This window comes from Aeromonas simiae, assembly GCF_000820125.1.
GTDB lineage: Bacteria > Pseudomonadota > Gammaproteobacteria > Enterobacterales > Aeromonadaceae > Aeromonas > Aeromonas simiae.
In genome coordinates, this window is sequence record NZ_CDBY01000023.1 from 57,672 (window position 1) to 154,512 (window position 96,841).

Annotated in this window: 89 protein-coding genes and 3 tRNA genes (1 of these 92 running past the window's edge); 43 read left to right on the plus strand and 49 right to left on the minus strand. The window is 62.0% G+C overall.

Annotated elements, in window-relative coordinates; all coding sequences use genetic code 11:
- A protein-coding gene (locus BN1134_RS03175; RefSeq protein WP_042045290.1) for a glycoside hydrolase family 36 protein crosses the window boundary here: on the minus strand, positions 1 to 235 show its 5' end (the start). Its footprint begins 1,400 nt before the window's first position; the window shows 235 of its 1,635 coding nt (coding positions 1-235); the start codon lies at positions 233 to 235; its stop codon lies off the left edge, out of view.
- A gap of 178 nt (positions 236 to 413) precedes the next feature.
- On the opposite strand from BN1134_RS03175, the gene BN1134_RS03180 reads away from it, so the two are divergent.
- The 5 genes from BN1134_RS03180 (at position 414) to BN1134_RS03200 (ending at position 4,121) form a co-directional block, all read left to right on the plus strand.
- Complete coding sequence (locus BN1134_RS03180; protein WP_042045201.1) at positions 414 to 773, plus strand: CidA/LrgA family protein; 360 nt, start codon at positions 414 to 416, stop codon at positions 771 to 773.
- Positions 770 to 1,459 carry an LrgB family protein gene (locus tag BN1134_RS03185; protein ID WP_042045202.1) on the plus strand — a complete coding sequence of 230 codons (690 nt, stop codon included), beginning with the start codon at positions 770 to 772 and terminating at the stop codon, positions 1,457 to 1,459. The genes BN1134_RS03180 and BN1134_RS03185 overlap by 4 nt, the downstream gene beginning before the upstream one ends.
- A 150-nt stretch (positions 1,460 to 1,609) precedes the next feature.
- Positions 1,610 to 2,491 (plus strand): cytidine deaminase, encoded by an 882-nt coding sequence (gene cdd, locus BN1134_RS03190; protein WP_042045203.1) that lies wholly within the window; start codon positions 1,610 to 1,612, stop codon positions 2,489 to 2,491.
- Between the two features lie 137 nt (positions 2,492 to 2,628).
- Positions 2,629 to 2,967, plus strand: a complete 339-nt coding sequence (locus BN1134_RS03195; RefSeq protein ID WP_042045204.1) for a hypothetical protein — start codon at positions 2,629 to 2,631, stop codon at positions 2,965 to 2,967.
- 113 nt (positions 2,968 to 3,080) lie between these two features.
- Positions 3,081 to 4,121 carry a PA0069 family radical SAM protein gene (locus BN1134_RS03200; protein WP_042045291.1) on the plus strand — a complete coding sequence of 347 codons (1,041 nt, stop codon included), beginning with the start codon at positions 3,081 to 3,083 and terminating at the stop codon, positions 4,119 to 4,121.
- On the opposite strand, the gene BN1134_RS20265 is transcribed toward BN1134_RS03200, so the two are convergent.
- Both BN1134_RS20265 and gyrA read right to left on the minus strand, forming a co-directional pair.
- A complete protein-coding gene (locus tag BN1134_RS20265; protein WP_269746949.1) occupies positions 4,118 to 4,246 on the minus strand; it encodes a hypothetical protein in 129 nt (42 codons plus the stop codon). The two genes, BN1134_RS03200 and BN1134_RS20265, sit on opposite strands and share 4 nt — an antisense overlap.
- A gap of 111 nt (positions 4,247 to 4,357) precedes the next feature.
- On the minus strand, positions 4,358 to 7,075 hold the full coding sequence (gene gyrA, locus BN1134_RS03205; RefSeq protein ID WP_042045205.1) for a DNA topoisomerase (ATP-hydrolyzing) subunit A: 2,718 nt from the start codon (positions 7,073 to 7,075) through the stop codon (positions 4,358 to 4,360).
- A 174-nt stretch (positions 7,076 to 7,249) separates the two neighbouring features.
- On the opposite strand from gyrA, the gene ubiG reads away from it, so the two are divergent.
- The 5 genes from ubiG to yfaE all read left to right on the plus strand — a co-directional run bounded on the left by ubiG (position 7,250) and on the right by yfaE (position 12,829).
- Positions 7,250 to 7,984, plus strand: a complete 735-nt coding sequence (gene ubiG / locus BN1134_RS03210; protein ID WP_156991638.1) for a bifunctional 2-polyprenyl-6-hydroxyphenol methylase/3-demethylubiquinol 3-O-methyltransferase UbiG — start codon at positions 7,250 to 7,252, stop codon at positions 7,982 to 7,984.
- The gene (locus BN1134_RS03215; protein WP_042045206.1) at positions 7,981 to 8,649 is read left to right on the plus strand and encodes an HAD family hydrolase; all 669 of its coding nucleotides are present in this window, start codon (positions 7,981 to 7,983) and stop codon (positions 8,647 to 8,649) included. The genes ubiG and BN1134_RS03215 overlap by 4 nt, the downstream gene beginning before the upstream one ends.
- 399 nt (positions 8,650 to 9,048) lie before the next feature.
- Entirely contained in the window at positions 9,049 to 11,316 is a 2,268-nt protein-coding gene (gene nrdA, locus BN1134_RS03220; RefSeq protein WP_042045207.1) for a class 1a ribonucleoside-diphosphate reductase subunit alpha, read from the plus strand.
- A gap of 89 nt (positions 11,317 to 11,405) precedes the next feature.
- The gene (gene nrdB / locus BN1134_RS03225) at positions 11,406 to 12,536 is read left to right on the plus strand and encodes a class Ia ribonucleoside-diphosphate reductase subunit beta (RefSeq protein ID WP_042045208.1); all 1,131 of its coding nucleotides are present in this window, start codon (positions 11,406 to 11,408) and stop codon (positions 12,534 to 12,536) included.
- Positions 12,536 to 12,829 (plus strand): class I ribonucleotide reductase maintenance protein YfaE, encoded by a 294-nt coding sequence (gene yfaE / locus BN1134_RS03230; RefSeq protein ID WP_042045209.1) that lies wholly within the window; start codon positions 12,536 to 12,538, stop codon positions 12,827 to 12,829. Before nrdB ends, yfaE begins: the two co-directional genes overlap by 1 nt.
- Positions 12,830 to 12,887: 58 nt before the next feature.
- On the opposite strand, the gene prc is transcribed toward yfaE, so the two are convergent.
- From prc to BN1134_RS19565, 5 genes are all read right to left on the minus strand, one after another.
- Positions 12,888 to 14,909: a carboxy terminal-processing peptidase gene (prc, locus tag BN1134_RS03235; protein ID WP_042045210.1), complete on the minus strand. Its 2,022-nt coding sequence runs from the start codon at positions 14,907 to 14,909 to the stop codon at positions 12,888 to 12,890.
- 11 nt (positions 14,910 to 14,920) lie between these two features.
- Positions 14,921 to 15,559 carry an RNA chaperone ProQ gene (proQ, locus tag BN1134_RS03240; protein WP_042045211.1) on the minus strand — a complete coding sequence of 213 codons (639 nt, stop codon included), beginning with the start codon at positions 15,557 to 15,559 and terminating at the stop codon, positions 14,921 to 14,923.
- 86 nt (positions 15,560 to 15,645) lie between these two features.
- A complete protein-coding gene (locus BN1134_RS03245) occupies positions 15,646 to 16,116 on the minus strand; it encodes a GAF domain-containing protein (RefSeq protein WP_042045212.1) in 471 nt (156 codons plus the stop codon).
- A gap of 77 nt (positions 16,117 to 16,193) precedes the next feature.
- Complete coding sequence (locus BN1134_RS03250; RefSeq protein ID WP_156991639.1) at positions 16,194 to 16,595, minus strand: hypothetical protein; 402 nt, start codon at positions 16,593 to 16,595, stop codon at positions 16,194 to 16,196.
- A gap of 158 nt (positions 16,596 to 16,753) precedes the next feature.
- Positions 16,754 to 16,939, minus strand: a complete 186-nt coding sequence (locus tag BN1134_RS19565) for a hypothetical protein (protein WP_156991640.1) — start codon at positions 16,937 to 16,939, stop codon at positions 16,754 to 16,756.
- Between BN1134_RS19565 and ccoN the strand changes: the two genes are divergently transcribed.
- The 11 genes from ccoN to ttcA all read left to right on the plus strand — a co-directional run bounded on the left by ccoN (position 16,931) and on the right by ttcA (position 26,835).
- A complete protein-coding gene (gene ccoN, locus BN1134_RS03255) occupies positions 16,931 to 18,355 on the plus strand; it encodes a cytochrome-c oxidase, cbb3-type subunit I (protein ID WP_042045215.1) in 1,425 nt (474 codons plus the stop codon). The genes BN1134_RS19565 and ccoN overlap by 9 nt on opposite strands.
- A 16-nt stretch (positions 18,356 to 18,371) precedes the next feature.
- Positions 18,372 to 18,986, plus strand: a complete 615-nt coding sequence (gene ccoO, locus BN1134_RS03260; RefSeq protein ID WP_042045216.1) for a cytochrome-c oxidase, cbb3-type subunit II — start codon at positions 18,372 to 18,374, stop codon at positions 18,984 to 18,986.
- Between the two features lie 12 nt (positions 18,987 to 18,998).
- A complete protein-coding gene (locus BN1134_RS03265) occupies positions 18,999 to 19,181 on the plus strand; it encodes a CcoQ/FixQ family Cbb3-type cytochrome c oxidase assembly chaperone (protein WP_042045217.1) in 183 nt (60 codons plus the stop codon).
- Entirely contained in the window at positions 19,178 to 20,149 is a 972-nt protein-coding gene (gene ccoP / locus BN1134_RS03270) for a cytochrome-c oxidase, cbb3-type subunit III (RefSeq protein WP_042045218.1), read from the plus strand. The genes BN1134_RS03265 and ccoP overlap by 4 nt, the downstream gene beginning before the upstream one ends.
- A gap of 123 nt (positions 20,150 to 20,272) precedes the next feature.
- Entirely contained in the window at positions 20,273 to 20,761 is a 489-nt protein-coding gene (locus tag BN1134_RS03275; protein WP_042045219.1) for a FixH family protein, read from the plus strand.
- A gap of 1 nt (position 20,762) precedes the next feature.
- Positions 20,763 to 23,129, plus strand: coding sequence for a heavy metal translocating P-type ATPase (locus BN1134_RS03280; protein WP_042045220.1), 2,367 nt, complete (start codon positions 20,763 to 20,765; stop codon positions 23,127 to 23,129).
- On the plus strand, positions 23,126 to 23,308 hold the full coding sequence (ccoS, locus tag BN1134_RS03285) for a cbb3-type cytochrome oxidase assembly protein CcoS (protein WP_042045221.1): 183 nt from the start codon (positions 23,126 to 23,128) through the stop codon (positions 23,306 to 23,308). Before BN1134_RS03280 ends, ccoS begins: the two co-directional genes overlap by 4 nt.
- Positions 23,289 to 23,978 (plus strand): sulfite exporter TauE/SafE family protein, encoded by a 690-nt coding sequence (locus tag BN1134_RS03290; protein WP_042045222.1) that lies wholly within the window; start codon positions 23,289 to 23,291, stop codon positions 23,976 to 23,978. Before ccoS ends, BN1134_RS03290 begins: the two co-directional genes overlap by 20 nt.
- Before the next feature lie 67 nt (positions 23,979 to 24,045).
- Complete coding sequence (locus tag BN1134_RS03295) at positions 24,046 to 24,801, plus strand: FNR family transcription factor (protein ID WP_042045223.1); 756 nt, start codon at positions 24,046 to 24,048, stop codon at positions 24,799 to 24,801.
- A gap of 118 nt (positions 24,802 to 24,919) precedes the next feature.
- Complete coding sequence (gene uspE / locus BN1134_RS03300; RefSeq protein ID WP_042045224.1) at positions 24,920 to 25,864, plus strand: universal stress protein UspE; 945 nt, start codon at positions 24,920 to 24,922, stop codon at positions 25,862 to 25,864.
- 62 nt (positions 25,865 to 25,926) lie between these two features.
- Positions 25,927 to 26,835 (plus strand): tRNA 2-thiocytidine(32) synthetase TtcA, encoded by a 909-nt coding sequence (gene ttcA, locus BN1134_RS03305; protein WP_042045225.1) that lies wholly within the window; start codon positions 25,927 to 25,929, stop codon positions 26,833 to 26,835.
- Between the two features lie 86 nt (positions 26,836 to 26,921).
- On the opposite strand, the gene BN1134_RS03310 is transcribed toward ttcA, so the two are convergent.
- Positions 26,922 to 27,569, minus strand: a complete 648-nt coding sequence (locus tag BN1134_RS03310) for a DUF2987 domain-containing protein (RefSeq protein WP_042045226.1) — start codon at positions 27,567 to 27,569, stop codon at positions 26,922 to 26,924.
- Between the two features lie 8 nt (positions 27,570 to 27,577).
- Positions 27,578 to 28,321, minus strand: a complete 744-nt coding sequence (locus tag BN1134_RS03315) for a DUF2189 domain-containing protein (RefSeq protein ID WP_042045293.1) — start codon at positions 28,319 to 28,321, stop codon at positions 27,578 to 27,580.
- 209 nt (positions 28,322 to 28,530) lie between these two features.
- On the opposite strand from BN1134_RS03315, the gene potA reads away from it, so the two are divergent.
- The 11 genes from potA to BN1134_RS03370 all read left to right on the plus strand — a co-directional run bounded on the left by potA (position 28,531) and on the right by BN1134_RS03370 (position 39,210).
- Positions 28,531 to 29,637, plus strand: coding sequence for a spermidine/putrescine ABC transporter ATP-binding protein PotA (potA, locus tag BN1134_RS03320; RefSeq protein ID WP_042045227.1), 1,107 nt, complete (start codon positions 28,531 to 28,533; stop codon positions 29,635 to 29,637).
- Complete coding sequence (gene potB / locus BN1134_RS03325; protein ID WP_084214691.1) at positions 29,624 to 30,532, plus strand: spermidine/putrescine ABC transporter permease PotB; 909 nt, start codon at positions 29,624 to 29,626, stop codon at positions 30,530 to 30,532. The genes potA and potB overlap by 14 nt, the downstream gene beginning before the upstream one ends.
- Positions 30,529 to 31,293 carry a spermidine/putrescine ABC transporter permease PotC gene (gene potC, locus BN1134_RS03330; protein ID WP_042045228.1) on the plus strand — a complete coding sequence of 255 codons (765 nt, stop codon included), beginning with the start codon at positions 30,529 to 30,531 and terminating at the stop codon, positions 31,291 to 31,293. Before potB ends, potC begins: the two co-directional genes overlap by 4 nt.
- Positions 31,294 to 31,364: 71 nt before the next feature.
- Positions 31,365 to 32,438, plus strand: coding sequence for an extracellular solute-binding protein (locus tag BN1134_RS03335; protein WP_042045230.1), 1,074 nt, complete (start codon positions 31,365 to 31,367; stop codon positions 32,436 to 32,438).
- 110 nt (positions 32,439 to 32,548) lie between these two features.
- Entirely contained in the window at positions 32,549 to 33,166 is a 618-nt protein-coding gene (locus BN1134_RS03340) for a glutathione S-transferase family protein (RefSeq protein WP_042045231.1), read from the plus strand.
- 203 nt (positions 33,167 to 33,369) lie between these two features.
- The gene (gene rbsD, locus BN1134_RS03345; RefSeq protein WP_042045233.1) at positions 33,370 to 33,789 is read left to right on the plus strand and encodes a D-ribose pyranase; all 420 of its coding nucleotides are present in this window, start codon (positions 33,370 to 33,372) and stop codon (positions 33,787 to 33,789) included.
- Between the two features lie 11 nt (positions 33,790 to 33,800).
- A complete protein-coding gene (rbsA, locus tag BN1134_RS03350; RefSeq protein WP_042045234.1) occupies positions 33,801 to 35,315 on the plus strand; it encodes a ribose ABC transporter ATP-binding protein RbsA in 1,515 nt (504 codons plus the stop codon).
- The gene (gene rbsC / locus BN1134_RS03355) at positions 35,312 to 36,277 is read left to right on the plus strand and encodes a ribose ABC transporter permease (RefSeq protein ID WP_042045235.1); all 966 of its coding nucleotides are present in this window, start codon (positions 35,312 to 35,314) and stop codon (positions 36,275 to 36,277) included. Before rbsA ends, rbsC begins: the two co-directional genes overlap by 4 nt.
- Positions 36,278 to 36,300: 23 nt before the next feature.
- The gene (gene rbsB, locus BN1134_RS03360) at positions 36,301 to 37,176 is read left to right on the plus strand and encodes a ribose ABC transporter substrate-binding protein RbsB (protein ID WP_042045236.1); all 876 of its coding nucleotides are present in this window, start codon (positions 36,301 to 36,303) and stop codon (positions 37,174 to 37,176) included.
- A 106-nt stretch (positions 37,177 to 37,282) separates the two neighbouring features.
- Positions 37,283 to 38,203, plus strand: a complete 921-nt coding sequence (gene rbsK, locus BN1134_RS03365; protein WP_042045237.1) for a ribokinase — start codon at positions 37,283 to 37,285, stop codon at positions 38,201 to 38,203.
- Positions 38,203 to 39,210 carry a substrate-binding domain-containing protein gene (locus BN1134_RS03370; RefSeq protein ID WP_042045238.1) on the plus strand — a complete coding sequence of 336 codons (1,008 nt, stop codon included), beginning with the start codon at positions 38,203 to 38,205 and terminating at the stop codon, positions 39,208 to 39,210. The genes rbsK and BN1134_RS03370 overlap by 1 nt, the downstream gene beginning before the upstream one ends.
- Here the strand turns inward: BN1134_RS03370 and BN1134_RS03375 are convergent.
- From BN1134_RS03375 to BN1134_RS03425, 11 genes are all read right to left on the minus strand, one after another.
- The gene (locus tag BN1134_RS03375; protein WP_052449407.1) at positions 39,204 to 40,319 is read right to left on the minus strand and encodes a GGDEF domain-containing protein; all 1,116 of its coding nucleotides are present in this window, start codon (positions 40,317 to 40,319) and stop codon (positions 39,204 to 39,206) included. The genes BN1134_RS03370 and BN1134_RS03375 overlap by 7 nt on opposite strands.
- Positions 40,319 to 40,801, minus strand: coding sequence for a putative pterin-binding protein (locus BN1134_RS03380; protein WP_415857796.1), 483 nt, complete (start codon positions 40,799 to 40,801; stop codon positions 40,319 to 40,321). Before BN1134_RS03380 ends, BN1134_RS03375 begins: the two co-directional genes overlap by 1 nt.
- A 68-nt stretch (positions 40,802 to 40,869) precedes the next feature.
- Positions 40,870 to 41,643, minus strand: coding sequence for a Sir2 family NAD+-dependent deacetylase (gene cobB / locus BN1134_RS03385; protein ID WP_042045239.1), 774 nt, complete (start codon positions 41,641 to 41,643; stop codon positions 40,870 to 40,872).
- 46 nt (positions 41,644 to 41,689) lie between these two features.
- Positions 41,690 to 42,307, minus strand: coding sequence for a GNAT family N-acetyltransferase (locus BN1134_RS03390; RefSeq protein WP_042045240.1), 618 nt, complete (start codon positions 42,305 to 42,307; stop codon positions 41,690 to 41,692).
- Position 42,308: 1 nt separating this feature from the next.
- Positions 42,309 to 43,538, minus strand: a complete 1,230-nt coding sequence (locus tag BN1134_RS03395) for a response regulator (RefSeq protein ID WP_042045241.1) — start codon at positions 43,536 to 43,538, stop codon at positions 42,309 to 42,311.
- On the minus strand, positions 43,519 to 46,689 hold the full coding sequence (locus tag BN1134_RS03400; protein WP_042045242.1) for an ATP-binding protein: 3,171 nt from the start codon (positions 46,687 to 46,689) through the stop codon (positions 43,519 to 43,521). Before BN1134_RS03400 ends, BN1134_RS03395 begins: the two co-directional genes overlap by 20 nt.
- A 67-nt stretch (positions 46,690 to 46,756) precedes the next feature.
- The gene (gene ihfA, locus BN1134_RS03405; protein WP_042045243.1) at positions 46,757 to 47,056 is read right to left on the minus strand and encodes an integration host factor subunit alpha; all 300 of its coding nucleotides are present in this window, start codon (positions 47,054 to 47,056) and stop codon (positions 46,757 to 46,759) included.
- A 4-nt stretch (positions 47,057 to 47,060) separates the two neighbouring features.
- Positions 47,061 to 49,448 (minus strand): phenylalanine--tRNA ligase subunit beta, encoded by a 2,388-nt coding sequence (gene pheT / locus BN1134_RS03410; protein WP_042045244.1) that lies wholly within the window; start codon positions 49,446 to 49,448, stop codon positions 47,061 to 47,063.
- A 12-nt stretch (positions 49,449 to 49,460) separates the two neighbouring features.
- A complete protein-coding gene (gene pheS, locus BN1134_RS03415) occupies positions 49,461 to 50,444 on the minus strand; it encodes a phenylalanine--tRNA ligase subunit alpha (protein WP_042045245.1) in 984 nt (327 codons plus the stop codon).
- Positions 50,445 to 50,629: 185 nt separating this feature from the next.
- Positions 50,630 to 50,833: a hypothetical protein gene (locus BN1134_RS03420; RefSeq protein ID WP_042045246.1), complete on the minus strand. Its 204-nt coding sequence runs from the start codon at positions 50,831 to 50,833 to the stop codon at positions 50,630 to 50,632.
- Between the two features lie 284 nt (positions 50,834 to 51,117).
- The gene (locus BN1134_RS03425; protein ID WP_042045247.1) at positions 51,118 to 52,020 is read right to left on the minus strand and encodes a LysR family transcriptional regulator; all 903 of its coding nucleotides are present in this window, start codon (positions 52,018 to 52,020) and stop codon (positions 51,118 to 51,120) included.
- A 416-nt stretch (positions 52,021 to 52,436) separates the two neighbouring features.
- Between BN1134_RS03425 and BN1134_RS03430 the strand changes: the two genes are divergently transcribed.
- From BN1134_RS03430 to benD, 4 genes are read left to right on the plus strand one after another with little or no spacing between them, the layout of a single operon-like run.
- A complete protein-coding gene (locus BN1134_RS03430) occupies positions 52,437 to 53,813 on the plus strand; it encodes a Rieske 2Fe-2S domain-containing protein (protein WP_042045248.1) in 1,377 nt (458 codons plus the stop codon).
- Entirely contained in the window at positions 53,810 to 54,301 is a 492-nt protein-coding gene (benB, locus tag BN1134_RS03435; RefSeq protein WP_042045249.1) for a benzoate 1,2-dioxygenase small subunit, read from the plus strand. The genes BN1134_RS03430 and benB overlap by 4 nt, the downstream gene beginning before the upstream one ends.
- A gap of 16 nt (positions 54,302 to 54,317) precedes the next feature.
- Positions 54,318 to 55,346 carry a benzoate 1,2-dioxygenase electron transfer component BenC gene (gene benC, locus BN1134_RS03440; RefSeq protein WP_042045250.1) on the plus strand — a complete coding sequence of 343 codons (1,029 nt, stop codon included), beginning with the start codon at positions 54,318 to 54,320 and terminating at the stop codon, positions 55,344 to 55,346.
- The gene (gene benD, locus BN1134_RS03445) at positions 55,343 to 56,122 is read left to right on the plus strand and encodes a benzoate diol dehydrogenase BenD (RefSeq protein WP_042045252.1); all 780 of its coding nucleotides are present in this window, start codon (positions 55,343 to 55,345) and stop codon (positions 56,120 to 56,122) included. Before benC ends, benD begins: the two co-directional genes overlap by 4 nt.
- Positions 56,123 to 56,586: 464 nt before the next feature.
- On the opposite strand, the gene BN1134_RS03450 is transcribed toward benD, so the two are convergent.
- The 11 genes from BN1134_RS03450 to BN1134_RS03500 form a co-directional block, all read right to left on the minus strand.
- Positions 56,587 to 56,672: transfer RNA gene (locus tag BN1134_RS03450), tRNA-Leu, on the minus strand.
- A gap of 44 nt (positions 56,673 to 56,716) precedes the next feature.
- Positions 56,717 to 56,790 (minus strand) — tRNA-Cys (locus tag BN1134_RS03455).
- Between the two features lie 18 nt (positions 56,791 to 56,808).
- A tRNA-Gly gene (locus BN1134_RS03460) sits at positions 56,809 to 56,884 on the minus strand.
- A gap of 180 nt (positions 56,885 to 57,064) precedes the next feature.
- Positions 57,065 to 57,619: a CDP-diacylglycerol--glycerol-3-phosphate 3-phosphatidyltransferase gene (pgsA, locus tag BN1134_RS03465; RefSeq protein ID WP_042045253.1), complete on the minus strand. Its 555-nt coding sequence runs from the start codon at positions 57,617 to 57,619 to the stop codon at positions 57,065 to 57,067.
- A 126-nt stretch (positions 57,620 to 57,745) separates the two neighbouring features.
- On the minus strand, positions 57,746 to 59,593 hold the full coding sequence (gene uvrC / locus BN1134_RS03470; protein ID WP_042045254.1) for an excinuclease ABC subunit UvrC: 1,848 nt from the start codon (positions 59,591 to 59,593) through the stop codon (positions 57,746 to 57,748).
- 70 nt (positions 59,594 to 59,663) lie between these two features.
- Positions 59,664 to 60,308, minus strand: a complete 645-nt coding sequence (gene uvrY / locus BN1134_RS03475; RefSeq protein ID WP_042045255.1) for a UvrY/SirA/GacA family response regulator transcription factor — start codon at positions 60,306 to 60,308, stop codon at positions 59,664 to 59,666.
- Positions 60,309 to 60,512: 204 nt separating this feature from the next.
- Complete coding sequence (kdsB, locus tag BN1134_RS03480) at positions 60,513 to 61,262, minus strand: 3-deoxy-manno-octulosonate cytidylyltransferase (protein WP_042045256.1); 750 nt, start codon at positions 61,260 to 61,262, stop codon at positions 60,513 to 60,515.
- Complete coding sequence (locus BN1134_RS03485) at positions 61,259 to 61,447, minus strand: Trm112 family protein (RefSeq protein WP_042045257.1); 189 nt, start codon at positions 61,445 to 61,447, stop codon at positions 61,259 to 61,261. The genes kdsB and BN1134_RS03485 overlap by 4 nt, the downstream gene beginning before the upstream one ends.
- A gap of 4 nt (positions 61,448 to 61,451) precedes the next feature.
- Positions 61,452 to 62,417, minus strand: a complete 966-nt coding sequence (gene lpxK / locus BN1134_RS03490; protein ID WP_042045258.1) for a tetraacyldisaccharide 4'-kinase — start codon at positions 62,415 to 62,417, stop codon at positions 61,452 to 61,454.
- Positions 62,417 to 64,171: a lipid A ABC transporter ATP-binding protein/permease MsbA gene (gene msbA / locus BN1134_RS03495; RefSeq protein ID WP_042045259.1), complete on the minus strand. Its 1,755-nt coding sequence runs from the start codon at positions 64,169 to 64,171 to the stop codon at positions 62,417 to 62,419. Before msbA ends, lpxK begins: the two co-directional genes overlap by 1 nt.
- Before the next feature lie 32 nt (positions 64,172 to 64,203).
- Positions 64,204 to 66,429, minus strand: a complete 2,226-nt coding sequence (locus BN1134_RS03500; protein WP_042045260.1) for a DNA internalization-related competence protein ComEC/Rec2 — start codon at positions 66,427 to 66,429, stop codon at positions 64,204 to 64,206.
- 106 nt (positions 66,430 to 66,535) lie between these two features.
- Between BN1134_RS03500 and BN1134_RS03505 the strand changes: the two genes are divergently transcribed.
- Together BN1134_RS03505 and BN1134_RS03510 are read left to right on the plus strand one after the other, a co-directional pair.
- Positions 66,536 to 67,018, plus strand: coding sequence for a DUF2062 domain-containing protein (locus BN1134_RS03505; protein ID WP_042045262.1), 483 nt, complete (start codon positions 66,536 to 66,538; stop codon positions 67,016 to 67,018).
- Between the two features lie 61 nt (positions 67,019 to 67,079).
- A complete protein-coding gene (locus tag BN1134_RS03510; protein WP_042045263.1) occupies positions 67,080 to 67,577 on the plus strand; it encodes a DUF2062 domain-containing protein in 498 nt (165 codons plus the stop codon).
- A gap of 39 nt (positions 67,578 to 67,616) precedes the next feature.
- Here BN1134_RS03510 and sstT read toward each other — a convergent pair whose 3' ends face one another.
- From sstT to sixA, 3 genes are all read right to left on the minus strand, one after another.
- Positions 67,617 to 68,870 carry a serine/threonine transporter SstT gene (gene sstT, locus BN1134_RS03515; RefSeq protein WP_042045264.1) on the minus strand — a complete coding sequence of 418 codons (1,254 nt, stop codon included), beginning with the start codon at positions 68,868 to 68,870 and terminating at the stop codon, positions 67,617 to 67,619.
- 411 nt (positions 68,871 to 69,281) lie between these two features.
- Positions 69,282 to 69,488 carry a DUF1107 domain-containing protein gene (locus BN1134_RS03520; protein WP_042045265.1) on the minus strand — a complete coding sequence of 69 codons (207 nt, stop codon included), beginning with the start codon at positions 69,486 to 69,488 and terminating at the stop codon, positions 69,282 to 69,284.
- 126 nt (positions 69,489 to 69,614) lie between these two features.
- The gene (gene sixA / locus BN1134_RS03525; protein WP_042045266.1) at positions 69,615 to 70,079 is read right to left on the minus strand and encodes a phosphohistidine phosphatase SixA; all 465 of its coding nucleotides are present in this window, start codon (positions 70,077 to 70,079) and stop codon (positions 69,615 to 69,617) included.
- Between the two features lie 159 nt (positions 70,080 to 70,238).
- Between sixA and BN1134_RS03530 the strand changes: the two genes are divergently transcribed.
- Positions 70,239 to 73,016 (plus strand): insulinase family protein, encoded by a 2,778-nt coding sequence (locus tag BN1134_RS03530; protein ID WP_042045267.1) that lies wholly within the window; start codon positions 70,239 to 70,241, stop codon positions 73,014 to 73,016.
- A gap of 299 nt (positions 73,017 to 73,315) precedes the next feature.
- On the opposite strand, the gene BN1134_RS03535 is transcribed toward BN1134_RS03530, so the two are convergent.
- The 8 genes from BN1134_RS03535 to BN1134_RS03565 all read right to left on the minus strand — a co-directional run bounded on the left by BN1134_RS03535 (position 73,316) and on the right by BN1134_RS03565 (position 84,243).
- Positions 73,316 to 73,960 (minus strand): thiopurine S-methyltransferase, encoded by a 645-nt coding sequence (locus BN1134_RS03535; protein WP_042045268.1) that lies wholly within the window; start codon positions 73,958 to 73,960, stop codon positions 73,316 to 73,318.
- A gap of 252 nt (positions 73,961 to 74,212) precedes the next feature.
- Positions 74,213 to 74,863 (minus strand): BUD32 family EKC/KEOPS complex subunit, encoded by a 651-nt coding sequence (locus BN1134_RS03540; protein WP_052449408.1) that lies wholly within the window; start codon positions 74,861 to 74,863, stop codon positions 74,213 to 74,215.
- Positions 74,864 to 75,115: 252 nt separating this feature from the next.
- Positions 75,116 to 75,661 carry a lysozyme inhibitor LprI family protein gene (locus BN1134_RS19110; RefSeq protein ID WP_198133133.1) on the minus strand — a complete coding sequence of 182 codons (546 nt, stop codon included), beginning with the start codon at positions 75,659 to 75,661 and terminating at the stop codon, positions 75,116 to 75,118.
- Between the two features lie 16 nt (positions 75,662 to 75,677).
- Positions 75,678 to 76,016: a low molecular weight protein tyrosine phosphatase family protein gene (locus BN1134_RS03545; RefSeq protein ID WP_042045269.1), complete on the minus strand. Its 339-nt coding sequence runs from the start codon at positions 76,014 to 76,016 to the stop codon at positions 75,678 to 75,680.
- Between the two features lie 531 nt (positions 76,017 to 76,547).
- The gene (guaA, locus tag BN1134_RS03550) at positions 76,548 to 78,125 is read right to left on the minus strand and encodes a glutamine-hydrolyzing GMP synthase (protein ID WP_042045270.1); all 1,578 of its coding nucleotides are present in this window, start codon (positions 78,123 to 78,125) and stop codon (positions 76,548 to 76,550) included.
- 71 nt (positions 78,126 to 78,196) lie between these two features.
- Positions 78,197 to 79,660 carry an IMP dehydrogenase gene (gene guaB / locus BN1134_RS03555; protein WP_042045271.1) on the minus strand — a complete coding sequence of 488 codons (1,464 nt, stop codon included), beginning with the start codon at positions 79,658 to 79,660 and terminating at the stop codon, positions 78,197 to 78,199.
- 249 nt (positions 79,661 to 79,909) lie between these two features.
- Positions 79,910 to 80,548 carry a YitT family protein gene (locus BN1134_RS03560; RefSeq protein WP_042045272.1) on the minus strand — a complete coding sequence of 213 codons (639 nt, stop codon included), beginning with the start codon at positions 80,546 to 80,548 and terminating at the stop codon, positions 79,910 to 79,912.
- A 485-nt stretch (positions 80,549 to 81,033) separates the two neighbouring features.
- Positions 81,034 to 84,243 (minus strand): alpha-amylase family glycosyl hydrolase, encoded by a 3,210-nt coding sequence (locus tag BN1134_RS03565; protein WP_232300587.1) that lies wholly within the window; start codon positions 84,241 to 84,243, stop codon positions 81,034 to 81,036.
- A 398-nt stretch (positions 84,244 to 84,641) separates the two neighbouring features.
- Between BN1134_RS03565 and BN1134_RS03570 the strand changes: the two genes are divergently transcribed.
- Complete coding sequence (locus tag BN1134_RS03570; RefSeq protein ID WP_052449409.1) at positions 84,642 to 85,202, plus strand: cell envelope integrity TolA C-terminal domain-containing protein; 561 nt, start codon at positions 84,642 to 84,644, stop codon at positions 85,200 to 85,202.
- A gap of 102 nt (positions 85,203 to 85,304) precedes the next feature.
- Positions 85,305 to 86,585 carry an exodeoxyribonuclease VII large subunit gene (xseA, locus tag BN1134_RS03575; RefSeq protein ID WP_232300588.1) on the plus strand — a complete coding sequence of 427 codons (1,281 nt, stop codon included), beginning with the start codon at positions 85,305 to 85,307 and terminating at the stop codon, positions 86,583 to 86,585.
- Positions 86,586 to 86,796: 211 nt separating this feature from the next.
- Here the strand turns inward: xseA and aroG are convergent, their stop codons facing one another.
- From aroG to BN1134_RS03600, 5 genes are all read right to left on the minus strand, one after another.
- Positions 86,797 to 87,849, minus strand: a complete 1,053-nt coding sequence (gene aroG, locus BN1134_RS03580) for a 3-deoxy-7-phosphoheptulonate synthase AroG (RefSeq protein ID WP_042045275.1) — start codon at positions 87,847 to 87,849, stop codon at positions 86,797 to 86,799.
- 162 nt (positions 87,850 to 88,011) lie between these two features.
- Positions 88,012 to 89,295 (minus strand): 3-phosphoshikimate 1-carboxyvinyltransferase, encoded by a 1,284-nt coding sequence (aroA, locus tag BN1134_RS03585; protein ID WP_042045276.1) that lies wholly within the window; start codon positions 89,293 to 89,295, stop codon positions 88,012 to 88,014.
- A 142-nt stretch (positions 89,296 to 89,437) separates the two neighbouring features.
- Entirely contained in the window at positions 89,438 to 90,526 is a 1,089-nt protein-coding gene (gene serC, locus BN1134_RS03590) for a 3-phosphoserine/phosphohydroxythreonine transaminase (RefSeq protein WP_042045277.1), read from the minus strand.
- Positions 90,527 to 90,715: 189 nt separating this feature from the next.
- On the minus strand, positions 90,716 to 91,636 hold the full coding sequence (locus tag BN1134_RS03595; protein ID WP_042045278.1) for an electron transfer flavoprotein subunit alpha/FixB family protein: 921 nt from the start codon (positions 91,634 to 91,636) through the stop codon (positions 90,716 to 90,718).
- Positions 91,633 to 92,385 carry an electron transfer flavoprotein subunit beta/FixA family protein gene (locus BN1134_RS03600; protein ID WP_042045279.1) on the minus strand — a complete coding sequence of 251 codons (753 nt, stop codon included), beginning with the start codon at positions 92,383 to 92,385 and terminating at the stop codon, positions 91,633 to 91,635. The genes BN1134_RS03595 and BN1134_RS03600 overlap by 4 nt, the downstream gene beginning before the upstream one ends.
- A 130-nt stretch (positions 92,386 to 92,515) precedes the next feature.
- Here BN1134_RS03600 and BN1134_RS03605 point away from each other — a divergent pair, with 130 nt between their 5' ends.
- Complete coding sequence (locus BN1134_RS03605; protein WP_042045280.1) at positions 92,516 to 94,147, plus strand: electron transfer flavoprotein-ubiquinone oxidoreductase; 1,632 nt, start codon at positions 92,516 to 92,518, stop codon at positions 94,145 to 94,147.
- Between the two features lie 208 nt (positions 94,148 to 94,355).
- Positions 94,356 to 95,303 (plus strand): magnesium/cobalt transporter CorA, encoded by a 948-nt coding sequence (gene corA, locus BN1134_RS03610; RefSeq protein WP_042045281.1) that lies wholly within the window; start codon positions 94,356 to 94,358, stop codon positions 95,301 to 95,303.
- A 52-nt stretch (positions 95,304 to 95,355) separates the two neighbouring features.
- Here corA and uvrB read toward each other — a convergent pair.
- On the minus strand, positions 95,356 to 96,841 hold a 1,486-nt coding region (gene uvrB, locus BN1134_RS03615), incomplete at its 5' end, for an excinuclease ABC subunit UvrB (RefSeq protein ID WP_042045282.1).

Below are 96,841 nucleotides of genomic sequence, written 5' to 3' on the forward strand. Positions count from 1 at the left end.
CATCGCGGGTGATGCGATAGACGGCGGCATCGGGGCAGCGTCCAACGGGCTCGGGGTGTGACCAAGTGCCCATGGTTTGGGCCAGCATCTGAAAGCCCTCCCCATAAATAGGGGCGTCGGCCAGACCGAGATCACCATCAAACAAGGGCCAGGCTTGCAAAGGCAAGGGCGCTTGGGTCAGGTTGTCGAGGCGCACCTCGGCGCAGGGGCCATTCCAGGCAACGGTGGCCAGCATGCCGGGATGGGGCGCACCACAAGCCAGGGTGCGCAGGGACGCGAGCAAAGTCACGCATACCTCTCTTTTTGTGGAACTGATGCCGGATTATTTGGCCTTTGCGCCCGCTTGTCCCTTCAGCATGAGAGGGGATCTGTTAAACTGCGCCCTTGCTCACATTTCTCAGGAGGGAGTGCCCATGTCGTTTCCCTTATTGCTGGCCTACCTGCGCGATGGTGCCGTGATCCTGGCGGCCTTGCTGCTGGGTAAGGGGCTCGCTGCCCTGCTGCCCTTCCCCTTTCCGGGCAGCATCATAGGTATGCTGATCCTGTTTCTGCTGCTCTCCACCCAGTTGGTGCGTCTGGCCTGGGTCGAACGTGGCGCCACCTTGTTGCTGCGCCACATGGGGATCTTGTTCGTGCCGGTCGCGGTCGGGCTGGTGGCCTGGCTCGAGCCGCTCCATGACTCTTTGCCGCTCATCCTCATCACCATCCTCAGTGGCATCGTGTTGATCCTGGCCTGCGTCGGCCATCTCTATCAGAGGATGAACAAGCAATGATGTTCTGGCTCGCCCTGCCACTGACCGTAGTGCTCTACTCACTGACCCGCACCCTCTATCGTCATCTCTCCTGGCCCGTGATCAACCCGGTGCTGCTGCCGACCCTGGTGATCGTCGCCCTGCTGCTCATGTTCCACCTGCCGCTTGAGCAGTACCAGCAAGGCACCACGCCGCTGACCATACTGCTCGAGCCCGCCGTGGTCGCTCTGGCGCTGCCCCTCTACCAGCAGGCACGGCAGATCCGCGCCAAGCTCAAGCCCATCCTGCTCTGCTGCCTGCTCTCGGTCGTGATCTCCATCAGCACCACCTTGCTGATCGGCCACCTCCTCGGCGCCGACACCAGCATGCTGGCCTCCATCGCCACCAAGTCGATCACCACCCCGCTGGCCATGAGCGTCAGTCAATCCCTCGGTGGCATCCCTGCCATCGCCGCCGCCATCGTGGTGGTGGTCGGGGTCACCGGGGCGCTGATCGGCTTTCCGCTGCTCAAGCTGCTCCGGGTCACCGATCCGGAGGCCCAGGGGCTGGCCATGGGCGCCTGTGCCCACGCCGTCGGCACCGCTGCCAGCGCCGAGCAGGGGATCACCCAGGGCGCCTTCTCCTCACTGGCCATGGTGGTGTGCGGCATCCTCACCGCGCTGGCTGCACCGCTGCTGTTTGCCCTCTATCACCTGCTGGGGGCATGAGCGCGCTGCGAGCTGGCGCACAGTTTGAGGTTGATAAACGTTTCGCAGGCCTGGGGGGGAGCCGCTCCCCCCTTGGTCGTGATCACCGTCACTATTTTCTCCTGCGCCACTGCCGTACAATGCCCCCCCGATTGGCCATGAGGAAGAGTCATGCATCCCCGTTTTGCCAAGCCTTTTGCCGACCTGCCGGCCTCATTGCAGGATGTCCTCTCCCCCCTGTTGGATCAGGATTTCAACGCCCGCTTCACCCCGGCCCAGATCGTCGAACTCAAGTGCGCCAGCCAGCTCGATGACAGGGCGCTGCGCCTGGCGCTGCTGCCGCTGGCCGCCGCCTGCTCAGTCGCGCCCATCTCTCGCTTCTATGTGGGGGCCATCGCCAGTGGTCTGAGCGGTGCTTGGTATCTGGGGGCCAACATGGAGTTTGCCGGTCAGGGGCTGTTTCACTCGATCCACGCCGAGCAATCGGCCATCTCTAATGCCTGGCTCGGTGGTGAGACCGGGATAAGCGAGATCACCGTCAACTACACCCCGTGTGGCCACTGCCGCCAGTTCATGAACGAACTGAGCACCGCCAAGAGCATGGCCGTGACCCTGCCAGATGATCACAGCCCGCTGCAGGCGTTCCTGCCCCACTCCTTTGGCCCGGGCGACCTTCAAATCAGCGATGCCCTGATGAGCCCGCAGGCGCATCCGCTGCACCTTGAGAGCCGCGATCCCCTTGAGCTGGCCGCCCTGGCAGCGGCACGCAGCAGTTACGCGCCTTATAGCCAGGGTTATGCCGGGGTGGCCGTGGAGTGCGAAAATGGCCGGATCTACGAGGGACGCTACGCCGAGAACGCGGCCTTCAACCCCAGCCTGCCCCCCATGCAGATGGCCTGCACCCACGCGGTGCTGGCCGGCGCATCGCTTGCCGACATCCGCCGGGTGGTGCTGGTCGAAAACCGGGCCGGCCTCGTCAGCCAGCTTGATGGCACCCTCTCCGTCATCAAGACGCTGCCCGGGGAGATCGCCTTTCGTCATCATGCGCTGTAACACGCTGACGCTTGCGCATTATTAGGTAAAGAATCAGTAAAATGATTGGCCTCGATAGAGGCCATCGTATAGGATGCCCGGCTCAAGCAGCCCGGGCTTTTCTTTGCCGGCTGCGCCGTCACGACAGAGGATTCATCATGAAATACCCCGCTCTCATCGCAGCTGGCCTGCTGAGCCTCACCACCTTCGCCGCCGCTGCCGCCCCCTGCCAGCAGGCTCATCATAACTGCGGCAACGCCAAGGCCGTGCACCAGCAACACGATGGCAAGTCGTCAAACAAGCGCCACTCGACCCACAAGTCAGGCCACCATCAGACGGGCAAAAACCAGCCGGCCCACAAGCCCAGCCATCACCAGACGAGCAAAGATCAGCCGGTCCGCAAGCCCAGCCACCACCAGACGAGCAAAGATCAACCGGCCCGCAAGCCCGCAGATCTATCGTCACGCCCGCACCCCTCCGCGCCACTCAAGCGCTGATCCCTCGATGCCGATGCTTGCCATCGGCATCCTCTTTTCTGCGCGGGTGCATTGCCTTTTCCCACCCCTCCCCACAAAATACTGGTTATTCATACAGTGCATGGGTGATGCAGATGGCAGGGCGTGGCAGCAGCAACAATGTGGATCACCGGTTTACCTTGCAGCGCATCGAGACCGTCGATGATGGCTGGTGGCAAGCGCATAGCGCCCCTGCCCCCACCACCTCGGTCAGCGAGATCAACGCCCGCTCCATCATCAGCCGCAACCGCTCGCCCGATGTCCCTTTCAATGCCTCGATCAACCCCTATCAAGGGTGTGAGCATGGCTGCATCTACTGCTATGCCAGACCGAGCCATGCCTACCTAGAGCTCTCCCCCGGCCTCGACTTCGAGACCCGGCTGTTTGCCAAGCAAAATGCCGCCGCGCTGCTGCGCGCCGAGTTTGCCCGCCCCGGTTACCAACCCGAGGTGATCTGCATCGGCGCCAACACCGATCCCTATCAGCCCATCGAGCAGCGACTGCGGCTCACCCGCCAGTTGCTCGAGGTGATGCGCGATCACCACCATCCGGTGACCCTGATCACCAAGAGCGCCATGGTGCTGCGCGATCGGGACATACTGGCCGAGCTGGCGGCCGAGGGGTTATGCCGGGTGATGGTGTCGGTGACGACGCTCGATGAGGGGCTGCGCCGGCGGCTAGAGCCACGCACCACGCCAGGCCAAGGAAGAGTGAGGGTGATAGAGCAGCTCAACCGTGCCGGCGTGCCGGTCGGCGTGCTGGCCGCCCCCATGATCCCCCGCCTCAACGAACACGAGCTGGAGCGGATCTTGGAAGGCGCGGCAGCCGCCGGCGCTGACTGCGCCGGCTACATACTGCTCCGGCTGCCCCACGAGCTGGCCCCCCTGTTCACGCAGTGGCTGGCCGAGCACTATCCCCAGCGTCAGGAGGCAGTGCTCTCAATCCTGCGCCAGAGCCGCGCGGGGGCGCTCAACAGTCCGGCGTTTGGTACCCGGATGCGGGGTGAAGGGGAGTTTGCCGCCCTGCTGGCTCAGCGTTTTCGCCTGGCGGTGCGCCGCCTCGGGCTCGATCGCTCGCCAGCACCACTGCGCTGTGACGGCTTCCGCCGTCCTGGCGAGCAGCTTGCCCTCTTCTAGCGCCCGCCGCGCAGAGGCGCGCCGGGACTCTCTTCCTGCCCCTCCCACTCCTGCAACGCCTGCGGTTGCGACGGCGCATCCCCCCACATCAGGCACCAGAGATCCCAGAAGATCCAACTGCTCATCTCACGCCCTCCTTATCACGGTCACCATCGAGCCTGACACAGCGCCATGACATCCCCGTGACGGAGATAAAAAAAGAGCGCCTATTGGCGCTCTTTTTCATCGGGAGGGGCTTACTCGGCGGTGTCGTCTGCCGGGCTTTCGCCCTCGGCGCTCACGTCACCTTCGGTGCTTACGTCACCCTCGAGCGGCTCGAGCTCATCATCGTCATCGCTCTCGGCGATACGCTGCAAGCCGACCACGCACTCCTCTTCACCGGTGCGGATGAGGCGCACACCACCGGTATTACGACCGATGACGCTCACTTCACTGACACGGGTGCGAACCAGAGTACCGCCATCGGTGATGAGCATGATCTGGTCGGTCTCGTCGACCTGGATCGCGTCAATCACCTTGCCGTTGCGCTCGTCCACCTTGATGGAGATAACGCCCTGGGTGGCACGGCTCTTGGTCGGATATTCGTCCAGCGCGGTGCGCTTGCCGTAGCCATTTTCGGTCGCGGTGAGGATGGCGCCATCGCCACGGGGCACGATGAGGGAGACCACCTTGTCAGCGGCGCCCAGCTTGATGCCACGCACGCCAGCGGCGGTCCGGCCCATCGGGCGCACGCCCTTGAAGCTGCCGCCCTTGCTTTCGCCTTCGGCGGCGTCGTCATCGGACTCGGCCTCGTCACCCTCTTCCACTTGATCCTCGGCACGGCCGGCGCCTTCGAAGAAGCGCACCACCTTACCGGCGTCAGAGAAGAGCATGATCTCGTTGCTGCCGTCGGTGATGTCGACACCGATGAGCTCATCCCCTTCCTTCAGGTTGATGGCCCGGATCCCCGAGGAGAGCGGACGGCTAAAGTCGGAGAGGCTGGTCTTCTTCACGGTGCCGTTGGCGGTGGCAAAGAAGACGTACTTGTCCGCATCGTACTCCTTGACCGGCAGGATGGCGGTGATGCGTTCACCCTCTTCCAGCGGCAGCAGGTTGATGATGGGACGGCCGCGGGCGCCACGGGAAGCCTCCGGCAGCTGATAGACCTTGAGCCAGTACACCTTGCCACGGGTCGAGAAGCACAAAATGGTGTCGTGGGTGTTGGCCACCAGCAGGCGCTCGACGAAGTCCTCTTCCTTGATACGGGTCGCGGACTTGCCCTTGCCGCCACGGCGCTGGGCTTCGTAATCGGAGAGCGGCTGATACTTCACGTAGCCCTGGTGGGACAGGGTCACTACCACGTCTTCCGGGGTGATCAGATCTTCGATGTTGATCTCGGCGCTGGAGGCGCTGATCTCGGTGCGACGCTCGTCGCCATACTGCTCGCGCACGGCCAGCAGTTCACCCTGGATCACCTCCATCAGGCGGGTCGGGCTCGCCAGGATGTGCAGCAGCTCGGCGATGAGATCGAGCAGGGATTGATACTCTTCGAGGATCTTCTCATGCTCGAGGCTGGTCAGCTTGTGCAGACGCAGGTCGAGGATGGCCTGGGCCTGCTGCTCGGTCAGGTGGTAAAGACCGTCGCGGATACCGAACTCGGGCTCCAGCCACTCGGGACGGGCAGCGTCGCCACCGGCCTTCTCCAGCATGGCGGCCACGTTGCCGAGCGCCCACCCCCTGGCGACCAGACCGGCTTTCGCCTCGGCCGGAGTCGCGCTGTGGCGGATCAGCTCGATGATGGGGTCGATGTTGGCCAGCGCGACCGCCAGACCTTCCAGGATGTGGGCCCGATCACGCGCCTTGCGCAGTTCGAACACGGTGCGACGGGTCACCACTTCGCGGCGATGCAGCAAGAAGGCTTCCAGCATCTCCTTGAGGTTGAGCACCTTGGGCTGGTTGTTATCCAGCGCCACCATGTTCATACCGAAGGTGGTCTGCATCTGGGTGTGCTTGTAGAGATTGTTCAGCACAATCTCGCCAGACTCACCGCGCTTGATCTCGATGACGATGCGCATGCCGTCCTTGTCGGACTCATCGCGCAGGGCACTGATCCCCTCGACCTTCTTCTCTTTGACCAGCTCGGCGATCTTCTCGATGAGGCGCGCCTTGTTGACCATGTAGGGGATCTCGTGAACGATGATGGTCTCGCGACCACTCTTGTCGTCCACTTCCACTTCCGCCTTGGCCCGCACATAGATGGAGCCACGGCCGGTACGGTACGCCTGCAGGATGCCAGAACGACCGTTGATGATACCGCCGGTGGGGAAGTCGGGGCCCGGGATGTACTCCATCAGCTCGTCGATGCCGATGTCGCCATTCTCGATCAGGGCCAGACAGCCGTTGATCACCTCGGTGAGGTTATGAGGCGGGATGTTGGTGGCCATGCCCACCGCAATACCGGAGGAGCCATTCACCAGCAGGTTCGGCACCTTGGTCGGCAGCACAGCCGGGATCTGTTCGGTGCCATCATAGTTGGGCACCCAGTCCACGGTTTCTTTGTCGAGATCGGCCAGCAGCTCGTGGGAGATGCGCGCCATACGCACTTCGGTGTAACGCATGGCCGCGGCGCTATCGCCATCGACCGAACCGAAGTTGCCCTGACCATCGACCAGCATGTAGCGCATGGAAAAATCCTGCGCCATCCGGACTATGGTGTCATACACGGCACTGTCGCCGTGCGGGTGGTATTTACCGATTACGTCACCGACCACACGGGCCGATTTCTTGTAGGGCTTGTTCCAGTCATTGCCGAGCTCGTTCATTGCGAACAGCACGCGGCGGTGAACCGGTTTCAAGCCATCACGCACATCCGGCAGGGCTCGTCCCACGATGACGCTCATGGCGTAATCGAGATAGGAACTCTTGAGCTCTTCCTCAATGTTGACCGGCGTGATCTCTCTGGCCAGATCGCTCATAGAAAGCCTTAATCCCTATTTAGTTGTTCTTTGGCTTAAACAGCGCGTCATATTAACACATGGCGCCTAAATGCTTAAGCCAAAAACGGTTCTGGCCTGTCAGGGGGTGTCCGTTATAATGCCCGCAAAATGTCAGGACCGCCCCCCGGCGGTCAGCCAGAGGAAGTGTTGCGCATGAATGCTGAACAGATCGCCGCCAGCGGCAACGTCGATTCGTCGGAAATCGCCAAGTTCGAGGCCATCGCCTCGCGCTGGTGGGATCTCGAGGGGGAATTCAAGCCACTGCACCAGATCAATCCGGTGCGTCTGGAGTGGATTGATACCCAATGCGGCGGCCTGTTTGGCAAGAAGGTGCTCGACATCGGCTGCGGTGGCGGCATCCTGGCCGAGAGCATGGCCCGCCGCGGCGCCATCGTGACCGGCATCGACATGGGCAAAGAGCCGCTTTCGGTGGCCCGTCTGCACGCCCTCGAGCAGGGGGTAGAGCTCGAATACCGGCAGATCACCGCCGAAGCCCACGCCCTAGAGGCCGCCGGTCAGTATGATGTGGTGACCTGCATGGAGATGCTCGAGCACGTACCGGACCCGGCATCAGTGCTGCGCGCCATCGCCACCCTGGTGCGCCCCGGTGGCCAGGTGGTGGTCTCGACCATCAACCGCAACCCCAAGTCGTTTCTCATGATGATCGTCGGCGCCGAGTATCTGCTGAAGATGGTGCCCAAGGGCACCCATGACCACGCCAAGTTCATCATGCCGGCCGAGCTGTGCCACATGGCCGAGCGGGCCGGCCTGCTGGTGCGCGCGATGAGTGGCGTCCACTACCGCCCCCTGGCGGGGGATTTTCGCCTCGGCGCCAACGTCGACGTTAACTACATGGTCTCCTTGGTGCGTCCGGAGGGAGAGCGATGAGCCAGGTCACCGCGGTGCTGTTCGATCTCGACGGCACCCTGCTCGACACGGCGCCGGATCTCGGCGCCGCCGTCAACCACGTGTTGGTAGAAGAGGGGTTTGCCCCCTTGAGCGAACACATCATTCGCCAGACCACCTCCCACGGCGCACTCGGCCTGCTGCGGGCAGGCCTCGGTGACGAGCAGCTTGAAGAGCTCGGCGCCGCGCGCCTGCGCACGGCCCTGCTCGACTATTACGCCGCCCATCTTTGTATCGGTACTCGCCCCTATGAGGGGATGATCGATCTCATCGACTGGCTTGAGGATCAGGCCATGCCATGGGGCATTGTCACCAACAAGCCCGGCTTTCTCACCGAGCCGCTGCTGGCCCAGTTGCCGGCCCTCAAGGGGTGCGGTGTCACGGTCAGCGCCGACACCCTGCCAGTGCGCAAACCCGATCCCGCTCCCCTTTTCTATGCCTGTGAACGGCTCGGGGTGAACCCGGCCACCACCTTATATGTGGGGGATCATCTGCGCGACATCGAGGCCGGCCGCAACGCCGGCATGCCGACGGCGATCGCGGGCTGGGGATATCTCGATGAGCGTGAAGATCCCGCAGACTGGCAAGCCGACCTGCACTTCGATACGGTGCAGGCGCTGCATCACTGGCTGCGAATGCGTCGCTAAGAGCGCGTGTGTCGCCCTGCTCTCTCCCCTTCCAGCCCACGGGGTGTCGTCAACTTCTGACAGAGGTTGCACAGCCAATAAACAGTGCGTTGGCACTAGTAAAAAGTGCCTCTCGGTGCAAGCAAAATAGTTGCGATAAATTTTGCCTCTGCCCGGATCCAGGGGGTGGGAAAGCGCAGGGAAGAGTTGCCGACTCCCTCGCTGTGAGCAGACACTAACAGTCACGCCAGACTCACACCTTATCCACAGGTAATGCACCCATTGATGGATTGCAAAGACGTGTTTATCTCACTATCTTGTAGTCCGGTTTGAAAATAACACTATATCTTGTGCCTCACCCGCCAGCCTTAGCTGACGCGGGTGAGGGTTTTCGGGAATCAAAAATAAGAAGGTCAACTCATGAACTTGTTTGTGACTAAGCGCAACGGCAATAAAGAGCCGATCGATCTGGACAAGATCCACCGTGTACTGGATTGGGCCGCCGAAGGGCTCGATAACGTCTCCGTCTCCCAGGTTGAGCTCAAGTCACACATCCAGTTCTACGACGGCATTCGCACCTCCGATATCCACGAGACCATCATCAAGGCGGCCGCCGATCTGATCTCCCAAGAGAGCCCGGACTACCAGTACATGGCCGCCCGTCTGGCCATCTTCCACCTGCGCAAGAAGGCCTATGGCCAATTCGAGCCGCCCCACCTCTACCAGCACATCGCCAAGCTGGTCGACATGGGCAAGTACGACAAGCACCTGCTGGAAGACTACACCCAGGCCGAATTCGACGAGCTGCACGCGCATCTCGATCACAACCGTGACATGACCTTCTCCTACGCGGCCGTCAAGCAGCTTGAGGGGAAATATCTGGTACAGAACCGGGTCACCGGCGAGATCTACGAGAGCCCGCAGTTCCTCTATATGCTGGTGGCGGCCTGCCTCTTCTCCAAGTACCCGAAGAGCACCCGTCTCGATTACGTCAAGCGCTTCTATGACGCAGTTTCGACCTTCAAGATCTCCCTGCCGACCCCGATCATGAGCGGCGTGCGTACCCCGACCCGTCAGTTCAGCTCCTGCGTGCTGATCGAGTGCGACGACAGCCTGGACTCCATCAACGCCACCGCCAGCGCCATCGTGCGTTACGTCTCCCAGCGGGCCGGCATCGGCATCAACGCCGGTCGCATCCGCGGTCTGGGTAGCCCGATCCGGGGCGGTGAAGCCTTCCATACCGGCTGCATCCCCTTCTACAAGTACTTCCAGACGGCGGTGAAGTGCTGCTCCCAGGGCGGCGTGCGCGGCGGTGCTGCGACCCTGTTCTACCCCCTGTGGCACATCGAAGTCGAAAGCCTGCTGGTGCTGAAAAACAACCGCGGCGTGGAAGAGAACCGGGTTCGCCACATGGACTACGGGGTGCAGATCAACAAGCTGATGTACCAGCGCCTCATCAAGGGCGGTGACATCACCCTGTTCTCCCCGTCCGATGCACCGGGCCTGTACGACGCCTTCTTTGCCGATCAGGACAAGTTCGAGCAGCTCTACGTCCAGTACGAGCAGGATCCCTCGATCCGCAAGAAGACCCTCAAGGCGGTCGATCTCTTCTCCCTGATGATGCAAGAGCGCGCCGGCACCGGCCGCATCTACATCCAGAACGTGGATCACTGCAACACCCACAGCCCGTTCGATCCAGCCGTGGCCCCGGTACGCCAGTCCAACCTGTGCCTTGAGATTGCGCTGCCGACCAAGCCGCTCAACAACATCGACGATGAGAACGGCGAGATTGCCCTGTGCACCCTCTCCGCCTTCAACCTCGGCGTCATCAACAAGCTCGAGGATCTCGAAGAGATGGCCGAGCTGACCGTGCGTGCCCTGGATGCCCTGCTCGACTATCAGGACTACCCGATCGGTGCCGCCAAGAAGGGCAGCATGAACCGCCGTACCCTGGGGATTGGCGTCATCAACTACGCCTATTACCTCGCTAAGAACGGCGCCCGTTACTCCGACGGCTCCGGCCTGGCCCTGACCCACCGCACCTTCGAGGCGATCCAGTACTACCTGCTGAAGGTCTCGGTGCAGCTGGCCCGCGAGTTTGGTGCCTGCCCCTCCTTCAACGAGACCACCTACGCCCAGGGCATCCTGCCGATCGACACCTACAAAAAGGATCTCGACGGCCTGTGCAACGAGCCGCTGCACTACGACTGGGAGTCGCTGCGCGAAGAGATCAAGCGCGTGGGTCTGCGTAACTCCACCCTGACCGCCCTGATGCCGAGCGAGACCTCCAGCCAGATCTCCAACGCCACCAACGGCATCGAGCCGCCGCGCGGCCTGGTGTCGGTCAAGGCCTCCAAGGATGGCATCCTCAAGCAGGTGGTGCCGGAATACAGCCGCCTCAAGGATCAGTACGAACTGTTGTGGCAACAGCCGAGCGTCGATGGCTACCTGCAACTGGTCGGGATCATGCAAAAGTTCGTGGATCAAGCGATCTCCGCCAACACCAACTATGATCCGGCCCGCTTCGAGGGTGGTAAGGTGCCGATGAAGCAGCTGCTCAAGGATCTGCTGACCGCCTACAAATACGGGGTCAAGACCCTCTACTACCACAACACCCGTGACGGTGCCGACGACACGCAGACCGATCTGCAAGATGACGGCTGTGCCAGCGGTGCATGCAAGATCTGATACGATGGGCGGGAGGTAATACTCCCGCCCTGCTGCTTTGGTTTATCCCCTCGTTCCCACTTATTTTTTGAAAAGAAGAAGCTATCGCCATGGCCTACACCACCTTCAGTCAAACCAAGAATGACCAGCTCAAAGAGCCCATGTTCTTCGGCCAGCCGGTCAACGTGGCTCGTTACGATCAACAGAAGCACGAAGTCTTCGAGCGGCTGATCGAGAAGCAGCTCTCCTTCTTCTGGCGCCCTGAAGAGGTGGACGTGTCGCGCGATCGCATCGACTACCAGGCCCTGCCCCCCCACGAGCAGCACATCTTCATCTCCAACCTGAAGTACCAGACCCTGCTCGACTCCATTCAGGGACGCAGCCCCAACGTCGCCCTGTTGCCGCTGGTGTCGCTGCCGGAGCTGGAGACCTGGATCGAGACCTGGTCCTTCTCCGAGACCATTCACTCCCGCTCCTATACCCATATCATCCGCAACATCGTCAACGATCCGGCGCTGGTGTTCGATGACATCGTGACCAACGATCAGATCCTGAAGCGCGCCAGCTCCATCAGCCACTTCTATGACGACCTGATCGAGGCGACCGCCGTTTACAATCTGCACGGTGAAGGTACCCACACCATTGCCGGCAAGACGGTGCCCCTGACCCTGCGCACGCTCAAGAAGAAGCTCTATCTGTGCCTGATGAGCGTCAATGCGCTGGAAGCGATCCGCTTCTACGTCAGCTTTGCCTGCTCCTTCGCCTTCGCCGAGCGCGAGCTGATGGAGGGCAACGCCAAGATCATCAAGCTCATCGCCCGTGACGAGGCGCTGCACCTGACCGGCACCCAGCACATGCTGAACCTGATGCGCAGCGGCAACGACGACCCCGAGATGGCCGAAATTGCCCAGGAGTGCGAGCAGGAGTGCTTTGAGCTGTTCAAGGAGGCCGCCATCCAGGAGAAGGAGTGGGCCGAATACCTGTTCCAGGGCGGCTCCATGATCGGCCTGAACAAGGACATCCTGTGCCAGTATGTCGAGTACATCACCAACCTGCGCATGAGCGCGGTCGGCCTGCAACCGGCCTTCGCCGCCAAGCAGAACCCGATCCCCTGGATCAACACCTGGCTCTCCTCCGACAACGTGCAGGTGGCCCCGCAGGAGGTCGAGATCAGCTCTTACCTGGTCGGCCAGATCGACAGTGAGGTAAGCCACGAAGATCTCGGCGACTTCGAACTCTGATGACGGTGATCGCGCGCCCGCTGGACGTCGAGCAGCGTCCGCGGATCCACACCGAGGCCGGCCCCATGCAGCCGGCACCGGGGGAAACCCTGCTCGAGACCCTCGAGCGCCACGGTATCGAGGTCGAATATCAGTGTCGCAGCGGCTACTGTGGCGCCTGCCGCACACCGCTGCTGGCCGGGACCGTCGACTACCTGCAGACACCGCTGGCCTTCGTGGCCAGCGGAGAGTGCCTCCCCTGCTGCTGCCGGCCGGTGGGCTCGGTGCAGCTCTCGCTCAAGCGCGCTCGCTGATCCGCTGATGGATAAAAAAAACGGCCAACATCTGTTGGCCGTTTTTGTTTGTGGGCATTTAACCCTTTTTCTTTCCCGTGAGCCGACTGCTGAGATCGGCGGTGATATATGCCGCCTCCTGCAAGAAGGCATCCGGCGCCTCATAGTCAGCCGGCAGCGCATCTAGGGATTTCACCTGCGGCTTACCCATGCGCTTTAAGCGCTCGTTGGTACGCACCAGGGCCAGCGCATCTTGCTTCTCCTGCTCGGCACGACGCTCTGCCTCATTGAGGGAGACCGACTTTCTGTCTTTCTCCTTCTTGTATTCAGCAATGTCCTGTTGCAGGTAGGCAAACTCCGGATCGCGCGTGGCGCGGGCCTGATAACGCTCGTCAAGCTGAGGTAGCAGGGACGAGAAGCTCCCTACCCGCTGATAGCGCGCCGAGGCAATCTTGTCCCACGGCAAGGCATTGGGCTCCTGACTCTCGCCGGTCTCCTCATGGGGAATGGCCGTCGGGAAGGCGATGTCCGGCACCACCCCCTTGTTCTGGGTACTGCCACCGTCGATGCGGTAGAACTTGGCGATGGTGTACTGGACGTGGCCAAGCGGCTCGTCGTAGAAGTCATACACCTTGGCGAGACTGCGGTGCTGCTGCACCGTGCCCTTGCCAAACGAGTTCTCACCGATGATGACGGCGCGGCCGTAATCCTGCATGGCTGCCGCAAAGATCTCGGAAGCCGAGGCGCTGTAGCGATCGATGAGCACGCTCATCGGGCCGCCGTAGTAGACCTGACCATCATCATCGCTGTTGACGGTGATCCGCCCCATGTGATCGCGGATCTGCACCACGGGGCCGGCATTGATGAACAGGCCGCTCAGGGCGGAGGCCTCGGTCAGGGCACCGCCACCGTTGCTGCGCAAGTCGACCACCAAGCCGTCAATCTTCTGCTTGTTGAGGGTGGCCAGCTCTTTGATCACATCCTCGTGCAGGTTGACGTAGAAGCTTGGGATCTCGATGACCCCGATCTTCTTGCCCTCGGCGCTCAGCACCTTGGACTTGGCGGCCCTGTCTTCCAGACGCACCTTGTCACGGGTCAGCTCGATGACCTCGGTCTTGACCGTGGCCCCCTTGCCCCGTTGGATCTCAAGGCGCACCTTGCTCCCCTTGGGCCCCTTGATGAGATCGACCACCTCATCGAGGCGCCAGCCGATCACGTCGACCACCTTGCCGTCCGCCTGCCCGACCCCGGTGATCTTGTCATCGGGTTTGAGCTGGTTGGACTTGGCAGCCGGGCCACCGGGCACCAGAGAGCGGATAACGGTAAAGTCATCCTCGGCCTGCAACACGGCGCCAATCCCCTCCAGCGAGAGATTCATCTCGGAGTTGAACCGGTCGGCATTGCGTGGGGAGAGGTAGCTGGTGTGCGGCTCGATGGCGCGGGCGAAGGAGTTCATGAAGAGCTGGAACACGTCTTCGCTCTCGGTCTGAGACATGCGCTTGATGGCGTTGTTGTAACGCTTGGCCAGCAGCTCCTTGATCTCGGGCCACTCCTTACCGGAGAGCTTGAGACTCAAGGCATCGTACTTGACCCGTTGCCGCCACAGCTCGTTGAGCTCGTCGTTGCTCTTGGGCCAGGGCGACTTGGCGCGGTCGAAGACGTATTCGTCCTTCTGGGTGAAATCAAACGGCGTATCGAGCAGCTTGAGCGCATAGACGTAACGCTCGTAGCGACGCTGCTGGCTCAGGTTAAACATGTCATAAGCGGGATCGAGACGACCCCGCTCTAGATCCTTGTTAAATCCGCTGCGGTATTTCTCGAAGCGTTCGATGTCAGCCGCAAGAAACAGGTTGCGACTGTAATCGAGGCCCTCCAGATACTTGTCAAAGATCTGGCCGGAAAAGGCGGCATCCAGCTGGAACTGCTTGTAGTGAGAGCGGGTAAACAGATTGGTGATCCGTTTGCTGGCAGTGGCATGCTGACTCTCCTGGTTGAGAACCGGCAGGTCACTCTCCTTGAGCACGGGCTCGACCGCCTGGGCAAACCCGGCCAGGGCCAGGCTACAGGCGATGATGGAATAACGAATGACGCCTTGCTTCAAAAAATGCCTCCTTAGAGGACCAGGTGTTCAAATTTGACACGCAGCATCATGCCGGTCTGCAGCTGAACTTGCACGTCATCCTTGGTGATCTCCTTGATGGTGGCGGCCATCGGAGATTTACCCAGTACCACCTTGACCCCCTGCTCGAGCTTGAGCTCGCCAGCGTTCACCGGGGTCAGCACCGGAGCGGCCACCTTGCGCGGCTGCGGACGACGGGGCTTCTTGGGCTTATCGGATTTGTCAGCCTTGTCAGCCTTGTCAGCCTTGTCAGCGTTATCGGCCTTGCCGGCGGCGGCATTGGAGGCCCGACGGCTGGCAAAGACACGATCCTTGCTCTCCTTCAGTGCCTGCTTGGCATGCTCGATGTGCTCTTCGGTCAGCAGCTCACCGGGGTTGCCGTCGAGATCGACACGGGCCATACCGGCCTTGAGGCCATGCAGATAACGCCAGCTGGAGGTGTATTGACGCAGGGCTGAGCGCAGCAGGGTCTTGGATACCTTGGGATCGTCGGTCAGACGTTCGGCCAGATCCTGGAAGATGCCGATCTTGAGCGGCTTGGCTTCCCCTTCGGCGATGAAGCAGGCGGGGAACTTCTCCACCAGATAGGCAATGACCTCTTTACTGTTCTTCAGCTTTTCAGTGTTTTCCATGTATAACCTTGGCTTAAAAATGACCGGGCTCAGCCCTGTACGACAAAGGCCCCATTATAAAGAGCTTGGGCCGGTTTGCGAACTTCTCATGCGATGGATGACCAACCGCGTTCCAACATGGCCACGATTCCCTCGAGTCCAGCCGCATCATTTGCATCGAAACGGCTAAAAAGTGGGCTATCGATATCCAGCACCGCCACCACTCGACCCTGATGACGAACCGGAATGACCACCTCCGAATTGCTGGCCGCATCGCAGGCGATATGACCGGCAAACTGGTGCACGTCTGCGACCAGTTGGGTCGCGTTCTCGGCGGCTGCCGTCCCGCACACCCCACGACCGACCGGAATGCGGATGCAGGCCGGTTTGCCCTGAAACGGACCGAGCACCAAGGTGTCGCCGCGCAGGATATAAAATCCGACCCAGTTAATCCCTTCCAGCTCAAGATTGAGCAGGGCGCTGAGGTTCGCCATGTTGGCTATCGCATCCGGCTCCCCCTCGATCAGGGCGCTGACCTGCTGTTGCAGGCGCAGATAAAAGGCGTTCTTGTCACTCATGTGGTTAAAGTCGTGAGGTGAAATGGATGCACGTTAACTGTCGCAGAAAAAATTTCAAATGATTTTTCATGGTCTTGTCATTGTTCAGCGACCAAAAAAGGGATCATCAGGGGGGAATGGCCCGGTAATTCGACCACGATCTGCCACACCATACCGGCATGCGTACAGGCGCCCACCATCCCCTCTGCGACCCAATCCCCCCCTTCTTGCCGCAGCTGCAATGGGATGCGTCCCATGAACATGCTGCGCCCCTCTATATAGGCGTTTGTCGGGGCGATGGCCGGCGCATGCAGGCGCAGCAGAAAAGGAGACTCGGGCCGGATCGGTTGCTCGCTGCTGCTCACCAGCACAGCGCTATCGCCCAATGGCAGGCGACACGCCCCCTGTGACAGATCGCAACGCGTGGCATCATGTACCTGCGTCGTCAGCGGCGGGGTGAGCGTGCGATACACCACCAGTCCCAGCAAAAGTGCCAACATGATCACAATTTGTAACAATTTACGTTTGGTAAGTTTGCCCTGCATCTCATTTCCACATTGAAAAAACCGGCAAAACAGGCCATTGCCCCCTCAATCCACGAACGGATGAAAGCCAGTAACGACGCCGCTCTGAGCCAAATATATCACTGTTTATACTGTTATTTTACCCACTGCTTCAGTATCATCAGCAGCGAGTTTTCATTTCCCTCTCTTTTGCTTTTCGTTTCATTAACAATGAGCACCAGATCGGGTAATGACGTCACGTTGACCCAGTTGCTAGCGGTTCCACCCGAACCACAGTTTGAGAACAACAGCATCGGAAGCGGAATATAACGATGAGCCATACGACAACCCATCCCGAGTACAACTACACCGTTGTCCGCCAATTCACCGTGATGACCATCATCTGGGGGATTGTCGGCATGTCGGTGGGCGTACTGATCGCGGCCCAGCTGATCTGGCCTGCCCTCAACTTCGACACTCCCTGGCTGACCTACAGCCGTCTGCGCCCGCTGCACACCAACGCCGTCATCTTCGCCTTCGGCTGTAGCGCCCTGATCGCCACCTCCTTTTATGTGGCACAGCGCACCTGCCAGACCCGGCTGTTTGGCGGGCCACTGGCGGCGTTCGTCTTCTGGGGCTGGCAGGCCATCATCCTCTCGGCCATCATCACCCTGCCACAGGGCTATACCAGCTCAAAAGAGTATGCCGAGCTGGAGTGGCCCATCGATCTGGCCATCACTGTGGTCTGGGTCGCCTACGCCATCGTCTTCTTCGGCACCCTGATAAAGCGCACCACCTCCCACATCTATGTGGCGAACTGGTTCTTCGGCGCCTTCATCATCACGGTGGCCGTGCTGCACATTGTCAACAACATGGAGGTTCCCCTCAGCCCCATGAAGTCCTACTCCCTCTACTCGGGGGCCATGGATGCCATGGTGCAGTGGTGGTATGGCCACAATGCGGTGGGCTTTCTGCTGACCGCAGGCTTCCTCGGCATGATGTACTACTTCGTGCCCAAACAGGCCGGGCGACCGGTCTACTCTTACCGCCTCTCCATCGTGCACTTCTGGGCGCTCATCTCCCTCTATATCTGGGCCGGCCCGCACCACCTGCACTATACCGCCCTGCCCGACTGGGCCCAATCACTCGGCATGGTGATGTCGCTCATCCTGTTCGTCCCCTCCTGGGGCGGCATGATCAACGGCATCATGACCCTGTCGGGAGCCTGGCACAAACTGCGCTATGACCCGATCCTGCGCTTTCTGATCGTCTCCCTCTCCTTCTACGGCATGTCGACCTTCGAAGGGCCCATGATGGCGATCAAGACGGTCAACGCCCTCTCCCACTACACCGACTGGACCATAGGTCACGTCCACTCCGGCGCGCTCGGCTGGGTTGCCATGGTCTCTATCGGCTCGGTCTATCACCTGATCCCGAACCTGTTCGGCCAGAGCCGCATGTACAGCGTGCGCCTCATCAACGTCCACTTCTGGCTGGCCACCGTCGGCACCGTGCTCTACATCGTTGCCATGTGGATCTCCGGCGTGATGCAGGGGCTGATGTGGCGCGCCGTCAACGAGGATGGCACCCTCACCTACAGCTTCGTGGAAGCCTTGCAGGCCTCCTACCCCTTCTACTTCGTGCGCTTCCTGGGTGGCTGCTTCTTCCTGGCCGGCATGCTGCTGATGGCCTACAACGCCTATCGCACCATCACCGCCCCCAAAGGCTCGCTCGAGCCCATCGCCCAGCCGGCCTGACTGATGAGGTAATGTCATGAGCAACAACAACCGCCACGAGATATTTGAAAAGAGCGTGCCGATGCTGGCGCTGGGGATCGTCTTCGCCATCAGCCTGGGCGGCCTGGTCGAGATCACCCCGCTGTTTTTCCAAAAGCAGACCACCGAGCCGGTCGAGGGGCTCAAACCCTACACCGCGTTGCAGATGGAGGGGCGCGACATCTATATCCGCGAGGGGTGCAGCGTCTGTCACAGCCAGATGATCCGCCCGTTCCGCGCCGAAACCGAGCGCTACGGCCACTACTCGGTCGCCGGCGAAAGCGTCTGGGAGCACCCCTTCCTGTGGGGCTCCAAGCGCACCGGCCCCGATCTGGCCCGGGTCGGCGGCCGCTATTCCGATGACTGGCACCGCGCCCACCTGCGCGATCCGCGCTCGGTCGTGCCCGAGTCCAACATGCCCGCCTTCCCCTGGCTGGAGCAGAACATGCTAGATGGCAAGCTGACCGGCAAGAAGCTGGCCCTGTTTCGCGATCACTTCGGCGTGCCCTACAGCGACGAGCAGATCCAAGGGGCTGGCGAGGCGGTCAAGGGCAAGAGCGAGATGGACGCCCTGATCGCTTATTTGCAGTCCATCGGCACGGCCCTCAAGTAAGGAGCAAGGGATATGGATTACGGCACTTTCCGCGGCCTCTACACCCTGCTGCTGATCATCCTCATGGTCGGCATCATCCTCTGGGCTTTCAGCAAACGCCGCAAGGCGAGCTTCGATGAGGCCGCCAACCTGATCTTCGCCGACGAAGAGCCGACCCGCGATGGGAATAAGAACGCAGGAGCGAAACCAGAATGAGCACTCTGTTGAGTATTTTTGTCACCGTGATCACCCTCGGTACCATACTGGGCTGCTTCGCCCTGCTGTGGTGGTGCCTCAAGGACAAGATGGGGGTCGAAGAGGGTAAGCCGATGGGCCACACCTTCGACGGCATCGCCGAGATCAACAATCCGCTGCCGAAGTGGTGGAGCTATCTGTTCATCATTCTCATCGTGGTCAGCCTCATTTATCTCATCGCCTACCCCGGCCTTGGCAACTTCAAGGGGCTGCTCGGCTGGCAGAGCTCCAATCAGGACGTGCGCTCCTTAAGCGACTCCAAGGCGGCCACCGCCGCCGCCCGCGAGCAGGGGCTGGCCGTGCAGTATGATCGCGAGCAGGCCAAGGCCGACGCCCTCTACGGCGCCAAGTTCCGCGAGCTGACCTACGAAGCCGACGGCAAGACCTACAAGGCCATCAAGCAGATAGCTAACGATCCGAACGCTCTCAAGGTGGGCCAGCGCCTATTCTTGCAAAACTGCGCCCAGTGCCACGGCTCCGATGCCCGTGGCGGCAAGGGCTTCCCCAACCTGACCGACGGCGAGTGGCTGTGGGGCGGTCAGCCTGAGCAGATCAAGACCACCATCATGAACGGCCGTCAGGGGATCATGGCCCCCTGGGGTGACGTGCTCGGCAAAGACGGGGTGAAGGAGGCGGCGGCCTATGTGCTGAGCCTCTCCGGGCGCACCGTCAACCCCATCCAGGCCAAGAAGGGCGAGGCGCGTTTTGCCACCATCTGCGCCGCCTGCCATGGCCCGGATGGCAAGGGCAACCCTATGCTGGGGGCCCCGGATCTGACCAACAACAGCTGGCTCTATGGCAGCTCGCGGCAGACGGTCGAGGAGACCATCACCTATGGTCGCCACGGCGTGATGCCGGCTTGGCACGAGGTGCTGGGCGAAGACAAGGTGCACCTGCTCGCCTCTTACGTCTACAGCCTCTCCCACTAGCATAAAAGCGTGACTCTGCCGCGACTTATCGGCAAAAGGCCTCGACTCGTCGGGGCTTTTTGTTATCTTGGGGAGGCCATTTTTAACCGGCGCGGTTAATCATTCGTTTCACGGTAGTTGCTCATGCCCCAACCCTGGTATCGCCAATTCTGGCCCTGGTTTCTCATCTTCCTGCCCCTGTGCGCCGTGGTGGCCAGCATCTACACCGCCATCATCGCCGGTCGCGACGGGGTCAACCTGGTGGCCGAGGACTATTACAAGCAGGGCAAGGAGATCAACCAGGATCTCAGCAAGTTTGACAGGGCCGAGGCGCTCGGCATCACCATGGTGCTGGCCGTCGACGGCCGCGAGATCACCTTGCGCAAGCTGACGGGTGCCATCCCCCCCCATCAGGCCCTGCGTCTCTCTCTTTTTCACCCCACCCTGCCGGGGCGCGATAGCACTCATCTGCTGACGGCCGACGGCAGCGGCACCTATCGCCTGAATCTGGACGCTCCCCTGAGCGGCAAGTGGCAGGTGCGCATCGACGCCTTCGACAGCGAGTGGCGCTTGCAGGAGACAGTCCGCCTGCCCCTGGCGAACGGCCACATTCTCGATCCCAAGGGGCGCTGAGATGAGCTCCTGCTTCCACTGCGGTGAACCGGTCACCGCCCCCGGCTATGACCTTGAGATAAAGGGCGTGGTGCACCCCTTCTGCTGCCCAGGCTGCAAGGCGGTGGCCGACACCATCCTCGGCAGCGGGCTGGCCAGCTATTACGAGCACCGCAGCGCCCCCGGCGCCAAAGGGGATCTGCTCCCCGCCGAGCTGGCTGCCCTCGCCCACTACGATCTGGCCGAGGTGCAGCAAGATTTTGTCAGCGAGCATGGCCGCGAGCGCGACATTCAGCTCACCGTCGAAGGGATCACCTGCGCCGCCTGCGCCTGGCTCATCGAGCGCCATCTGTTCACCCTGCCGGGGCTGCGCTATGTCAACGTCAATACCACCACCCACCGCGTCCGGGTGCGCTGGGATCCCGAGCAACTCCCGTTAAGCGAGATCCTCAAGGGGTTTGCCGCCGTTGGCTATCGCGCCTACCCCTTCCAGACCCACCGGCAGGAGGAGCGCTACGCCCACGAGGTCAAGGGCTACCTCTACCGCATGGGGCTGGCGGGGCTCGGCTCGATGCAGGTGATGATGTGCTCCATCGCCCTCTACATGGATCTCTTCGTCAGCGTGGAGGAGGAGTTTCTCATCTACTTCAAGTGGATAAGCCTGCTGCTGTCGACCCCCATCATGCTCTACTCGGCCCAACCCTTTTACGTGGGGGCCTGGCGCAGCCTGAAACAGGGGCACCTCTCCATGGATGTCTCGGTGTCGCTGGCCCTCATCGGCGCCTTTCTCGCCTCCATGTGGGCCACCGTGTTCAACACCGGTGAGGTCTACTACGACTCCATCACCATGTTCGTCTTCTTCCTGCTGCTCGGCCGCCTGCTCGAGCTGCGGGCACGGCGCAAGGCCTCGGAGTCGAGCTCCAACCTGGCACGCATGGTACCGGTGATGGCCACGCGGGTGAGCGGCAATGAAGCGCAATTGGTCGCGGCCAAGACCCTGGCCGTTGGAGACACCATCCGGGTGCTGGCCGGCGCCACCGTGCCGGCCGATGGCCTCATCCTCGAGGGGACGGCCAGCCTAGATGAATCGATGCTGACCGGCGAGTCGCTGCCGGTGGCTCGCCACCCCGGTGAGCCGGTCTATGCCGGCACCCTCTGCAGCGACAGCCCGCTGCTGGTGCGGGTCTCCCGCCCCATCTCGGCCTCGCGTATCGCCCAGATCCTGCGTCTGCAAGAGGCCGCCCTGGAGGAGAAACCGCAATTGGCGGTGATGGCCGACCGCCTCTCGCGCTACTTCATCCTGGCGCTACTGCTCATCGCCGCCGCCGTCTGGGCCTTCTGGCATGTCCACGCGCCCGAGCAGGCCTTCTGGATCACCCTGGCCGTACTGGTGGCCACCTGCCCTTGTGCCCTTTCGCTCGCCACCCCCACCGCCTTGACCTCGGCCACCGCCCGCCTCACCCGCGCCGGTATACTGCTGCGCCGTGCTCAGGTATTAGAGGTGCTGACCCAGGCCACCCGGGTGGTGCTGGACAAGACCGGAACCCTGACAAGCGGCACCATCCGCCTGAGCCGGGTGCAGGCGATGCAGCCCGAGACGGCCGAGCGGCTGCTGCGGATTGCCGCCAGCCTGGAGGCGCGCTCTGAACACCCTATCGCGCGCGCCTTTCGCCGCCACGAGGCGCCGCTCCCGGTGACCGACTATCACCTCACTCCGGGCCATGGCGTGGCCGGCACCATCGCCGGCACGCGCTATCGTCTCGGCAGCGCCAGCTGGCTCAAGGCGCCCACCGCCTTCGAGCGCGGCCTGTGTATCTGGCTGGAAGAGGAGGGGCTGCTGGTGGCCCGCTTCGAGCTGGACGATGCCCTGCGCCCCGATGCCCCCGGCCTCATTCAGGCGCTGCATCGGGAGGGGCTCGCCGTCACCATGCTCACCGGCGATGGCTCGGCGCAAGCCGACAGGGTGGCCAGCGAACTGGGGATCGATGCGCTGATCAAGGGGGCCACCCCCGATGACAAGCTCGCCTACCTCAAGGGGCGCGAATCCAAGGGGGATATCTGCATCATGGTGGGTGACGGCATCAACGACGCCCCTGTGCTCGCTGGCGCCCACGCGTCGTTCGCCATGGCCGGCGGCACCGATCTGGCCAAAAACAGTGCCGACGCCATCTTGCTTGGCGACGATCTGACCAAGCTGCTGGAGGCGCGCCGCCTCGCCCGCCACACCCGGCGCATCATCCGTCAGAACTTCGCCTGGGCCCTCGGCTACAACCTGCTGGTGCTGCCGCTGGCCGCCAGTGGCTGGCTGCCCCCCTACCTGGCGGCGGCCGGCATGTCGCTTAGCTCCTTGGTGGTGGTCGGCAACTCCATGAGGCTCGGCAAGCTATGAACATCATCTTCGTGCTCATCCCCATCGCCATCTTGTTCGTCATCATCGCGGCGGTACTGTTCTTCTGGGCCATCCGCGCCGAGCAGTTTGAGGATCTCGATCGCCAAGGCTCGAGCATTCTGTTTGACGACGAGGAGCCGTCCACCAAGGAGCCGCAGGATGACCAGCGCGAACCTTGATCTACTCGGCGCCCTCTTGATGGGATTGGCCGCCAGCAGCCACTGCTTTGCCATGTGCGGCGGCGTGTCGGCGGCGCTCTCCATGGCCATTCCCGCCCACCATCAGCGCTTCACGCCGCGTCTGGCCTACCTGCTTTGCTACAACGCAGGGCGCATCGCCAGCTATGTGCTGGCCGGGGCGCTTGCGGGCGGGTTGCTGGCCTCGCTGGCCGAACTGGGCCAAAGCCGTCACGCCCTGGTCGGCCTGCAACTGGTAGCCGCACTGATGATGATGGCGGTAGGGCTCTACCTGGCAGGCTGGTGGCAGGGGGTATTGGCTATCGAACGGCTCGGGGCCCGCCTGTGGCCGCTGATCCGCCCTCTGGCCAACCGCTGCCTGCCACTGCGCACCCCGCTGGCAGCCCTCCCCTTTGGCATGGTATGGGGCTGGCTTCCCTGCGGCATGGTCTACTCCATGCTGACTTGGAGCGCCGCCGCTGGCAGCGCCGGTCAGGGGGCCTTGGTGATGCTCAGCTTTGGAATCGGCACGCTGCCGACCCTGTTTGCCTTGGGAGGATTAGCCGATCGGCTGCGCTACTGGCTCGCCCAACGCAGCCTGCGCCTGGGCAGTGCCATCTTGCTGATCCTGTTCGGCCTGCATGCCCTCTGGGTGGGGATTAGACTCCTTTAGGACTCTATCCAACTGTGGGTGGTTAATGGTAGACTCTTTGACATAAATCAATTCTTTCGAAGCGCCTATGATACCGGAAAAGAAAGCTGGCAGACGCGTGCAGAGCGGCGGTTGTGCCATCCACTGCCAGGATTGCAGCATCAGCCAACTCTGTATCCCCTTCACGCTCAACGACAATGAGCTGGATATGCTCGATAGCATCATCGAGCGTAAAAAGCCGATCCAGAAGGGTGAAGAGCTGTTCAAAGCAGGCGATGAGCTCAAGTCGCTCTATGCCATCCGCTCCGGTACCATCAAGTCCTACACCATCACCGAGCAGGGGGATGAGCAGATCACCGCCTTCCATCTGGCCGGCGATCTGGTGGGTTTTGATGCGATTCATAAGCAGGCCCACCCCTCTTTCGCGCAAGCCTTAGAAACCGCGATGGTGTGCGAGATCCCATTTGATGTCCTCGATGACCTTTCAGGCAAGATGCCCAAGCTGCGCCAGCAGATCATGCGCCTGATGAGCAATGAGATCATGGGCGATCAGGAGATGATCCTGCTGCTCTCCAAGAAAAACGCGGAGGAGCGTCTCGCCGCCTTCCTCTACAACCTGTCGATGCGTTTTTCCGAGCGGGGTTTCTCCGCCCGTGAGTTCCGCCTTTCCATGACCCGTGGCGACATTGGCAACTATCTTGGCCTCACGGTGGAAACCATTAGCCGCCTGCTCGGCCGTTTCCAGAAGACCGGCCTCATCAGCGTCAAGGGCAAATACATCACCGTCCTCGATCCGCAAGCGCTGGCCAACATGGCTGGCAGCACCCCGACCGACTGCAATTGATCTCCCCCGCCGGATCACCACAAAGGTGATCCGGCCCACGCCCCTTCTCTCCCATCTGATCTACCCTTGTAAATAGCCGAACTACCGTCTACCGAGGCTGTGCTGCGAGGGAGGATATATGGTCAAATACCGCAAAATTCTGGTTGTCGCCAACCCGGAAGAGGAGCTGCAAGTCGCCCTGAGCCGCGCCGTCAAGGTGGCCGAGCTGGAGCAGGATGCCGAGTTGACCCTGCTACTCCCTATCTACGACTTCTCCTATGAAATGACCTCCATGCTCTCGGCCGAGGAGCGCCGTGAGATGCAAGATGGCGTCATCGCCCAGCGTAGCGAGTGGCTCGAACAACTGCTTGCCCCCTACCAGGCTCAGGGGCTCAAGGTCGCCAGCAAGGTGGTGTGGCACAGTCGCCCGTTCGAGTGCATCCTGCAGGAGGTGCTGACCGAGGGGTATGATCTGGTGGTCAAGGCCACCCACCATCACAGCTTTCTGCAAACCTTCATCTTTACTCCGACCGACTGGCACCTGCTGCGCAAATGCCCCTGCCCCATCTTGCTGGTCAAGGAGGGGCAATGGGTTCGTGGCGGCCATATTATCGCGGCCATCAACTGCACCAGTGAGGATACCGAACAGCAAAAACTCAACGAGCGCATCACGGCCGAGGGGCTTGAAGTGGCCGAGTTACTGGGAGCCAGCCTCTATCTGGTCAACACCTACCCGGGCACTCCGGTCAATGTCGCCATCGAACTTCCCGAGTTTGATCCCCGCGCCTACAGCGAGGCCATCCGTACCCATCATGAACAGCTGATGCACCAGCACGCCGCGCACTTCGGTATTGGCGAGGCATGGACCCGAGTCCGCGAGGGATTACCGGAGGAGGTGCTGCCCGAGCTGGCCAGGGAGCTCAATGCCAACCTGATGATCATGGGCTGCGTTGGTCGCACCGGGCTCTCGGCGGCCCTGCTTGGCAATACCGCCGAGCAGGTGGTGGATCAGCTCCACTGCGACATGCTGATCTTAAAGCCTGACGACTACGTCTGCCCCGTCGCAACCCGCCGCAAGGGTTGACTTGCCCTGACCCGGGACACGGCTATAATACCCGCCTGTTTTTGTCCCGGGTTTTTGACGCCATGCAAGACGCGCTCACCGCCAAAGAGAAATACAACTTCAACAAGCTGCAAAAACGCCTACGCCGCAACGTAGGCCAGGCCATTGCCGACTTCAACATGATTGAGGAAGGCGATCGGATCATGGTGTGCCTCTCCGGTGGCAAGGACAGCTTCGGCATGCTCGACATCCTGATGAACCTGCAGCAGAGCGCGCCGGTGCATTTCGAGCTGGTCGCCGTGAACCTGGATCAGAAGCAACCCGGCTTCCCCGAGCACATTCTGCCCGAATACCTTGCCGGCCTCGGCGTCGAGTACAAGATTGTCGAGGAGGATACCTACTCCATCGTCAAGGAGAAGATCCCCGAGGGCAAGACCACTTGCTCGCTCTGCTCACGTCTGCGCCGCGGTATTCTCTATCGCACCGCCCAGGAGCTGGGCTGCACCAAGATTGCGCTGGGCCACCACCGCGACGATATCCTCGAGACCCTGTTCCTCAACATGTTCTATGGCGGCAAACTGAAATCCATGCCGCCCAAGCTGGTGAGCGACGATGGCAAGAACGTGGTGATCCGCCCGCTGGCTTACTGCAAAGAGAAGGATCTGGTGCGCTATGCCGACGCCAAGGCCTTCCCCATCATCCCCTGCAACCTGTGTGGCTCGCAGGAGAACCTGCAACGCAAGGCCATCAAACAGATGATGCAGGAGTGGGATCGCCGCTTCCCCGGTCGCATCGAGACCATGTTCACCGCCATCCAGGACGTGGTACCGAGCCACCTGCTCGATCACTCGCTGTTTGACTTCAAGAGCATCAACCGCGACTCCGGCATCATCGATGGCGGCGACAAGGCCTTCGATCCCCCCGAGCTGCCGGCCTCCCCCCTGCTCGACATCGACAGCATGGAGCGCCTCGACGTGATTGAGGTGCGCTAACCCTAGCCGCCCGAGATGCAGAGAGTAAAAAGGAGCCTTGATGGCTCCTTTTTACGTACTGTGTTCATGCTCTGCACCTTGACCGGCTATCGCGCCGGCAGCCAGGGGGTCAGGCGCAGCACCGGCGAGTCCAGCTGCAACGTGCCGCCAGAGAAGGCTGCCAGCGAGCCCTTATCGAGGGTCAGCTGATGCGCTTTCCAGGCCAGCGTTTGTCTGCGCCCCTGCACCTGCAACGCACCTTCGCCACGTTCGGCCAGCATCTCAAGGCGCACGCCCTGCATCTCGGGCAAAAAGAGCCGCCCGAGCCTGCCCGACATCTGCTCAAGCAACCGCTGCATGTCGCCCTGTGCCTGCTCGAGTGTCGCCACCTGGAGCAGACCGGGTGATAACTCGGCCATCACCTGCACCGAGAGGCTGCACTGGGACTCGTCACCCAGCTCGAGCACCACCTTCGTCTTGTCGAGGCTTAGCCCCTCGTCATACGGCAAACGCAACTCGGCATCGGCCGTGATGGCGATCGGCACATGGCGATCCAGCGTCTCGACGCGGCCGCCCAGCACGGCGCAGCGCCGTCCATTTTGCTGATCGGTCAGATAAAACCCGAGCCGGGCTAACCCAACGTCCCCCTTGGCCGCCCGCTGCATCGGGCCGTAGAAGTCGGCATAGCTTATCTCAAGCGGCCAGGCCGATGCGCCGCCGGCCAGCAGCAGTGCCCCCATCCATGCTGACTTCATCTGCCCTCCTAGGCGTTGAAGTGATCCGGCTCCGTCGGCGCCTCCGACACCTCCACGGCGATGCCGCACAGATCCCGGTAGAGAATGCCCTTGATGTTGTAATAAAGGGGGGCGACCAGAAGCAGGCCAAGCCCCATGGGGATGAAGGCCAGCATGAAGAGCGCCAGCATCACCATGTGCAGCACGAGGAGCGAAGGCCAGCCGTGCAGGAACAGACGGACCGAGGTGACGATCGCCTGCCAGGGGGTCATGCCCCGCTCCAGCAGCAGCGGCACGCTAAAGAGCAGCGCCATGTTGAGCAGGGCGGTAGGCAGCAACACCAGTAGCATGGGGGCACCCAGCATGGAGAGCAGGGTTCCCGCCAGCGACCCCATCAGGGTCGTGAGCAAGGAGAGGGTGCCAAGGCGGATGAAGTGGCGAAAGAAGTCGAACACCTGGGCGGCGCGGGCCCGGACTCCGATGGCCTGCTGCACCCCGAGCATATCGAGGGCGGCGGTCATGGGGGCCATGATGACGGTGATGAGCAGGCTTAAGGTGAGCGACAGATCCATGCTCTCCTCCCCCTCTGTGGTGATGGAGTGGCCCAGCACCCATTGGGTCAGCAGCAACCAGATGGCCACCACGCCGACGATGGCCAACAGCAGCCCGAAACCATTGCGACGAGTCTGAGTCCACCCTTCCGTCAGCAGGCCGCGAAGATCGATACGATAGCCCTGGGTCAGGGAGTGTTGCAGATCTCCCCCGATACGAATTCTGTTGCTCACGTTTGTGCCGACTCTCGATATGCGTGAAAAATAGCGCTGCATTATATCTCGAATCATGCGTGGATCAGCTTTTTTGCCATCATCTCCTGGCAGGATCGTCTCATGAAGGGTGAAAAGGCTTTGAATTCAAGGGGGGCAGCTCTAAAATACTGCCCTCTTTTTTCATGATGGCCAGCGGGTGGGGTAATACTGCGTCGATGACAAACAACACCAGGACTATCGTTTCGCTGACGGGGATCAGCAAGGGGTATGACGGCAAACAGGTCATACAGGGCTTGGATCTGGAGATCATGGACGGCGAGTTTCTCACGCTGCTCGGTCCCTCCGGATGCGGAAAAACGACAGTGCTCAGGATGATCGCCGGTCTCGAATCGGTCGATGAGGGGCGCATCCTGCTGGGTGATGACGACATCACGGAGATCCCGGCCGAGCATAGGCACATCAACACCGTCTTTCAGAGCTATGCGCTCTTCCCACACATGACGGTGTTCGACAACGTCGCCTTCGGCCTGCAAATGCAGGGCATCGACAAGGGCGAGATCGGGAGCCGGGTGCGCGAAGCACTGGCCATGGTGCAGCTCGAGTCATTGGCCGATCGCAAACCGGATCAGCTCTCCGGCGGTCAGCAGCAGCGCGTGGCCATTGCCCGCGCCGTGGTCAATCGGCCGCGGGTGCTGCTGCTCGACGAGTCGCTCTCGGCGCTCGACTACAAGCTGCGCAAACAGATGCAAAGTGAGTTAAAGGCCCTGCAACGGCGCCTTGGCATCACCTTTATCTTCGTCACCCATGATCAAGAAGAGGCGCTATCCATGTCGGATCGCATCGTGGTGATGGAGGGAGGACGCATAGTGCAGACCGGCACGCCGCGCGACATCTACGAAACCCCGGCTACTCTGTTCGTGGCGCGCTTCATCGGCGAGATCAACGTGATGGAGGGGGTGCTGATCAGCCACCTTGGCGGTGATGTCTGGCAGGCCCGGGTCGAGGGGCGTGAATGCCGCATCCATACCCCCCTGCCCTTCCAGGCCGGCGATCCGGTGCTGGTGCTGCTGCGCCCCGAGGATCTGCGCATGGAGATCGCCGCGGCCGAGCCGGCCGCCGACAGCCTGCCGGGCCGCATTTTGGATCGTAACTACAAGGGCGCCACCCTGGATTCACAGGTCGAGCTCGAGTCGGGCAAACGCATCCTGGTCTCGGAGTTCTTCGACGAGGACGACCCCGATTTTGACTACCGCATCGGTCAGACGGTGGCCGTCCACTGGGTCGACAGCTGGGAGGTGGTATTACCCCATGAAGAGCAGTGATCGCATCAAGGAGGCCCCTCTGCGCCCTCCCTCAAATGGCTTTGCCCACAACGGTTTTCGCAATCTGGCCATCGCCCTCATTGTGGGCTGGCTCACCCTGTTTGTGCTGTTTCCCAACCTGATGATCCTGGCGGTCAGCCTGCTGACCCGGGATGAAAGGCAGATGATTGCCCCCCTGTTTACCCTCGGCAACTACCTGCGCCTGCTCGACCCCCTCTACTGGGATGTGATCCTCCATTCGCTCTGGCTGGCGCTGCTGGCGACCCTCATCTGTCTGGCGACCGGCTATCCGTTTGCCTGGCTGGTGGCCCGCCTGCCGGCCCGAGTGCGCCCCCTGCTGCTGTTTCTGGTGGTGGTGCCGTTTTGGACCAACTCCCTCATCCGCACCTACGCCCTCAAGGTGCTGATGGGCACCCGTGGCCTTGTCAACGGGCTGCTGCTGGATCTGGGGCTCATCGAGCGCCCCATTCAGATGATGTACACCGAGTTTGCCGTCATCATCGGCCTGGTCTATGTGCTGCTGCCCTTCATGATTTTGCCGCTCTACTCGGCGATGGAGAAGCTCGATCTGCGCCTGCTTGAGGCGGCGCAGGATCTCGGTGCCAGCCCCTTGCAGCGCTTTGTCCACGTGGTGCTCCCCCTGACCCTGCCCGGCATCGTCGCCGGCTGCCTGCTGGTATTCCTGCCCGCCATGGGGATGTTCTACGTCTCGGATCTGTTAGGGGGCGCCAAGCACCTGCTCATCGGCAACGTCATCAAGACGGCGTTTCTCAACACCCGTGACTGGCCGTTTGGCGCCGCCACCAGCGTCACGCTCACCGTGCTGATGGGGCTGCTGCTCTGGTGTTACTGGCGCGCCGGCAAGCTGCTGCGCAGGAAGGGGACTCTGGCATGATGCGTCTGCTTAAGGGGGGCTACTTGGCCCTGATCTACGCCTACCTCTACATCCCCATCGCGGTGCTGATCGCCAACTCCTTCAATGCCTCAAAATACGGCATCGACTGGCGTGGCTTCACCTGGCAGTGGTACGAAAAGCTGCTTGGCAATGCCAGCATGATGCAGGCGGCCCAGCACTCGATGACCATAGCGGCCCTCTCGGCCAGCGCGGCGGTGGCCATCGGCACCCTGGCGGCGGTGGCTCTGTTTCGTTACCGCTTTCGCGGCAAGCCCTATGTGGGCGGCCTGCTGTTTGTGGTGATGATGTCTCCCGACATCGTCATGGCTATCTCCCTGCTCACCCTGTTTGTGCTGCTGGGGGTCAAGCTCGGCTTTGTGACCCTGCTGATCGCCCACATCACTTTCAGCCTGCCGTTCGTGGTGATCACCGTCTATGCGCGGTTGGTGGGGTTTGATGTGAAGATGCTGGAGGCGGCCCGTGATCTCGGAGCAGGAGAGTGGGTGATCTTTCGCCGCATCCTGTTACCGCTGGCCATGCCCGCCATCGCCGCCGGCTGGCTGCTGGCCTTCACCCTGTCGCTCGACGATGTGGTGATCAGCTCGTTTGTCACCGGCCCCAGCTATGAGATCTTGCCGCTCAAGATCTACTCCATGGTCAAGGTGGGGGTCTCACCCGAGGTCAACGCCCTGGCCACCCTGATGCTCGGATTCTCACTGGCGCTGGTGCTGCTCTCCCAGTGGCTACTGCGCCGCAAATAATTCCGTCGCCCGGACGGGCGACTTGTTTGACTGCGGGCCTGCGGGCCCCCAACCCCGAAAGGAGTGTTGCGATGACCCACCGCACTTGCAAAAAGGCGACCCCTCTTGCCCTCGGCGCCGCCCTTCTCCTCGGCGCCCTGGCCCCTGCGCCGGCGGCATTGGCCGATGACAAGGTGGTCTACTTCTACAACTGGTCCGAATACGTGCCCGACGGCCTGCTCGAGCAGTTCCAGAAAGAGACCGGGATCAAGGTGATCTACTCCACCTACGAATCCAACGAGACCCTTTACGCCAAGCTCAAGACCCACCCCGATGGGTACGACGTGGTGGTGCCGAGCACCTACTTCGTGGCCAAAATGGCCAAAGAGCAGATGCTGCAACCCCTCGACCGGGCCCTGCTACCCAACTTCAAGCACCTCGATCCGAGCCTGCTCAACCACGAGTACGATCCGGGCAACACCTACTCCATCCCCTACATCTGGGGCGCCACCGGCATCGGTCGCAACAGCGACGTGGTGAGCCAGCCGGTGAGCGCATGGAAAGATCTCTGGGCCCCTGAGTGGAAAGAGAGCCTGCTGCTGATGGACGACGCTCGCGAGGTGTTCCACATCGCCCTGGTGCAGCTCGGCCACAGCCCCAACAGCCAGAAACCTGCCGAGATCAAGGAGGCCTTCGAGTACCTGAAACAGCTGATGCCCAACGTCAAGGCGTTCAACTCCGACAACCCGGCCGATCCCTTCATCGCCGGCGAGGTCAACCTCGGCATGCTGTGGAACGGCTCCGCCTATGGCGCCCAGCAGGAGTACCCCGGCATCACCTTCACCTGGCCCGAGGAGGGCACCATACTGTGGATGGACAACTTGGCCGTCACCGCCAAGGCCAAGCACGTGAAGGAGGCCCATGCCCTCATCAACTTCCTGATGCGCCCGGATGTGGCTGCCCAGGTCGCCGAGGCGATCGGCTATCCGACCCCGGTCAAGGATGCCATTCCCCTGCTCAAGCCCGCGTTTCGCAATAACCCCATGATCTTCCCAAGCGAGGCTATCAAGCAGAAGGGGGAGTTCCAATCCGACGTCGGTGAGGCCTCCGTCCTCTACGAGCAGTACTTCCAGCAGCTCAAGGCCATGGTGGCCAAGGCGGGCTAAACAGAGCAAGGGGCGCCACCATGGCGCCCCTTTTTCGTCCCGCCTCATTGCCTGCCATCGCCAGGAGCGTAGGATGGAGTCCCCATAAGGAACGTTGCAAGGAGCCTCTCGTGTCCGATCTCACCCTCTATCTTGCCCCCGGCAGCTGTGCCATGGCCGTGCACATCGCCCTCACCGAGGCCAATGCCGGGCACCGCTATCACCAGCTGGATCTGGCCGCCGGCGAGCAGCGTCGCCCCGACTACCTCGCCATCAACCCCAAGGGAAGGGTGCCCGCCCTGATCACCGAGCAGGGTGTGCTGACCGAGACCCCGGCGCTGCTGCTCTATGTGGCGCAGCGCTTCCCCGCCGCCAACCTGGCGCCGCTCGACGACCCCTACCTGCTGGCCCGCATGCAGGAGGTGCACAGCTTCCTGGCCAGCACAGTGCACATCGCCTTTGCCCACGGTCGGCGTGGCAGCCGCTGGGCCGATGATGAGCAGGCGATCGCCGCCATGCGCGCCAAGGTGCCGGCCAACATGCGCGACGGTTTTGCCCAGATAGAGCAGTACTACCTCACCGGCCCCTGGGTGCTGGGGGAGCGCTTCAGCCTCGCCGACATCTACCTGTTCGTGGTGGCCGGCTGGCTCAAGAGCATCGACATCGCGCTCGATGAGTTCCCCAAGCTGGCTGAGCACCACCGCCGCATGCTGGCGCGCCCCGCCGTGCAACAGGCGCTCGCCCTCTGACATGAAGGGGCCCCCTGGCCCCTTCTTTTCCCCTGATCAGTCCCAAGCGACCACTCCCCCCCCTTGCTTTGAGATCCTTTTCACACTCCTGAAATATCGCACTGGCATCCCCATCCCAAGGGGCCTACCCTTCAACGCAACCGGTTACGCAACCGGTTGCGTAACAACTCCGTTGACAGGGCCACAGGGCCAAGAGGTGTAGTATGAAACGAGGCAAGCTGCTCAATGCGCCGCTCAGCGCACTGGTCGCCCGGGTCGGTCATACCGACGAGATCGTGGTCTGCGATGCGGGGCTCCCGATCCCCGATGGCCCCGAGCGCATCGATCTGGCGCTGATGCCCGGCACCCCTTCCCTGCTGACCACCCTCGACGCCCTCTTGTGCGAACTCACCGTCGAGAAGGCGATCCTCGCCAGCGAGATCAAGAGCGTGAGCCCGCGCTGTCATCAGCTCATCCTCGAGCGCCTCGAGCGTCACGGCGCCGAGCAGGGCAAGCCCATCGCCATCGAATACCAGCTGCACGAAGAGTTCAAAGCCAGAAGCGTGCGCAGCCGCGCCATCGTGCGCAGCGGCGAGACCACCCCTTACGCCAACCTCATCCTCTGCGCCGGCGTCGCCTTCTGACGGGAGCATGCATGAATCCGATGACCACTCCACTGCTTGAGCTGACCGGGATCGTCAAGACCTTCCCCGGCGTGCGCGCCCTCGACGAGGCGGGCCTGCGCGTCTACCCGGGCCGGGTCATGGCCCTGCTCGGCGAAAATGGCGCCGGCAAGTCGACCCTGATGAAGGTGCTGACCGGCATCTACCAGGCCGACAGCGGCACCCTCACCTACCGCGGCCAGCCCATCGCCTTTCGCGGCCCGCGTGAATCCCAGGATCAGGGGATCAGCATCATCCACCAGGAGCTCAACCTGCTGCCCGAGCTCTCGATCGCCGCCAACATCTTCTTGGGGCGCGAGCCGCGCAGCCGTTTTGGCAACATCGATCACCGGGCACAGCGTGAGCGCGCCGCCGCCCTGCTTTCACGCCTTGGTGTGCGCCACGGCCCGGATACCCGGCTTGGGGACCTCTCCATCGGCGAGCAGCAGATGGTGGAGATCGCCAAAGCCCTCTCCTTTGATGCCAGCGTCATCATCATGGACGAGCCGACCGATGCCCTGACCGACACCGAGACCGAGCAGCTGTTCAAGGTCATTCGCGAGCTGCGCGCTCAGGGCTGCGGCATCGTCTACATCTCGCACCGGCTCAAGGAGATCTTCCAGATCTGCGACGACGTCACCGTGCTGCGTGACGGCAAGTGGATTGGCGAGTGCCCGGTAAGCGACCTCGACGAGGATCGCCTGATTGAGATGATGGTGGGGCGCCGCCTCGACGAGCAATACCCTCGTCTGGCCCGCGCCCCCGGCGCGGTGAGCCTCCAGGTGGAGCAGCTTTGCGGCCCCGGCGTGCGCGGCGTGAGTTTCACCCTGCACGAGGGGGAGATCCTCGGCTTTAGCGGCCTGATGGGCTCCGGGCGCACCGAGCTGATGAAGCTCATCTATGGCGCGGCGCGCCCCAGCGCCGGCAGCATGACCCTCGGCGGCCAGCCGCTGGTGACCCGCACCCCGGCCGATGGCCTGGCGGCCGGCATCGCCTACATCTCGGAGGATCGCAAGGGCGATGGTCTGGTGCTGCCCATGTCGGTGCGCGAGAACATGACCCTGTGCGCCCTCGGCGAGTTCGTGCGTGGCCTTCACATCGACGGCAACGCCGAGCGCCAGGCGGTCAACGACTACATCCGCCTGTTTAACATCAAAACGCCGGGCGCCGAGCAGCCGATCCGCCTGCTCTCGGGGGGCAACCAGCAGAAGGTGGCCATCGCCAAGGGGCTGCTCACCCGCCCGCGGGTGTTGATCCTGGACGAGCCGACCCGCGGCGTCGACGTGGGGGCCAAGAAGGAGATCTACCAGCTCATCAACGAGTTCAAGAAGGAGGGGATGAGCGTCATCATCGTCTCCTCCGAGATGCCGGAAGTGCTCGGCATGAGTGACCGCATCCTGGTGATGCACGAAGGGCGCGTCAGCGCCGAGATGAATCGACAAGAGGCCAATCAGGAGCGCCTGATGGCTGCCGCAGTAGGAAAACAATGGCAAGAGGTGCCGGCATGACATCCCAAACCGCAGCCCGGACGGGCTTTCTGAGCAAACGCTGGTGGATTGACAACAAATCCTTGGTCGCCCTGTTGCTGCTGATCGCCGTGGTGTCGCTGCTCAACAACCAGTTCTTCACCTTAGACAACCTGCTCAACATCCTGCGTCAGACCTCGGTCAACGCCATCATCGCCGTCGGCATGACCCTGGTGATCCTCACCGCCGGCATCGATCTGTCGGTCGGCGCCGTGCTGGCCCTGTGCGGCGCCTTCGCCGCCAGCATGATCGGCATGGAGCTGCCCATCTACGTGGCCGTGCCCGCCGCCCTGCTGGCCGGCGCAGCCTTGGGGGGCCTCAGCGGTGCCATCATTGCCCTGGGCAAGGTGCAGGCCTTCATCGCCACCCTGGTCACCATGACCGCCCTGCGCGGTGTGACCATGGTCTATACCGAGGGGCGCCCCATCTCCACCGGTTTTAGCGACGGGGCCGATCAGTTCGCCTGGCTCGGCACCGGATATCTTCTCGGCATTCCGGTGCCCATCTGGCTGATGGCGCTCACCTTCCTGTTTGCCTGGTATCTGCTAAACCACACTCGCCTGGGGCGCTACATCTACGCCCTGGGGGGGAACGAGTCGGCCACCGCCCTCTCGGGCATCAACGTGGCGCGGGTCAAGCTCGCGGTCTACAGCCTGTGCGGCGTCTTCTCCGCCCTGGCGGGGCTGATCGTCACCTCGCGCCTGTCGTCGGCCCAGCCGACCGCCGGCATGGGCTACGAGCTCGACGCCATCGCCGCCGTGGTACTGGGGGGCACCAGCCTGATGGGGGGCAAGGGCCGCATCATGGGGACCCTGATCGGTGCCCTCATCATCGGCTTTCTCAACAACGCCCTGAACCTGCTCGACGTCTCTTCGTATTACCAGATGATTGCCAAGGCCAGCGTGATCCTGCTCGCCGTGATGATCGACAACAAAAGCAAGTGATGACACACACAAGGAATGAAACGATGAAAAAGCTCAATACCCTGCTCGCCGCCGCCGTTCTGTCTGTCATGGGCACCGCCCACGCTGCCGATCAGACCCTGGCTCTGGTGGTCTCGACCCTCAACAACCCCTTCTTCGTCACCATGAAGGAGGGGGCCGAAGCCAAGGCCAAGGAGCTGGGCTACCAGATGATCGTGCTGGACTCCCAGAATGACCCGGCCAAGGAGCTGGCCAACGTGGAAGATCTCACCGTGCGCAAGGTCAGCGCCATCCTGATCAACCCGACCGACTCCGCCGCCGTCGGCAACGCCATCGTGCTGGCCAACCGCGCCGACATCCCGGTGCTGACCCTCGACCGCGGCGCCGCCCAGGGCAAGGTCAAGGCCCACATCGCCTCCGACAACGTGGCAGGCGGCAAGATGGCCGGTGACTTCATCGCCGAGAAGCTCGGCAAGGGGGCCAAGGTGATCCAGCTCGAAGGGATTGCCGGCACCTCCGCCGCCCGCGACCGGGGCGAAGGCTTCGCCCTGGCCGTCAAGGCCAACGACTTCAAGGTGCTCGCCTCCCAGCCGGCCGACTTTGATCGCACCAAGGGGCTCAACGTCATGGAAAACCTGCTGGCCGCCCAGCCCGAGGTGCAGGCGGTGTTCGCCCAGAACGACGAAATGGCGCTCGGCGCCATCCGCGCCGTGCAGGCCGCCGGCAAAGAGGTGATGATCGTTGGTTTCGACGGCACGGACGATGGCAAGGCCGCCGTGGCCAAGGGTAAGCTGGCCGCCACCGTGGCCCAGCAACCGGCGCTGATCGGTGCCATCGGCGTCGACACCGCCGACAAGGTGCTCAAGGGGCAAGAGGTGCCGAGCGCCATCCCGGTACCGCTGCAAGTCGTCTCCAAGTAAACTCCGGGGCGGGGGCCCAGGCCCCCGCCTAGTCGCCAGCTCAGTATCGCCTGGCATGCGGCCGCCACGCGGCCCCATCCCAAGCCGTATCGAAACAGGATCTCTTATGAAGCAACTCGTCGTTCTCGGCAGCGTCAATGCCGACCATGTCCTGCGCGTCCCCCACTTTCCCCGCCCCGGCGAGACCCTGCGCGGCCACAGCTATCAGGTGCTGCCCGGCGGCAAGGGCGCCAATCAGGCGGTGGCTGCGGCGCGCCTTGGCGCCGACATCGGCTTTATCGCCCGCATCGGCGATGACGCCATCGGCCGCCAGATGCGCGATGGCTTCGCCACCGACGGCATCGACATAAGCGCGGTCGAGTGTGACCCCACCCTGCCCACCGGCATCGCCATCATCTATGTGAGCGACGAAGGGGAAAACAGCATCGGCCTCTCCGCCGAGGCCAACGGGGCGCTCTCCCCCGAGGTGGTCGAGCGCCACGCCGCGCGTATTGCCGGCGCCGATACCCTACTGCTGCAACTGGAAGTGCCGCTTGAGAGCGTGCTACGCGCCGCCACGCTTGCCCATGCGGCCGGCACCCGGGTGGTACTCAACCCCGCGCCGGCCCAGCCGCTGCCCGCATCGCTGCTCGCCCTGGTCGATCTCATCACCCCGAACCAAACCGAGGCAGAGTTGCTGACCGGCGTGGCCGTCACCGATGAGGCGAGCGCCCGCGCGGCGGCGGCGCGTTTTCACGCTATGGGGATCGCGAGCGTGATGATCACGCTCGGCGCTCAGGGGGTCTACTGGAGCGAGCAGGGCGAAGCGGCCCTCATCCCCGGTTTTCGCGTCACCGCCACCGACACCACGGCAGCCGGCGACACCTTCAACGGGGCGCTGCTGGCCGAGCAGCTGCGCGGCGCCTCGATGCCGGAGGCGATCCGCTTCGCCCACGCGGCGGCGGCCCTCTCGGTCACCCGCTTCGGCGCGCAAAGCTCGATCCCCCATCTTGCCGAAGTGCGCGCCTTTCTCAAGGAGCACCCCTGATGGCCAATATCCGGGACGTGGCGGCGCTGGCCGGGGTGTCGACCACCACCGTCTCCCACGTCATCAACGAGACCCGTTTCGTGGCGGACGAGACCCGCAAGCGGGTGTTCGCCGCCATGCGCGATCTCAACTACGCGCCGAGTCTGGTGGCGCGCAGCCTCAAGGTGAAAGAGACCCACAGCATCGGCATGCTGGTGACCACCTCGAGCAACCCCTTCTTCGCCGAGGTGGTGCGCGGGGTGGAGCGCTACTGCTTCGAGCAGGGCTACAACCTGATGCTGGGTAACACCGAAGGGGAAGCGACCACCGCCCAATCCTATCTCAAGATGATGCTGCGCAAGCGGGTCGACGGCCTGCTCATCATGTGCAGTGAAGGGCAGCGCGAGGTGCTGGGCCAGCTCGACTGGCTGGGGGATCTGCCGGTGGTGCAGATGGACTGGGGCAGCGGCGGCGCCTGCGATCTCATCGCCGATAACTCCCACCACGGCGGCATGCTGGCCACCCGCCACCTGATTGCCCTGGGTCACAAGAAGATGGGCTGCATCACAGGGCCACGGGATCGGGCCCCCGGAACCGAGCGGCTGGCGGGATTTATCGAGGCATTGCAGGAGGCGGGATTGCCCCTTCGCAGCGACTGGATCTTGGAGGGCAACTTCGACTGCGCCAGCGGCCATCAGGCCATGCGCTCGCTGCTGGCACAATCTGAGCGCCCCACCGCCCTGTTTGTCTGCAACGACATGATGGCGATGGGGGCGATCAGCGCCGCCACCGAGGCGGGGCTGCGCATTCCGGAGGATCTCTCGATCATCGGTTATGACAATGTGGCGCTGGCCGAATACATGTCACCACCGCTCACCACCATCAACCAACCCAAGGAGGAGCTGGGCCGCCTCGCCGTCACCCGGCTGCTGACCCGCATCAACGGCGAGCGCCCCCAGGAGACCCTGATCACCCTAGAGCCCAATCTGGTGATCCGCCGCTCCTGCTCTGCCCCATCGACTCAATGAACGCGATCCGGGCCTGCTCCTTCATCGAGCAGGGTGCGCAGCTCCTCGTGCAAGGCGGGGTGGTAGTGCACCCGCTCGCCGAGATCCCCTAACTTGGCGCGGTTGAGCGCCAAAATGGCCTCGTCGAGCAAGGTGGCGTGATCCCGGTGCAAAAACGCGATCCCGAGCCGGCACTCGACCCGAAAGACCCCTTCACGGCAGGCAAAATCGAAGCTGATGAGCTGGCCGAGCTGCTCACACTGCGCTTCGAGCAGCGGCGGACTGGCCTGCACCAGCAGCACGGCAAACTCGTCACCGCCCAGCCGAAAGGCGTGCTCGCCATAGCGCTGTGCCAACATGCCGGCCACCTGACAGAGCAGCCGATCCCCCACCTGATAGCCCATCAGATCGTTGACCTGCTTGAAGCGTTTAAGATCGAGCACCACCAGGGCGCAGGGCTCCCCGCCGTGCTCGGCGAGGCGCTCGTGCAGAGCACGGCGGTTGCCAAGCCGGGTCAAGGGATCGAGGCGGGCCAACCGCCGATTGCCGATATTGGCCCGGATCAGCGCCAATACCAGCAAGCTCCCCGCCAGCAGCAAGATGAACTGGCACCACTGGAGCCAGCGCAGGTTTTCACGGATGTCGCTGACCGAGCGCTCCTGCTCATGGCTGGAGAGAATACGGCTGCCCACCCGGTTCACCTCCTCAACCAGCGGCTGCAAGCGCGCCAGATGGACGGCCAGGGCCGGCTGCTGCAAGCGGGCGGCGCTCTCCATCATGGGCTCTAGCTCTTTGATCTCGACAAACAGCGCCTGCAACCGCTCCCCCATGCCATAGCGCTGGCGCATGTCGGCCGTCTCCTTGCCGACGAGGAACACATCGAGCTGGTTCCACAGAATGTCATAACTGCGCGCCACCGCGTCAAAAGAGAGCGCCCCCTGCTTGAACAGACGCAGCTCAAACAGCAGACGCTGGGAACGCAGCAACATCTGGGTCACGTTCCACTGGGCATTGCGATAGACGTTGTCCACCAGCTGCTCATGGCGACGCTCCAGCCACAGGCTGGTGATCGAAGAGGCCAGAAAGAGGGTGACGATCGCCCCGAGCAGCAGATCCTGGCGACGCAGCATCAGCGCAGCACCTCGATGCGCTCGACCTGCCACACCATGGCATTGTGCACGGCCGGCACATCCATCTGCGGGTAGTCACTAAAAGAGAGCAGCAGCCAGATGGGCCCCTTGTTACGCCGGCTCATGGGTTGGCCATCCTGATAGCGGGCCAACACCAGCGGCGCGTTACGAAACTGATCCAGCTCGATCACCTGCTGATAGTCATTGAGCGCCGTGACCGACACGCGCTCTGCCTCCATCACGCCGGCTTGACGTAGCAGATCGCGCAGCAGCGGGCCACGGTAGGTGTGCTTGCCCACCGTCCAGGGGGTCGTCGTGGTGAACTGCTGCTGTGGCAGTGCGCCCAGGGCCGCCTCATCCCAGGATTGCTGGCGTCCGTCGGGAAGGGTCAAGACAAAAAGCGGCGCCGCCTGCAACGGGGCAAAGGCAGCGCCAATCAATAGGGTGAAGGGGAGCAGCACACGCGGCAAGGATGGCATCATATGGCACAACTCCGTTAAGAGGCAGTTGCGGCCAGTGTGGTCACTTATTGATACCTTTGCAATGCCCTTTAACCTTTTCCAACCAGCCCAGAATAGGGCTCGGCCATGGCCCTTGGCCCTATCATCCCCATCCCGGCCAGCAGCTCGTCGACAAACGCCGGAACCAGATGAGAGGCCGGCCCATAGCGCTTCTCGTCAAACTGGCTCTCGACCTCGCTCGGCTCGAGATTGAGCTCGAGGGTATGAGCCCCTGCCAGGCTCGCCTCGTGGACGAACCCCGCCGCCGGGTAGACCGCCCCCGAGGTGCCAATGGCAATGAAGAGATCGCAGCTGGCCAGCGCCGAGTAGATGCGATCCAGCCCGATGGGCATCTCGCCAAACCAGACCACGTGCGGGCGCAGCGGCTGGGGAAACTGGCAACAGGCGCACAGATCATCTTGGCCCAGCGCCCCTTTCCACTCCACCACCTGACCGGAAGAGGGGCAGCGCGCCTTGAGCAGCTCCCCGTGCATGTGAATGAGGTGGCGACTGCCGGCGCGCTCGTGCAGGTTGTCAATGTTCTGGGTAATGAGCGTCAAGGTACCGGGAAACAGGCGCTCAAGGCGCGCCAGGGCGTAATGGGCCGGATTGGGGTGAACCACGTCCTGCTGCAACTGGGCTCTGCGGGCATTGTAAAATCGCTGCACCAACGCCGGATCGCGGTCATACCCCTCGGGGGTCGCCACATCCTCGATGCGATGCTCTTCCCACAGCCCGTCATGGGCGCGGAAGGTGCGGATCCCCGACTCGGCCGAGATGCCGGCGCCGGTGAGGATCACGATGTGCTGATAGGGCTGCGCCATGGCCACCTCCTTTTTCAAGACCCTAGCATTGGCCACACCTGACTGCCTATTCGCCCTTGGTCGCAGAGCGGGCGAGATCAAGCGCCGTCAGATCGAGCCGCACCACCTGGGTTGCGCCCCCCGTCACGCAGGAGAGCGGTAATCCCAGCCCTCGGAGCAGGGTCAGCATGGGGCGATTCTCGCTCAACACCTCGGCCACCCACTCCTCTACCCCCTGCTCTCTGGCCAGCAGCGCCAACGTCAGCAACAGGGCGCTGCCCAGCCCCTGCCCCTGCCAGGCATCGGCCACCACACAGGCAAACTCGGCTCGCTCAGGGCGACGCCGCCGCACCGACTGGGCATGGGCAATCACCTCGCCCTCCGGCGTACTCAGCAGCAGTGCCAACTGCCGCTCACGGGGATAACGGGTAAACCAGGCCAACTGCTCCGCCGTCGGCTTGGCAGGCATCCGCATGAAACGCAGGTAACGACTCTGCTCGCCCAGCATGGCGTAAGCACGCAGCAGCGCGGGCTCATCCTGCTCGGAGGCCTCGCTCAGGCGTAGCGTCACCGCCCCCCATGGCACCAGGCAGGGCAGTTGAGCGCGCTGGCTCGGCCAGCCAGGGCGCCACAGACGGGCGGCCAGACGAGCCGGAACGGTGGGCTGGCACAGATAGCGCCGCATCCTACCAGCGCCCGTGAAATCCCCGCCCTTCCCACCAGACGCTGTCGAGCAGGGCGTAAGGATCGTCCAGGTAGAGCCGCAACTCCTTGTCACGGGCCCGTTGCAAGAAGCTCTCCAGCCATCCCCCCTGCTCCAGCATGGGCAGCAGCCGGCGCCCGAGCAGCAAGGCCGAGAGGGGGAGCCGCTCGAGCAGCTCAAAGGAGAGATACTCAGGGCGGTCGATGAGCAGCGCCAATTCGGCGCCGGCCAAACGGGCCTGCAGTGCCAGAGAAAAATGCTCCTGATGTTGCAGCAGATCATCCTGGGGACGGATGAGCAGGGTCAGACGCTCCGCTGCGCCGCCCCCGATTTCGAGCCGCTGACGCAGCGCTTCCCAGTTCATGCCCAGGCTCCCCAGTAGCAACCAGGCGGGATCGCTGGCCAGAGGCAGATCGTTAAGGCGACCCAAGGTGCCCAGCGTCAGCCCCTCCCATGAGCGGATATGGCGCAGACGAAACCGGTTGGTCGGCAGCCGTGGCCGGCCGCCATACGCCTGCAGCAAGATGGGCAGCAGCCGGGCCAGATCGAGCGGCTTGGTAAATGCGCCGACCACAGGGATGCCCTTCTCCCCCAGCAGACGGGCCGCGCCGTCGATCAGCACCTGATCATGACCGGAGAGCAGGATCACCGGCGTTTGGGTGCCGCTTTGCCCCAGCAGGTGGATGGCATCATCTTCGGCCAGCGCCAGATCGCAGATCAGCCAGTCAAACGGCTGGCGAGCCAACTCGAGCGCCCACTGCTGCCCATCTTGCACCAGCACGCAGCTGGCGCCGGTCGAGCGGATCTGTTGCGCGATCTGCTCCCCCTGGAAGGGGTGATCCTCAAGCAGCAAGATCTGCTGCCCCGCCAGCCACTGGCTCCAACGAGCCATGGCCTGCTCCAGACTCTCCAGCCAGGGCTCATCGATGCTCAGGACGCCGGGCGCTTGCGCCAGCGCCGTCATGTAAAGACGCCCCACATGCTGCGCAGGATCGTAGAGGGCAAATTGGGTACTGCCAAACCAGTGCATCCACTGCCAGTCTAACTGGGGATCGGCGCACAGCAGCACCACCCCGTGGGGCAGAGAGTGGGCTGACACCGCACGAAAGCTCGCTTCATCGAGGGCGTACAGCGTCAGGGGACGAAACTCCTCGCTCTCCCCCACCCCGTCTAGCAGGGCGCTCAGCTCTTCGTCACTGATGATGCTGGTCATGTTGTCGCAACCTCTGCTCTGTCTCTTCCATCATCTGTTGCAGGGCGTCGATGGCATCCCATTCCCGCCGCTGCTCCCACGCTTCTATTAACCGAACCAGTTCCCTGGCCCCCACCATCTTCGCCGAGCCCTTGATGCGGTGCAATTGGGCAGCCCATCCCGGCCAATCCTGCGCTCGCCAACATTGCATTACAGCGTCCAGATCGCGCCGATTCGTCTCGCAATACAGCGCCAGGGTCGCCTCATCAAGCAGCGGCTGATCGCTGACTTCCGATGAAGGGACGTAACGTTGCAGCAAGGCCGCGAGCTCCTGACGGCGCACCGGCTTGTCCAACCGCCCATCGCAGCCACACTGCTCGAGCCGCTTGATGGCCTGTACGCTCAGATCCGCCGTGATCACATAAACAGGCAGATGGAACCAGCGCGGCTCCTTTTTGAGGCGCAGGCACAGATCGGCCCCATCAAGACGGGGCATCTGCAGATCCGTGAGGATCAGATCCACCGTCAACCCCTGCTCCAGCAGGCTCAGGGCCACGACGCCATCCTCCGCCATGGTGACCACGGCCCCCAGTTGCTGCAATTGCATCGCCAGCACGTGCCGATTGAGCTCATGATCCTCCACCAACAGCACCCGTAACTCATCACCCCGCCGCGGGAGTTCAGCCCCATCATGCCCCACCTCTTCGGCCAGCACACTCAGCATGCTGCCTGGCACCAGCTGTTGGCCGCGCCAGCGCCAGCAGGGCAGCCCATATTCATCGGGCTCTTCGATCAGGGGCTCGGCGCTGGCATCTTCGGTCACCTGCATGCGAGCCAGCCAGAGCTGGCACTCCAGACGCCGCTCTGCCGGCATCTGCAGCGCGATGCGACTCACCTGGCGACGCCGTGGTAAGGGATGCTCCGGCTGAACCAACGGCAAGCGGCACCAGAAGCTGCTCCCTTTCGGCTGGCGCGCCATCACGCCGATGGAGCCCTCCATCTGGGTCACCAGCTGATGCGTGATCGCCAGGCCAAGGCCGGTTCCTTCGCCGGTCTGCTGCGCATCACGCCCCTGCTCGAAGGGGAGAAACAGGCGCGAGCGCAGTGAAGGATCGATCCCCGGCCCCTCGTCCTCGACTTGCAACAGTAGGTGGCCATCTTGCTGGGTCAGCATGACCCGCACCGTCCCCTGCTCGGTGAACTTGATGCCGTTGGAGAGCAGGTTGTGCAGGATCTGCGCCATGCGATGGGGATCGAGCCAGAGCGTCTCGGGCAGATCGGCCGATATCGACAGGCTCAAGGCGATGTGACGGGCCTTGGCCTTGGGCCAGTGTATGGCGATCACCCGTTCACAGAGCCATACCAGATCCACCCGCTGCGGCGTCAATGCCAGGTTGTGCTGTTCGTTACGGGTAAAGTCGAGGATGTCGTTGAGCAAGCCAAGCAGCTCATCGGTGGCCTGACGCACCCGCTCCAGGGCGCGCGACTGCTCCTGCCCAAGACGGGTGCCTGCCAGCCATTCGAGCAAACCGATGATGGCGTTCATGGGGGTGCGGATCTCGTGGCTGATGGCCGCCATGAAGCGCCCCTTGGCCTGCGCCGCCGCTTCGGCGCGCTGGCGGGCTTCCGAGAGCCCCTGCTCCACCAGCCGCCGCCGCTCAATCTCGAGCGCCAACTGCCGCCGTGAGCGCCAGATGAGGAGGATGATCACCCCACCACTGAGCAGTAACAGCAGGGTCGAGCCGATCCAGATGCCATAACTGACCCCCTCCACCTGAGTGACCGAGAGTTGCAGCCAGCGCTGGCGCAGCTCGTCTTGCTGAACCGGTGAAATCCCCATCATCGCCTTGTTGAGGACTCGCTCTAGCATGGGGCGGTTGGGGGCGATGGCAAACGGCAATCCCCAGCGCTCGTCGACCAGATCACTGATGTTCAAATCCTGTAGCTGATTGAGGCGCAGCGGATATTGCAGCTGATAGAGATCGGCCAACAGCCCTCGGCCCTCACCGCGGCGCAGGCGCTCCGCCCCTTCCACCACGGAGGGCACCGGTTGCCAATTGGCCTTGCCCAGGCGCGCGAGCAAGGAGGGGTCCCACAAACTTGCCGGCACCCACACCGTCTCGCCATCGAGCTCCTTGAGATTGGCGTGCAGCCCATCGCGACTGAGCAAGGCCCAGTGGCTCATCACCATGATGCGGGTAAAGCGCAGAACCTCTGCCAAGGCACTCGACTCGGGCACCCCTAGCATCATGTCAATCTCACCGCTACGCAGCAGGCGGATCCCCTCCTCCCGGTCGCGCACGCCTTGCCACTCCACCGTGATGCCATGGGGCCGCAGCAGCTCGCGCAGCATATCCACCGACCAGCCGACCGGCACGCCGTTGCGATCCCGGCTGGAAAAAGGAGGAAGCCCTGGGTTGATGGCCACGCGCAGCGTCCGGGTGCGGGCCAGCCAGGACTGCTCCTCGTCACTCCATTCAGGCAAGTTGATGCTGCCGGCACCGCTGATGGCGTAACTGTCGAGCAGCCGATACGTGTTGGCGGGGGGCAGGTAACGCACCGCGGTATTGATGGCTTCACGCAGTGAAGGCTCGTCGCGCATTACCAAGCGGACACTCATCTGCCAGTGATCGTGTTCAAGCAGCCGGATACGGACATTGAGATCCGGGTGCTGACGCAGCAACTCACGCAGGGAGAGGTAATCGCCCAGATAGGTGTAGGAGGGCTCGTCATGCAGCAGCGCGGGCACCGAGATGCCGGGCTTCGCCGGCGCGATGGCGCGATCCGGCATGAAGTGGTTGAGCAGCACATGGGAGAACCAGGCCGGCTGCACCAGCACGGGGCCACTGTCCTCCTCGGTGCGATAGAGCATGGCGGCCATCACCGTCATCAGAGGAGGGCTCTGCGGCCCCAGCTCACTGCCGACCCCCTCTGCCGAGACCAGCGGCAACAGATCGCAGCGCCCCTGGCGATAGGCTTCTCTGGCCTGCTGCCAATCCGGGTAGATCTTCGGCTCGGCCTGCACCTCCAGCAAGGCACTGAGCTGCGCCACCAGATCCGGTACCAGCCCCTTCCCTTGCTGGAAATAGGGCTGATAGTGAATATCGGGGTAACAGACTGTCAGCTGAGGATGCTGCTCGAGGAAGGCATGGGCCTCGTGCGACAGGGGCAAGGTTCCCGCCAGCGCGGGAGCGGTGCACAACGACAGTGAAAAAAGCCAGGCTAGGCCTGGCTTTTTGTTATTCCTCGTTGGGTTCGACATTTTCGACCCTGGCTTTCAGCTTCTGCCCAGGACGGAAGGTCACGACGCGCCGCGCCGTGATGGGTATGTCTTCCCCTGTCTTGGGGTTACGACCCGGGCGCTGATTCTTCTCGCGAAGATCGAAGTTGCCAAAGCCGGAGATCTTGACCTGCTCGCCCCGCTCCAGGGCCATTCTGATCTCTTCAAAGAAGGCTTCCACCAACTCTTTGGCCTCGCGCTTGCTCATCCCAAGCTGGGTGAACAGGTGCTCTGCAATATCGGCTTTGGTCAGCGCCATAGATTCAGTCCCTCAAGGATGCGTTGAACTCTTCAGCGAGCGCCTTGACCACGCGATCGACAGTCTCGGCAATCTCTTTTTCTTCCAGAGTACGCTGGGTGTCTTGCAACACCAGGCTGATGGCGAGGCTCTTCTTCTCCTCGGACATACCAGCACCCTGGTATACGTCGAACAAGTTTATTCCAACTACCTGATTTCCGCCAACTTTTTTAATTACTGCCAAGATATCGCCGGCCAGAACCTGACGGTCGACCACCACGGCGATGTCACGGCGGTTGGCCGGGAACTTGGAAACCTCGGTCGCGGCGGGCACCTTGGCCGGAGTCAGCTTGTCCAGCTCCAGCTCAAAGAGCACGGCGCGGGTCTTAAGGCCCAGCTTCTTCTCAAGGCTCGGATGGATCACACCGATGTGACCGATGACGATGCCATCGCGCAGGATGGCGGCGCACTGGCCCGGGTGCAATGCACTGTGCTCGGCACGCTCGAAGGTGAAGGCCGCGCCTTCCGCCGTCAGATCGAGCACCGCTTCCAGATCGCCCTTCAGATCGAAGAAGTCGACGCCACGGCCCTTGCCATCCCAGTGCTCTTCGCTCTGGTTACCGGTGATGATACCGGCCAGCATCGGCTCCTGACGGATGCCGTTCTCGGCGCCCTCGTCCTTGATAAAACGCAGCCCCTGCTCGAACAGACGCACGCGCGGCTGCTGACGGTTCTGGTTGTACACCACCGCCTGCACCAGGCCCGGGAACAGTGACACGCGCATGGCGGACATCTCGACCGAGATGGGGTTCGGCAGCACGATGGCTTCACTGTGCGGGAACAGGGCCTGCTGGGCCTTGGGATCGACGAAGCTGTAGGTGATCGCCTCCTGGAAACCGCGATCCACCAGGAGATCGCGCACCCGCTTGAGGGTCACCTGCCCCTCGGCCTGCTCGACCATGGCCAGCGAAGCGACCGGTTTGAGGTTCGGGATGTTGTTGTAGCCGTAGATGCGGGCCACTTCCTCGATGAGATCTTCCTCGATGGCGATATCGAAACGCCAGGAGGGGGCCAGGGCGCTCCAGCCGTCGGCATTGGCAGTGACCTGCATGCCGAGACGAGTCAGGATCTCGACCACCTGCTCGTCGGCGATGGCGATGCCGATGACGCGCTCCATCTTGCTGCGACGCAGCGTGATCGGCTGGGCCTTGGGCAGGTGCGCATCGGATTTGACTTCGATCACCGGGCCGGCTTCGCCGCCGCAGATATCCAGCAGCAGACGGGTGGCTCTGTCCATCACCTTGGCTTGCAGCTCGGGATCGACCCCGCGCTCGAAGCGGTGGGAGGAGTCGGTGTGCAGGCCGTAGGCACGGGCGCGACCGGTGATGGAGAGCGGCGCGAAGAAGGCGCACTCGAGCAGGATGTCGGTGGTGGTCTCACTGACGCCGGTGCGATCGCCGCCGAAGATCCCGGCCATGCAGGCAGGGCCAGTGCTGTCGGCGATGACGAGGGTGTTCTCTTTGAGCTTCACGTCGTTGCCGTCGAGCAGGGTCATCGGCTCATCAGCCTGCGCGCGGCGCACCACCAGCTCCTTGTCCAGCTTGGCCAGATCGAAGGCGTGCATCGGCTGACCGTATTCCAGCAGCAGGAAGTTGGTGATGTCGACGATGGCGTCGATGGAGCGGATGCCGCCACGGCGCAGCTTCTCCTGCATCCAGAGCGGGCTCTGGGCCTTGAGGTTCAGCCCCTTGACGACGCGGCCGAGATAGCGCGGGCAATCGGCCGGCGCCTCAACCCGGATCGGGAAGGTGGCATCAATGGTGGCAACTGCCGGCGTCCAGCTTGGTTCGACCACGTCGGCGCGGTTGAGCACACCGATTTCACGGGCGAGACCCGCAATGCCGAGGCAATCGGCGCGGTTCGGGGTGAGATCCACGTCGATGGCGACGTCGTTGAGCGCGAGGTATTCACGGATATCGGTACCGATGGGGGCATCAAGCGGCAGCTCGATGATGCCATCGGCTTCCACGTCGATACCCAGCTCGCTGAAGGAGCAGAGCATGCCGTGGGACGGCTGACCGCGCAGCTTGGCCTTCTTGATGGTGAAATCACCCGGCAGGGTCGCCCCGACCTTGGCCACGCAGACCTTGAGACCTTGGCGGCAGTTCGGCGCGCCGCAGACGATGTCGAGCAGCTCGGCCTCGCCCACATTGACCTTGGTCACCCGCAGCTTGTCGGCGTCCGGATGCTGGGCACACTCGACCACTTCACCGACCACCACGTTGTTGAACTGGCCCGCCACCGGCTCGATGGCGTCCACTTCCAGGCCAGCCATGGTGATCTGCTCGGCCAGCGCGTTGTCACTTATCTCGGTGCGGACCCACTCCATCACCCAGGATTTACTGAATTTCATGTTCTCTCGCCCTTACTTGAACTGCTTGAGGAAGCGCAGGTCGTTTTCGAAGAAAGCGCGCAGGTCGTTGACCCCATAGCGCAGCATGGTCAGGCGCTCAACGCCCATGCCGAAGGCAAAGCCGGCGTATTTCTCCGGATCGATGCCAACCGAACGCAGCACGTTCGGGTGCACCATGCCGCAGCCCAGCACTTCCAGCCACTTGCCGTTCTTGCCCATCACGTCCACTTCGGCGCTCGGCTCGGTGAACGGGAAATAGGAGGGGCGGAAGCGGATGGTCAGGTCTTCCTCGAAGTAGTTGCGCAGGAAGTCGTGCAAAATGCCCTTGAGCTCGGTGAAGCTGGCATGCTCGTCGACCAGCAGGCCTTCAACCTGGTGGAACATGGGGGTGTGGGTCATGTCGTAGTCGTTACGATAGACGCGGCCCGGCGCAATGATGCGGATCGGCGGCTGCTGCTGCTCCATGGTGCGGATCTGCACGCCCGAGGTGTGGGTGCGCAGCATCAGGTCCGGGTTGAAGTAGAAGGTATCGTGGTCGGTACGCGCCGGGTGGTGAGCCGGGATGTTCAGGGCATCGAAGTTGTGAAAGCCATCTTCGATCTCCGGGCCGCGCGCCACGGTGAAGCCCATCTCGCCAAACAGGCGCTCGATGCGCTCGATGGTGCGGGTCACCGGGTGCAGGCCGCCATTTTCGATGCGACGCCCCGGCAGGGTGATGTCGATGGTCTCGGCGGCCAGCTTCTGGTTCAGTACCGCCGCTTCCAGCGCCTCGCGACGCTCGCTGAGCAGATCCTGCACGGCCTGCTTGGCCTGGTTGATCACGGCGCCGGCGGCGGGACGCTCTTCGGGCGAAAGCGCGCCCAGTCCCTTCATCTGCTCGGTAAAGAACCCTTTCTTGCCCAGATACTTGACCCGGATTTCGTCGAGGGCGGCGATATCGCTTACGCCCCCGATCTCGGCCTTCGCCTGGCCGACCACTTCTTCAAGCTGCTGCATGTCTTCCTCGTCACCGCTCCCGGAATGGGAGCCTGCTCAAGCAAAAATTAGGAAAGGGCATGATAGTACTAAAAAAAGCGTGATCCTGACTAGCGCATTCACCAGCACTATCCCCTATTTCTTCCCTGCCAGGCAGGGGATAGGGCTCTCTCCCTCCCCCGGCGCCGCGCTCTGGGGATGCCCGCCTAAGAAAGCGCCCAGTGCCGCCCCTCCCGCTCCTCATCCAGCAGATCGAGCCGGCGCTCGAAGGCCGTGAAGGCGCGCGCCACCAGCTCTCGCCCCTGTAACAGCTCGGCGGCGGTGAAGTGGCAGCGCGACAGCAGATCCTGCTGCGCCGTCATGGCATGGCCCCCTTCATGGCGCAGGTGCAAATTCGATATGAAACCCATGCACCATGCCATGCCCCGCGTCCCCGCTCGTCACCCAAATGGCGCGGGCCGCCCCCTCCCCCTAGCTGGAGGCCGTCCGCCGCCACGGCACCACGACCGGCCGACATCACGCCGGAGGCGACCTCATCACCTGATACCGGGCAAAAGAGCAGGCCCGCCGAGCGGGCCTGTTGTAGACGACGAGTCATCACACGCCCTTGCACGACGATCCTCAGCGCGCGGATTGACTGCACGCGAGATCAAATGGTTGCAAAGGATACGCCAGGAAAACCGGCGTGATCGGCTTAGGGATAACGCCCGCTCCGCCGGTTTTCCACCAGCTCCGCCAGTATGGTGTTCACCAGACGCATGGCCGCGCTCGGGGTTTCGCCCCGGCGCCGCGAGGCAATCACCGATATGGAGAGCTTTTCATCCGCCACCGGCATGAACTCCACCCCTTCCCGGTTTAGCTTGTGCACCTGCTCAGGCACCAGGGCAAACCCCATGTCCGAAGCCACCAGTGACAGCGCCGTCTGCACGTCGTTGACCTGCTGGATCACCTGCAACTTCAGGCCGCGACGGTGAAACAACCCCTGGACGACATCGGCAAAATGGGGGCCGGCGCCGGCGGGAAAGATCACCATGGGCACTTCGGCCAACTCGGCCATGGTCGGCGCCTGCCGGGTCAAAGGATGAGAGGCGGGCAGAGCGACAATCAGGGGCTCGTTAAACAGCACCTCTTGCTCCACGTCCGGATCGTCGATACGCACCCGGCCAAAACCGATGTCTATCTTGCCACTCTTGAGCGCCGCCACCTGCTCCTGGGTCTTGAGTTCATGCAGCACCAGTTCCAGGTTCTTGTTGCGCCGTAGCCGACGCACCATCAGCGGCAGTTGGCCATAGAACACCGACGGCACAAAGCCGATGGCAAACACCATCTTGCGCAACTGGGCTATTTGCCGGGTGCCTTCGATGCTGGCCTCCAGCCGCTCCAGCAGGGTACGAGCCTGCTGCAAAAAGTACGCGCCCCCCTGGGTCAGCTCCAATCCCCGCGCCTTGCGAATAAACAACTGCACCTCCAGCTCTTCCTCTAGCTGTTTGATTTGGCGGGTCAGCGGCGGTTGGGCGATAAACAGCCGCTCCGCCGCCCGGGTCAGGTTCAGCTCTTCCGCCACCGCAATGAAATTGCGGAGGTATCTCAGCTCCATCCATACCTCCAGGGTATCGCTGGTGACTTAATCAATATTGGTGCGTATGACAGCGCAACCGTAACCTTTTTGCAACAAACAATTATCACCAAGGTGGTAGAAGCGCTATGTCAGCAACCATGCCCCCCATTAAGATCAGACCGACCCGCCGCCCATGCTCATCGGGCGTATCAAGGTGGGGATGCTCAGATAAGGAGTGGGGAAAGCCCTCCTCCATCGCCGGGTCGGCTGAGGGCTGTATCAGCCCAAAGTGCGTGATGTTGACCATCGATAGCCCCGCTCACAAGGCGGCCCGCCACCCCGAGCGACGGCGCGCGCATAAGCGCCCTCGCGCCTGAACATCCATCGCTGCTTGCAGCCTGCCGACCGGCCCGCCCAACGCGGGCCGGACAATTACACCACATGGAGTGAAAGAGATGACTGACCAACTGGACCGGCTCGAACAAAAAATCCGGGGCGCGGTAGAAGCCGACCCGCAAACCGGCCACTACCGCTGTGATCGCCGCATGTTTACCGATAAAGAGCTGTTCGACCTGGAGATGAAGCACATCTTCGAAGGCAACTGGGTGTATCTCGCCCACGAAAGCCAGGTGGAGCGCCCCAATGATTACTACACCACCACGATCGGTCGCCAGCCGGTGCTCATCACCCGGAGCAAGGAGGGCGAGCTGCACGCCCTGCTCAACACCTGCTCCCACCGGGGGGCAACCCTGTGCCGCAAGAGGCGCGACAACAAGGCCTCGTTTACCTGCCCCTTTCACGGCTGGACCTTCAAAAACGACGGCACGCTGCTCAAGGCCCGCGATCAGCAAAAAGGCGGCTACCCGGAGAGCTTCAGCCACGACGGCTCCCACGATCTGAAGCCGCTGCCGAAGTTCGAGTCCTATCGCGGCTTCCTGTTTGGCAGCCTGAGCGCCGACGTGCTGCCGCTGACAACGTATCTGGGGGAAACCACCAAGATCATCGACAACATGGTCGATCAGGCGGAAGAGGGCCTCGAGCTCCTGCGCGGCAGCTCTACCTACACCTATGAAGGCAACTGGAAGCTGACCACCGAGAACGGCGCCGACGGCTACCACGTGGGCACGGTGCACTGGAACTACCTGTCCACCATGGGTCAGCGCAACTATGAAAAAGGCGGTACCGAGGCGGTGGATGCCAAGAGCTGGTCCAGCGAAGGGGGCTTCTACGCCTTTGACCACGGCCACATCATGCTGTGGACCCGGCTCACCAATCCCCAGGTGCGCCCGGTGTTCAATCACCTGGCGCGACTGCAACAAAAAGTCGGCGAGGCCCGTGCCGATGCCATCGTCAACACCACCAAGAACCTGTGCCTGTACCCCAACGTCTACCTGATGGATCAGTTCTCCACCCAGATCCGCGTGCTGCGCCCCATCGCCGTCGACAAGACCGAAGTCACCATCTACTGCTGGGCCCCCAAGAACGAGCCGGCCGCCGAGCGTGCCAAGCGCCTGCGCCAATATGAAGACTTCTTCAACGTCAGCGGTATGGGGACACCGGACGATCTGGAAGAGTTTCGAGCCTGCCAGCAGGGTTACCAGGCCCGTGGCATGCAATGGAATGACATGAGCCGGGGCGCCGCCCACTGGATTGATGGCCCGGATCCCGGCGCCGATGCCATCGGCCTTACGCCGCGGCGAAGCGGAGCCAAACCGGAGGATGAAGGCCTCTACGTGACCCATCACCAGCACTGGGTCAACGAAATGCTACAGGCGGTGGCCACCGAACGCGCCCAGCAGATCGCCATCACCGAACAGGAGACGCTCGCATGACCATGCCCATTGAACAGATCCAGGCCTTTGTGTTTCGGGAAGCCCGTCTGCTGGATGATCGCCAGTGGGAACTATGGTTGCAGTGCTACAGCAAGGAGGTCGTGTACTGGATGCCCGCCTGGGACGACGATGACAGGCTGACAGAGGATCCCCAGAGCGAGATTTCCCTCATCTATTACCCCAACAGGGAAGGACTGGAAGATCGCGTCTACCGCATCAAGACCGAGCGCTCGGGTGCCAGCTCACCGCCAGAGCCGCGCACCACTCACCTTATCAGCAACTTGGAGATCCTGGCGCAAGATGCCGACACCGTGAAGCTGCGCTTTAACTGGCAGACCCTCAGCCACCGCTACCAAAAGACGCAGACCTACTTTGGCACCTCCTTCTACACCCTGGATACCCGCGGCGAGCAACCGCTGATCACGGAAAAAAAGGTGATCCTAAACAACGACTACATCAATCAAGTGATTGATATCTATCACCTGTAACCGGCGGGAGCAGAGCATGAGCTACAACATTGCCCTCAACTTTGAAGACGGCGTGACCCGTTTTATCCGCTGCAACGCAGGGGAAACCGTGCTGGATGCGGCCTATCGCAACCGGATCAAGCTCCCCATGGACTGCGCCGACGGCGTGTGCGGCACCTGCAAAGGGCGCTGCCGCCAGGGAAGCTTCGAGCTGGGTCATGACTACATCGACGCAGCTCTGACCGAGCTGGAGCGGGCCGCAGGCAACATCCTGACCTGCCAGATGGTTCCCTCCAGCGACTGCGTGGTCGATATTCCGGCCGCGTCCACCCTGTGCAAAACCGGCACCACCGATTTTGGCGGCACGCTGGCCGAGATCACCCTGGTCTCCCCCACCGCCATCGCACTGAGCGTGGTGGCCGATGAGCCCATCCACTTCCTGCCCGGCCAGTACGTCAACATCCAGGTACCGGGCAGCCATGAAACCCGCGCCTACTCTTTCAGCTCCCGCCCGGGGTGCCGTGAGCTGCACTTTTTGATCCGCAACGTCCCCGGCGGCCTGATGAGCACCTGGCTGGTGAGACAGGCCAGGCTCGGCGAGCGCCTCACGCTGAGCGGCCCCATGGGGGTGTTTTACCTGCGCCCAGTGGTGCGCCCTGTGCTGATGCTGGCTGGCGGCACCGGCTTGGCGCCGTTCCTGGCCATGCTGGCGCAGCTCAAGGTGACGGGCTGCAAGCAGCCGGTGCACCTTATCTACGGCGTCACCCATGACGACGATCTGGTGGGTATCGAGGCACTGGAGCAGTGCGCAGCCGAACTGGATCAGTTCAGCTTCAAGACGGTGGTGGCTGACGCCAACAGCCGCCACCCGAACAAGGGGTATGTGACCCACCACATGGAGCAAGCTCTCATGGAACAGGGTGAGGTGGACGTGTACCTGTGCGGGCCGCAACCCATGGTGGACGCCGTGCTGACACACTTTCGTGACCAGGGCATTGAGCCCGCCTCCTTTCACTACGAGCGGTTCAGCCCCAGCATCGTCGCCATCACGGAGCACGTCGCATGAGCGCCCGCTTTAGCAACAAGGTCATGGTGATCACCGGCGCAGCCCAGGGCATAGGGCGGCGGGTAGCCGAGCGGGCAGCGGCGGAAGGCGCCCGCCTGGTACTGGCTGATCTGGCGGAGTATGTGCACGATCTGGCGGCCGAGCTGCAACGTCAGGGCCGCGAGGTCATCGCCGTGCAGACCGATCTGGAAACGTGGGAAGGCGCTGAAACCCTGATGAACCAGGCGCACGAGCGCTTTGGCCGCATCGATATCCTGATCAACAACGTAGGCGGCACCATCTGGGCTCAACCCTACGAGCACTACCGCCCGGAGCAGATCCACAAGGAGATCCAGCGCTCGCTGTTTCCTACCCTGTGGTGCTGCCGGGCCGTGCTGCCCTATATGCTGGCGCAGCAGGGGGGAGCCATCGTCAACGTATCGTCGGTGGCCACTCGTGGCGTGATGCGGGTGCCCTACGGCGCAGCCAAAGGGGGGGTCAATGCCCTCACCGTCAACCTGGCCTTTGAATATGCCGAGCAAGGGATCCGGGTCAACGCCACCGCCCCCGGAGGCACCGAGGCGCCACCCCGGCTGACCCCGCGCAATACCGCTCCCCAGGATGAGCAGGAAGGGCTGTGGTACCAAACCCTGGTGGATCAGACCAGAGCCACGAGCCTGATGCACCGCTACGGCACCCTGGATGAACAGGCGTCGGCGATTTTGTTTCTGGCATCCGGTGACGCCAGCTACATCACCGGCACGATTTTGCCGGTCGCCGGCGGTGACCTAGGCTGATCAGCTGCCAAGGCGGCCCTAAGGCGGGGCCGCTTTTTACTCGAGCTGTGCCCTCCCCCAACATCTGGCGGGGGGTCAGCTGACGGCATCCGCGGCGCTGCGGCAAACAGCGCTCAACCAGAGCAGCAGCGCCACCTGCACCTTCCCCCTTTCTGGGGAAGATGCGGCTCTGGCGCTCTTAATATCGTTTGTAACGGCGACGCTCTAGCGCGCTACGCCATGATGCCGCACGAGGTGGCGGCACTGTTGCCCCACTCGATGCGGCTTAACTGGCACTCATTGATGGGGTAGGAGCCTGCTCCTCTGCTTCAAGCGAGCCTCGAGGTGAGCATCGATGGACTTTCGGATGTGGACTAAACCTGCGTGGACATAATATGGGCATCAGCGATGTGCGCTGCATAAACAAAAAAGACCACTCGTTGGAGTGGCCTTTTTTAACATGCTGATATTACAGCATTAAATCGTGGTGCCCGGAGCGGGAATCGAACCCGCACAACCAAAGGTCGAGGGATTTTAAATCCCTTGTGTCTACCGATTTCACCATCCGGGCAGAGACTGATTGCAACAGGGCCCGCTCTGCGGGCCCTGAGAATGTGGAGGCGCGTTCCGGAGTCGAACCGGACTAAACGGATTTGCAATCCGCTACATAACCGCTTTGTTAACGCGCCATGCTCTCAACGAGAGATTGGAGCGGGAAACGAGACTCGAACTCGCGACCCCGACCTTGGCAAGGTCGTGCTCTACCAACTGAGCTATTCCCGCCTGTCTTCGGCTTTCGCCTTGACTGTGACGCAGCATTCTATCGGCTTGCCGCACTGAGTCAACCCAAAAAAGTTAATTGACTGATCGTTCGAGCATTTTTTGCCCCAAAAGAGGCGCCAAGGGCGCAAAAACAGAAGACCCGGCCAAGCCGGGTCATTCCGTTCACCCTCTCCTGCTCACTCAGAAGCGAGAGTGGTAGCTGAGATCGGCCCAAGCGGCCCGCAGATACTGAAACATAGACCAGAAGGTGAGCACGGTCGCCACATAGAGCAGCAGATAAGCCAACCAGATCATCCAGATGTCGTACTGCCAGATGAGCCCGGTCAGTGACACCATCTGGATGGTGGTCTTCCATTTGCCAATCCAGCCGACCGCCACCGAGGAGCGCTTGCCAATCTCCGCCATCCATTCACGCAGGGCCGAGATGAGGATCTCGCGGCCAATCATGGTCAGCGCGGGAATGGTCACCCAGACCGTGTTGTAGTGCTCGACAATGACCACCAGCGCGGCCGCCACCATGATCTTGTCGGCAACCGGATCGAGAAAAGCCCCGAAAGCCGTGGACTGGTTCAGCTTGCGGGCCAGATAGCCATCAAACCAGTCGGTCACCGCCGCCAGAATGAACACCACGGCAGCCGCCATATAAGACCAGTGATACGGCAGATAGAACAGAACGACGAAGAAGGGGATCAACAAGATCCGGAAGTAGGTCAGCAGGTTGGGGATATTGGTCATTATTGTCAGCCACTTCAACAGAGAGCGAGGGCGATGGGCGGCAATGCCGCAGCGCCGGGGATCCGAGCTGGCTCGGAAATGCGCCCGAAGGCAGCCCGGTCATTATGGCATTGCCACCCGCCTGCGTCACCCGTTTGCGCCGTGAAACGCGGCATGGATCGCTTCGGCCATGGCCAGGCTGATCCCCGGCACCTTGGCCAGCTCCTCTACCCCGGCACGTTTGACCTCTTGCAACCCCCCCAGGTACTTGAGCAGCGCCTGTCGCCGCTTGGGGCCCACGCCGGGGATCTCCTCAAGCGAGCTGGTGACCCGCGCCTTGGCGCGCCGCGCCCTGTGCCCCGTGATGGCAAAGCGGTGCGACTCGTCGCGGATATGCTGGATGAGATGCAGCGCCGGCATGTCGGTCGGCAGGTTCATCTCTTCGTGGCTCTCGCCGATGATGAGGGTCTCCAGGCCCGCCTTGCGGGTGACCCCCTTGGCCACCCCGATCAGCAGCGGCTGCTTGCCGCTGAGCTTATCCAAGTGGCAGGCGAGGATCTCCTCGGCACGGCGCAACTGGCCGAGGCCACCGTCGATGAAGAGGATATCGGGCACCTTGTCGGCATCCTGCTGCTTGCCAAAGCGCCGCTCCAGCGCCTGCTCCATGGCGGCATAGTCATCCCCACCAGTGATCCCCTCGATGTTGAAACGGCGATACTCCCCGCTGATGGGCCCCTCGCGGCCAAACACCACGCAGGAGGCCACGGTGCGCTCCCCCATGGTGTGGGAGATGTCAAAGCACTCCATCCGCGCGATGGGGCGCTCGAGCTCAAGCAGCTCTTCGAGCTGGCGCAGCCGCTCGGTCATGGTGCTCTTGTGGGCCAACCGTGACTGCAAGGCGGTCAGCGCATTGGTGCTGGCCAACTTGATAAAACGCGCCCGATCGGCGCGGGTGCGGCTCACTACCCGCACCTTGTAGCCGGCGCTCTGGCTCAGTGTCTCGGCGATCACCTCTTCGTCCTCAAGCGCCACATCGAGCAGCACCTCGCTGGGGATCTGCCGCCCCGACTGGCCCGAAAGATAGAACTGGAGCAGGAAAGATTGCACCACCTCTTCGAGCGGCGTATCGCTTGGCACCTTGGGAAAGTAGCTGCGCGAGCCGAGCACCTTACCCTGACGGATAAACAAGACGTGTACGCAGGCCGTGCCCTGGCTCTGGGCCACCCCCACCACGTCGAGATCATCGAGCACGTTGCCGCTAACCGACTGCTGCTCGGTCACCCGGCGCAGCGCCTGGATCTGATCGCGAAACCGGGCCGCCTCCTCAAAGCGCAGCTCCAGGCTGGCGCTCTCCATCCGCTCCACCAGCCGACCGATCACCTCCTGATCCTTGCCCACCAGAAACAGCCGGGCCAGATCGACTTGGCGGGCATACTCCTCGTCGCTCACCAGCCCCGCCACGCAGGGGCCGGCGCAGCGCCCCAGCTGATACATGAGGCAGGGGCGCGAGCGGTTGGCATAGACGGCGTCTTCACACTGGCGCACCGGGAAGATCTTCTGCATCAGGTGCAGGCTCTCGCGCACCGCCCCCCCCGAAGGGTATGGGCCGAAATACTCCCCCTTGATTTTGCGCGCACCCCGGTGCACGCCGATGCGCGGGTGGCGCTGATCGGTGATGATGATCCAGGGATAAGACTTGTCGTCGCGCAGCAGCACGTTGTAGCGCGGCTGGTACTGCTTGATGAGGTTGTGCTCGAGGATCAGCGCCTCGGTCTCGGTGTGGGTCACCGTCACCTGAATATCCGCGATCTGGCTGACCAGGGCGCGGGTCTTGGCGCTGTCGACCTGCTTGCGAAAATAGGAGGAGAGGCGTTTTTTGAGATCCTTGGCCTTGCCCACATAGATGACGGTGCCGCCCGCATCATACATGCGGTAAACGCCGCTCTGGTGGGTCACGACCTTGAGAAAGGCCTTGCTGTCAAACTGCTCGCTCATGGTGCTCCATCAAGGGAAAAGGCGGCCATGGCCGCCTTCCTTATGCTGTTTACTGCGTTGCCACTGCCGCTCAGAGGGTATCGGCATCCAGCATGCCATAACGAATGGCGAGGTGGGTCAACTCCACATCCCCGTTGATGCCGAGCTTGCTAAAGAGCCGATAACGGTAGCTGTTGACCGTCTTCGGGCTCAGGTTGAGCTGCTCGGAGATCTCGTTCACCTTCTGCCCCTTGGTGATCATCATCATGATCTGCAGCTCGCGCTCGGAGAGGGACTTGAAGGGGTTCTCGTCATGGGAGGCAAACTGGCTCAATGCCATCTGCTGGGCAATCTCCGGGGAGATGTAACGCTGGCCCGAGTGCACCAGACGAATGGCCTGGATCATCTCCTCAGGGGCGGCGCCCTTGGTGAGGTAACCGGCCGCGCCGGCCTGCATCACCTTGGTCGGGAACGGGTTTTCCGAATGGATGGTGAGCACTATGATGCGCACATCCGGGCGAATTCGCAGGATCTTGCGGGTGGCTTCCAGTCCGCCGATGCCAGGCATGTTCATGTCCATCAGAATCACATCCGGATGATTCTGGCGGCAGTAGGTCACGGCCAGCTCACCGCTTTGCGCCTCACCCACCACCTTGATCCCGCGGACATCCTCCAGGATGCGTCTTATCCCGGTACGCACCAGCTCATGATCATCGACCAGAAATACATTTATCACCCGGATTACCCCATCTTTTTATATTTTTATTGCCCGGCGGGCATACCACACTTGTCTTGCATCATAACGAAACTGATGCGTTTGGCAAACACCGGCTTTCAGGGTGCGCTAAGATCCGACACGTCCCAACAAATCAGATAATTAGCGTCAAAAAGCCACGTCAGATATGCATAAAAAAACAGCGCCTTTGGCGCCGTTTTTACCTCATTTAGCGAGCAGTGCCCGCACCTTTTCCAGGTCCGCCTGAGTATCCACCCCGACCGGCGGGGCCTCAAGCGCCTCGGCCACGTGGATCTTCTCCCCGTACCAGAGCACCCGCAACTGTTCGAGGGCCTCTATCTGCTCCAGCTGGCTCGGCGCCCACTGCACATAGCGCTCGATAAAGCCGGCGCGATAGGCATAGATGCCGATGTGGCGCTGGAACCAGGGGCCAATCGCCTCGTGGCTCGCCGCGAAGCGATCCCGCTCCCAAGGGATGGGGGCGCGGCTGAAGTAGAGGGCATAGCCATCCTTATCGGTCACCACCTTCACCGCGTTGGGATTGAAGGCCTCGGCCGCATCGTGAATGGGCACGCTCAGGGTCGCCATCGGAGCATCGGCCGCCGCCAGATTGTCGGCCACCTGGCGGATGATGGCGGGCGGGATCAGCGGCTCGTCCCCCTGCACGTTGACGATGATGGTGTCGGCGGCAAAGCCGCACAGACGGCACACTTCGGCCAACCGCTCGGTGCCGGACTGGTGATCGGCCGAGGTCATGCACACCTCGACGCCGCTACCGGCCAACGCCGCCTGCACCCGCGCGTCATCGGTGGCGACGATCACCCGCTCCGCCCCCGACTGCATGGCCTTTTCCACCACGTGCTGCACCATGGGCTTGCCGTGGATGTCGGCCAGCGGCTTGCCCGGCAAGCGGGTCGAGGCATAACGGGCCGGGATGATGACAACGAAACTCATGGGTTCAGCTCTTCCAGCGGCAGATGGCGGGCGCGGTTTTCCAAGAGCACCGGGATCCCCTCCTCCAGCGGATAGGCGAGGCGATCGAACCGGCACACCAGCTCCTGCTTGCTCTTGTCATAGTTCAGCTTGCCCTTGCAGACCGGGCAGGCAACGATATCCAGCAGTTTCGGATCGAGAGCCACTGTGTCACTCCTTTAGGGATGTCATGAGGGTGCCGAGCAGCCCTTCGGGCAGGTTGGCACGCACGGGAATATACCACCAATTCGGCCGGGCAAAGGCGCGGCACTTCACCGCATCCTTCTCGGTCATCAGCAGTGGCCGCTCGTTAAAGCGGGCCACCAGCTCGGCCTCGTCAAAGCCGTGGTGATCGGGGTAACCCTGCGCCTGCACCAGGTCGTAACCCAGCTCGCGCAAGGTGGTAAAGAAGCGGGGCGGATGGCCGATCCCCGCCAAGGCATCGACGCGCGGACCGAGCGGCCCTGTTGGGGGCGCGTCATCCAGCACTCGGCGCGGAGCATCGGGCACCAGGCGCATGGCCCACTCCCCCGGCTGCGGCTCACCGCCGTTGCAGATGATGGCGTCAACCGATGCCAGCCGTGACAGCGGTTCGCGCAGCGGCCCCATCGGCAGCAGGCACCCGTTGCCAAAGCGGCGCACCCCATCCACCACCACGATTTCAGCATCGCGGGCCAGCCCATAGTGTTGCAGGCCGTCGTCGGTGACGATGATGTCCACCTCGCCGCTTTGCTCGAGCAGACGCACCGCCTCGGCCCGCTTGGGAGAGACCGCCACCGGGCAGCCACAGCGGCGATGAATGAGCACCGGCTCATCCCCCGCCTCGGTGGTGCCGGTGTCGCCGGTCAGCCGCAGCGGATAGCCGGCAGCCTTGCCGCCGTAACCACGGCTCACCACACCGGGACGAAAACCGTGGGCACGCAAGGACTCCACCAGCCAGATCACCACAGGGGTCTTGCCATTGCCGCCCACCGAGAGGTTGCCCACCACGATGACCGGCAGCGTTGAGCGATAGGCTTGGCACCACCCCAGGCGATAGGCCGCGCGGCGGGCCCCCGAGACGGCGGCAAACAGCCCCGCCAATGGCAACAGCCCCCAGCGAAGGGGGCTCTTGTCATACCAAAGGGAGGCCATCATCAGCCCTTTTCACCAAACTGGATGGCCCGCAGCTGGGCATACGTGCCTTGGCGCGCCATCAGCTCGGCGTGGTTGCCACGCTCGACGATGCGCCCCTCGTCGATCACCAGGATCTCGTCGGCCTTCTCGATGGTGGAGAGGCGGTGGGCGATGACCAAGGAAGTACGCTGTTTGCTGAGCTCGTCGATGGCCGCCTGGATGTGACGCTCCGACTCGGTATCGAGCGCCGAGGTGGCCTCGTCGAGCAGCAGCACAGGGGCATCGCGCAGCAGGGCACGGGCAATCGCCAGACGCTGGCGCTGACCGCCGGAGAGGGAGGCCCCGTTCTCGCCAACCACGGTGTCGTAACCCTGGGGCATCTTGCTCACGAATTCATCGGCGTGGGCGGTGCGGGCCGCCTCGATGATCTGCGCGCGGCTGTAGCGCTCTTCGGCGGCATAGGCGATGTTGCTCGCCACCGTGTCGTTAAACAGGTGTACCTGCTGGGAGACCAGGGCAAACTGCTTGCGCAGCTCGCTCAGACGGTAATCGCGGATGTTGACCCCATCGAGCAGGATCTCCCCCTCATCGATGTCATAAAAACGGGTAATGAGGCTGGCGATGGTGCTCTTGCCCGAGCCAGAGCGCCCCACCAGGGCCACCGACTTGCCCGCCTCCACCTTGAAGCTGACGTCGTGCAGCGCCGGGCTCTCTTTGGTCGGATAGGTGAAGGTGACGTTGCGAAACTCAATCTCGCCGCGAGCGCGCTCCAAGGTGCGGGTGCCGCTGTCCTGCTCCGGCTCGGTATCGAGCAGGCCGAACAGGCTCTGGCAGGCGGTGATGGCGCGCTGGAACTGGTTGTTGACGTCGGTCAGGCTTTTGAGCGGTTTGAGCAGCATCATCATCGAGGTGATCATGACGGTGAAGGTACCGGCGGTCAGCTCGCCGCGCACGCTGTCGATGGTCGCAACGTAGAGGAAGACCGCCAAGGCAACCGAGGCCACCATCTGCACCACAGGGCTGCCGATGGCATCGGCGGCAACCATCTTCATGGTCTGCTGGCGCATGTTGTTGCTGACATCGAAAAAGCGCTTCTCTTCGACCTTCTGGCCCCCGAACATCAGCACCTCTTTATGACCCTTGAGCATCTGCTCGGTCGAGGTGGTGATGCTGCCTACCGCATGCTGCAACTGGCGGCTGATCTTGCGAAAACGGCGGCTGATGATGCCGATGATCACGCCAACGACAGGGCCGACGATCAGGAAGATGACCGACAGCTGCCAAGAGTGGTAGAACATCAATCCCAGCAGGCCGATAACGGTCGCCCCCTCGCGCACCAGGGTCACCAGGGTGTTGCTGGCGGCGTTGGAGACCTGGCTCGCGTCATAGGTCACCTTGGAGAGCAGATGACCGGTGTTTTGCCGATCGAAAAAGCTCAGCGGCATGATCACCATGTGGTTGAACACCTGCTGTTGCAGGCGCATCACCACATGGTTGCCGACCCAGGCCATGCAGTAGTTGGAGAGGAAGTTCGCCACCCCGCGCACCGCCACTATGCCCAGCACGAAGAAGGGCATCCACTTGAGCACGGTCGGATCGTTGCCATTGATCCCCTTGTCGATCAACGGCTTGATGGAGTAGACGAAGGTGGTGTCAACGGCGGCGTAGCCGAGCATGCCGATGATGCCGCCGATGAGTCCGAGCTTGCGATCGCGAACATAGCCGAGCAGGCGCTTGAAGATAGGCCAACTAGCCTGGTTGCTGGTTTCTTGCATGAAAGAAGCTGCTTGTGATTTGAAATGACAGGCTATTCTAGCCAAAGCGCCGGTTTCCACCAAGCTCCGCCGCGTCGGTACCAGGGACCGTGTTCACGCTCGACCCGAATATCGAGCCCCTTATCCCCTGCCGTCAGCCGCACCTCTCCCACCACACCGGTCACCCACTGCCTGGCTCCTGCCGCCTCAAAGCGGGCCACCACCTCGGGGCGCGGAAAACGCCAGCGGTTCTGAAACCCGGCGCTGTGGATCACCAGATCCGACGATACCGCCGCCACAAACGCAGGGGTCGAAGAGGTGCGGCTGCCATGGTGGGCCGAGATCAGCACTGTGCTCGCCAATCCCGCCCCATGCCGGCGCACCAGCTCGCGCTCGGCCGGCGCCTCGATATCCCCCGGCAGCAGCAGGCTCCACCCCGCTCCGGCAAGGCGCAGCACGCAGCTGTTGTTGTTGCGAGCCGAGGGGCCATGCCACCCCCCCTGCGGCGGCCAGAGCACCGCCACCTCCACCCCGCTCCAGCGCCACGCTTGACCTGCCACGCAGGGGTGGGTCAAGGGGCCAAACGGATGAGAGGAGAGTTCACGGCGCACCGGCAATGCGGCCAGCAGCGCGGCCCGATTGCCGGCGTGATCCCGGTCTTTGTGGCTCACTATCAAGGTGTCGACAACCCGCACCCCGCGCTGGCGCACTCTGGGCAGCACCACGGCATCGGCCATGTTATACCCGCCTGGGTAACGGTCACCGGTGTCGAAGATCATGGCGCGCTCGCCTTTGCTGATCACCACGGAGAGCCCCTGCCCCACATCGAGCACGCTGATCTCGACCCGCTCAGGGGATGGCCAAAGGGCAAGCCCCATCAGCCCCACCGAGGGCAACAGCAACCAACGCCCACCGGGTAATCGCCAGGCGGTGAAGGCCAGCAGCAGTGGAATGCAGAGCGATGCCCCCTCGGCAGGTAGCGGCCACCAGAGTCTGGCCCCCGCATCGAGCCAGGTCAGCAGTTGCATCACATGACCCAATAGCGCATCGGCCAGCCAGAAGAGCAGCCCCGCCCCCCCACTCCAGAATGGGGCAAGCAGGCCCGCCACCAAGCCGCAGGGGATGATGATCAGCGCAAACAAGGGGAGCAGCAGCAAGTTGAGCAGCAGCGCCAGTGGCGCCACCCCTTCAAATAGCATGAGCTGAAGCGGCAGCAATCCGAGCATCATGAGCCACTGGATGCGCCACAAGTTGGGGCGCCCCCACATCAAACCGGCCACCAGCAGCAGTGCCACCGCCAGAAACGAGAGCCAGAAACCGGCGGACCAGAGCGCCCATGGGTCCCACAGCACCAGGGCGGCAAAGGCCCACAACCAGATCCGCCACCCCGGCCAATCGCGCCTGAGCTGGCGCAGCAGGCTCCACAACAGCACCATGATGAGCGCCCGCTCGGTGGCGATGGCAAAACCTGAAAGCGCGCTATAGAGCACGGCGAGCAGGCAGGCCACCAGGCTCGCGGCGCGCAGACCAAAGAGGCCGCCGAGCCACCACCCGATCACGGCCACGATGGCAATATGCTGGCCCGAGATGGCTATCACATGGGTCAACCCGGCACCACGCAGCAGATCCCACTGCTCGCGGCTGATCTCCCCTTGCTCACCAAACACCAGCGCCCGCAGCAGCGGCGCCGTCGCCAGCCCTTGCCACGCCCGCTCTGCCGCCCCCAGCCAGCGATCGCGCCAGTGGCTGGGGGCCGGGATCACCGCCATCACGGCGCGCAAGGAGCCAGTGGCCAAGATCCCCTTGCCAAGCAGGCTACGCCGCCCATCCCAGCCGGCCTGATTGGCCAGGCCGTGGGCAGGCTTAAGGGCGACGCTCAGGATAAGATGGCTGCCGGTGGGCCACGCGGGCAGCGGCCGGTAGGCCGATATCTGGATCAGTGGCGCAGGCCAGCGTCGCTGCGTCCCCAGCCGGTCAAGGCGCAGCAGCAGGCGGGTAAAATCAGGCTCGGCGCGCTCCTGGCGTAGCAACGTCCCCTCGATCGTCACGGCGCGGTCTGCGGGCAACTCATCAAGCCAACCGAGACGCAGCAGCAACGATCCCTGCATCCAGAGCAGGCCGAGGCACAGGGCCGTCACACCGCCGCGCCAGCGCCCGGACATCGTCAGCAGGGCGAGCAGCATAGCCAGGGGCAGCAGCGCCCATGGCCAGGCCGGCAGGCGGGGCCAGAGCAGGGCCGAGCTGGCGGCCAGACAGAAACAGAGCAGGCGAGCATCCATGCCGCCAGTGTGGCGCCGCTTTGGCCATCACACCCTGTGCAAACCCGCAGGCATTGGCGAAGAGGCCGCCCGACGCTAGACTGGCCCCTTCTTAGGGGAGAAAGCGATGTTCAAACAGGTTCAGATCACCCGTGAATCCTTGCGCCAACAGAAGTGGTTCCGCCTGTTTGGCGATCGCCTGCTGGCGCCTCGGCTGTGGCAAAAGACGCCGGTGGCACTCAGTGGCGCCATGGCGGCGGGGATCTTTGCCTCCTGGATCCCGCTGCCGATGCACAGTTTGATCGCGGTGGCCGTCGCCCTCTGGCTCGGCTTCAATCTTCCCCTCACGCTGGTGGCGGTCTGGTTCAACAACCCGGCTACCCTGCCATTGATGTACCTGGCCGCCTACGAAACCGGCTGCAAGCTGTTGGGGATCCCCCCCCAGCATTTTCAGCTGGAGTGGAGCCTGCGCTGGTTCGAGCTGGAAGCCGAGCGCCTGCTGCCCCCCTTCCTGCTCGGCTCGCTGCTGCTCGGCCTGCTCTGCGCCCTGCTCGCCTACCTGTTGACCCGCCTCTTGCTGGCGCTGTGGCAACACTGGCAGCGGCGCTGACGTTGCCGTGCGGGCACGCTGCGGTTAGACTTCGCCTCCCCCATTTTTTGTGAGCCTCGCCATGACGCTTCTTGCCAGGTTACAGCGCCGGCTGCCCAGTGCCGAGGCGCTGCGCACTCACCCAAGGCTGCAACGCTTCGGTCGGCATCTGGACTGCCCCCAGCTCTGGCAGCTGGATCGCCGCAGTGCCACCCGAGCCTGCGCCGTCGGCCTCTTTTGCGCCTGGTTGCCACTGCCCTGCCAGATGCTGCTGGCCACCTTGGGCGCCATCGTACTGCGCGCTCACCTGCCACTGACCCTGGGGCTGGTCTGGCTCAATAACCCCTTCACCATGCTGCCGATGTTCTATGGCGCCTATCGCGTGGGAGCCTGGCTGCTCCCGGGTGAGCCGGCCCCCTTCTCCTTTGCCCTGAGCTGGGAGTGGCTGGCCCAGTCACTCGGCAGTGTCGGCCCCGGGCTGCTGCTCGGCTGCCTGCTTCTCGGTGGCGTGTCTGCCCTGCTCGGGGCGGCATCGGTCGCCTGGTGCTGGCCCGCAGCCAAACCGGCAGAACACCAATAAAAAACGCCCTCCGAGGAGGGCGTTTTTTCATGAACGCAATCAGACCTGGCTCGGCTCGCGCGCCGCGGCCTCACAGAGGCTCTCATCTTCCGCCATACAGGCCGCCGCCGTGAACAGCACGTCGGTGGAGCTGTTGAGCGCCGTCTCGGCAGAGTCTTGCAGTACACCGATGATGAAGCCCACCGCCACCACCTGCATGGCGATGTCGTTGCCAATGCCGAACAGGCTGCACGCCAGCGGGATCAGCAGCAGCGAGCCGCCCGCCACACCGGAGGCGCCGCAGGCACTGATGGTGGCCACGACGGAGAGCAGGATGGCCGTGCCCAGATCGACACTCATGCCCAAGGTATGCACCGCCGCCATACTCAGTACCGTGATGGTGATGGCCGCGCCGGCCATGTTGATGGTGGCCCCCAGCGGGATGGAGACCGCATAGGTATCTTCCGGCAGACGCAGCTTCTCGCACAGGGCCATGTTGACCGGAATGTTGGCCGCCGAGCTGCGGGTGAAGAAGGCGGTGATGCCGCTCTCTTTCAGGCAGGTCAGCACCAGCGGATAGGGGTTGCGCTTTATCTTCCAGAAGACGATCAGCGGGTTGACCACCAGGGCGATGAACAGCATGCAACCAAGCAGCACGGCCAGCAGCTGGGCATAGCCGAGCAGGGCACCGAAGCCGCTTTCAGCCAGGGTGGATGAGACCAGACCCAAGATGCCGAGCGGAGCACAGCGAATAACGGCCCGGACAATCCAGGTGACGCCGTGAGAGAGATCGGTGATGACCGCCTTGGTGCTGCCACTGGCGTGACGCAGGGCAATCCCCAGTGCGATGGCCCACGCCAGAATGCCGATGTAGTTAGCCTCAATCAGCGCCTTCACCGGGTTGGTCACCACGTTGAACAGCAAGGTCTGCAGCACCTCGGTGATCCCGCCCGGAGGCGTCAGCTCGGCCGAACTGGCCGAGAGGTGCAGCTCAGTGGGGAACAGAAAGCTGGCCGCCACCGCCACGGCGGCTGCCGAGAAGGTGCCGAGCAGGTAGAGCAGAAGAATGGGCTTCATGTTGGTCTTCTGGCCCTGTTTATGGCCGACGACCGCCGCCATGACCAATACAAAGACCAGTACCGGCGCCACCGCCTTGAGCCCGCCGACAAACAGCGAACCGAGCAGGCCGACTGACTTGGCGGTCTCGGGGGAGAACAGGGCCAGCAGGACGCCAAGGATCAGACCGACCAGGATCTGGCTGACGAGGCTGGTACTATTGAGCAGTCTCACGAGAGGGTGTTGTTGTTTCGTCATCTGAATCGTATCCCTGAGTGCCCGATGGCTGCGTCCGTTGCTGTGGCTCAGGCATTGCACGGCAAATCGACGCAAGGCAGCGATCCCGCCACCCATACACCCTCTAGGCACCGTTTATAATGGAGTTTCGCCGGCCTGAGCAGTTCGGATACTCCCATCAATCACGGCGAATTTCCATCACAAACACTGCGACCAGAAAAACTTTTAGCACGAATGCACGTGCGGATCACAAATCACCATCATTTCGTTTACATAAGCCAGAAAGGGCCATGGATCTCACCCGTATATACGCCAAGAGATACGACCACTTCTGCGCAAATAAACAGCCATAAATGGCGTGATGATGGGAAGGGATAATAAAGAAAAGGCGGGCCCTGATCAGGCCCGCCTTTTCACTCGAGAACGCAGTAGCTATGCCGCTTCATCGTGCAGGCGATCAATCAACTCGTTGACCTCCTGCACCGTGCTGCGATGGGGTTCGTCCGGCTGGCGTGGCATGATGAGGTGTCCCCCTTCAAAATCGAAGCGCCCCTTGCCATGCACATAAATTCGCCCCTTGAAAAAGGTTTTAACGTGCTTGGCAATCATCAGCGGAAGATACTTCTTGAACACACGCATGTTATACCCCTCGACAGTTACCCCATCCAACCACAGCGTCTGCGAAAAAGTGTGAGTAAAGAGAAATTTTATTCTTCTATTACCTGTTTATACCATATGCACGGCCAAATGTTAATGCTTTGTTTCTTAGCGGATGGTATGAGGCCCCTCTAACCAGCTCAGCTGGCCCTTGCCGTCCTGATAATCGATGCAAGCCAGCCCGGAGGTGGCAAACAAGGGGGCATCGTGGCCGGGACAGAGCTGATGCACCAGATACCCCACCAACGGCAGGTGGCTCACCACCAGCAGGCTCTCCCCCTGGCTGGCCATCGCTTCAAGATAAGCCGCCACAGAATCCGGATCCCCATAGGGGGTGATCTCGGGGCTCTCCTCAACATGGGTGGGGACAGGCAACTCCTTGCATATGGCCCGCCAGGTCTGACGAGCCCTCAGGTAGGGGCTGTGGATGACCCGATCGAGCGTCTCGAGTTGGGGGGCAAGCCAACGCGCCATCATGACCGATTCGTGGATCCCCTGCTCGGTCAGGGGGCGCTGCTCGTCACTCTTGGCGTTCATGCCAGCCTGGCCATGACGCATGATATAGATCTTCATCACTACCTCGCCCTTATCGGGCCTCCTCAATGAGCCGGGAATTTTACCCCGGCTATCTGGGTGAAACAATCGTACAGCTCTCAGAAAAGGATTTGCCTAGGAGCCCCCGTAGGTCAATAATTGTCTTTACTTGACAATAACTTGCGTAATGAGCACAGCATGATCCCGCACCTCAGTCCGAATGATCACCGACGCTACCAGGCACTGCGACTCGACAACGGGCTGCGGCTGCTGCTCATCGAAGATCCCGACGCCGACAAATCTGCCGCCTCGCTGGCCGTCAACACCGGCCATTTTGATGATCCCGCCGATCGCCAGGGCATGGCTCACTTTCTTGAGCATATGTTGTTCCTTGGCACCTGTACCTATCCCAAACCGGGCGAGTACCAGCAGTTCATCACCCGCCATGGGGGCAGTAACAACGCCTGGACCGGCACCGAGTTCACCAACTTCTTTCTCGAGATCGACCGCGACTATTTTGAGCCGGCACTGCACCGTTTCTCCCAGTTCTTCATCTGCCCCACCTTCGATGCCGCCCTGGTCGACAAGGAGCGCAGCGCCGTCGATTCGGAGTACAAGCTCAAGCTGCAAGATGATGTGCGGCGCAGTTATCAGGTGCACAAGGAGACGGTCAACCCGCTCCACCCCTTCGCCAAGTTCTCGGTGGGCAATCTGGAGACCTTGGCCGATCGCCCCGGCCGTGATCTGCGCCAGGAACTCATTGCCTTTTATGAACAGCACTACAGCGCCGACAGAATGGCGCTGGTACTGCTCTCATCGGCCAGCCTTGCCCAGATGCAAGCGTGGGCAGAACGCTATTTTGCTCCCATCGTGAATCGCAATTTGGGAGCCCCCCAGCTGGTCGCGCCGCTTTATCGCCCCGAGGATCTCGGCATTCGCGTCGACATCCGCCCGGTCAAGGAGAGCCGGCGCCTCTCGGTGGTGTTCCCGCTGCCCTCGGTCGATCACCTCTACCGGCAAAAACCGCTCACCTTCTTAAGCCACCTCATCGGTCACGAAGGGGATGGCAGCCTGCTGGCGCTGCTCAAGCAGCTTGGCTGGTGCAACCAGCTCTCGGCAGGCAGTGGCATCAGCGGCAGCAACTTCAAGGATTTCTGCGTCACCATGGCGCTCACCCCGGCCGGCCTTGGGCATGTCGACGACATCGTCGCCCTGCTGTTTGGTTATCTGCGCCTCATTCGTGAGCAGGGCATTGAGCCATGGCGTTACGACGAGAAGCGCTGGGTGCTCGAATCGGCGTTTCACTTCCAAGAGCGCGGCCGCCCCATCGACACCGTTTCGGGGCTGGTGATGAACCTGTTCATGTATGAGCCGCAGGATCTGCTCTATGGCGACTACATGATGAGCGGCCTCGAGCCTGAGTCGCTGCTGTCGCTGATGGATCGCTTCACACCGGACAACCTGAGGCTGCTGGTCACCGCCCCCGAGGTGAGCACCGATCGCCACGCCCAGTGGTACCAGACCCCCTATGCGGTGCATCGCCTCACGGCCGAGCAGCGCCAGCGCTGGCGCGACGCCCTTGCGGATGCGGCGCTGCAGCTGCCCTCGCCTAACCCCTTCATCTGCCAGCGCCTCACGGCCCGCCAACCCGAGCTGGCCGCCTCGGTGCCGAGCCCCCTCATCGAGCGGTCCGGTTTTCGTCTCTGGCACCTGCACGACCCTCAGTTCAACGTGCCCAAGGGCAATCTCTACATCGCCATCGACAGCGAGCATGCGGTCAGAAGCCCGCGCCACATCGCCATGGCGCGCCTAGCGGTAGAGCTGCTCACCGATCACCTCAACCCCCTCACCTACCAAGCCGAGCTGGCGGGCCTCTCCTATCAGATCTATGCCCACCAGGGGGGCTTCTCGATCGCCATTCAAGGCTTCTCGGAGCATCAGCTGCGCCTGCTCGACACCATCTTGGCCAATCGCACCCTGGGCTACCCCGATCCGGCACGCTTTGCCGAGATCAAGGAGGCGATGATCCGCAACTGGGAAAACCAGGCCCATGCCCGCCCCATCTCCCAGCTGTTTAACCAGCTCACCAGCTTGCTGCAACCCAATAACCCCCCCTTCGAGCAGCTGCTGCCACACCTGCAAGCCACCGAGCTGAGCGACATGCCCGAGTTCGTCGCCAGCCTGTTTCAGGAGATCCACGTCGAGAGTCTGGTGCATGGGGACTGGCTCGAGAGCGAGGCGCTGGAGCTGGCCGCCCTGCTCGAGCGCCATCTCGCCCCCTACAGCCGGCCAAGCCGCGAAACCCGCCGCCGGCTGGTCGACATTCGTGGCCGCGGCACGCTGATCCGCGAACACGGCTGCCAGCACGATGACTCAGCCCTGCTGGTCTACTATCAATCCCCCGTGGTGCGGGCCCGCGACATCGCCTGCTTCACCCTGGCCAACCACATCATGTCATCGACCTTCTTCCACGAGCTGCGCACCCGCCAGCAACTGGGTTACGTGGTGGGCTCGGGCAACCTCCCCCTCAACCGCCACCCCGGCCTCATCTTCTATATCCAGTCGCCGGTAGCAGGCCCGCAGATCCTGCTCGATGCCATCGAGGAGTTCATCGATCTCTTCCCGCTGGCCATGCTCGAGCTGACCGAAGAGCAGTGGCAGGCCAGCAAGGCAGGGTTGCAGGCCCAACTCTCGGAGCGCGACACCAACCTGCGCACCCGCGGCCAACGGCTGTGGGTCAGTATCGGTAACAAGGATCTCGGCTTTGATCAGCGCGAGCGGGTACACGACGAAGTGGGCAAGCTCACCCGGGCCGATCTCATCCGCTTTATCACCCGCCTGCGCTCGCGTACCTCGGATCGATTGATCCTCTGCAGCTATGGCCAGGGCCATCAGCATGACGAGCGCATCAGCGGCCAGCTCATCGACGACACCCGCGAGTTCCGCCTGAGCGCGCGCAAGTTCTACAACCTCTAGCCGCAGATCGCCGCATGCACGCAAAAAGCCCCGCTCTGGCGGGGCTTTTCTATCCAACCTGGGGCACAGTGGTGGAAACCGTGGCGAGAAAAAGAGAAAAGAAAAGCCGACCCTGGGGTCGGCTGGAAATACCACATCAAACACGGCTTGAGCCGTAAAGTGAACATGAGCGTGAAAATCAGACACCGATCGATAACCCGGACAACCCCGGCACCGACAGTGATTGAGAAACGCATTCATAGTAGGGACAAGCCGCGCGGGGGGCGTTGATCTGTATCAAAGGTGGTAGAAAGAGCGCCTTAGCGACGCACCAATCGATAGCACACCTCATCAAAATAGGAGAGCTGGCCGCTCACCACCCTGGGGTGATCCGCCTCGCTCTGACGCCCCAGCACCTCGACCGTGAAATGGGGCTCAAACAGACGGCGCACCTCCAGCTCACACACCGAGAAGGGGGGCTGCTGCTGCGGATCGGGCTGGTATTCGATGGTCACCAGCAAGATCTGCCCCCCCTGCTCCACCATGGTGGCCAGCTGCTCGGCATAACGGGCCCGCATCTCGGCCGGCAACGCGATGAGCGAGGCGCGGTCATACACCAGGCGGTAGCGTCGGCCAAGCTGGCGAGCCGCAAAAAAATCGCCGAGATAGAGGCGAATCCGCTCATGGGAAAAGCGCTGGAAGGGCCCCTCCGATGCCTGCTGCGGCGCCCATGCCTGCTCGGCGAAAAACTGCTGCACCGCCAGGGGCGAGAGTTCAAAGCCGTGCACCTCATGCCCCTGCTCAGCCAGCCACACCATGTCACGCGACTTGCCGCACAGGGGCACCAGCACCGGCTCATCCATGGCCTGCGCAGCCCACCACTCCTGTAACCAGCGATTGAAGTCGCTCTGATGGAACCCGATGCGGTTCTCTTCCCAACGTTGATGCCAGAAGGCGGCGTCCATGTGTCTCTCCCAAGGTATATATGGGATGCCACTATGCCCAAAGGGCTTGGGCAGACGCAAGGGGGCAGGCTATTTTCACCGCCACCCTGATCGGCGGATCGCCACCAGAGGGCGTCATCCACCTCATATACCAGGGCGGCAAGGCGCGAAGCGCGCTCATTTCACCGCTCGTGAGCCGCGCCAAGGTTCGGATCGTATCTGACCAACTCCCGCCGGCCAGGGGCGGGAGCCACGCGACATCCCGGTACGGGTTTACTGGTAAGACGTGCACCATGCTCTGACCTTTACCTCAAAAGGTTCTTTGATTGGAACCCCTGAATCCAGGCTCTGGTTGATATGAAGTACATTTTTGGTTTCTTTGTAGGCTTTCATGCCCGAAGTATTCGCCCAATAATACAATCCCCAATTGGATAAATTCCATGCTGCATCATACTTATTAACTTCATAATCTACGTAATATAATACATCCCCCATAACAACAAAGTTGTCTGGGAAATAGTCAATATTTAACCCTGACGCCTCCAGCACTTTCGCCATGTTAAAAACTTGCGCTATACAATGGTCAGGGAGGATATTGTTCGCAATGAGGTCGGTAACAAGATCGCCATGAACATACTCTTTAAGTAGGAAATTCAGCTCTGAATTGGCCTCCAACAGACGAGGTATTTTTACCCCGACGCGCTGTAACTCATTAAAAGCGGATACTTCCAGGTCAACTTTATTCGTATCACCGAACGAATAGTAAGCACAGGGTTCATAATGCATAAATTTGATGACATATTTATCGTCACCCTGTTGAGCTAGATAGGAGTATCCCGACTTTCCCTTACCCAAAAACGTTGTAACTAAAAGATTACCATATTTAGTGGGAACTCTTTCACCCATAGCATTGGTGATATCCATTTTCCGCCTACTTTTATAAAGGTGAACTTAGCCATTCTTATAACCAAGACATGTTAATGACTATTAATAAGAACTTTGGTGATGTACTGAACGCAAGCAACAATAATGTCACTTAATAGCGTTAAAGCAATCTATCACCAACGTTTACACGAGTAAAGACACCCATAACAACGGGGTCGCTTAGAATAGTTCATTTCTGATAACCATTTGGGAAATAACATCAAGCGAACGCTTAGCATATTATAATGCGAACTACCATGCGCAGCCATTGCAGCCTTTTTTGACATTGTAGCTTTCTAGCTGCTCCAACCTATCCAGCGTTCTGCGTGTAAGGCAGATACTGTGCCCAGAAAAAACTATATGATCGTTTTCTTTTCTAGGCTCTGAAAAAAGACAGTCTGCCTCTCTAAATTTTACCCATAGTCGCTGCGCGGCGACTAAGTTACTTCTATTTTCAGCATCTATGGAGTTGCTCAGCCTTGAGTATTGGTCATTGAGCTCTTGATCCACTTTTATGTAAAGCGCAGAGAAGCAACTGGATATCCGCTTATCCGACATATGTTCACTACACTCTTTTTCCTCAGCTCTCAGCGCGTGTGAATCAGCAAAAGCATGTTGAACCAAGAGCATACAAATGATGAAAGCTAATGTTGCACGCATAATTGTTCCTTGGTGTACATCGCGATTAATCCGAACGGGGAAAATACCTTTTCTCGTCCTGCGAACGTTGCTGAACATCGAGTTCAAGAGCAGACCCCGGCCACTCATTTCACCGCCGCCCCCTGCATCGTCAAACATAGGGTCAGACAGCAGGCTAAGAGTGCACGGGCCGCGGTGGCAAGAACTTGGGAACGCGATCATTTAGGATGGCCACTAACTTAGGATCCATGAAGACATAATCATCTGGGATGGACAGGCAGATGACTCGAGCCTCCTTTAGATTGGCTTTGAACTTCTTGGACAGTTTGCTCCGATGAGCACGCTCCATGACGAAAATAAGCTCAGCCCACTCCACCAGCTCCGGAGTAAGGGGATTCTCGGCGTTATGATTCAGGCCGGCTGACGAAACCTCAATTCCAGGCCAGAAAGCAAATACCTGCTCGGCTGTCGGGCTACGCAGACGGTTTTGACTGCAAATAAAGAGAACCTTCATTCCTGCAACCTAACGTGATGAAGTGAAAAGCGGCACTCATCCGTAAGCAGAGCCCCCCATATCCCTGCGTCCAGCATCATCAGCACCATGAAAATAAGACCACAGCATTAAAATTTGCAGCTTGGCACCCATGCGTTGCTCTGACCTAACGCATGGGTGACGCCAAAGCAGCCATCTGCACGACCATCCTAGCGAGCAAGGCAGATAAGAAAAGAGGGTCATGGTCATTTCCTGAGCAAGATCAAGAATTAACCCATCGTGAGGGGAGATCAATGCATCGAACCACTGCGGAACATCAAGGTGGTGGACGTTTCTTTCTGGCACAGGCCACGACGGACAGGGATTGCCCCTCCCCTGCCTGCTCTCCACACCCAACGACCCTCTGCTGATGCCCACGATTGCGATGCAGGCAAAGCAAGATAGTCCCTGCGTCCGGGCCAGATTGCTCCGCAAACGATTGGAAAAAGAAAAGGCGCCGCAAGGGCGCCTTTTTGACTGTTTTGCCTTATCGGCGGGTAAAGCGTCGCGCGCTTATTCCCACTCGATGGTGGCGGGCGGCTTGCCGGAGACGTCGTACACCACGCGGGAGATACCATTGATCTCGTTGATGATGCGGTTCGACACGTGGCCGAGGAAGTCGTACGGCAGGTGGGCCCAATGGGCGGTCATGAAGTCGATGGTCTCGACGGCGCGCAGGGCAACCACCCAGTCATACTTGCGACCATCGCCCATAACGCCGACCGAGCGCACCGGCAGGAACACGGCAAACGCCTGGCTCACGCGGTTATAGAGATCGGCGCTGCGCAGCTCTTCGATGAAGATGGCATCGGCGCGGCGCAAGATATCGCAATACTCTTTTTTCACCTCGCCAAGGACGCGCACGCCCAGACCCGGGCCCGGGAACGGGTGACGGTAGAGCATGTCATAAGGCAGGCCGAGTTCGAGACCGACGCGGCGCACTTCGTCTTTAAACAGCTCGCGCAGCGGCTCGACCAGCCCCATCTTCATCTCTTCCGGCAGGCCGCCGACGTTGTGGTGAGACTTGATGACGTGGGCCTTGCCGGTCTTGCTGGCCGCCGACTCGATGACGTCCGGGTAGATGGTACCCTGGGCCAACCAGCGGGCATTTTTCAGCTTCTTGGCTTCGTCGTCGAACACTTCCACAAAGACGCGACCGATGGTCTTGCGCTTGGCTTCCGGCTCGTCGATACCGGCCAGCGCGGAGAGGAAGCGCTCTTCGGCATCGACCTTGATGATGTTCAGGCCGAAGTGGTCGCCGAACATGTCCATCACCTGCTGGCCTTCGTTCAGGCGCAGCAGACCGTTGTCGACAAAGACGCAGGTGAGGCGATCGCCGATGGCGCGGTGCACCAGCATGGCAACCACGGAGGAGTCCACGCCGCCGGAGAGGCCCAGGATCACCTCGTCGTCACCCACCTGCTCGCGAATGCGGGCAACGGCGTCGTCGATGATGGTGGCCGGGGTCCACAGGCATTCGCAGCCGCAGATATCCTTCACGAAATGCTCGAGGATACGGGCGCCTTGGCGGGTGTGGGTCACTTCCGGGTGGAACTGCACGCCATAGAACTGCTTCTCTTCCCACGCCATGGCCGCATGCGGGCAGGTCGGGGTCTGGGCGATGGTGGTGAACGCCTCGGGGATGGCCACCACCTTGTCGCCGTGGCTCATCCAGACGTCCAGCATGGCATTGCCATTGTCTTTGAGCGCGTCTTCGATGTTGCGCAGCAGCGTGCTTTGGCCGATCACCTCGACCTGGGCATAACCAAACTCGCGCTCGGTGGAGGAAGCCACCTTGCCGCCAAGCTGCTCGGCCATGGTCTGCATGCCATAGCAGATGCCAAACACCGGCACGCCGGCGTTGAAGACATACTCAGGCGCGCGCGGGCTGCCCGCTTCGGTGACGGATTCCGGGCCGCCGGAGAGGATGATGCCGTTGGGATTGAATTCGCGGATCTGCTCTTCGGTGACGTCCCAGGCCCACAGTTCACAGTAAACGCCGATTTCACGCACGCGGCGGGCGATCAGTTGGGTGTACTGGGAACCGAAATCCAGGATCAGGATACGGTGATCGTGAATATTTTTACTCATGTTCGTCCTGTTTCAGGCTGGTGTGGGGTTACAAAACGGTTGGAAAAGCGGGGCGCACGGCCCCGCTTTGATCAGCTCATCCGATAGTTGGGCGCTTCTTTGGTGATGGTCACGTCGTGGACGTGGGACTCTTTCATCCCGGCGCCGCTGATGCGCACAAACTCAGCCTTGGTGCGCATCTCGTCGATGGTGCCACAGCCGGTCAGGCCCATGGAGGAGCGCAGGCCGCCCATCTGCTGGTGGATGATCTCTTTGAGGCGACCCTTGTACGGCACACGCCCTTCGATACCTTCCGGCACCAGCTTGTCGGCCGCGTTGTCGCTTTGGAAGTAGCGATCGCTCGAGCCCTTGGACATGGCGCCCAAGGAGCCCATGCCGCGATAAGACTTGAAGGAGCGGCCCTGGTAGAGCTCGATCTCGCCCGGCGCCTCTTCGGTACCGGCAAACATGGAGCCCACCATGACGCAGTTGGCGCCGGCAGCGATGGCCTTGGCGATGTCGCCGGAGAAGCGGATGCCGCCGTCAGCAATGACAGGTACGCCGGTGCCAGCCAGGGCATCCACGGCATCAGAGATAGCGGTGATTTGCGGCACGCCGACACCGGTCACGATGCGGGTGGTACAGATGGAGCCAGGGCCGATACCGACCTTGACGGCATTGACGCCGGCCTCAACCAGCGCCAGTGCGCCAGCGGCAGTGGCCACGTTGCCACCGATGATTTGCAGCTCCGGATAGGCTTCGCGGGTCGCCTTGATGCGATCCAGCACCCCCTGGGAGTGGCCGTGGGAGGAGTCAATCAGCAGCACGTCGACACCGGCCTCGACCAGGGCGGCGACACGCTCCTCGTTACCGGCACCGGCGCCAACGGCGGCACCGACGCGCAGGCGGCCCTGCTCGTCCTTACAGGCGTTGGGCTTGCGCTCGGCTTTTTGGAAGTCTTTGACGGTGATCATGCCCTTGAGCGTGAACGCGTCATTGACCACCAGCACCTTCTCGATGCGGTTCTTCTGCATCAGGCCCACCACCTCTTCACGAGAGGCCCCTTCGCGGACGGTCACCAGACGGTCCTTCTGGGTCATGATCTGTTCGACGGTGAGGGAGAGGTCGGTCACGAAGCGCACATCACGGCCGGTGATGATACCGACCAGCTTGTTGCCGTCGGTCACCACCGGATAACCGGCGAAACCGTTCTTATGGCTCAGCTCCTTGATTTGGGCGATGGTCATGTCAGGACGTACGGTCACCGGGTCGGAAACGACACCGCTCTCGTATTTTTTGACCTTACGCACCTCAGCAGCCTGCTGTTCGACGGACATGTTCTTGTGGATGAAGCCGATACCCCCTTCCTGGGCCAGAGCGATGGCAAGGCGCGCATCGGTCACGGTATCCATGGCGGCGGAGATCATGGGAATGTTCAGGCTGATTTTGGCAGTCAGCTTGGTACGCAGATCGGCGGTATTGGGGAGAACGGTGGAGTGGGCGGGAACCAGCAACACGTCGTCGAAGGTCAGCGCTTCTTTGGCAATCCTGAGCATGGCAATATCTCACCTGTGAAGTGGGGGTGTAAAATATTGCCGGCGAATTCTACCGATGAAACTGCATGCCGTAAAGGACTATTTTTGAATTTTTTACGACATATCGCGCTTTTGTCAGACCAACGTGGCAAAAGACCAACAAATACAGCCGTAACTATGCGCTTTTTCGCGAAAAGAGGATCTTTTTTGCCGTTGGGGTACGATTCGGCCTCAACGCCCCGATAGTTCACTTTTCAGCCGCCCTTCCCCTCACGGCTTGCCGTTGTAGCGACCCGGTTTGTGCCAATTCATCAACATGGCGTTCATGGCTAGTGCGCTTAAGCTGGACCACAGCAGCAGGGGCCAGGAGAGGGTCAGCAGCGACAGGGCAAACACCAGCAGATCGAGCAGCAGCTGGCTCTTGCCGGCATTGATCCCCACCCTGCGCTGCAACCACAGCGTTACCACGCCGGTGCCGCCGACCGAGGCATCGTGGCGGGCCAACGAGAGCACCCCCATGCCAAGAAAAGTGCCCCCCACCAGCGCCGCAAAGAGCGGATGCACATAGCTCACCTGCATCAATTGCGGCACCGCCTCGGTCGCCAGCGAGAGTGCCAGGTTCACCGCCAGGGTCTTGACGGTAAAGGCCCGCCCCATGCAGCAGGCACAGAAGATCATGAAAGGGATATTGACCAGAAAAAACAGCATTCCGATGGAAAGTGAGCTGAAATGGCCGATGAGCAGCGCAATACCGGCCACCCCGCCGGTGATCATCCCCGAGCATTTGAGTAAATTGAGCCCCACCGCGATGAACATGACCCCGAGCAGCATGCCGTAGAGATCGTCCTTGAGCGTATGGGCCACCCCCTTATCGCGCGAGGGTAATACCAGTGTCGCATCGCTTGCCATCACACACCTTCCTGTTGTGCCATAAGTTGTGCTGTGAGTAGTGCCATGAACATGAAGTAGTGCTGTGAGTTGCGCCGTGAAAAGAGGCGACTCTTTCCCCCCTGCCTTCATGCGCTTATCCCAGCAAAAAGAGCACCAACCGGATGATGAGATGGCATCGCCTTTCAACTTTGGTGTTTATCGCTAACCACACCGAAAGTCTCAGCTCATAACACCACAGTGAGCCGCCCCTCGCCGAGCCAGGCAGCATATCTGCGAGCTGTCGCTCCCCAACGGAGGCTCGCTTGGTCTTCAGTATTGCAATTGATTGTATTTAAATGATTTTCCTACTTCTCTTGCTGCTCCCCCTCCTCCACCGTCAGGTGAAACGCACAAAGATGGTGCGCTGCCACGCACCAATTAAGTGCAACACCGGCATCCCCGGCGAGCAGAGATAAAAAAGCCGGCCCAAGGGGCCGGCTCTCTCTTTACGTCGATGACTGACTTTACTTCAGGTATTTGCCATCAGCCCCCACCTTGCCGGGGCCGTTCAGTACCCAGATACGGGCCGAGTAGGCCGGAACCTGGAAGCTCAGGCTGCCATTGCTGACATTTTGGGTGGTGCCGGTCACGGCATCGGTGTAACTGCCGTTTTTGAGACCACTCATGGTGACCTGCTGGGCAGAGTTGGCCGCGAGGCCAACGGCCGCGTAGCTTCCCTCGGCGCTCAAGTCACGCACGAAGCTCAGACCGGCGCCCCACTCGTTGACCTGGCTCATCGGCGCCTTTTGCAGGGCCGGAACGGCCTTGCGGATCTGGTTCAGGCGCTTGAGGTGCTGGTAGAGCGGGTGAGAGGCGGTGGCCGGGTTATCCAGCACGTCGCCGTAGTAGGCACGACCGGTCTGATCGAGGGTCATGGTTTCCCCGTCGATGTCCTGCGGCTTGCCGGCCTGGAACATCACCTCTTCCCCGTAATAGAGGGTCGGGATGCCGCGCGCGGTCCACAGCAGGTTATAGGTCATGGCCGCATTGCCCTCTTCCCCGCCGTAGCGGTACTTGAAGTCGTTATCCGGGCCGACGTCGTGGTTTTGGAAGAAGGTCACCAGCTTGGTGGCATCCCCATAGACCCAGTCCATGGAGAAGATGCCACCCACCCCGCCGAAGTTCCCCTTGGTGACGTTGTCACGGAACGTCGAGAAAAGGGAGAAGTCGAGCACAGAGAGACCCGAATCACCGCCGGCACGCGGATCGGCCGGGTTCGGCGTGGTACGGGTATACCACCAGGGACGGATCACTGCCGACGCGTTGTCGTTGGCGATCTCCGAACCCCAGCCGGTGCCCTTGACCAGGTTCTCACCGAATACAAACAGACCCGGCTTGTAAGCCTGCCAATTGTGGATATAGGTCAGCAGCTCATCACGCTCGACGTGCTTGAGAGTATCGACGCGAATGGCATCCACCCCCATGTCGAGGTACTGGTGGATAGCGCCGTTGATGTAGTCCTTGACGTTCTGGTTACCGGTCGCCAGATCGATGCAGTCCCCTGCCATGTGCTTGCGCTGCAAGGAGAGCTGCGACTCCCAGTCACCGCCCGACATGAAACCGTCGAGGTGGTACCAGTTCGGGTCCAGCGTCTGCGCGTCGATGGCGAAGAAGCGATTGGGATCGTAACCAGGGCTTGGTACGGTGGCACCGGTCTTGGGATCGATCAGCGGGGTGGTACCGTTAGGATCAGACTGGCAACGGGCACGGTACCAGTCAGGCGCGACCGGGTTGTCATCGTCACAGCGGTTGGTGCTGGCGTAATCACCCAGGTTGCCCTGATAGGGGCCATTGTTGATGAGTCCCTGCTGGGAGCCACGGGGTACGTAGTATTTGATGGGCAGATGATCGATCCACACCTTGCCACGCAAGCCGTACTGGCTCGAGTGGTTCACCACCACGTCCTGGATCACCTTGATCCCCTTGGCGTGGGCGGCCTGGATAAACTCACGGTAACCGGCGCCCGGCGACTCGAGACGGGGATCAACCCGGTAGAAGTCATAGGCGTGGTAGCCGTGATAATCGAGACCGGAGCGGTTCTCCACCGGCGGGGTAACCCAGATGGCGGTAAAGCCGAGATCCTTGATGTAGTCGAGCTTCTCGATAAGCCCCTTGAAGTCGCCACGCCACTGGGGATCGCCCGCCTTGTAGCGGTCACGGTTGTAGTAGTTGTTATTGCTATCGCCGTCATAGAAGCGCGCCGTCATCAGGAAGTAGATGCTCTCGCCACGGAAATCACCGCTGGCCACGCTCTGCTCGCCGATGTAGTAACTAAAGCTCTGCTCGCGCTGATTGCCGGTGGCATCGACGCTCAGGGTCTTGATCACCAGATCGGCGCCACTGCCCTTATCGCTCGCCACGATGGCCTGACCGGCGTAGAGCGGGGATGAGGTGGAGGGCTTGCTGCCATCGGTGGTGAAATAGACCTTGGGCGCGCTGTCCTGATCGTCGCTCACACTCAGGGTGATCGACTGGGACTGGGTATAGGAGCCCGCCGCCGGCGAGGCACTCACGGTCGGTGCCTGGGTATCGACCCCCTGCTGCGCATCGAGGGCGATCGCCTTGGTCTTGGCATCGAAGCAGATGCGGTAGCTGGTGTTGGCCGTGACCTTGTAATCCTGAGTCGGATAGGCCTCGGTCCAGTCACCCTTGTGGTCAATCTTGAAGCGGGGATCGCTCGCCCCAAAGCTTTGCTCGGTACAGAAGGTGAGCCCGTCGCTGCTCTCCATCGGCGTGGTGCCCCAGTTGTTGGGGGTGCCGCGGAAGTACCACTTGTCGGTGACCACCGTCTCCTTGACCACCACGCTCACGCTGCTGCTGGCCTTGGCGCCCTGATCGTCGGTGACGGTCAGGGTGTAGGGATAGGTGCCCGCCTTGCTGGTGTTGATGACGATGCTTTCGGTGGTTTCACCGCTGCTCCAGAGGTAGCTGACAATCTGGCCATCCGGATCGGTGGAGTCGGCAGCACTCAGGGTCAGGCTGTCACCGATCGCCACTTGCACCGTGCCACCCGGGGTGATCACCGCGAGCGGAGCCTGGTTGTCGCCTCCCAGCGCCGTCACGCTGTAAGCCATGGTCTGATCGTTCACCTGCAGGCGCACCGCACCGGTGCCACTCCAGAGGATGTCGTTGCCGCCGCGCTCCAGCACGCCGTCGCCGTTGCTGTCGCCAAAGTTGGTGGCCCAATCCCCCGCCTGATCAAACTTGAAGCGTTGGTTGGCCTGGCCGTTCATCTGCACGTCCACCTGCCACAGGTGATCGGCCACCAGGGTCATCGCCGTGCTGGCCCAACCATTGAAGGTGCCACGCGCCTGCAACTGCGGCAGTGTCTTGGCAAACCCCTGGCTGTCGCAGCTGGCGACTGCCGTCGCGGAGACGGCGTTGTTACTGGTGTTGATGCGTACCTGGTAGTGGGTGTTGGCGTTGACCACATAGTCAGCGCCCGGATAGCTCTGCTGCCAGTTGCCATACCGGTCCACCTTGAAGCGAGGGCCGCCCGTGGCGTCGCCTGCCTGGAACAGCTGGCAAGTCTCAAAATTCACCCCGTCGCTTGAGGTCATGGCGGTCGCCGCCCAACCATTCGGGGTGCCCCGGAAGAACCATTCTGCCGCACCTGCGCTCGGAGGGATCACGAGCGACCCAAACAAGCCAGCGGCAATTATCCATTTAGCCATTGATAATCCTTTATTTCTTTTAAGTAATATGCCGGACCCGCGTACCGGCATGACGCTCCCACCTGCAACCGCCCGAACATCAGATGAGCGGGTTCAGTCTAGAGAGAAAAAACGTTTTCTTGTCGTAGATGAATGCGTAATGTGACCCTTATCGGGTTCACTCTCTGACATTTGTGACTGAGAGCGCTTTCAAAATAAAGAAGGGTAATCAAGGGGATAGACTGGGATTATTCTGGGATTATTCTGACATTCTTACGTCTTTCCCACTAAAATGTGGGGGCATTCAAATAAAAAAACGCATATAAAAATGGCATGTCATTGTCGCGTCTGTGCTATTTTCACGGCATTTTTAATTTGCTTGAGAGAAACAGCGTGATTCACAATAAGAGCGCACCCGCATGTCCCGTGAAATTAGGTTTCGATTAAACACAGTGCTCGCGCTCATGATTGGATTTTCAGCCGGTATCGCGAGTGGCTATTACTATGCGAAGTGGGAACCCACCCTCCACGCTTTTTATTCCCTCGTCCAGCAAACCTCATCCGCCTCCAGTGAGGCTGGCGATATTCCTAATCACGCGGATTTAGAGGCCAAGCGACAGGCGGCCCGCATGGCATTATTAGACGCCCAACGGAATCGGGGGCCCGATTCAGAAACAGGGCACCATGGCGCCTTGATCGTCGATACGCTTCGCCGGCACATGAAAACCGACCCAGCCATGAGAGGTAAAACCTGTCGGTTGACCCTGACCCTGGCCAACGATGGGGCCATCACCGCCATGATGGCTGACAAGGGAGACCCTCAGGTATGCCAAGCCGGCATCAACGCAGCGCAAAAAGCGGGGCGGGTGCCGATGTCGCGCGACCCGGCCATCTATCGTCAACTCAGGCAAATCACCCTGCTCATTGACCCTTTTGGCGGCGGTTCGCCTCGGCAGGCGCGCGGCCCTGAGGTAAGATAAGGCGCGTTTATCTCTTGCCACCGACCAACTGAAGGGTTTGCCTTGCACTCATCCACCCAACCCCAGGTCTTCACCGTCACCCGCCTCAATAGCGCCGTACGCATGCTGCTCGAGCACGAGCTCGGCACCGTCTGGCTCAATGGGGAGATCTCCAACCTCGCCATGCCCGCCTCCGGCCACTGGTACTTCTCGCTCAAGGATCTCTCCTCCCAGGTGCGCTGCGCCATGTTCAAGGGCAGCAACCGCCGGGTCGCCATGCGCCCACGCGATGGCATGCAGGTGCTGGTGCAGGCGCACGTCTCCCTCTACGAGCCGCGCGGCGACTACCAGCTCATCATCGAGAGCATGCAACCGGCCGGTGACGGGGTGCTGGCGATGCGCTTTGAGGAGCTCAAGCAGCGCCTCGCCGCCGAAGGGCTGTTTGCCGCCGAGCGCAAACGTCCGCTGCCCACCCAGCCCAGAGCGGTCGGCATCATTACCTCCGCCACCGGGGCGGCGCTGCACGACATGCTCACCGTGCTGCGCCGGCGCGCCCCTGCCCTGCCCGTCATCATCTACCCGACCCAGGTTCAGGGTCAGGCGGCCATCGGCCAGATTGTCCATGCCCTCTACACGGCCAACCGCAGAGACGAGGTGGATGTGCTCATCGTCGGCCGTGGCGGTGGCTCACTCGAAGATCTCTGGTGTTTCAACGAAGAGGCGGTCGCGCGCGCCATCGCCCACTCCCGCATCCCGGTGGTGAGTGCGGTGGGCCATGAGGTGGATGTGACCATCAGCGACTTCGTGGCAGATCTGCGCGCCCCCACCCCGTCTGCCGCCGCCGAGCTGGTGGCGCCGGATCAGGGGCAACTGCGCGAGCGCCTTGCCGTCCTCGCACGAAGCCTGCATCGCGCCATCGCGCAGCAGCTGCAAGAGCGTCGTCACCACCTCGCCCTGCTGGGCAAGCGCCTTGAACATCGCGATCCCAAGCGTACGCTAGAGCAGCAGTCGCAGCGCCTCGACGAGCTGGCCCTGCGCCTCGAGCGCCAGATGCAGCGCCAACTGCAAGGCAGCGAGCGCCACCTTGGCCAACTGGCACAACGCCTTGAGCGCCACACCCCGCAGCGCCGCATCGAAGAGGGGCGCCGCCATCAACAACTGGCGGCCGAGCGCCTTGGCAGCGCCATGGCGCGTCTGCTGGCCACACGCAGCCACCGCATCGGCATGCTGGCCGCTCGCCTCGATGGAGTGAGCCCGCTGGCGACCCTGGGGCGCGGTTACGCCATCTTGCGTGACGAGCAGGGCAAGGTCGTGCAGCGTGCCGCAGACACCCACATCGGCCAGCCGCTGTCGGTTCGCCTCGCCGAGGGCAGCCTCAGCGTGCGGGTGGAGGAGCAAAAATAACCCCGCAGATTAGCGCGCCATCCGGGGATATCCCTCTTGAGTCGGCACTGAACGCCTGCGCCGGCCATCGCGTCGTGGCCTTGCGCCACTGCACATGCGGGCAATCAGCCCACGCCATTCACGCCTTTGCCTGGCGCTCCCCCTGCCATCCCAATCCAGATCGCAACAAAAAGGGCTGCCCATGGCAGCCCTTTTCCCTATCCGATGCGCCTTAAGCGCGGCGCGCCTTGATGGCGGCAGCCATGCGGCGCAGCAACAGCTCGGTGTCTTCCCAGCCGATGCAGGCATCGGTGATGCTCTGGCCGAAGGTCAGCTCGCAGCCCTCTTTCAGATCCTGGCGCCCCTCCACCAGATGGCTCTCCACCATGACCCCGAACACGGCCTGGCTGCCCCCGGCGATCTGAGCCGCCACATCCTCGGCCACCAGCATCTGGTTCTTGAACTGCTTGCTGCTGTTGGCGTGGCTGAAGTCGATCATCACCTTCTGCGGCAGGCCCGACTTCTCAAGGCCGGTGCACACCTCGGCCACGTGGCTGGCGCTGTAGTTCGGCTCGCGGCCGCCACGCAAAATGATGTGGCAATCCGGGTTACCAGCGGTGGCGACGATGGCCGAGTGACCGTACTTGGTCACCGACAGGAAGTGGTGGGAGGCACTGGCGGCGCCGATGGCATCGATGGCCACCTTGATGGTGCCGTCGGTGCCGTTCTTGAAGCCAACCGGGCAGGAGAGGCCGGAAGCCAGCTCGCGGTGCACCTGGGATTCGGTGGTACGCGCGCCGATGGCGCCCCAGCTCATCAGATCGGCCACGTATTGCGGGGTGATCATGTCGAGGAACTCGGAGGCGGTCGGCATTCCCATGTCGTTGAGATCGAGCAGCAGCTTGCGGCCGATGCGCAGACCGTCGTTGATCTGGCAGCTGTTGTCGAGATAGGGATCGTTGATGAGCCCCTTCCAACCGACCGTGGTGCGCGGCTTCTCGAAATAGACCCGCATCACCACCTCCAGCTCACCCTTGAGCTCGTCGCGCAGGGCCAGCAGGCGCTTGCCGTACTCGATGGCGGCCTGGGTATCGTGAATGGAGCAAGGGCCGATCACCACCAGCAGGCGATCGTCCTCGCCATTGAGGATCCGGTGGATGGCCTGACGGCTCTCATAGACGGTGTGGCTGGCAGTTTCGGTGGCCGGAAACTTCTCCAGCACCGCGACAGGTGGCAGTAACTCTTTGATTTCCTTGATACGAACGTCGTCGGTTTGGTGCTGCATAATGGTTTCCTGCGTAAATGCATACAACGAAGAAATTCCAATCTAGCCCGCACACTGCCATGTGTAAATAGAAAATTACATCACACTAAAAAATATTTTCGATCTCAAGCTTGCAAGATACATAAAGCATGCTAAAGGCCCGCCAGAAGGCGGGCCGGAAGGTCACTCACTCACGCTGATGGAGGCCAGCTTGGTGAAGTAGTCGGGGAAGGTTTTTGAGGTACAACCCGGATCATTGATGGTGACGGGCGTATCGGAGAGGGCCACCAGGGAGAAACACATGGCGATGCGGTGATCGTTGTAGGTGTCGATGGCCGCATGCTGCAAGTGCGCGGCCGGGGTGACGCGAATGTAGTCGTGCCCCTCGTCAACCTCGACCCCGAGCTTGCGCAGCTCGGTCGCCATGGCGCTCAGGCGATCGGTCTCTTTCACCCGCCAGTTGTAGATGTTGCGGATGGTGGTCGGCCCCTCGGCAAACAGCGCCGTGGTGGCGATGGTCATGGCCGCATCGGGGATGTGGTTCATGTCCATGTCGATGCCATGCAGCTCGCCCTGCTCGGCTTCGATGAAATCATCGCCCCAGGTGATGCGCGCGCCCATCTTCTCCAGCACGTCGGCAAAGTGGATATCGCCCTGGATGCTGTGCTTGCCGATCCCGGTGACCCGCACCTTGCCCTTGATGGCGCCGGCAGCGAGGAAATAAGAGGCGCTCGAGGCATCCCCCTCCACCAGAAAATCCCCCGGGCTGACGTAGGTCTGATTGCCCTTGATGTAGAAGGTCTGGTAGTTGTCGTGCTCCACCACCACCCCGAACTGCTTCATGATGTGCAGCGTGATGTCGATGTAGGGCTTGGAGACCAGCTCTCCCTTGATGTGGATGCGGGTATCGCCGGCCGCCATCGGGGCAGCCATCAGGAAGGCGGTGAGAAACTGGCTCGAGACCGAGCCGTCGACGTGCACGTCACCGCCCCACAGCCCCTTGGCATCGATGGCCAACGGCGGGAAACCTTCGTTTTTCAGGTATTGGATATGGGCACCGGCTTCGCGCAGGGCATCGACCAGGTGGCCGATGGGGCGCTCTTCCATGCGCGGCTCACCGGTCAGCAGGTATTCGCCCGATCCCAGGCACAGGGCGGCGCACAGGGGGCGCATGGCGGTGCCGGCGTTGCCAAGAAACAGGCGCACCGTCTCCTTGCTGGCAAAGCTGCGACCCAGGCCATGCACGGTGCACTCGGTCTTGTCGGCCGAGAGCTGATAGCGCACCCCGAGCAGGGTGAGCGCCTCGAGCATGTGACGAATGTCATCGCTGTCGAGCAGGTTGGTAAGACGGGTGGTGCCGCGCGCCAGGGCGGCAAGCAACAAGGCGCGGTTGGACACGCTCTTGGAGCCGGGCAGATTGACAGTGCCTGCCACGCGGGCGATCGGCTCAAGGGATAACGACTTCATAGACATCCTGTACGTAAGCAAAAAAGCGGACCTGCTCTGGACGTTAACAGCCACGGCAGGCGGCGGCAAGACTCTTGCTGCGCGCGATAAAAAAACGGCGCCAGGGGGAACCCAGGCGCCGCTTCGCTGTCACCCGGGAGCATCAGCCGTGGGTGTTGGCGAATCGCTCCATGAACGCGATCAGCGCCTGGACACCCTCGATGGGCATGGCGTTATAGAGGCTGGCACGCATGCCCCCCACCAGCTTGTGCCCCTTGAGCGCCAGCAGACCGGCCTCTTTGGACTCCGCCAGGAAACGGGCATCGAGCTCGGGGTTTTTGAGCTGGAACGGCACGTTCATGCGCGAGCGGCAGGCCGAGTCCACGCTGTTGGAGTAGAAGCTGGAGTTGTCGATGTAGTCGTACAGCAGCGCGGCCTTGGCCTTGTTGCGGGCTTCCATCTCGGCCAGACCGCCGATCTCCTTGAGCCACTCGAACACCAGCCCGGCCAGATACCAGGCGTAGGTGGGCGGGGTGTTGAACATGGAGTCATGCTCGGCGGTGAGGCGATAGTCGAGCACGGCGGGGACATCGGCGCGCGCCTTGTCCAGCAGATCGTCGCGCACGATGGCGATCGCCAGCCCGGAGGGGCCGATATTTTTCTGGGCACCGGCATAGATGATGCCAAAGCGGCTCACATCGATGGGGCGAGAGAGGATGGTCGAGGAGAGATCCGCCACCAACGGAATGTCGCCGGTCTCGGGGATATCGAACATCTCGACCCCCTCGATGGTTTCATTCGGGCAGTAGTGCACATAGGCCGCATCGGCGCGGAAGGCCGGTGTCGGCAGCAGACGGGTGATGCCGTCCTCACCCTTGACGCTGCCGGCATGCCCTTGCATGTCGCCGAACTTGACCCCTTCCTTGAGGGCCCCCTGCGACCAGACACCGGTCAGCAGATAGTCGGCCTTCTGGTTGTCGCCACCGAGCAGGTTCAGCGGCACCGCAGAGAACTGGCCGCGGCCGCCGCCGTGCATGAAGAGCACCTTGTAGTTGTCGGGGATCGCCAGCAGATCGCGCAGATCCTGCTCGGCCTTGGCGGCCACCGCCATGAACTCTTTGCCGCGGTGGGAAAGCTCCATCACCGAGGCACCCAGTCCCTGGAAGTTACAGAATTCGCGCTGGGCGCGTTCCATCACCGGCACCGGCAGCATGGCCGGGCCAGCGCAGAAATTGTAGATTTTTTGGTTCATGACAGTTCCATGGCGTGATCCGTTAAGAAAGATGCTTTTACACCGAACCGCCTTAGTGAGCAAAGGCTTTTTGCGAGCGACCTCGCATTTTTGCACCGAAATGAAGCAGACCACGCCTGATCCGCCAACCCCGTACGCTCACTCACGCTATCGGCCTAGCGCCCGGCATGAGTGGCGTAGGCGGCCCCGCTAGATCTTTTCGATCAACTCGGGCAACAGGGTGAAAAGATCCCCCACCAGGCCATAATCGGCAATCTGGAAGATGGGCGCCTCCGGGTCCTTGTTGATCGCCACAATCACCCGCGACCCCTTCATCCCGGCCAGATGCTGGATGGCCCCGGAGATACCGACGGCGATGTAGAGCTCGGGAGCCACCACCTTGCCAGTCTGCCCCACTTGCAGCTCGTTACCCACAAAGCCGGCATCCACCGCGGCCCGTGAGGCGCCCACGGCGGCGCCGAGTTTGTCGGCCAGCGCTTCGATCAGGGCGAACTGCTCGCGCGAGCCGAGTGCACGCCCCCCGGCCACCACCACCCTGGCCGTCGTCAGCTCGGGGCGTGCCGAGCACTGGGCATGGTAAGCCAGCACGCGGGCACGCCCGGGCATATCATGCAGCGCCAGCCTCTCGATGGGCGCCGCCGGCTGCCTTCCCACCGGATCAAAGGCGGTGCTGCGCAGCGTCAACAGCCGCAGCGGGGCACTCAGGCGCACACGCGCCAGCGCATTCCCTGCATAGATGGGGCGAACAAAGGTCTGCGCATCTTCGATGGCCACCACATCGCTCAGAGGCTCCACCCCAAGACGGGCCGCCAGACGAGGCAGCAGATCGCGCCCCAGGCTGTCGGCGGCCATCAGGCAGGCCTGATAGCCGGCCAGCAGCGGCAGCAAGGCCTGGTCGGCGCCGAGCTGCCCACTCTGGCTCAGCCCCGTAGCCACCTTGACACTCGCCACACCGGCCAGCTCGGCGGCCTCGGTGGCGGCCTGCTCGGCCCCCTCCCCCAGCAGCAGCAGATCGCACCCCTCACTCAAGGCGGCGGCCGCCCCCACCAGACGCGTCACGTGACCGGCCAGATGGCCGGCGTACTGCTCGGCAATGATCAGCACCTTCATGAAATCACCTTGGCTTCATCTTTGAGTTTGCTCACCAGCTCATCCACCGAGCCGACCCGAACGCCACTGTGGCGCGTCGGGGGCGCCATCACCCCGAGCAGGGTGATCTGACCCGGCGCCACCACCCCGAGCGCCTCAAACTCATGCGTCTCGAGGGGCTTGCGCTTGGCCTTCATGATATTGGGCAGCGAGGCAAAGCGCGGCTCGTTGAGGCGTAGATCCACGCTCACCACCGCCGGCAAGCCCAGCGCCACCGTCTCAATCCCACCGTCAACCTCACAGGCCACCTGCAGCTCATCACCGTCGACCTGAAGACGTGACGCACACTGCGCCACTGGCCACTCCAGCAGGGTGCCGAGCAGCGCCGGCACCTGGCCGTTATCGCTGTCGATGGACTGCTTGCCAAGCAACACCAGATCCGGCAGCTCTTGCCGGCATACCTCAGCCAGGGCTCGCGCCACGGTGAGCGGCTCAAGACGCTGATCGCTCTGATAATGCAGTGCCCGATCGGCGCCCAGCGCCAAGGCGTGGCGCAACGGCTCGGCCGCCGCCTCGGGGCCGAAGGTGACCACCACCAGCTCGCTGGCCTCCCCGCGCTCACGCAGGCGCACCGCCTCTTCCACCGCGATCTCACAAAAGGGGTTGATCCCCATCTTGACGTTGGCAAGATCTACATCCGTGCCATCGGGACGCACGCGGACCTTGACGTTGTAATCGATGACCCGCTTGATGGCGACCAGCAGTTTCATGATCACTCCTTGGTTGAGTGGTGGCAGCAACAGAGCCTAAGCGGGCGCCGCGGTTGCCAGGGTTCGAATATATGTTTACGTTTACGTAAACTTCAGCAACAACCTATGACAAATCGGATGCGGGGGCAAGATGGAACGCGAAGCAATGGAATTCGACGTGATAATCGTGGGGGCAGGCCCCGCCGGGCTGACGGCCGCGATTGCCCTCAAACAGCAGGCCCCCGATCTTTCCGTCTGTCTACTGGAGAAGGGGGCCGAGATTGGCGCCCACCTTATCTCCGGCGCCCTGTTTGATGCAATCGCCCTGCGCGAACTCTTTCCCGAGCGCTGGCAAGAGGCGCCGCTGGGTACGCCGGTGACCCGTGATGAGATCCATCTGCTCATCAATGGGCAACGCGCCGTGCGCCTGCCCGGCTGGGCCGTCCCTCCCTCCATGCATAACCCAGAGAGTCATATCATCAGCCTGGGCCAGCTCTGCCGCTGGCTGGCCAAGGAGGCCGAGGCGCTCGGGGTCGAGATCTACCCCGGCTTTGCCGCCAGCGAGCTGATCATTGAAGAAGGGCATATCAAAGGGATCATCACCGGCGATCTCGGCCTTAACAAGCAGGGGGAGCCACGGGCCGATCACGTCCCCGGCATGGCGCTGTATGGCCGCTACACCCTGCTGGCCGAAGGGGCCCGCGGTCATCTTGGCAAGCAGCTCATCGAACAGTTCGGGCTCGATGCCGGGCGCCAGCCCCAGCACTACGCCATTGGATTTAAGGAGATCTGGCAACTGCCCCCCGGCCGCGGTGAGGCGGGCCGTGTGCTGCACGGCAGCGGCTGGCCCCTCGGCGAGGGCAGCCACGGCGGCTTCTATCTCTACCATTTGGGGGAAGATCGGGTGGCCGTCGGTCTTATCGTCGATCTCAACTACCAAAACCCCTGGCTCAGCCCGTTCGATGAGTTCCAGCGCCTCAAACACCACCCGCTGCTGCGCCGCACCCTAGAGGGGGCCGAGCGCATCGCCTACGGCGCTCGCGCCATCGCCAAGGGGGGCTGGTACTCGTTGCCGCGCCTGCACGCACCGGGGTGCCTGCTGCTAGGCTGCGACGCCGGCACCCTCGACTTCTCACGTATCAAGGGCATCCACACCGCCATGAAATCGGGGCTGCTGGCGGCCGAGGCGGTGATCCAGGCACGGGCAGAGCATGCGGGCGGCCCGGCGGATCTCGCCCATTACGAGCATGCGCTACGCGCCAGCTGGCTGGGCGAGAGTCTGCACCGGGCCCGCCACTTCGGGGCGGCGCTGCACCGCTTCGGCCCCTGGCTCGGAGGCGCCTTCAACTGGCTGGAGCAACGCCTCTTCCCCCGCGGGCTCCCCCTGCATCTGCGCGATCCGGAACCTGACTACCGCACCTTGCGCCATCAGAGCCGGGCCACTCCCATCAGCTACCCGCAGCCGGATGGCAAACTCAGCTTCGATCGCCTCTCTTCGGTCTATCTCGCCAACCTCCATCACGAGGAGGATCAACCCTGCCACCTCAAGTTGCAGGACGCCTCCATCCCCATCCGGGTCAATCTGGCCCACTGGGCCGAGCCGGCCCAGCGCTACTGCCCGGCCGGGGTGTTTGAGATCCTCGAGCGCGAGGGGGAGCCGCATTTTCAGATCAATGCCGCCAACTGCATCCACTGCAAGACCTGTGACATCAAGGATCCCAGCCAGAATATCCGCTGGACGCCCCCCCAGGGAGGCTCGGGCCCCAACTACCCCGGCCTGTGATCTTAACCCGCTCTTTTTTTGAGCAAACCCATTGAATATTCACTGAATAACCCTGACAACGGCGACCTGCCCCTGTATAGTTCGCCGCAGTCAGGTTTTTCTTTCTTTCGGCCTATGCGTCGGTTGCATTCCTCTGTCGTCCCTTCGGGCGCCGCATAAACCTGAGTGACCATCCCTGCCAACCCAACTGCAACAAGGGGGGAAACAGATGATTACCGCCTACATCCTCAACAATCAGGTGCTGGACATCCACACCCTGGGTCCGGACGATGTCCTGCCTGACAACACCATCTGGCTGGACGTCTACAAGCCCGACGACGAGGAGCGGGAGTGGTTGACGGGTCTGTTCCTCGAAGAGGTGCCGGATAAAGAGGAGCTCGACGACATCGAGGCGTCGGCTCGTTTCTATTGGGACACCGATGGTCTGCATATCCACTCCCTCTTCCCCCAGCGTATCGGCCGTGACACCAAGGGGGTACACGTTTCCTTTACCCTGCGCAGCAATCTGCTGATCAGTATCCGGGAGGAGGATATCGGGCTGGTTCGCCTGCTGCGTCACTACATGCGCCAGGATAGGCTCGAGGTGGAAGATGCCTTCGACGTGTTGCTGGAGGTGCAAAACCTCAAGGTCGAGTATCTCTCCGATCTCATCGAGGATGGCTACAAGACCCTGGAAGGCACCGCCGATCAGGTGTTCGACGCCAACCAGCTGACCCCCATGCTCAAGGAGCTGATCGCTCAGGAAGAGACCAACGGCCAGATCCGACTCTCTTTGCACGATACCCGCCGCGCCTTGCGCTTTTTAAAGCGCAGCCTGCGCCAGCGCATGAGCAACGAGCAGGCCAAGTGGATCGACGAGATGCTGCACGACGTGGAGTCCCTGCTGCCCCACACCCAGTTCATCTTCGACAAGATCAACTTCCAGCTCGAAGCCGCCATGGGGGTGACCAACCTAGAGCAGAACAAGGTGATCAAGATCTTCTCGGTGGCCGCCGTGGTGTTTCTGCCCCCCACCCTGATTGCCAGTATCTACGGCATGAACTTCGCCCACATGGAGGAGCTGGCCTGGGATTACGGCTACCCCATGTCCCTCGGGCTGATGATGCTCTCGGCCTTTGGCACCTACTTCTTCTTCAAGCGAAAAGGGTGGCTTTAACTCCCCTTCCTCTGCTCCCACAAAAAAGGCCCTCACAGGGCCTTTTTTGTCACTACTCCAGCAGCTCGCTGCGCAGCTGCGCCACCTGATCGCGCAGGGCGGCCGCCTGCTCGAACTCGAGGTTTCTGGCGTGCTCGAACATCTGCTCCTCGAGGCGCTTGATCTCGCGGGCGATCTCGGCGGCACTGCGCCGCTCGTGGCGCGCCTTGGGTTCGGCCTCCTTACGCCGATGGGCACGGCCGCCACTTTCGCCACCTGTGTCCATCATGTCGACAATCTTCTTGTTGAGCCCCTTGGGCACGATGCCGTGCTTGAGGTTGTGCTCATGCTGCAAGGCGCGGCGCCGCTCGGTCTCCTCGATGGCCACCCGCATCGACTCGGTGATGCGGTCGCCATAGAGGATCACCTTGCCGTTCACGTTGCGCGCCGCCCGGCCTATGGTCTGGATCAGGGATCGGGTGGAGCGCAGGAACCCCTCCTTGTCGGCATCGAGGATCGCCACCAGGGAGACCTCCGGCATGTCGAGCCCCTCGCGCAGCAGGTTGATCCCCACCACCACGTCAAACTTGCCCAGACGCAGATCGCGGATGATCTCGACCCGCTCCACCGTGTCGATGTCCGAGTGCAGATAACGCACCTTGACGTCGTGATCGGCCAGGTACTCGGTCAAGTCCTCGGCCATCTTCTTGGTCAGTGTGGTGACCAGCACCCGCTCGTCCACCGCCACCCGCTGGCGGATCTCCGAGAGCAGATCGTCCACCTGGGTCGTGACCGGACGCACCTCGAGCTCAGGATCGAGCAGGCCGGTCGGGCGCACCACCTGCTGCACCACGTCGCCGCCCGACTTGCCAAGCTCGTAGGGGCCGGGCGTTGCCGAGACAAACACGGTCTGCGGCATCAGGGCCTCGAACTCGTCGAACTTGAGCGGACGGTTGTCCAGCGCCGAGGGGAGCCGAAAACCGTACTCGACCAGGGTCTCTTTGCGCGAGCGGTCGCCCTTATACATGGCCCCGATCTGCGGCACGGTCACGTGGGACTCATCGATGATGAGCAGGCCATCCCCCGGCAGGTAGTCAAACAGGGTCGGCGGCGGCTCGCCGGGCGCCCTTCCCGACAGGTAGCGGCTGTAGTTCTCGATGCCCGAGCAGTAGCCGAGCTCCTGCATCATCTCGATGTCGAACTGGGTGCGCTGGCTGATGCGCTGCTCCTCGAGCAGCTTATTCATCGAAAGCAGCGTGGCCTTGCGCTCGCGCAGCTCCTCCTTGATCTTGTCGATGGCCCCGAGGATGGTCTCGCGCGGGGTGGCGTAGTGGGTCTTGGGGTAGACGGTCCAGCGCGCCACCGTCTGCTCGACGGCGCCGGTGAGGGGATCAAACAGGCTGATGCGCTCAATCTCGTCGTCAAACAGCTCGACGCGCACCGCCTGCTTGTCCGATTCGGCCGGAAAGATGTCGATCACCTCGCCGCGCACCCGGAAGGTGCCGCGGGCAAAGGCCATCTCGTTGCGGGTGTATTGCAGCTCGGCCAGACGGCGCAGC

Excerpts from the sequence above, each read along its gene's own strand:
- BN1134_RS03290 (WP_042045222.1), top strand. The coding sequence starts at position 23,289 with ATGACCAGCGCGAACCTTGATCTACTCGGCGCCCTCTTGATGGGATTG.
- BN1134_RS03375 (WP_052449407.1), bottom strand. The coding sequence starts at position 40,319 with ATGCTGCGTCGCCAGGATCTGCTGCTCGGGGCGATCGTCACCCTCTTT.
- ccoO (WP_042045216.1), top strand. The coding sequence starts at position 18,372 with ATGAGCAACAACAACCGCCACGAGATATTTGAAAAGAGCGTGCCGATG.
- BN1134_RS03570 (WP_052449409.1), top strand. The coding sequence starts at position 84,642 with ATGTCCCGTGAAATTAGGTTTCGATTAAACACAGTGCTCGCGCTCATG.
- aroG (WP_042045275.1), bottom strand. The coding sequence starts at position 87,849 with ATGCAGCACCAAACCGACGACGTTCGTATCAAGGAAATCAAAGAGTTA.
- BN1134_RS19110 (WP_198133133.1), bottom strand. The coding sequence starts at position 75,661 with ATGTTTGACGATGCAGGGGGCGGCGGTGAAATGAGTGGCCGGGGTCTG.
- benD (WP_042045252.1), top strand. The coding sequence starts at position 55,343 with ATGAGCGCCCGCTTTAGCAACAAGGTCATGGTGATCACCGGCGCAGCC.
- rbsD (WP_042045233.1), top strand. The coding sequence starts at position 33,370 with ATGAAACGAGGCAAGCTGCTCAATGCGCCGCTCAGCGCACTGGTCGCC.
- BN1134_RS19565 (WP_156991640.1), bottom strand. The coding sequence starts at position 16,939 with ATGGCTCATCGTTATATTCCGCTTCCGATGCTGTTGTTCTCAAACTGT.
- nrdA (WP_042045207.1), top strand. The coding sequence starts at position 9,049 with ATGAACTTGTTTGTGACTAAGCGCAACGGCAATAAAGAGCCGATCGAT.
- BN1134_RS03310 (WP_042045226.1), bottom strand. The coding sequence starts at position 27,569 with ATGAAGTCAGCATGGATGGGGGCACTGCTGCTGGCCGGCGGCGCATCG.
- BN1134_RS03510 (WP_042045263.1), top strand. The coding sequence starts at position 67,080 with ATGACGCTTCTTGCCAGGTTACAGCGCCGGCTGCCCAGTGCCGAGGCG.
- BN1134_RS03505 (WP_042045262.1), top strand. The coding sequence starts at position 66,536 with ATGTTCAAACAGGTTCAGATCACCCGTGAATCCTTGCGCCAACAGAAG.
- uvrC (WP_042045254.1), bottom strand. The coding sequence starts at position 59,593 with ATGAGCGAGCAGTTTGACAGCAAGGCCTTTCTCAAGGTCGTGACCCAC.
- BN1134_RS03430 (WP_042045248.1), top strand. The coding sequence starts at position 52,437 with ATGACTGACCAACTGGACCGGCTCGAACAAAAAATCCGGGGCGCGGTA.
- cobB (WP_042045239.1), bottom strand. The coding sequence starts at position 41,643 with ATGGCGCAGCCCTATCAGCACATCGTGATCCTCACCGGCGCCGGCATC.
- BN1134_RS03370 (WP_042045238.1), top strand. The coding sequence starts at position 38,203 with ATGGCCAATATCCGGGACGTGGCGGCGCTGGCCGGGGTGTCGACCACC.
- BN1134_RS03605 (WP_042045280.1), top strand. The coding sequence starts at position 92,516 with ATGGAACGCGAAGCAATGGAATTCGACGTGATAATCGTGGGGGCAGGC.
- BN1134_RS03265 (WP_042045217.1), top strand. The coding sequence starts at position 18,999 with ATGGATTACGGCACTTTCCGCGGCCTCTACACCCTGCTGCTGATCATC.
- ttcA (WP_042045225.1), top strand. The coding sequence starts at position 25,927 with ATGCAAGACGCGCTCACCGCCAAAGAGAAATACAACTTCAACAAGCTG.
- BN1134_RS03250 (WP_156991639.1), bottom strand. The coding sequence starts at position 16,595 with ATGTTGGCACTTTTGCTGGGACTGGTGGTGTATCGCACGCTCACCCCG.
- BN1134_RS03600 (WP_042045279.1), bottom strand. The coding sequence starts at position 92,385 with ATGAAACTGCTGGTCGCCATCAAGCGGGTCATCGATTACAACGTCAAG.
- BN1134_RS03530 (WP_042045267.1), top strand. The coding sequence starts at position 70,239 with ATGATCCCGCACCTCAGTCCGAATGATCACCGACGCTACCAGGCACTG.
- potA (WP_042045227.1), top strand. The coding sequence starts at position 28,531 with ATGACAAACAACACCAGGACTATCGTTTCGCTGACGGGGATCAGCAAG.
- BN1134_RS03295 (WP_042045223.1), top strand. The coding sequence starts at position 24,046 with ATGATACCGGAAAAGAAAGCTGGCAGACGCGTGCAGAGCGGCGGTTGT.
- BN1134_RS03560 (WP_042045272.1), bottom strand. The coding sequence starts at position 80,548 with ATGGCAAGCGATGCGACACTGGTATTACCCTCGCGCGATAAGGGGGTG.
- BN1134_RS03500 (WP_042045260.1), bottom strand. The coding sequence starts at position 66,429 with ATGGATGCTCGCCTGCTCTGTTTCTGTCTGGCCGCCAGCTCGGCCCTG.
- BN1134_RS03390 (WP_042045240.1), bottom strand. The coding sequence starts at position 42,307 with ATGCGGCGCTATCTGTGCCAGCCCACCGTTCCGGCTCGTCTGGCCGCC.
- BN1134_RS03595 (WP_042045278.1), bottom strand. The coding sequence starts at position 91,636 with ATGAAGGTGCTGATCATTGCCGAGCAGTACGCCGGCCATCTGGCCGGT.
- kdsB (WP_042045256.1), bottom strand. The coding sequence starts at position 61,262 with ATGAGTTTCGTTGTCATCATCCCGGCCCGTTATGCCTCGACCCGCTTG.
- rbsC (WP_042045235.1), top strand. The coding sequence starts at position 35,312 with ATGACATCCCAAACCGCAGCCCGGACGGGCTTTCTGAGCAAACGCTGG.
- BN1134_RS03195 (WP_042045204.1), top strand. The coding sequence starts at position 2,629 with ATGAAATACCCCGCTCTCATCGCAGCTGGCCTGCTGAGCCTCACCACC.
- benC (WP_042045250.1), top strand. The coding sequence starts at position 54,318 with ATGAGCTACAACATTGCCCTCAACTTTGAAGACGGCGTGACCCGTTTT.
- uspE (WP_042045224.1), top strand. The coding sequence starts at position 24,920 with ATGGTCAAATACCGCAAAATTCTGGTTGTCGCCAACCCGGAAGAGGAG.
- ccoP (WP_042045218.1), top strand. The coding sequence starts at position 19,178 with ATGAGCACTCTGTTGAGTATTTTTGTCACCGTGATCACCCTCGGTACC.
- nrdB (WP_042045208.1), top strand. The coding sequence starts at position 11,406 with ATGGCCTACACCACCTTCAGTCAAACCAAGAATGACCAGCTCAAAGAG.
- serC (WP_042045277.1), bottom strand. The coding sequence starts at position 90,526 with ATGAACCAAAAAATCTACAATTTCTGCGCTGGCCCGGCCATGCTGCCG.
- BN1134_RS03245 (WP_042045212.1), bottom strand. The coding sequence starts at position 16,116 with ATGAGTGACAAGAACGCCTTTTATCTGCGCCTGCAACAGCAGGTCAGC.
- ccoS (WP_042045221.1), top strand. The coding sequence starts at position 23,126 with ATGAACATCATCTTCGTGCTCATCCCCATCGCCATCTTGTTCGTCATC.
- BN1134_RS03200 (WP_042045291.1), top strand. The coding sequence starts at position 3,081 with ATGGCAGGGCGTGGCAGCAGCAACAATGTGGATCACCGGTTTACCTTG.
- rbsB (WP_042045236.1), top strand. The coding sequence starts at position 36,301 with ATGAAAAAGCTCAATACCCTGCTCGCCGCCGCCGTTCTGTCTGTCATG.
- BN1134_RS03425 (WP_042045247.1), bottom strand. The coding sequence starts at position 52,020 with ATGGAGCTGAGATACCTCCGCAATTTCATTGCGGTGGCGGAAGAGCTG.
- BN1134_RS03280 (WP_042045220.1), top strand. The coding sequence starts at position 20,763 with ATGAGCTCCTGCTTCCACTGCGGTGAACCGGTCACCGCCCCCGGCTAT.
- sixA (WP_042045266.1), bottom strand. The coding sequence starts at position 70,079 with ATGAAGATCTATATCATGCGTCATGGCCAGGCTGGCATGAACGCCAAG.
- BN1134_RS03535 (WP_042045268.1), bottom strand. The coding sequence starts at position 73,960 with ATGGACGCCGCCTTCTGGCATCAACGTTGGGAAGAGAACCGCATCGGG.
- proQ (WP_042045211.1), bottom strand. The coding sequence starts at position 15,559 with ATGGAAAACACTGAAAAGCTGAAGAACAGTAAAGAGGTCATTGCCTAT.
- xseA (WP_232300588.1), top strand. The coding sequence starts at position 85,305 with ATGCTGCTCGAGCACGAGCTCGGCACCGTCTGGCTCAATGGGGAGATC.
- corA (WP_042045281.1), top strand. The coding sequence starts at position 94,356 with ATGATTACCGCCTACATCCTCAACAATCAGGTGCTGGACATCCACACC.
- pheT (WP_042045244.1), bottom strand. The coding sequence starts at position 49,448 with ATGAAATTCAGTAAATCCTGGGTGATGGAGTGGGTCCGCACCGAGATA.
- BN1134_RS03540 (WP_052449408.1), bottom strand. The coding sequence starts at position 74,863 with ATGGATATCACCAATGCTATGGGTGAAAGAGTTCCCACTAAATATGGT.
- BN1134_RS03215 (WP_042045206.1), top strand. The coding sequence starts at position 7,981 with ATGAGCCAGGTCACCGCGGTGCTGTTCGATCTCGACGGCACCCTGCTC.
- BN1134_RS03520 (WP_042045265.1), bottom strand. The coding sequence starts at position 69,488 with ATGCGTGTGTTCAAGAAGTATCTTCCGCTGATGATTGCCAAGCACGTT.
- pgsA (WP_042045253.1), bottom strand. The coding sequence starts at position 57,619 with ATGACCAATATCCCCAACCTGCTGACCTACTTCCGGATCTTGTTGATC.
- BN1134_RS03420 (WP_042045246.1), bottom strand. The coding sequence starts at position 50,833 with ATGGGTTTCATATCGAATTTGCACCTGCGCCATGAAGGGGGCCATGCC.
- aroA (WP_042045276.1), bottom strand. The coding sequence starts at position 89,295 with ATGAAGTCGTTATCCCTTGAGCCGATCGCCCGCGTGGCAGGCACTGTC.
- gyrA (WP_042045205.1), bottom strand. The coding sequence starts at position 7,075 with ATGAGCGATCTGGCCAGAGAGATCACGCCGGTCAACATTGAGGAAGAG.
- BN1134_RS03395 (WP_042045241.1), bottom strand. The coding sequence starts at position 43,538 with ATGACCAGCATCATCAGTGACGAAGAGCTGAGCGCCCTGCTAGACGGG.
- BN1134_RS03275 (WP_042045219.1), top strand. The coding sequence starts at position 20,273 with ATGCCCCAACCCTGGTATCGCCAATTCTGGCCCTGGTTTCTCATCTTC.
- rbsA (WP_042045234.1), top strand. The coding sequence starts at position 33,801 with ATGAATCCGATGACCACTCCACTGCTTGAGCTGACCGGGATCGTCAAG.
- sstT (WP_042045264.1), bottom strand. The coding sequence starts at position 68,870 with ATGACGAAACAACAACACCCTCTCGTGAGACTGCTCAATAGTACCAGC.
- ccoN (WP_042045215.1), top strand. The coding sequence starts at position 16,931 with ATGAGCCATACGACAACCCATCCCGAGTACAACTACACCGTTGTCCGC.
- potB (WP_084214691.1), top strand. The coding sequence starts at position 29,624 with ATGAAGAGCAGTGATCGCATCAAGGAGGCCCCTCTGCGCCCTCCCTCA.
- BN1134_RS03185 (WP_042045202.1), top strand. The coding sequence starts at position 770 with ATGATGTTCTGGCTCGCCCTGCCACTGACCGTAGTGCTCTACTCACTG.
- rbsK (WP_042045237.1), top strand. The coding sequence starts at position 37,283 with ATGAAGCAACTCGTCGTTCTCGGCAGCGTCAATGCCGACCATGTCCTG.
- BN1134_RS03180 (WP_042045201.1), top strand. The coding sequence starts at position 414 with ATGTCGTTTCCCTTATTGCTGGCCTACCTGCGCGATGGTGCCGTGATC.
- cdd (WP_042045203.1), top strand. The coding sequence starts at position 1,610 with ATGCATCCCCGTTTTGCCAAGCCTTTTGCCGACCTGCCGGCCTCATTG.
- BN1134_RS20265 (WP_269746949.1), bottom strand. The coding sequence starts at position 4,246 with ATGAGCAGTTGGATCTTCTGGGATCTCTGGTGCCTGATGTGGGGGGAT.
- yfaE (WP_042045209.1), top strand. The coding sequence starts at position 12,536 with ATGACGGTGATCGCGCGCCCGCTGGACGTCGAGCAGCGTCCGCGGATC.
- msbA (WP_042045259.1), bottom strand. The coding sequence starts at position 64,171 with ATGCAAGAAACCAGCAACCAGGCTAGTTGGCCTATCTTCAAGCGCCTG.
- BN1134_RS03380 (WP_415857796.1), bottom strand. The coding sequence starts at position 40,801 with ATGATGCCATCCTTGCCGCGTGTGCTGCTCCCCTTCACCCTATTGATT.
- guaB (WP_042045271.1), bottom strand. The coding sequence starts at position 79,660 with ATGCTCAGGATTGCCAAAGAAGCGCTGACCTTCGACGACGTGTTGCTG.
- BN1134_RS03565 (WP_232300587.1), bottom strand. The coding sequence starts at position 84,243 with ATGGCTAAATGGATAATTGCCGCTGGCTTGTTTGGGTCGCTCGTGATC.
- BN1134_RS03545 (WP_042045269.1), bottom strand. The coding sequence starts at position 76,016 with ATGAAGGTTCTCTTTATTTGCAGTCAAAACCGTCTGCGTAGCCCGACA.
- ubiG (WP_156991638.1), top strand. The coding sequence starts at position 7,250 with ATGAATGCTGAACAGATCGCCGCCAGCGGCAACGTCGATTCGTCGGAA.
- guaA (WP_042045270.1), bottom strand. The coding sequence starts at position 78,125 with ATGAGTAAAAATATTCACGATCACCGTATCCTGATCCTGGATTTCGGT.
- BN1134_RS03335 (WP_042045230.1), top strand. The coding sequence starts at position 31,365 with ATGACCCACCGCACTTGCAAAAAGGCGACCCCTCTTGCCCTCGGCGCC.
- pheS (WP_042045245.1), bottom strand. The coding sequence starts at position 50,444 with ATGCAGCAGCTTGAAGAAGTGGTCGGCCAGGCGAAGGCCGAGATCGGG.
- lpxK (WP_042045258.1), bottom strand. The coding sequence starts at position 62,417 with ATGATGGCCTCCCTTTGGTATGACAAGAGCCCCCTTCGCTGGGGGCTG.
- potC (WP_042045228.1), top strand. The coding sequence starts at position 30,529 with ATGATGCGTCTGCTTAAGGGGGGCTACTTGGCCCTGATCTACGCCTAC.
- ihfA (WP_042045243.1), bottom strand. The coding sequence starts at position 47,056 with ATGGCGCTGACCAAAGCCGATATTGCAGAGCACCTGTTCACCCAGCTT.
- benB (WP_042045249.1), top strand. The coding sequence starts at position 53,810 with ATGACCATGCCCATTGAACAGATCCAGGCCTTTGTGTTTCGGGAAGCC.